Genomic DNA, 115,343 nt, shown 5'->3' with positions numbered 1-115,343 from the left:
TTGAACTGGTATCAGGGTTTCCATGAACTGGTGCTTTACCCCGACGATTTCCGCAGCCCGCAACGCCATCGCGATGCAAGCGGCGTCGAGCACGAATGGGACGGCGAACACAGCGGCGAAGCCTGGCAACAAGGCCCGGTGATCCTGGCGTTGCCCGGCGTGTTATCCAGTGGCGACTGGGATGCCTACAATCTGGTTATCCATGAGCTGGCGCACAAACTCGACATGCTCAATGGCGACGCCAACGGTCTGCCGCCCTTGCACAGCGACATGCGGGTCAGCGAGTGGGCGAGCATCATGCAAAGCGCCTACGACGATCTCAATCGACAACTGGATCGCCACCCGCACCTCGAAACCGCCATCGACCCTTACGCAGCGGAAAACCCTGCCGAATTCTTCGCCGTGACCAGCGAATACTTCTTCAGCGCCCCGGATTTGCTGGCCGAGGCTTACCCGGCAGTGTACGAGCAACTCAAGGCGTTCTACCGCCAGGATCCGCTTGCTCGCCTGATTTCGCTGCAACGTGATGAACCTTCGTACAAGACTCAGCACTAAAGGGCTACACGCCTAAAGGCGCAAGGCCACGCATGGCAACACCAACAGAATATGCCTATAATCCGGCCCACTTTTTGGCGTAATCAGCCAAAGCCGTCTGGTCAATCAAAGGGGGCACTGCCCAATGAGCTACAGCAAGATTCCGGCTGGTAAAGACCTGCCGAACGACATCTACGTCGCGATCGAAATTCCGGCCAACCACGCGCCGATCAAATACGAAATCGACAAAGAAACCGATTGCCTGTTCGTTGACCGCTTCATGGCCACGCCGATGTTCTACCCGGCCAACTACGGCTTCATTCCGAACACTCTGGCTGACGACGGCGATCCCCTCGACGTGCTGGTCGTGACGCCTTACCCGGTTTCCCCAGGTTCGGTAATCCGCGCACGTCCAGTGGGCATCCTGCACATGACCGACGACGGCGGCGGCGATGCCAAAGTTATCGCAGTACCACACGACAAGCTGTCCCAGCTGTATGTCGACGTGAAGGAATACACCGATCTGCCAGCACTGCTGCTTGAGCAAATCAAACACTTCTTCGAGAACTACAAAGACCTCGAAAAAGGTAAGTGGGTAAAAATCGAAGGTTGGGGCGACGCAGAAGCCGCCCGTGCCGAGATCATGAAATCGGTAGCCGCCTACAAAGGCTGATAACCCGTTTCAGTGTTTGCGGGATGTCTGGCGACAGACATTCCGCAAGCAACGTTTAAAACCTCGCAATGCCCTCCTCTCCTGACGCTCAACGCCCTTTCTTCACGCCAAAAGCCCACCTGCTCAATGATGCCGCACGCTTTCCGATGCCTGACATTGGACTTGCTGTGGAAACAATCATTTTCAGATAAACATCCACGAGCGCCGCGCGAAGTTTCGACTAAACAATAAACATGGCGCCAAATCCTTTAGCGTCGCGCTAAATATCCAAGGCACTGTTCACCTGCAACGTGATAATTACAGAATATGCCTACATTCCACTGCCAAATCTGTAGTCAGCCCAATACAACCCGGACTGCAAACATCGCGCATTTGAACACCTCGTTTATTTAAACAAGCTCACGAGATACGTAAAATCCATCGCCATGAATACATCTGGTGATCGACTACGCGCCCTCCTGCGGGAGTGCCATCTCTCTGCCACGGACTTCGCCGCCAACCGGAAGGTCACGCCTCAACATGTGAACAACTGGTTCAAACGCGGCATCCCCATGGCGCGTCTGGAAGAGGTGGCTGAACTACTGACCGTCAACGCTCGCTGGCTACGCACGGGCGACGGCCCCAAACACCCGAGTGAACCCGCCAATGAACACAACGGCGGCGATACACCGCTGACCCTTCACCCAGGACGGAGCCTGCCGCGTGGAGACATAGAACTGCCAATATTAAAAGAACAGGAATCGGAAACGGTCATTGCCCAAGCACCAGGGAAAACGATCCGGTTGCCGCTGCACGTGCTGCAAAGCATGAACATTCACCCCGAAAACGCCATCTGCATCGCCATGATCGGCAACAGCATGGCCGAGAAAATCCAGGACGGCTCCCTGATCGGCGTCGACCGCGCCCAGACCCGCGTCATCGACGGAGAAATGTACGCCCTCGAACACAGCGGCATGCTCCGCGTGAAATACCTCTACCGCCTACCCGGCGGCGGCCTGCGCCTGCGCAGCCACAACCACCGCGAATACCCCGACGAACTCTTCACTGCAGAACAGATCGAGCAACAACAGATACGCATCCTGGGCTGGATATTCTGGTGGTCAACCCTGAACGTACGACGCCACGCGCCACCCTTCCGCTGAACGGCGAGGGTCGAAGTGGGTTACAAGGCATTTCAACGCTGGGCAACCGGGATGAACATCAGTATCCTCTGCGCCATCAAAAAGCCCCGCCGGCCCACCCCGCCCCGAGGCCAGGTAACGCGAAACCGCGAAACCACTCCCCATTAGCGCCCACCCGCTGAGCGCAACTGTTAAAGGCGAGTGCGGTTTGCCAAAAACAAACCAAGCTCGTCCTTGAGAAGCCGGCCACAAGCCGGCTTTTTAATGTCTTTTTGAAAGCCACCCTCTTCTACTTAAAATCGCGAGAACCTTACTAGATCAAGGGTTTCAGCCTACTTTTGTTCCTGTGACGTCCGTTTTCATCCATCGTCTTCCACAGCCAAGTGGGGGATCAAGTGGGGGACCAGAGGGCCGAAAAGATGGGCAAGCTGACCGCAAAGTATGTCGAAAATGTGATCGAGCCAGGCACCTACGAAGACGGTGAAGGGCTGCGCCTTATTGTCAAAGCTACGGGGCGAAAAACTGGGTGCTGCGGTTTCAGCTACACGGCAAACGACGAGAGATGGGATTGGGTGGCTACCCCAGCTCGATCTAAAAAAGGCCCGCACGGCCGCCTACGAAAATAAAGTCCAGATCTTCAAAGGCACTGACCCACTCGCAAAACGACAGGCTGAACAAGCCGCTCAGCGTGAAGCTGAACGCCGAGAACTGGCGCAGCTGATTACCTTTGAGAAACTGGCCACCGACTATCGAGATGCCCATGGTTCGAGCTGGTCGGAGAAATGGCGCAAGGGCTGGCTGAGGAAACTCGAACTCTATGCTTTCCCTACGATAGGGAAGTTGTCAGCCGACCAGGTCGAGACCAAACACCTGATCAAGGCACTGCAACCACTTTGGACGACCAAAACGCGGACGGCTGACGAAGTACGTGGGCAAATCGAACAAATCCTGGATGCCGCCAGAGCCCGAGGTCTCAGGACTGGAGAGAATCCGGTACGCTGGCGCGGCCATCTGGAAAACCTGCTGAGCCGGCATGAGAAGAAGAAAGCTCGTAAACGCCAGCATCATCCTGCGCTGAAATGGCAGGATCTGCCGAAGCTCATGGAAGCCTTACGCAAGGATCCCTGCCACGCTTCTGTCGCGGCTCAGTTACTGATTCTAACCGGCGCTCGCATATGGTCCGATTCGCACGCTGGGATGAGTTTGACTTGGAATCGGGTCGATGGTCTCTGCCTGATGAGCGCATGAAAACTCGGCAAGCGTTCGCGATCCCCCTGGCCCCAGAGGTGGGCTCACTTCTGAAGGGCCTTCCAAAAATCAACACCAAAAGTCCCTACGTTTTCCCCGGCCACGGCCGAAGCGGCGTGATACACGCTAATGGCATTCGCAGTTTGCTTCATGCATTGGGTTATGAGCACATCACTCGTCATGGGTTTCGCTCAACCTTCCGGGATTGGGCAGGTGAAAAGACTCCTTTCCCAAGAGATATCTGCGAGCTTGCGCTGGCCCACGACGAGCGCGGGGAAACGGAAAGCGCATACTCTCGATCAAACTTTTTTGATAAGCGACGGGAGTTCATGCACGCATGGGCCATCTACGCCACATCCACACCTGAACACGCGGATGAGACCCAACGCGAAACATCAGGAGAATGATGAGACGGCGACCGCTGAATGCCTCGGACCTTGGAGCGGATTAATCAACGCGACAATCCCGCAACCGCGGCGCAACCAACATCGATGTAGGACTACGAGGCCTCTGGTTACCGATTTTAAAGCCGGGTCCCTTTAAGCAGGGATGCGTAGCATCCCTGCTTAAAGGGACCTCACTTAAAAAATCTAAACCCCACGCATCTGTCTGTGAAAAACCACTGATTGCCACCTGTGGATAATTTCATCCACCGCCGCAGGATTTCCGTAAATTCGAGCCTTGACCCAAATTATCCACAGGCGTAGAAAAGATCGGGCAAAGCGCTGTCGTTGACAGCAACCCAGGTAGCCATAACCTTTAAGGCTACGCCACTTGCGTGGTGGTTCTCCCGAAGTGCGATTAGCGTCCGGCGGCTCGCACGGTCACTCCCCAAGAGTGATGGATGCCTACTCGACTTATCTGTCCACTGCGGCAGACGATGGACCTACCTCGCTGCGTTGCAGCAACCTCACCTTTCGGCACACCTCGTTGCGCCAGACCACGCCCGTCTCTTTCTTCTGGAAAGAGACGGGCGCTCGTACCATTGCTGCAAGCCACGTCGTACAAGGCATCGCCGCAACTCACCTCGTGACAATCGACCTGACAAACCCGATTCGTCGCCATCCGCAACGACTCAGGCACCGGTGCCGCAGCCTATGGAAAGGCTGTACCTGACTGACAGTCAGGCATGCCCCAGGTGTCCATGTCACTGCCTTCTCCCACTCAGGATCTCCAGGTGCCGAACTCGTCAGTCGGCACAGCCTCCGCCCGCATTTTCGGATGCGCCAAGGAGGCCAGACTCATGGGTTCATGCCCTCGCTCCCGGTCGTAAGGAGCCGTACGTTCCGCGTCAGTGAGCACCTCACAGGCCGCAGGGACCTTGATCCCTGATAACATCAACAGCCGCGGCGGGACTACGTGAGGACAGCCAGCAATCACTGAGGAGAGGGCCCATGCAGCAGTTAGATTCGAAGCTTGAACTATCACGATCCCCTCGACCGTTAATCGAGTCGAATCCTACACATCATTTGAACTGGTAGCACAAGATATTCTATCTATTAGATATTTTTGGCGGGGTTTTTGTTTGGCATACAGGTGGGCATACAGATTCTGACATTCGGACCTTAGGTTTTCATTATGACAGATGTGTTGCTCGGATTTGTGAGGGAGTTATAGGATGCTATTGGTCTGGTTTAGACTGAGTTCTGCACATACGCCACCGCTTGCTAGATTATGGATGTGTAAGGTACCGCCAATTTTACAAGTTACCATCTGTACTATGGCTAATCCTAAGCCCGCGCCATTGGCATTGCCTCGGCTATAAAATCGCTCAAACAGTCTTGCCAGTTCCCCTTCCTCTATTCCCGGCCCGGCGTCTTCAACCCTCAAGCAGGCCATGCCCCGCTCGTCCTTACGCACCACTACAGTTACCTCTCTCCCTGAGGAAGAAAAGTTGAGGGCATTGGTCACCAAGTTCTGCAGTGCAATAGCTAACGCTACCGGCTCGGTTTCTACCCAGCACTCTTCGTCCCCTTCCAGCACCAGTTCCACGCCTTTTTCCATGGCCAGTGGCGTCAATTCGGCCAATTCTTCCCGTACCAATTCGGTAAGTTGCACGCGGCTGCGCACAGGGTTATTCAATTGCGGCTCGATACGCGCCATGGTCAGCAACTGGCTGCCGATGCGGGTGGCGCGGTCGACACCGCTTACCAGAAATTCCAACGCCTCGCGTCGTTGCTCCACTGTCTCCGCGCTTTGGGCGTTTTGCGCATGGATACGCAGGATCGCCAGGGGTGTGCGCAGTTCGTGGGCGGCGTCGGCGATGAACCGGCGTTCGCGTTCCAACAGCTCGTCCACCTGCACCAACAGCCGGTTGAGCGCGGTTTGCATGGGTTCCAGGTCGGTGGGCAGCGGTTTGAGGTGCAGCGGTTGCAAGGTGTCGGAGTTGCGTCCGCGAATCGACAGCGCCATGGCGCGCAGGGGTTTGAGGCCCCAACCGATGCACAGCCAGATCAACACCGTCAGCAGCGGCACGCCGATCAGGGTCGGCCAGAGGGTGTGGCGCATGATGCGTTGGATCACGTCCTGGCGGATGTCGTCGCGCTCGCCCACCCAAATCAGCAGGCCCTGTTGCGGGTCGGCGAGGAGGAAGGCGCACCAGTCGTTGCCGTTGTCCATGATGTCGTGGGAGCCAAGGGTCGCGGGCGGTGCGGCCAGCACCGGCGCTTCGGCTGAGCGTACGAGTAGCTGGCCGTCGCTGCGCCACACCTGGAAAGTCAGGCGGGTTTCATAGGGATGAGCCACGCCCTCTTCGCCCACGCGGCTCATGGCCTGGTCAAACGCCTGGTACAAACGGTCCCAATCCGCCTCGCCGGGGTCGCGCTGGCGCAGTACGCCTTGCAGCAGGCGCGCGCTTTGGGCGAGTTGGGCGTCGTAGACTTCTTCGATTTCGTGGTGACTGTCGCGCAGCACCAGCCAACTGATCAGGGCGTCGCCGAGCAGGATCAACACCAGCACCGGCACGAGGATGCGCGCGCGTACGGAGGTCATGGCTTGAGCACCAGCACATAGCCAACGCCGCGCACTGTGCGGATCAGCTCGGTAGATAACTTTTTACGCAGGTTGTGGATCAACACTTCCAAGGTGTTGCTCTCTACGCGGTCCTGCCAGCCATACAGCGCGCGGGACAGGCGCTCGCGGGTTACCACTTTGCCAGGGCGCACCATCAGTTGGTGCAGCAGCTGGTACTCCATGGGGGTGACGATGATGTCCTCATTCAGGTAACGCACCTGCTGGGTGGCGGGGTCGAGGCTGGCGCCGGCGTGTTCGAGCATCGGTTGCGCGCGGCCCTGGCTGCGGCGCAACAGGGCGCGCACGCGGGCCTTGAGCTCTTCGACGTCGAAGGGTTTGACCAGGTAGTCGTCGGCGCCGGCGTCTAGTCCGGCGATGCGCTCGGCGGTGCCGTCGCGGGCGGTGAGGATCAGCACCGGAAGATCGTGTTGCTCGGCGCGCAGTTGCTGCAACAGGTCGAGGCCGTCGAGGCGGGGCAGGCCGAGGTCGAGCAGCAGTAAATCGAAGCTCTCCGTGCGCACCGCATGCAGCGCCGCAACGCCATCCTGCAGCCAATCCAGGGTGTAGCCCTCGGCGCCCAAGGCCACGCGAATTCCCTGGCCGAGGGCACGGTCATCTTCGACAAGGAGTAGGCGCATAGCAAAATCTCTGTAGGGATCGGCGGCATCATGCCGGGTTCTGGCCGGGGTTATTTCAACAAAGATGTTACGGCTCGTTGCCAACTAAGGTTGCCCTAAGGTTGGTTTTGCACTGTGAAATCTCCCAAATTTGCTGAGAGCTTTTTCATGCGCAAAATTCTCCTGCTGTCCCTGATCCTCGCCAGCCCCCTGGCCGTCGCCGGCCCGCAATGCACCACCGCCGAGCGCTCGCAATGGCAAGACGAAAAAGCCTTCCAGGACAAGCTCAAGGCCGAGGGCTACACCATCAGCAAGTTCAAGGTCACCGACGGCAACTGCTACGAGATCTACGGGTTCGACAAGGACAAGCGCAAGGTCGAGATCTACCACGACCCGGTCACCGGCAAGGCCGTGAAGACTGAGATCAAAGGCTGATGCCAGGCGAATCCCTGCGCCTGTGGGACCCGTTGGTGAGGCTGTTCCATGCTTCCGTCGCCGGGGTCTTCGTCGCCAATTACTTCTTCAACGAAGCAGGCGACGACTGGCATGTCTGGTTGGGTTATTACGCCATGGCCTGGCTGCTGGTGCGAACGGTGTGGGGATTTGTCGGACCGTGCAGTGCACGGTGGGCAGACTTTTGGCCTACGCCAAAAAGGCTGAATGCCCACGTGCGCTCGCTGCTCAAGGGTAAGCCGCAACACCGCTTGGGGCATTCGCCGATTGGCGCGCTGGTGATGCTGTTGATGTTGCTGGCGTTACTCACCATCGGCGTGAGCGGCTTTTTGATGCAGGAAGTCGATGCCCTCTGGGGCGTCGATTGGCCGCTGCAAGTCCACGACACCGCCGCCAATGCGCTGCTTGGCCTGGTGTGCCTGCATGTGCTGGCTGCCGTGTTTGAAAGTATCCAGGTGCGGGACAACCTGCCGTTATCCATGCTCACCGGTCGCAGGAAGCGCCTGCCGGATGAACGTGCGCAGTAATCCTTTTACCAATAGGTTCCCTATGCGCTCCGCCTTATTGATTTGCAGCCTGCTGGCAGTGTTTTTCGCCGCCTGGCAAAGCCATCCGCCCCATGTGCTGGCGCCGTTTGCCCAGGTCAGCCCGAACACCGTAAAAGTGGCGGCGCCGGCGCAGTACAGCAGCCGGTTCGTGTCCACCCAGCTCACCGACTTTGTGCACTCCTCGTCCGTTACCGCCCTGCCCGGCGGCGACTTGATGGCGGTGTGGTTTGCCGGATCGCGCGAAGGCGCCGCTGATGTGCAGGTGCGCACGGCGCGATTTGATGCACGCAGCGGCGAATGGGGCGCGGAACAGGTGCTGGCCACGCGGGAAAGCACCCGCGACGGTACCCAGCGTTATATCCGCAAGCTCGGCAACCCGGTGATTGCCCTGGCGCCGGATAAACGCCTGTGGATGTTTTATGTGTCGGTGTCAGTGGGCGGCTGGGCCACCAGTGCGATCAATGTGATGGTGTCGGATGACTTTGGAGCCGGTTGGACGGCCCCTCGGCAACTGGTGACCTCGCCGTTCTTTAATATCAGCACCCTGGTGCGCGCCGCGCCGGTGTTCCATGCCGATGGCTCCATCGGCCTGCCGGTGTACCACGAGTTCATGGGCAAGTTTGCCGAGTACCTGTACTTGAGCGCCGACGGGGCGGTGATCGACAAATTCCGTATCAGCCGCGGCAAAAATTCCCTGCAACCGACCATCGTGCCCCTCGACGGCCAACGCGCCGTGGCGATGTTGCGCTATGCCGGCGACACCCTTCACCGCGTGCTGGCCAGCCGCACTGAAGACGCCGGGCAAACCTGGAGCCAGCCGTACCCGTTGGAACCGTCCAACCCTAACTCGTCGCTGGCGGCGGTGGGCACGGTGGACGATGGGTTGCTGGTGGCGCTCAATGACCTGCAGGACGGCCGCTTCAAGCTCAGCCTCTATGGCACTGACGCCCAGCTCAGCCAGTGGCGCACTGTGGTGCAACTGGACGAATCGCCGGACCCGCTCGGCCAACCGTTTGCCCCCGAGGTTTATAAAGAGATCATCGGCGAAGGCTTTCGCGCCTCCAGCGGTGCGCAGCGTTTACCGCTGGAGCAACGTTTTCTCAGCAGCCTCGACTACCGCGTGTGCAAACCCCGTGGCTGCGATTTCGAATACGAGTACCCGTACTTCAGCCGCAGCCCGGACGGCATGTACCACCTGGTGTACTCGTGGAATAACACTTTTATCAAACATGTCAGCTTCAACGAAGCCTGGCTGGCGGAGCGTCTGTGATGGTTTCGCTGTGGCAGGCGCATTTGAGTTTTGTGCTGTTGGGGTTTGTGCTGTTAAGCACATTTCGATTTACCGCCCGGTGGCGACCGTGGTTGCTGCCAGTCCTGGTGGCGGTGAGCGTTATCCCGGTAAATGAGCTGCCATTGGCGGCCTATGTACGCAGTTTTACCGATGATTTGGCGATCAGCACGTTGGTGTTGTTGGGGTGGGTCGCGCTGAGCCGTCTGGGCTTGGTGCAGCCGCTGGCTCGACCGCATCAGGTGCAGATGTTGCTGCTGTTTGGTCTGCTGAGCCTGGTGCTCTACCCAGCCACGTTAGGCCTGACCTATTTCGACCCCTACCGCTGGGGCTTCAACCCTCGACCGATGATTGTGCTGGTCGCGGTGGCGGCGCTGTTGATGCTGTGGCTGCGCAATGCACTGGCGGTGTGGATGTTGGTGATCGGCACGCTGGCGTTCGCATTGCGGCTCAAGGCGTCGGAGAACTATTGGGACTATCTGGTTGATCCGCTCTTGGCAGGCTACTGCGTAGTCGCTGGATTAATGCAAGTCAAACTGTGCTGCTTTAGAGAATGGAAAAATTGATGAGTGCGTTGCAATCACGTCGCCTGCGCTACGGCATGGGCGCGATCGGGTTGGTGTTTGTGGTGCTGGCCGTGTTGCGACTGGTGTTTGTGCTGGGTTTTTCCGGCCTTGATTTTACCACCCCGGCGCTGCTGGAAACCCTCGGCATCGGCCTGCGTTTCGACCTGCGCCTGGCGGTGTTGCTGCTGCTGCCGCTGGCCGTGCTGGCATGGCTGCCGCGCTGGAACCTCACCACGCTGCCAGCCCTGCGCTGGCTGGCGCGTGCCTATCTGGTGGTAGCACTGGCGATGATCGGCCTGGTGTACATCATCGACTTCGGCCATTACGCCTACCTCGGCGTGCGCATCAATGCGACGGTGCTGCGCTACCTGCAAGACGCACAGATTTCACAACAGATGGTGTGGGAAACCTACCCGGTGCTGTGGATAACCGCCTGCTGGCTGGCAGCGGTGGCGTTGTGGGTATGGGCGTTGATCTGCCTGGAGCGCCTGACCCTGGACCGCGCGCCAGCCCCCATCAATCGATGGGCGGTGACGTCAGTCTCAGTGGTTGGCGTTGTCGCCGTGCTGTTGGCTTTGCTCGGCCGCGTTGCCCATCTCAACCTGGAAAACCCGGTGCCCCTGCGCTGGAGTGATGCGTTCTTTTCCGGCAACAGCCAGGTGGCCGCCGTGGGCCTGAACCCAGTGCTGTTTTTGTATGACACGCTCAAGGTCGGCCAATCGCAATTCGATGAGGCCAGGGTGCGCGAGCACTACCCACAAGTCGCCACGTACCTGGGGGTTGAGCAACCCGACGCCCTGGCACTGGATTTCATCCGTAAACAAGGCGTGCAGCCTTATCGCCTGGTCGGCGAGCGCCCGCCGAATGTGATCTTCGTGATGCTCGAATCCCTCGGCACCAGCGCCGTCGGGGCCTACGGCAACCCGCTCAACCCCACGCCGAACCTGGACAAACTGGCCACACAAAGCTGGTTCTTCAAGCACTTCTACGTGCCCGTCACCGGCACCGCCAAAACCGTGTGGGCCAGCATCACCGGCGTGCCGGACGTGACCCGCCAGGATACCGCCACGCGCAACCCGCTGATCACACGGCAGCACACGTTGATCAACGCGTTCGAGGGCTACCAGAAGTTCTACATGATCGGCGGCAACGCTGGCTGGGCGAATATCAACGCGCTGATCCGACAGAGTATCGACGGCGTGCAGCTTTATGATGAAAGCCACTGGCGCTCGCCCCGGGTGGATGTGTGGGGCGTCTCCGACCTGGACCTGTTCAAGGAAGGCGATCAACTGCTGCGCGGTGTGCCCAAGGAGCAGCCGTTTTTTGCCTACCTGCAAACCTCGGGCAACCATCGGCCGTTCACCATTCCCAAGCAAAACGACGGCTTCCGGGTAAAGGAAGTGACGCTGGAGCAAGTCCAGGCCGCCGGCTCGCGCAGTGTCGAGCAATACAACGCCGTACGCCTGCTTGATTACAACATCGGGCGCCTGATGGAAATCGCCAAGGCGGGCGGCTATTACGACAACAGCATTTTTGTGTTCTTCGGAGACCACAACACGCGTATCAGCCAGATCCCGTACATGGCCCCGGCTTTCGAACAACTGGGTCTGGAAAGCAACAACGTGCCGCTGCTGATCCATGCGCCCGGTCTGCAACCACGGGTGATCGAAGAGGCCGTCGGTCTCGTGGACCTGCTGCCTACCGTGGCTGGCATAGCGGGCATACCGTTCAGAAATGGCGCAATGGGTCGGGATATCCAGCAGCCGGCACCAGAAGGCGAGCGCGTGGTGCCGCTGATACTGCGCGAGGGCATGTTCCCAATTATCGGAGGTGTTACCAAGGACTTCCTACTGCAGATGCAGCACGACGGTAGTTCGCCGACCCTACATGATTTGGCATCACCCACGCCGCGTGACAATGTGGCCGCGCAATATCCTGAGGAGTTTCGCCGCTTGAATGGGTTGACCCGGGGACTGCATGAAACTGCTCGGCTGATGCTCTATCGCAATATTCCATAACGATCCGGTTCTCACGCTAAATGACTGTTTTATACCTGTAGGCGACATTTGCTATTGAATGTTGACGATGTGCGCTGATCAACTTTCGTTTAGCCGCCGCATTCCGGCCAGCAAGTTTTGATGCTTGAGGCTCTAATTGACGTTTGAGATTTTGCTTTTTCCGCCAAACCCTCCGATCCAGCGATCTTTGATCGCGCCGATCGGAGGGTTCACTCGTTTTTTCTCGAAGCCAACTCGTTCCACCCTTCCATTTCAAATCTGATTAGCTCCACGTCTTCTTTTACCCGAGTAATTGACCACGATCTCTATCGAGCGCAACGCAGTCTCAGCGTCAGAGCGGAGTTTGTCGTGGGGCTATGGTTAGAGAGAGGGCGACAGCGGCGACAACCCAGGCAGAACGGGGCCTGGAGCATGGCGACAAATGTGGCGACAGTCGCCACTTTTTGCACGCTTTGTCCTTGATGTTTGACCACCTTTTCGAGTGGGTATAAAAATTGGTGCACGGATCGCTGTCGTTGACACCACCTGCCCAAGTAGCCAGAACCTTCAAGGCTACGCCACTTGCGTGGTGGTTCTCCCGAAGTGCGATTAGCGTCCGGCGGCTCGCACGATCACTCCCCAGGAGTGATGGATGCCTACTCGACTGATCTGCCCACTGCGGCAGACGATGGACCTACCTCGCTGCGCTGCAGCAACCTCACCTCTTGGCACACTTCGCTGCGCCAATCCGCGCCCACGTCTTCGGAAGTGCTCAGGAGGCCAGATCATGAGATGCCCAAGCTCCCGGTCGTAAAGAGCCGTCAGTCCCGCGTTAGTGGACACCCCCACAGGTCGCAGGGGCCTTGATCCCTGATAACACTCAACATTCGTGGCGGGATGACGTGGGGATGGCTTTAAAAATTTGGCTTCGAGAGGAGTTTGATCATGGCACTGGTGGCTAGGCGAGAAGGGCGAAATTTTGGCTATAGTCGGCAACTGAGCTATGCCGGACCGCAGGCGTTGCGCGATCTATTTGGCGGCGGGCATTACGGCACGGTCAAGGCGCACAGTGATCGGTGGCAGGCGTTTGTACGCTGGTGTCGTTCGGAGGATGGACCAGGATTTAACGATTCGCGGCGAATTGATCTGCAGACTTTGCTGGACTATGCCGGGCACTTGCGTCAAAAAGTTGAGCAGGGTGAGCTAACCATCGCCACCGCGCTAAACCGGTTGTCCAGCGTGAACCGGACCATGGCTGCGCTTCGCGGTGATCAATATGTGAAAGTGCCGAGTCCGAGTAAGGCGCGAGGAATGCGGCGCACCAGCGTTCGTCGTTCGGTGCCGCAAGGCCAAAACCGTGACCAGGTGAAGCGGATCGTGGAGGTGCTTTGCGCACACCAGCAGCCGCGCGCCGCGGCCATCGCTCAGTTAGCGCGAGCCACTGGCATGCGTCTGCGCGAAGCGATTCTGGCCGACCTACCGCGACTCAAGCGTGAAGCCAAATACCACGACAAGATCAACATCCAGGATGGCACCAAAGGTGGCCGTTCAGGTGCGTCAGCACCTCGCTGGATTACGGTAGATGATCATATTCGTGAAGCTCTGAGGTTTGCCGAACAGGTTTCGCCCAATGGTGGCCGCAACCTGCTGGCACCGAACGAAAGCTACCTCGATTTCTTGCAGGGGATCGTCCGCCCCGCCCGAGATATCCTCCATACGCACAATCTCAAAGGCTTCCACGAATTGCGGGCGGCGTATGCGTGCGAACGCTATGAGCAAATCACCCATCATCCCGCGCCGATCAACAACGGCAAGTGCTACCAGATAGACCGAGCGCTCGATCAAAAAGCCCGAAGGCAGGTTAGCTATGAGCTGGGGCATGGCCGTATCGACCTAGTAGCGCGTACATCGGGGGTCGACCATGACCATGCCTTCTATATTGATCTGTTCCTGGCGGGCATGCTGACCGGTTCGCATGCCACACGCCAACGCCACCTCCGCCAGGCGAAGGCTATCCAACAGCAATCGCTGAGCGCTGGCAACGGGACACACCGTAGGCGTGGCAAAGAAAACACCTTACTTGGTTTCTCAATCACCACCTGAACCGGCGCCGTGCAGCGACGCTACTATTACTATTCGCTGACCGTGCAATTGCTCACTCATCGATTAGGGTGTTCGACCGCTAAGCGAGGTGAGAGAACGGCCAGATCCGTTCAAACACGCCAACAACTTCCGACCGTTTCGCACTCAGCTTCCACACTGCGTGCGTAGCGCCTCAAACCGCCTGTGGGCTATCACCACTTATACGTAATCGAACCAATCAAGCTACGCTCATCGCCATACCGGCACGTGGTATTGCAGTACAGATACTTCCTATCAAACAGGTTCTGCGCTTTAGCCTGTAGTTGCCAATTGCTGTCCACATCATAACTAACCAGCGCATCTACCAGAGTGTAAGCCGGAATCTTCCCCTCATAAACACTCGGTGTAGTCCGCGTAGTCCCTGTGTACCGGGCGCCAGCCCCCACGCGCAAGCGCTCCAGGCCGAGGCTCGCCAGGCGGTAGCTGGCCCACAGGCTGGCGGTGTTGTAGGGCACGCCCTCGATGCGTTTGCCTACGTTGCTCGCGGTTTGGTCTTCCAGTACGTGGGTATCGGTGTAGGCGTAGCCGGCACTGAGTTGAAGGTTCTCAGTGAGGTTGCTCTTGGCTTCGAGCTCCAGGCCTTTGGAGCGGGTCTTGCCGTATTGCACGTAGGTGTTGGTGAGGCTGTCGAGGCTCAGGGAGTTGTCCTGGTCGAGCTGGTAGACGGCGGCGCTGAGCAGGGTGTCGGTGCCGGGCGGCTGGTAGCGCAGGCCAATTTCGTATTGTTCGCCTTCCAAAGGGGCAAAGGCGTTGCCGAAGGCCGGGTTGCTGACGCTGGCAGGCTGGAATGATTGGCTGTAGCTGATGTAGGGCGCCAGGCCGTTGTCGGCGAGGTAGACCAGGCCTACACGGCCGGTGGCTTTTTTGTCGTTGCGGGTGGCGCGGGCGTCGGTGGCGAAGGTGGTGGTGACGCTCTCGGCCCAGTCCTGACGGCCGCCGAGCAGCAGTACCCATTTGTCGTCGAAGGTAATCTGGTCTTGCAGGTAGATGCCGGCCTGGCTGCTGTGCAGGTCACTGCCGCTGTCGGCGGCGGTGTTGGCGCCGACGCCGGTGTATTTTGGGTTGGCGAGGTTCAGCGACGGCGCCAGTTGGGCCTGGGTCGAGCTGATGAAGCGGTGTGAATCGTAGGTCTTGTGGTAGTAGTCCACGCCCAGCACCAGGTCGTGCTGCCAGCGCCCGCTGTCGAAAGTGAAGTTGAGGTTGTTGTCGCTGGTCCAGCCGGTGGAGCGCTCTTCGCGGGCGCTGTAGCGGCGCAGCAGTCGGCTGCCGCTGACCGACACGGGAATCAGGTAGTCCCAATTAGTATTGGCCTGGAAGTAACGCAGACTGTGGTTGACGGTGAGGTTGTCGTTGAAGCGGTGCTCGAAGAGGTAGCCGAGTGTGTCCATGCGGTTGGTGAAGTGGTCGTAGCCGGGTTCGCCCACGAACTGGTTGCGGCCGATCTTGTAGCCGGCGGTGTTGCTGTACCTGCTGAGTGCATAGCTCATCGGCGGCGAGAAACCGGTATAGGTGTCCTGGTGGCTGGCGAGGACGGTCAGCGAGGTATCGTCGTCGGGTTTCCAGGTCACGGCCGGGGCGACGTAGCGACGATCATCGTCGACGTGGTCAACCTGGGTGCCGCTGTCGCGCCACAGGCCGGTCAGGCGGTAGCTGAACTGGCCCTGGTCATCCAGCGGGCCGCCGAGGTCGATGGTGTACTGGCGGCGGTCGTAGTTGCCCAGTTCCAGGCCGATTTCGTGCAGCGGCGTATCGGTAGGACGCTTGCTCACGGTATTAATCATGCCGCCTGGCGAGAGCTGGCCATACAGCACGGACGAGGCGCCCTTGAGCACCTCGACGCGCTCCAGGCCATAGGCTTCGACACTGCCGTCGTAGGGGTTCGATTGCAGTTTCATGCCATCGCGCAGGATACCCCCGGTACCGGCACCGACGTTGAAGCCGCGCAGGGTGTAGTCATCGGCGGTGCGACTGAAACTGGCGGGCTGGCTGCTGAACCCGGGGGTGTACTTGAGCGCGTCGGAGAGGTTGTCGCTTTTGCGCGCGTTGAGTTCTTCGCGGGTCACTACCGACACGGATTGTGGGATTTTTACCAGTTCCGTGCGGGTTTTTGTGCCGACCGAGGAACGTTGAGCCACATAGCCGACGTCGGCGGTTTCTCCGCCCTGGCGGATTGCATCAATGTTGATGGCGTCCAGGGTCAGGCCGTCGCCGGTTCGTTGCACGCTCAAGGCACCGCTTGTGGTGACCATCACACTCAGGCCGGTGCCCGCCAGGCTCAGGCGTACCGCTTCACTCGCACTCAGGTGCCCTCGCACCGCCGGCGCCTGGCGACCTGCCACATCCGCCGGGATAAACAGCACTTGCTGGCCACTCACCTGGCCAATGCCGATCAGTGTATTACCCACAGCGCCGGCGGGCAGGTTGAAGTCATAGGCGGTTTCGGCCGCCTGCAGGGTAAAGCTGGCCAAGCAGCCGGCAAACAGCGGCGAAAGGAGGTTGGGATGCATGAGCGGGCTCGCAGAAGTACGGAAACGAGTGCGCGGAATACGCGCGTCTATCAGGTATGTGACGCGAGTCCCGGAAATTTTCAGGGGTGTCAGGAAAAAAATTCAGACACGCTCGATTCGCGTCCACACGCCCAGCCAGGTATCGATGCGCAACGGCAGTACATCCTTGAGCGCAGCCAGCGCGCCGCGCGTGTCATCCAGGGTGAACACCCCGGATATCCGCAACGCCGCCGCCGCTGCCGAAACGTGCAGCAGCCCCTGGTGGTAAGGCGCAAGGTGCTCGATCACTTGGCCCAGTGACTGGTCATGCACTTCGAGCAGCCCTCTGGTCCAACTGCGCTCGTCAACATACTGCGAAGGGAGTTCCTGCCAGCGGTTGCCATTGAATGCCAGGCCCTGGCCGGCGGCGATGTGCTGACTGTGATGGGGCGTGCGCAACTGCAAGGAACCTTCCAGCGCCCACACTTGGGGCTGACTGGCGTGCATCGCCAGCAGGCACCGTCCACTGTCGAGCCAGGCCTCGCCCCACGGGCACGCCATCACGAACGGCCGCGCCGGATCGCTGCGCACCTGGGCCTGCACCGCGCCGCGCAATAGTTGGACGTGACGCTGCCGAGGGTCGAAATACAGATCGACGGAACTCTGCGCATTGAGTTGCAAGGTCGAGCCGTCATCAAGGGTGAACGTACGGCGTTGGGCGGTCGACGTGCGCAGGTCGGCGCGCAAACGTGCGTGCAGCGGTCCACCCGGCATGGTCAACAACTGCCCGCCGACAGCCAGGGCACCCAGGCCGAGAGCGCCACGCAGCATGCGTCGACGACTGTACCCGGCGTCGCACAGCGCATGGACGGCGGCATGCTGCTGCAACAACGGCGTCACGCTACGGTTCAACTGCTGCTGCAAGGTCTGCCAGGCACGCAGATGACTGGGGTCGGCGGCCAGCCACAGCATCAATTGCTGTTGGTCCTGCTCAGTGAACATGCCCGAAGCACGCCGCGCATACCACTCAATCGCCTGTGCCGCCGCCGCGGACACCGTCGTCACGGCACGCCCCGATAACACGCCGTCAGTCCCTGCACAACATACTGATGTACCCGCGTCACCGACACCCCCAGCTCCTCGGCGATGCCCGCGTAAGTCAGGCCATCGATCTGGCTATATAGAAAAGCCGCGCGGGCCTTGGACGACAAGCCATCCAGCAACTGATCGACCGCCATCAATGCCTCCATCACCACCCAGTGTTCCTCGGGCGAAGGCGCGGTCGGCTCGGACAAGGAGGCGAGGGCGTCGAGATAGGCACGTTCGACATCATTGCGCCGCCAGCGAGCGAACATCAGCCGCTTGCCAATGAGGCTCAACAACGCCCGGGGCTCTCGAATGGCATGGGGATCCGGCAGCGCCACAATCTGAGCGAAGGTTTCGGCGGCCATATCGGCGGCATCCTCGCGGCAGTGCAGGCGCAGGCGCAGACGTTCGAGCAGCCAGCTGTGGTGCTCGCCGAACAAGCGATGGAGCGCCTGCTGGCGGGGATCTTGGTTTGCCGGGTGAGTAGGAAACACAGCGGATGGTGTCCGTGCTAATGAAAACTATTCGCAATGGTGGTGTGATTGGAGCCTGATTGCAAGAGTGGGCCGGGATTGTCGGTGGAGGAGCGACTAATAATCGATGTTCGGCCTAGGGTCGAGAGTATGTAAAAACTCGCGGGTGCACTGTCGGCGCATGGCGCCAACCGTTACTGGCGGTGTCGCCGGGAGCGTGTTCTGAAGCAACGTAGCTCCGGAAGGGGCGATGGAATACCTCTGGGGCTTAAGTGTTCTCGGTTACTGCATGGAGAACCGAAAGAAACCAGCTGATCAGGAACTGTCAGATCTTTTGTGTGCGGGCCGGGTACAGAGCTGATGAAATCAGGAGAAACGTCTGCTCCGTACTGCTCGGAAAGAAACGCGCGGATTTCTCCTGACAGTCATGCCACGGGCATACATGGCGATGTATCTTGTCATCGAAACCTGTGTAACGTCGCTCGTGCCTGGTAATCAGAATGGGTGAAAAACTGCCATCCCGGTCGCGGGGGATATCCAGTCGCAGCGTGCCATCGCCGGTTAAAACCGTCTTGCCAGTTTTGCCATTGCGCTGATTGGTTTCATCCTCTGGGCGCTGCGCGCCCGGTGGATAGCCCAGGTGATGGCCGAGTTCGGCAGCGAACCGTTCAAGCAGCTCTTTCGGGATTTTCGGCAGTTCTCGGAGCGCTTGGCGCGCGGATTTCTTTTTGGTTGGCATACATGCACCTGTTGCTCATGTTTTGCCCGAACACAAAATCTCTGCCCCCCACTATTCGGGTTCAGCCTCACGAAAAAGCCGTAGGCTGAACCACAAAAAAAGCCGGTCAAATGCCGTGCAAAAACCACAAAAAAGTGGGGGGACAAATGAGGGATCAGAGCGCCTCTAAAAATATCTAACTTGTTGTTTTTTCAAACTTATAGATCAATAAAAAGCTAACCACAAGCCGGCTTTTTAATGTCTGTAGGAAAGCCCCCTGCCGATACTTCACTGGTATGCGCCCGCTCAAAAGGGAGCGACCATTTCCGGTCGATCTATAACCAAGCCTCACACAACTTTTCTGCCTGGTTGAGAATCAACTGAGCGGCATCTTCAGCTTGATCCGGTGGGTATTTGTACTTGCGCAAAATCCGCCGCACCAGGATACGCAGTCTGGCTCGCACGCTTTCACGGCTGCTCCAGTCAACACTGACATTAGCCCGTAAGCTGGCAGTCAGTTCATGAGCAATCTTGGCCAGTATCTCGTCGCCAAGCTCGCGTACTGATGCTTGGTTGTTGGCCAAAGCATCGTAGAACGCCAATTCATCATCATTGAGCCCCAGCTCATCACCGCGTTTGCTTGCCGCAGCGAATTTCTTGGCCATTTCGATAAGCTCTTCGATCACCTGCGCAGTTTCGATGGAGCGGTTTTGATAGCGTTTGATTACATTTGCCAGTAGCTCAGAGAATTTCTTCTCCTGAGCAAGGTTGGTGCTGTAGCGGCTTTTGATCTCGCCTTCCAGCAAACGCTCCAGCAGCTCCACCGCCAGATTTCTCTCCGGAAGATTACGCACTTCGGCCAGGAACGAATCGTCGAGCAGGCCGATGTTCGGTTTTTCCAAACCCACCGCCTCGAAAATATCCACTACATCACCCGAGACCACGGCATTACCGATGATCTGGCGAATGGCCAATTCGCGCTCTTCATCAGTCTTTTTCTGCTGACTGACCTCACGTTTGATCAAAATCACCTTGATTGCCTGGAAGAACGCTACTTCCTCGCGAACCGCCTTGGCTTCATCCAAGGTACAGCACAAGGTGAAGGCCTTGCTCATGGCGAGCGCGGAGTCAGCAAAGCGCTTTTTGCCATCTTCCAGGCCCAAAACATGGTTCGCCGCCCCGGCAAGCAACTTGTGCCCGCCTTTGAGAAAGTCGCTGTAATCGAAGCCAAATAGCAGACTGCGGAGGACGTCGAGCTTCTCTTCCAGCACTGAATAAGCTTCATGGGCGTCCACGGTCGGCCGACCTTTGCCCTTGCTGCCGGTATACTCTTTCAGCGCGGCTTTTAGCTCATTTGCGATACCGATGTAGTCCACCACCAGTCCGCCTTGCTTGTCCTTGAAGACACGGTTCACTCGGGCGATGGCCTGCATCAAGTTATGGCCTTTCATGGGTTTGTCGACGTACAGGGTATGGACGCAAGGCGCATCGAATCCTGTTAACCACATGTCACGCACGATCACGAGTTTGAGCGGGTCAAGCGGATCTTTAAATCGCTTTTCCAGGCGCTTTTTGACCTGTCCGGAATAAATATGGTGTCGCAGCAAAGCCTTGTCCGACGCGCTGCCAGTCATCACGATCTTGATCGCGCCTTTCTCCGGATCTTCGTCATGCCACTCAGGACGCCGAGCGACGATCTCGTTGTACAGGTGCACACAAATTTCGCGACTCATGGCCACCACCATGGCCTTGCCAGGCATCTGGCCCATGCTGACCATGCCCTGATTCCGCTCTTCAAAGTGCCTGATGAGATCAATCGCTACACTACAGATGCGGGGCTCGGCCCCGACCACTTTTTCCAATGCGGCCCAGCGGCTCTTCAAACGGGATTGTTGGTCATCCTCTTCGTCTTCAGCCAATTCATCGACCTGATCGTCGATCGTTGGGAGCTCGCTATCCTTCAACGACAACTTGGCAAGGCGCGACTCGTAATAGATGGCAACGGTCGCCCCATCTTCGGTGGCCTGCTGCATGTCATAGACATGAATGTATTCGCCGAAGACCGAACGAGTATCTCGATCCTCGCTCGACACCGGCGTCCCCGTGAAAGCCACGAATGTAGCGTTTGGCAATGCATCACGTAAGTGTTGAGCGTAGCCGACCTCGTAACGCGTCTGACTTTCAGCCGCCGGAAGCACTGCGCTCGCCTTTAGCGATGCATTGAAACCATATTGGGTGCGATGTGCCTCGTCGGCGATAACTACGATATTTGGGCGTAAGGACAGCACTGGGAAACGATCTTCATCAACCCCGGGCATGAACTTTTGAATAGTCGCAAACACTATGCCGCCACTTGGACGATTCGCCAGCTTGGCGCGCAAGTCACCGCGAGACTCTACCTGGACAGGTTCCTCGCGAAGTAAATCCTGAGATAGCGAAAAAACTCCGAATAACTGACCATCAAGGTCGTTGCGATCCGTGATCACCACAATTGTGGGATTCTCCATCGCGGCTTCCTGCATCACCCTTGCGGCGAAACACGTCATGGTGATGCTTTTGCCCGAACCCTGGGTGTGCCAGACGACCCCGCCCTTATGAGTGCCGCCAGGGCGCGAGGCGATTACCACCTGCTGAATAGCGGCACGCACTGCATGAAATTGGTGATAGCCAGCGATCTTCTTTACCAATCGACCGTCATCCTCGTACAACACGAAGTAGCGCAGATAATCGAGCAGCATTTCTGGTGCCAAAGCACCGCGCACCAAAGTCTCAAGTTCGTTGAATTGCCCCAGCGGGTCGAGATCCTGCCCGTCGATGGTGCGCCAATTCATAAAGCGTTCGACATCGGCAGACAATGAGCCCATCCGGGCTTCGCTGCCGTCAGAAATAACCAGAATTTCGTTGTACTGGAACAGATCCGGAATCTGCTCCTTATAGGTCTGGATTTGATCAAACGCTTTGCCCAGGTCAGCCTTCACATCTGCCGGGTTTTTCAGCTCAAGCAATACCAAAGGCAGACCGTTGATGAACAGAATGATGTCCGGACGTCGGGTATGCTTCGGGCCCTGAATGCTGAACTGATTAATGGCCAGCCAGTCGTTGACTTTTACCTCGACCCAGTCGATCAGGCGCACAAAGTCGCCCCGCGTTTCGCCATCTTTTTGGTACTGCACCGGTACGCCGCTGACTAACAGACGATGGAACAGGCGATTGGCTGACAGCTGTACGGGCAAGCCCAACTCCAGCACTTGCTTGAGCGCATCCTCCCGCGCGGCCAACGGCACTTTGGGATTGAGCCTGGCCATAGCGCTGCGCAAACGCTCAACCAGAACTACCTGACGGTAATTATCACGCTCCGGGCTCTCGCCGTCATAAGCGATATCAGGCCCGTAAACATACGTATAGCCCAGCTCGCCCAGCCAGCCGAGGGTTTCCTGTTCCAACTGGTCTTCAGTCATTCCGCTTCACTTCCTGTGTCCAGTTCGCCGGCCAACTCCGCCTCAATCTCGGTGATGCTCGGTAGGTTTCGGCCCAAGGTTTCGGGTAGATCACGCAGCAATTGGTATTCGGCAACGCCAATGGGTTTGTCGATGCCCGAAAGCGCGTACTAGGCCACAAGCCGATTTTGCTCTTTGCACAACAGCAGTCCAATAGTGGGTTTGTCGTCTTCCGCCTTGATCTGTGCATCTACCGCAGCCAGATAAAAATTCAGCTGACCAGCGTGTTCGGGCTTGAAGGCTGTGGCCTTGAGTTCCACGACAACGTAGCACTTAAGCCGCGTGTGATAAAACAGAAGATCTATGAAGAACTCGTCGCCAACAACGTCAAGGCGAAACTGTCGGCCAACGAAGGCAAAACCCGCACCAAGCTCCAACAGGAAACGGGTGACATGACGAATCAACCCATCTTCGATATCCCGTTCATGGGCGTCATCACCCAGACCGAGAAAATCGAACAAGTAAGGATCTTTCAGGGTTTCCTGGGCTAAAGCTGACTCTGCGGCCGGCAGGCGGGCGCCGAAGTTGGTGACCGCCGAGCCTTGGCGCTGCCGCAAGCGGTTCTTGATGTTCTGCTCCAGCGTACTGCGTGACCAGCCATGCAGGACGGTTTGTTGCGCATACCACTCACGCTCGGCAGCGCTGTCCACTTTGGTTAGCAGGGTAACTACATGGAACCACGGCAACTGGGCAGCAGGCTGCTGCCCAATTAGACCTTCAGGATAATGCTGCGCAAAAAAAGCCATGTACTTGAGGTTGCGGCTGGAAAAACCACGGATATCGGGAAAAGCGTCGGAAAGGTCCCGCGCCAGGCGCTCAATCACTTTCGCGCCCCAAGCGTTGACCTGCTGACGTTGCCTGACTTCCACCCCGATCCGGTGATACAACTGCACCAACTCGGCATTGACGGCTAAAGCAGCACGTTGCCGGGTTTGAGCAATATCGCCTTTCAGTTGGGTCAGCCAGTCGGCGTAACCCTCGGGCAATGCGGAAATCGTCTCCTTGTTCACTCGCTAGCCTCCCACTCCTTGGTCGACACTTCACCTGTCTGGTGAAAACGACGTATACGGCCGATAAACTCGGCGAAGTCGCTATTCTCTTCAGTCAGTCGGTTGCACATATCCCAGTCGATTTCGCTGCGTTCGCGAGCTGGGATCAGAATTTGGCTTTCCGTTGGATTCTGTACGTCGAGCTGAATGACGCCAATGCCATGGGCCGAGGCGAGCATACGTAGCTCTTTGAGCGTGCCGTCACCCTCTACGGTACCCGCCACCAGATAGCCGAAATGCGCCCAAGATGAGTTGGATACTGCCTGAAAAAAACTCTTGCGAGCATTAGAACGATTGAGCAGCAGTTTGACCTCGAAGGACCATAGCCGGGCACGACGTTCGCCTAGTACACGAACGCAGTCACGCAGCCCTAGCGTCCAATCGGCAGTCATATCTTCCAGGCCTACCAAATCGGGGTGCAGCCATTCGTTGCCACCGCTGCCAGCACGGTTAGACGAACGCTTTTCGTTGATCCGCATGGCATATACACGTTGATCATCCGTCAGCAAGTATTCGGCCAACAATGGATAAAGCGCGTGCTCACGTAATGGCGTGGGCTCAGGTGGTTCTGACGGAATTAGGGCTACCCCTTCAGCCGCCGCAACCTCAGCGTTGGCGTCCATGTCTGACCAGTGATAGTGACGTGGTCGGCCTTCGGTTGTTTTCAGTTGGGGATGCATCTGCTGCCAACGTGGACGGGAACCAGATATCTCCGCTACCAGCTGCTGCACTAGGTCATTGTCAGTCTGGATGTAGCTGGCACTGCCTGCTTTCTTGGCTGCGCATTCTGTAGGGAACTGCCCGAAAATCCATTGAGCCAGTTCGCGGGCGGTTTGCTGGGTTTCGGGCTGGCTTTGCAGACGCTCGATGACGCGTTGTCGGAGGTTCAGAGCCATATCAGATGGCCTCCGACAGGGCATTTTCGATATTAATTTCCGCATCTGCTAGCCGTAACTGGCCAGAAATTAGGCGCGGTAATAGGGTGTCGCGTAGTTTGGTAAGGGTTTGTGCTTGGCATTCGTTTCCGATTAAGCGTTCGAAGAGAGGATCTGCAACGTTCGCAAAAGCGGCCAATATACTCGCTGATGGCACCAACGCCGGAATTGGCCGAAAGGCCTTTTTGCTAATCTCCATAAAGGTCGAGCCATTGGCGCGAGCTTTGATCCCTTCCATGTTTTGTCGGCACCAGATCAACATGTACAGCGGTGACAACTCGCCGCCGGGTGGAATAGCAATATAGCCTTGGTTCACAGCAATAGACATCTGTGCTATTGCCAAATAGCCAATCGGTGCACGAGAAGATAATAACAAAGTACCCGCTGGCAATAATCCAGAGCTGACCTTTGCCAGTCCTAGAGTAGAGAGCTTGCGTTCAGTATTGAGCAAGACTGGCGATTGTTGCCCAGACAAATCTTTTGGTGTTGTCCAGGGATGCTCGGCAGGTTCCCAATAGCTTGGATCTTTGGTATTAGGTGTCCCACCGCCAATGCACTCGACAGCATCGCCAATCGGCTTAACAAGCCACCCCCTCGGCACAACCCCCAGTTCAGACTCTTCGAAACTGTCAGGGAACAATGCCGCAGTGGAGGCATCAATACCCTCGGGCTCAAAACCCTCGGCTTTAGTACGCACCGGGTCGAAATCGACAAACCAAGATTTGAAAAGCGCTTGGACGATAGATTCCAAAGTGTCGTTGGTTTCGCGTAGCAAGGTGATGCGATCGTCTATTGCCCCCAAGATGCTTGCGATCTCAGCCTGTTGATCCAACGGCGGAATGGTGAACTCAAAATTAGGAATATCCCGACAGCGCAAACTGTCGAATACAGCCCCCACGTTGATGTACTTAGATACTTGCCCCCACCATTCCGGCCCCTTGAGTAACCAGCGCAGGAAAATAGGGGCAACCCGGTCCCCACTGGCTCGGAGCACTACAAGATTTTGCCCAATCGCACAATCCAGCCCAGCAGGAACATGAGCACTATCACCCGAATTGCATCGACGAACGACAATAACGTCATTAACTTGGGGCTTTAGTTTCCTTGTCCAATCGTTGTAATCCGATTGAGAAATCCTACGCACGCCATCAAGCGCGATATGACCATCCTTGAGTTGTGGTATCGCGATATATGGATAGCCCTCATTGGCCGCTGCCGGAGTTCGATGATCGCAGTCGATCAAAGTGACACCTGCATTTTTAAGCGTAAGACGGCTCCACTCAGAACTCATACCCTAGCCCTCCCAACCGCTGCCGGATAACCTTATCGAGTTCTACACCCTTGGCCATCTGCTCGCCCAACAAAGCAGTGAGGTCCTGCATCTTGTCGGTGAAGGCTATATCATTAACCGCGAACGCCTCGACCCCGACATATCTTCCTGGGGTGAGAACGTGGCCATGCTCGGCGATTTCCGACAGGGTCACGCTGCGGCAGAAGCCGGGGATGTCGGTGTATTCGGCGATCTCACCGCCAACATCCAGCGGCACCCCACGCCAATTGGCGACAGTCTGCGCAATGCGCTCAATGTCACTATCAAGCAACTCAATCTGGACCCGGCTGATATTAGTTCCGAGCTTGCGCGCATCGATAAACAACACTTCACCGGGGCGAGCGACCTTCTGTTTGGTTAAAAACCACAGGCAGGCCGGTATCTGGGTGTTGAAGAACAACTGGCCGGGCAACGCGACCATCACTTCCACCACATCGGCCTCAACCATCGCCTTGCGAATATCGCCTTCAGTGTTCTGACTGGAACTCATCGAACCGTTGGCCAAGACAATACCGGCACGGCCACTTGCCTTGAGGTGAAACAACATATGCTGCAACCACGCATAGTTGGCGTTGCCTTGCGGTGGCGTGCCGTAGACCCAGCGCGGATCGCCTTCCAAGCTGCCGTGCCACCAATCGCTAATGTTGAACGGCGGGTTGGCCAGAACAAAATCGGCCCGTAGATCGCTGTGTTGATTGCGGATAAAGGTGTCGGCTGGCTCCTTGCCAAGGTTGAAGTCGATACCGCGAATGGCCAGGTTCATCGCGGCCAGACGCCAGGTGGTCGGGTTGGACTCCTGGCCGTAGATAGACACGTCGCCAAGCTTGCCACCGTGGGCTTCAATGAATCGCTCCGACTGGACAAACATGCCACCGGAACCGCAGCAAGGATCGTAGACCTTGCCATGGTGGGGATTGAGGACTGCGACCAGCGTTTTGACGATACTTGCCGGGGTATAGAACTGTCCGCCCTTCTTGCCTTCGGCGCTGGCGAACTGACCCAGGAAGTATTCGTAGACTTGACCGAGCAGGTCGCGGGCCTGATTAGCGTCACCACCAAAACCAATGACTGAAATCAGATCGACCAGCTCGCCCAACTTGCCGTCCGGCAATTGAGCGCGAGCATAGCGCTTGTCGAGGATGTTCTTCAGGGAAGAGTTTTCTGCCTCGATTGCGGACAAGGCCTCGTCGATACGCTTGCCGATGTCCACCTGTTTGGCGTTGGCCCTGATCGATTCCCAGCGCGCCACTTCAGGCACCCAGAATACGTTCACTTCTTTGTAGTAATCGCGCTCTTCCAGCTCGGCGGCTAGCAGATCGGCGTCATCGCTTCCCAGATAGTAATCGTCGGCGGTATTGGTGAACTTAAGCTCCAGCTCCGCGCGGCGGCCAGCGAAGCTGTCGGAAATATACTTGAGGAAGATAAGGCCAAGGACGATGTGCTTGTATTCAGCAGCATCCATGTTGGCGCGCATCTTGTCGGCCGTGGCCCAAAGCGTTTTCTGCAGATCCTGCAAAGTATTGCTGGTAGTGGCGGTTGCAGTTTTACGGCCTGTTTTTTTCTTTACCGGTTCAGGTTCTGTGCTAACGGCGGTCTCGTTAGGCGCAAATCGGGCGCGGGCCATGTTCAGCGCATGCTCCGCCAGACTGGCGGCGTTCTGCTCGACTCCTTTTTGATCCGTCATTATTTCTTTCCTAGTCAGCGCAGATGAATTGCGCGGTGAACATGAAAACCCGGCGCAGCGAACCGGGCAAATATGGGCCGCATGATAACTGGTGGATGATTTTTCGTCTGGCTTCGTCGAAGAAGGTGCAGTTGGCCACACCCGTCTCTCCCCCTATGCCATCATTTTCCGGTCTGCTAATGTTCCTGGCCTAATGGATCCAACTTTTCAAGGAGTAGAAAGTGTTCATGTCCCTTATGGATGAAGCCCCTCACCTCTCCAGCGCCAGATCGCTGGGTGCTCAGGCAGTGTCTATCGAAGGCGGTTTTATCGAATGCTCTGACTCCACCTCGGCAGCCCTGCCCCTAAAAGCTGAGCCCGTGAATTGACGTAATTCCCCTCCATAGTCGGCCTTGCAAACTGTCGCATCGGCCCATTCCCGCTATTGTCTGGATGCTACACGGTGCCAGACGCACGACATCAGTGAGCACGGAAGATGAACGATAACGCTCTTGCATTCGCCAAATACTGGCGCAATTCCCTCGTCGATGCCGAACACGGCAATGGTGGCCTCAAGACCGACGGGCTTGTCGGCCATGTCCATCTTCCACAGGAAATCCTGAACACTGGTTATCTGGGAATCGAGACGGTCACGGCGCTGTTCAAGAATGAACCAGAGCATAGCCACGTCGTTGAGATCACGATTCGGCCCTGGGTTTTCAATGCGCGCCTGGAACATGGTCGGCTACGTCACGGCATGCATGCCGTGATTACCCCCTTGCTCGCACAGGTGCGGGTGAACCGTCATGGGCAGCTGTTCCCAACCGCAAATACGCTGATACCTCGCGACATTCTCGAGCCTTTGGAGTCGGGCAGTTTTGCCTTGGCTGATGTGGCGGATGTCGATCGTTTTCTGGCGGTCAACACGGTACCGGCAGCCTCACCGTCAGCAGACGGTGAGGCTGTAGATGGCGAAAGCTACGCCGGGCAATGGGCGGCCTACCTTGGGTTTTGTGAGCGTTTCGTTGATGACGTCAGCTCAGGCTGGCTTCAGGGGGATAACGGTTACGAACGATCCAATGAATGGTGCTTGTTCAAGGAGGAGAAGGTATCCGGTGCCAGCCAGCACATTGTGCGTTTGTACGATCACATGCGTGATACCAGTCCCAAGAGCCCGCTTTTTGAGCGTTACGCCAGCCAGACTACGGTGCCGCCGGAGCCCTGCCTGCCGGCAAGTGCAGGATTCTCAGCCCGACTGGGGCACGCCAGTGATGAATACGCGCTGGCAGGTGAGCAACGTGACGCTCTGGCCCATTTCCTGGCAAGTGATGACGGCGACATTCTGGCTGTCAATGGACCGCCCGGAACCGGCAAGACGACGCTGCTGCTGTCAGTGGTCGCCTCGTTGTGGGCCAGAGCGGCGTTGGCGGGCACCGAACCCCCGGTGATTGTTGCCAGTTCCACCAATAATCAGGCAGTAACCAACATTCTCGACGCCTTTGGATCGGACTTCGCCGCGGGCAACGGAACGCTTGCAGGGCGCTGGCTACCGAAAATCGATAGCTTCGGGGCATATTTCCCGAGCAAGTCCGCTGACCCGGAGACGGTTCGCAAGTATCAGACCCAGAGTTTCTTTGCCAACACAGAGTCGGCTGACTACTTGGCTCAAGCGCAATCGGAATGGCTGGGTAAAGCAGCGCAAGCCTTTGCAGCCAAACCGCCCCTCACGGTACAAGCTGCGGTCGACCAGCTTCGCCAAGCCTTGGCCGTCCGCTCGGATGAGCTGGTGAACATTGAGCATGCATGGCTGGCGCTGAGCGCCGCTCGCCAGGCACTTCGATCCGAATGGGGCGACGATCCAGATGCCAGCATTCAGGAGGCGCAAGTAACCTTGCAGCGACTCAAGGATAAAAATTCGCATTACAAGGCACTGGAAACTTCCTTCCGGCGATACCTCGCCGACGAATCGCTGTGGTACGCCCTGCTCTCCTGGCTCAAACCTGTCCAGGAAAAACGTTTGCTGCGTGCCCGCCTGCATCTTGAACAGAGTCACACCGCCTCGAATACTGAAAAGCTGCTACTGAACGAATCGCAATTGACTGAGCTGTCATTGCTCAAAAGTGTGCGCCAGATCGGCGAGACACTCTCGGTCTGGAGTAACGCTGCAGCCAGCGAAGTCAGTGCGCAGGAGCGGAAAGTCAGTAATGCACTGGCCTTGCAGGGCGCTCGGCAGCAATGTCAGGTGAACTGGCAGACAGCGTTGCGCCCACTGGAGTTATCTGCGGACGTGATCACCGAGAATATGACCCTGAGCGATTGCGATGGGTTGGCCGATACCCGAATACGTTTCCCTATCTTCTTGTTGAGCACTCATTATTGGGAAGGGCGCTGGTTGCTGGAACTGGAGCAAACATTGCCGCAAATCCTGAAAGATCAAAACAGGAATGGTCGCAAGACGTTGGAGAAACGCTGGCGGCGCTGGATGAAACTGACGCCATGTGTGGTGTCGACATTTTTCATGCTGCCCAGTCACCTCAAAGGCAGCAAACATAACGGCAGCGGCTATGACGACGACTACATGTATGAGCTTATTGATCTGCTGATTGTCGATGAAGCCGGTCAGGTATTGCCGGAGGTTGCCGGTGCTTCCTTTGCATTGAGCAAAAAAGCGTTGGTTATCGGCGACACCCTGCAAATCGAGCCGATCTGGTCTGTCCCTGCCTCAGTGGACATCGGTAACCTGTTGAGCAGCCAACTGCTGCCACGTGTCGGGATCGATGAAGCTTACGAAAAACTGTGCGCCACTGGCGTTAGCGCTGCATCCGGCAGCGTCATGCGCATTGCCCAGAATGCCAGCCGTTACCACTACGACACCGATCTGGAACGCGGCATGTTCTTGTACGAACACCGACGCTGCTACAACTCGATCGTCGATTACTGCAACGCGCTCTGCTACCAAGGCAAGCTGACGCCCAAACGTGGTGAAAAACCTGATGGAGGACTCCCGGCGCTCGGTTATCTTCATGTCGATGGCATCTGTCAGCAGCACAACGGCCGCAGCAGGATGAATCGCCTGGAAGCGGAAACCATCGCGCAATGGATCGCTGCCAACCGCGAGACACTGCAGGCCCGGTACGGTCAGGAGCTGTGGAAGATCGTCGGGGTCATCACACCCTTCGGCGCACAGTCCCAGGCTATTGCCGATGCCTGTGCCGCAAAAGGCATCAAAACCGGGAAAGGTGATGGCGAACTGACGGTCGGTACCGTGCACTCTTTCCAGGGAGCGGCTCGGCCGGTGGTGATTTTTTCCGCTGTGTATTCCAAGCACGCCGATGGAGGATTCATCGACCGCCGCCAAAGCATGCTGAACGTTGCCGTGTCCCGAGCGAAAGACAGCTTCCTGCTATTCGGCGACATGGATCTATTGGGTGCGGTGCCCGCTGCCAAACCCCGAGACCTGCTGGCCGAGTATCTGCTCCGGGATCCATCCAGCGAGCTAGCTTTTGAATATCAACCACGCACGGATCTGGAGACGCCAAGATCGGTCTTCAGCCAACTGATCGATGCTGATGCGCATGATCAATTTCTACTTAGAACCTTGTCTTGCGCGACACGAGAAGTGCACATCGTCTCGCCATGGATCAAGTTGCAGCGCATCCATGATATCGGCGCGTGGGATGCCATGAGTGCAGCGGTAGAGCGTGGCGTCACCGTGCGCGTTTATACCGATCTCGATTTCAATAGCGCCGAATCGCCGTCATCGGAAAGTCAACCCAGCCGCTACGATCTGCTTATCCATGCCCTCCGGGAGCTGAGGGGGCAAAAGATCGAATCCCATGTCGTGCGTAAGGTGCACAGCAAAGTGGTCATGGCTGATGACGAACTGCTGTGTATGGGCTCGTTCAACTGGTTCAGTGCGAACCGCGGAAAATGGGCCAACTACGAGACGTCCATGGTTTATCAGGGACCGGATGTGATGGGAGAAATCGATATTCATCGGAGGAATCTGGCGGCTCGGATCGACCCATTGCATTGACCGATGGCTTCAGGCCTGCAGTAGTCCGCTCCAGACAGCAGGCTACTGCAGATCTGACTGACCGAACGCGAATGCTATAGCGTGAACAGAGAGCTGTTGATCCGAAGCCAGCCAACCAGCCAAACTCTGAATTGGGCATGTGTACGCCACATCTAGTGCTCCCATGATGCTCGCCAACCCATTCAGCAATTTCCCTTTTCTAAAGGGGCAGTTTGCGAACCGCTACCCCATCCCCATTTGCCCCAAAGCCCTCGCTCTGCTAGTGTCGCGGCGGTTTAACCTCTACCGGAATAGCGCTCATGGCCCGCAAGAAAGCTGCACTGGATTTCGAACAATCCCTCGCTGATCTGCAAACGCTGGTAGAGCGTCTGGAGAATGGCGAGTTGTCGTTGGAAGATTCGTTGACCGCGTTCGAACAGGGGATTCGCCTGACTCGCGACTGCCAGGGCGCTTTGGCGCAGGCGGAGCAGAAGGTTCAGGTGTTGCTGGAGCGCGACGGTGAGTTGGCCGAAGAGCCTTTCGATGCGGAACAACCCGAATGATTGCGAGCTATCAGGCCCAGTGCCAGCTGCGCGTCAACGCGGCGCTCGACAGTCTGTTTGTTGCGCCAGGCCCGGAGTTGGCTCGACTTTACGATGCGATGCGCTACAGCGTGATGAACGGCGGCAAGCGTGTACGGCCGTTGCTGGCGTATGCGGCCTGCGAAGCACTCGGCGGTAAGGCTGAAGACGCCAACGGCGCGGCCTGCGCAGTGGAGTTGATCCACGCGTATTCGCTGGTGCATGACGATTTGCCGGCCATGGACGATGACGATCTGCGGCGCGGCCAGCCGACCACTCATAAAGCATTTGATGAAGCCTGTGCGATTCTGGCTGGCGACGGTTTGCAGAGTCTGGCGTTTACCGCGCTGTTCGATCAGCGCCTGACACCTCAGGATGCCGAAACGCGTCTGCAAATGGTCGGTGCCCTGGCATTCGCAGCCGGTCCGGCGGGCATGGTCGGCGGTCAGGCGATTGACCTGGGCTCGGTGGGCGTCAAGCTCGATCAAACCGCGCTGGCTTTCATGCACCGGCACAAGACCGGCGCGCTGATCGAAGCCAGCGTCAAGCTGGGCGCACTGGCCAGCGGCCATGCGGATCAGCCCCGGCTCGATGCGTTACAGGCCTACGCCCGCGCCATCGGCCTGGCTTTTCAAGTGCAGGACGACATCCTCGATGTCGAAAGTGATACCGCGACCCTCGGTAAACGCCAAGGCGCGGACATTGCCCGGGACAAACCCACCTATCCCGCATTGCTCGGCCTCGATGCCGCCAAGGCTTACGCGCTGGAGCTGCGCGATCAGGCGCTGGATGCCCTGCGACCTTTCGACGCGGCCGCCCAACCCCTGCGTGAGCTGGCCCGGTACATCGTCGAGCGGCGTAACTAAAAGGCTATCAGCCTTCATAACGTGACGAACTGGCGCGCATTAGTCAGGTCACAGTCTTGAGTTTGATCTTTGTGTCTGAGCATCCGCTGTCGCACTTCATGGGCAGCATGCGATGCATCAGGTAAACTGCCGCCTCTTTTACTTATAACGATTCGCCTGATGCCCACGACGTTCAAAGAGATTCCCCGCGAGCGCCCTGCCACGCCGCTGCTCGACCGTGCTGAAACGCCGGACGGCTTGCGTCGGCTGGGTGAAGCCGAGCTGGAAGCCCTGGCCGATGAACTGCGCCTGGAGCTTCTCTATTCCGTTGGCCAGACCGGCGGGCATTTCGGTGCCGGTCTCGGTGTCATCGAGCTGACCATCGCCCTGCATTATGTTTTCGATACGCCCGATGACCGTCTGGTCTGGGATGTCGGTCATCAGGCGTATCCGCACAAGATCCTGACCGGTCGCCGCCAACGCATGGCTACGTTGCGCCAGAAAGACGGTGTTGCCGCCTTTCCGCGTCGCAGCGAGAGCGAGTACGACACGTTTGGCGTCGGCCACTCCAGCACGTCCATCAGCGCCGCATTGGGCATGGCGATTGCCGCCCGTCTCCAGGGTCGTTCCCGCAAGGCCATCGCCGTTATCGGTGATGGTGCGCTGACCGCCGGCATGGCGTTCGAAGCGTTGAACCACGCGCCTGAAGTCGCCGCCGATATGCTGGTGATCCTCAACGACAACGACATGTCGATCTCGCGCAACGTCGGCGGGCTGTCGAATTATCTGGCGAAGATTCTTTCCAGCCGCACTTACGCCAGCATGCGCGAAGGCAGCAAAAAGGTTCTGTCGCGTCTGCCCGGTGCCTGGGAAATTGCCCGGCGCACGGAAGAATACGCCAAGGGTATGTTGGTCCCCGGCACGCTGTTCGAAGAGCTGGGCTGGAACTACATCGGCCCTATCGACGGCCATGACCTGCCAACCCTGATCGCCACGCTGCGCAACATGCGTGACCTCAAAGGCCCGCAATTCCTGCACGTGGTGACCAAGAAAGGCAAAGGTTTTGCGCCTGCCGAAGCCGATCCGATTGGCTATCACGCGATCACCAAGCTTGAACCCCTGAATGCCCCGGTTGCTGCGCCGAAAAAGGTCAGCGGCCCGAAGTATTCGGGCGTGTTCGGGCAGTGGATCTGCGACATGGCGCAGGCCGATTCGCGTTTGGTCGGCATCACTCCGGCGATGAAAGAAGGCTCGGATCTGGTCGCGTTCAGCGAGCGCTTTCCTGAGCGTTACTTTGACGTCGCCATTGCCGAGCAGCATGCAGTGACGCTGGCGGCGGGTATGGCCTGCGAAGGCGCCAAGCCCGTGGTGGCGATTTATTCGACGTTTCTGCAACGCGGCTACGATCAGCTGATTCATGACGTGGCAGTGCAAAACCTCGACGTGCTGTTCGCCATCGACCGCGCTGGCCTGGTGGGCGAAGACGGTCCGACACACGCGGGCAGCTTCGACTTGTCTTATCTGCGCTGCATCCCCGGCATCCTGGTGATGACGCCGAGCGATGAGAACGAATTGCGCATGATGCTCAGCACCGGTTACCTGCATAACGGCCCCGCCGCCGTGCGCTACCCGCGCGGCTCAGGCCCGAACGCGGTGATCGATAGCGGCCTTGAGCCCATCGAGATCGGCAAAGGTGTGGTGCGTCGCAATGGCCAGGGCGTTGCGATCCTGGTGTTCGGCGTGCAACTGGCCGACGCCTTGAAAGTCGCCGAGAAAATCGACGCCACCGTGATCGACATGCGCTTCGTCAAACCCATCGACGAGGCTCTGATCCGCGACGCCGCTGCTAATCACGAGTTGCTGGTGACCATCGAGGAAAACGCCGTGATGGGTGGCGCTGGCGCTGCGGTCAGCGAATTCCTGGCGCGGGAGAACATCCTCAAATCCGTGCTGCATCTGGGCTTGCCGGACGCTTACGTCGAACACGCGAAGCCTGCGCAAATGCTGGCCGAGTGCGGGTTGGATGAAGCGGGGATTGAAGCGGCGATCAACGAGCGGCTGGTGTTGATTGGCTGAGATCCGTCACGCGGCGGCCGCTATGGGTTACGCCGCAGATGGATTTTGTAGGAGGGGACTTGTCCCCGAAGGCGTATCTCGGGCGATTAATTGATTCGGGGACAAGTCCCCTCCTACCCTTTCAACCCAACTGCCTTGGTATCCGATACAGATACAGCAACACCACACTGGAAATCGCCAGCAGCACTAACGGCACCGCTTCCAGCCCGACGAATACTGCTGCGGCAGCAATCCACGCGGGCAGTCCGGCAGCGAGAAATGCTTTGCCCCGGACAGCGGCAAGGTGACGCCAGGCGGCGGCTTCTTCGGGGGTATCCAGTGCGGCCTCGGTGGCGATCAATGCTCGTTTGTATGCACCGAACGGCTTGAGGCTGACGAACATCGACAGCAGCCCGGCGATAAACAACGGCATCGCCAACACCAGCGACATAGTGTCGTTGGAGCCGAACAGCGCGCTGGCGACCAGCAAGGGCGCCAGCGTCACTACCAGTTGCCACCACCACGCTAGCGCCAGGCGGCGCCTCAGGTTGTTGCGGATCACGCGCGATCTGCCTCGCCTTGATGTTCATTGCCCATCATGTGGCCGAGTTTGCCGGCCTTGGTGGCCAGGTACAGTTTGTTGTGCGGGTTATGCCCGGTATGCAGCGGCACGCGCTCGGCTACGGTGATGCCCATCTCGGTCAAGGCTTTGACCTTGCGCGGATTGTTGGTCATCAATCGCAGGGACTCGACACCCAGATGCTGCAGCATCGGCAGGCAAATCGCGTAATCGCGCTGGTCTGCCGCGAAACCGAGACGTTCATTGGCCTCCACGGTATCGGCACCGCCGTCCTGCAATTCGTACGCACGGATCTTGTTCAGCAGGCCAATGCCCCGGCCTTCCTGGCGCAGATACAGCAAAACACCGCGACCTTCGGAAGCGATGGCGCGCAATGCGGCCTCAAGCTGGGAGCCGCAGTCGCAACGCTGACTGAACAAGGCATCGCCGGTCAGGCATTCGGAATGCACTCGACCGAGGACTGGAGCGCCATCGGACACATCGCCGAGGCTCAAAACGAGATGTTCACGTCCCGTTGCAGACTCAAGAAAGCCATGCATGGTGAATTGCGCAAACGGAGTTGGCAGCTTGGAAGCGGCGACAAATACGACGGGCACCGGGTGCTCCTGATCAGTATGAGGACTGGAAATTCGCAAGGCGGCATTGTAACAGCAGGTTCCTGCAGACGCTTAGGCTGAATTATCAGTCATACAGATCAGGAAGTTAGATCAATGCTTTAGGAAGATTCAGGAATATGCGCCGCGCCCGACAATCGCCAGCACGCGGCGCAACTCCGGCCATCAGATGAAGTGCCAGCCCCAGACCAGGACCTGCATCGCCAACCAGGCGAATACCCCGGCCAGCACATCGTCGAGCATGATGCCCACGCCACCGTGCACATGCCGGTCTATCCAGTGAATCGGCCAAGGCTTGAGGATGTCGAAGAAGCGGAACACCAGAAAGCCCACCAACAGCCAGACCCAACCTTCGGGCACCAGCCATAACGTGATCCACATGCCGACCATTTCGTCCCAGACGATGCCTTCGTGGTCGTGGACCCCAAGGTCATCGGCGACTTTGCCGCACAGCCAGAAGCCAAACAGCATGGTGATGCCGAGCATCAGCCAGTAACCCCAGTCCGGCAGCATTTGCCAGAGCGGAATGAACGGCACGGCGACGATAGAGCCCCAGGTTCCGGGTGCTTTCGGCAACGTGCCGGAGCCGAAGCCGAACGCCAGGAAGTGCCAGGGATTGGTCCAGACCGACGGTGGAACGTGTTCTGCCGGGACCTGCTTAGGATGATCTGTCACCGTGTCTCCCGAAAATGTTGATAGCCGCGAGTCAGGACGGGAATGTCCTGCCCATTGGCGTCGATCAGCACAACGCCCTCGCCCGCTTCGACACGGCCGATGACATGTACCGGCCAGCCGGCTTCTTGCAATCCTGCCAGATGCTGCGCCGGTAACGTGAAGGCGAGCATGTAATCATCACCGCCACTGAGCGCCGCTTGTTGCGCGGCCTGTACGCCAGACAACGCCAGCAGTTGTTCGGACAGCGGCAGAAGATCCCGCTCGACCAACAAACGCACTTTGGAGGCCAGCGCGATATGTCCGCAATCGGCAAGAAGGCCGTCTGAAATATCCAACGCGGCTGTGGCTTTGCCGCGCAATGCCTGCCCGAGCGCGATTTGCGGCTGGGGCGACCAATAGCGCGCCAATAAATACTCTGCGGTAGACGCCTCAGCGTCGCGCTCGTTCAACACCAGGGCCAAAGCACCCGCTCCATCGCCGAGCGGACCACCGACACACAGCAGATCGCCCGGCTGCGCGCCGCTGCGGATCAAGGCCTGACCTGCAGGTACCCGACCGAAAACCGTCAGCGTCAGGCTTAACGGCCCCCGCGTGGTATCGCCGCCCACCAAACACAACCCACAGCCCTGCGCCATGACGTTCAAACCGCGCGCAAATGCTTGCAGCCAGTCGGCTTCGACTTCAGGCAAAGTCAGGGCAAGGGTGAACGCAACGGGTGTGGCGCCCATGGCCGCAAGGTCACTGGCGGAAACCGCAAGCGCGCGTTGGCCGAGCAGGAAAGGATCGCAAACTGCGGGGAAGTGCACCCCGGCAACCAGAGTATCAGTGGAAATCGCCAACTGCTCGCCGGGCGGCACCGTCAGCAAGGCGCAGTCGTCACCGATCCCCAAAGCGACACCTTCGCCCGTCTGCGCACAGGGCGCAGCAGCGAAAAAATTGCGGATCAGCTCGAACTCGCCCATTTCAATCTCGTCCTGCACAGCACGTTGGAGCGGCATCCATCTGTGCAGACTGTGTGAAAACTACTGCGCTCGACAATACTGCGTTAAAAACAGGCAAAAAATGCTCATTTAGAACACCTAGACTCCGCTTTTTCGCCTGTTTTTGCCTTGTCTTGTCTTCGCTCGTGACGTTTTCACACAGTCTGCGGGGGAGCGAGCTTGCTCGCGAATACGTTGGTAGATCCAGCATATTTCTGTGCCTGAAATACCGCATTCGCGAGCAAGCTCGCTCCACAGTCAGTTCCAACGGATCGATGCCAGTTCTAGCGCTTGTGCGCCTTGACTTCGACTTCACGCAAGCGCGGAGCCAGCTTGTCCAGCACGCCATTGACGAACTTGTGGCCGTCAGTGGAGCCGTAGACCTTGGCCAGTTCGATGCCTTCGTTGATCACAACGCGATACGGCACGTCGATGCGCTTGAGCAGCTCGTAGGTGGACAGGCGCAGGATCGCCAGCTCAACCGGGTCGAGCTCTTCGATGGTGATGTCCAGGCATGGCGCCAGAACCGCATCGATTTCGTCCTTGTTGGTCGGCACGCCGCGCAACAGTTCGCTGAAGTAGGCGCCATCGACGCTCTTGAAATCGTTGTCGACGCGGAACTGCGCCTCGATTTCATTCAGCGAATGACCTGCCATGTGCCACTGATACAGAGCCTGGGTAGCCATCTGGCGCGCTTCGCGACGTTTGGCACTCTTGCTCTTGGCAACTTCCGGCGACTTTTCTTCGCGAGGGTTGAACTGATCGCTCTCGTCAGAAATCACTTGGCCTCCAACTGCGCCAGCAGGCTAACCATTTCAAGGGCGGACAACGCAGCTTCTGCGCCTTTGTTGCCAGCCTTGGTGCCGGAACGCTCGATGGCTTGCTCGATGGAATCAACGGTCAGCACGCCGAAGGCGACCGGAATACCGAATTCCATGGAAACCTGAGACAGGCCTTTGACGCATTCGCCAGCCACGTATTCAAAGTGTGGAGTACCACCACGAATGACGGCGCCCAACGCAACGATGGCGGCGTATTCGCTCAGTTGAGCAACTTTCTGCACAACCAGCGGAATTTCGAAGGCACCCGGCGCGCGGATGATGGTGATGTCGCTTTCGCTCACGCCATGGCGAACCAGGGCATCAACGGCACCGCTCACCAGGCTTTCCACGACAAAGCTGTTGAAACGGCCTACCACAAGGGCATAGCGACCTTGGGGGGCGATGAAGGTACCTTCGATGGTCTTCAGGGTCATTCGGGTGAGTCTCGTCTTAAAGAGCAAGCACGCCTTGGCGGCGGACTTTGAGGGATTTTAGGCCACGAATCGTAACTGTCAGGACGAAAGCTGGACAAACCTTGCGGTCTGGCGGCAAACGCCCTGCCGGTATTTATTCGGAGGGCACGTATTCTACAACTTCCAGATCGAAACCGGATATCGCATTGAACTTCATCGGTGAACTCATCAGGCGCATTTTACGCACGCCCAGGTCCCGAAGGATCTGCGAACCGGCGCCGACCGTGCTGTAAGTGGTCGGCGATTTGATCGGCAACTGCTCGGCGGATTCGCGGATATGCGCGAGCAGAACGTCGCCATCCAGCGGGTGACCGAGCAACAGCACGACACCGCTGCCTGCCTCGGAGACCGCGGACATAGCGGCGCGCAGGCTCCAGCGGCCGGGTTGCTTGACCATCAACAGGTCGCGCAACGGGTCCATGTTGTGCACCCGCACCAACGTCGGTTCTTCCGCGCAAATCTTGCCCAGGGTCAGCGCCAGGTGCACGTCGCCTTCGACCGAATCGCGGTAGGTCACCAGATTGAACTGACCCAGTTCGCTGTCCATCGGCTGCTCGGCAATCCGCTGAACGGTACGTTCGTGGATCATCCGGTAGTGAATCAGGTCGGCAATGGTGCCGATCTTGATGCCGTGTACGGCGGCAAAGGTTTCCAGCTCGGCGCGACGGGACATGGTGCCGTCATCGTTCATCACTTCGCAGATCACGCCGCTCGCTTCGAAACCGGCCATGCGCGCCAGGTCGCAGGCGGCTTCGGTGTGACCGGCGCGGGACAGCGTGCCGCCCGCCTGGGCCATCAACGGGAAGATGTGGCCGGGGCTGACGATGTCTTCGGCCTTGGCGTCCTTGGCAGCGGCCGCTTGCACGGTGCGCGCGCGGTCGGCGGCGGAGATGCCGGTGGTTACGCCTTCGGCGGCTTCGATGGACACCGTGAACTTGGTGCCGAAACCTGAACCGTTGCGTGGTGCCATCAATGGCAGCTTGAGGGTCTCGCAGCGCTCGCGGGTCATGGGCATGCAGATCAGCCCACGGGCGTGCTTGGCCATGAAGTTGATGTGCTCGGCTTTCACACACTCGGCGGCCATGATCAGATCGCCTTCGTTCTCGCGATCTTCGTCATCCATGAGGATGACCATCTTGCCCAGACGAATGTCTTCAACCAGTTCTTCGATGCTGTTGAGCGCCACGTGGCACCCCCTTGATTCAGGATTTGAGGTAGCCATTGGCGGCCAGAAAACTTTCAGTGATGGTGCCAGCCTGCCCTTTGGAGGACTCGGCGGCCTTGTCGCCCATCAACAGACGCTCCAGATAACGCGCCAGCAGGTCCACTTCCAGATTCACCTTACGGCCCGCGCGGTAGTCGGACATGATGGTTTCGGCCAGAGTGTGCGGCACGATGGTCAGTTCGAATTCAGCGCCATCGACGGCGTTGACGGTCAGGCTGGTGCCATCGACCGTGATCGAGCCTTTATGGGAAATGTACTTGGCCAGCTCGCGTGGGGCGCGGACGCGGAATTGAATCGCCCGGGCGTTTTCTTCGCGAGACAGAATTTCGCCGACGCCATCCACGTGACCGCTGACCAGATGACCGCCCAGACGCGTCGTCGGTGTCAGGGCTTTTTCCAGATTGACGCGGCTGCCAGGCTTGAGATCGACCATGGCCGTGACGTCGAGGGTTTCGCGGCTGACGTCAGCCCAGAAACCGTCGCCCGGCAGCTCGACCGCAGTCAGGCAAACGCCATTGACCGCGATGCTGTCGCCCAGTTTGACGTCGCCCAGATCGAGCTTGCCGGTCTCCACATAAACGCGGACGTCGCCGCCTTTAGGGGTCATGGCGCGGATGCTGCCGATGGATTCGATGATGCCGGTAAACATGGGGTCCTCCAGGAGACCAAAGCCTGCGCGCTGAGCGAAAGGCCGAAATTATACGCCCGCTAACGGCGTAGGTATTGCGATGACTCGCCAGTCCCTACCAACTGCGCGCATTTCAAGGATATTCAGCTCCAGCGCTTCACTCATCTGCGCCAGCGGCAGGTCGAGCAGCGGCCGGGCCGAAGAGCCGAGAAACTTGCCCGCGATAAATATCTGAAACTCATCCACCAGCCCGAGACGCGTGAACGCCCCGGCCAGACGCGGACCGGCTTCGATCAACACATCATTGGCGCCACGGGCGGCCAGTTCGACCAGTAATCTGCGCAAATCAACGTGCCCATCGGCACCCGCCAGCGCCAGCATGTCATGGCCTTCGTCGTGATAACGCTCCCGGGCCGACGCTGCGGCGCAGGTCGCGACCAACGCATGATCGGCCTGAAAGAACGGCGCGCTCAACGGCACGCGCAAGCGGCCATCGATCAATACGCGCAGCGGCGGACGGGTCATCGCCAAGGCGGTCAATTCGGCATTCAGGCCCAGCTCATCGGGGCGCACGGTCAAGCGTGCGTTGTCAGCCAAAACCGTGTCCGCGCCGGTCAGCACCACACTCGATTGCGCGCGCAAACGCTGCACAGCCGAACGTGCTTGCGGGCCTGTAATCCACTGGCTCTCGCCGCTGGCCATGGCCGTGCGACCATCGAGACTCATGGCCATTTTGACCCGCACGTAAGGCAGGCCTTTTTCCATGCGCTTCAAAAAGCCTTTGTTCAGTGCCCGGGCTTCGCTTTCCAGCACACCGCTCTGCACCGCAATCCCGGCGCCCATCAAGCGCAGCAGGCCGCGACCGGCGACATCGGGATTGGGGTCTTGCATGGCCGCAACGACCCGCGCGACACCGGCATTGACCAGCGCGTCGGCACACGGCGGCGTGCGCCCATGATGACTGCACGGTTCGAGGGTGACGTAAGCGGTCGCGCCTCGGGCCTTGTCGCCCGCATGCAGCAACGCGTGGACCTCAGCATGAGGTTCGCCCGCCCGGGCGTGCCAGCCTTCGCCGACAACCTGTCCGTCGCGCACGACCACGCAGCCGACCCGTGGGTTGGGATGCGTGGAATAGATGCCTTTGCGCGCCAGTTCCAGCGCGCGGGCCATGTAATGGGTGTCCAGAGCGTTTTGCTCAGTCAACGGGGCGCTCACTCTTTAACCGGCTCGCGAGCCAGGCGGTCGATTTCTTCGCGAAACTCGTTGAGATCCTGAAAACGTTTATAAACCGACGCGAAGCGGATATACGCCACTTCGTCCAGCTTCTGCAATTCCGCCATGACCAGCTCGCCGACCACCAGGGATTTGACTTCGCGCTCGCCCGTCGCACGCAGCTTGTGCTTGATGTGGACCAGCGCGGCTTCCAGGCGCTCGACGCTGACCGGGCGCTTTTCAAGGGCCCGCTGCATTCCGGCGCGCAGTTTTTCATCGTCGAACGGCTGACGGCTGCCGTCTTGCTTGATCAGGCGCGGCAACACCAGTTCGGCGGTCTCGAAAGTCGTGAAGCGCTCACCGCAAGCCAGGCATTCGCGACGGCGACGTACCTGTTCGCCTTCAGCAACAAGGCGTGAGTCGATGACTTTGGTGTCGTTGGCACCGCAGAAGGGACAGTGCATGGTCGCAGGCAACAAAAATAGGAAGGGCCGCCATGGTAGCGCATCCCGCAGGCAAGACAAGTCTTGGCCATTGCGGTATATAGACGCGCAGCGCACGCAACGTTCGGTAATACTGCCTGCAGTGCGACACTTTTAACCTCCCGTCAGCGATGAATGAACGGTTCCCATGGCCGTCCTTCATATAAGTATTTGTTGGAGCTGTTCATGACGCTACGACCGTTTGTCTTGCTCGGCCTCGTCGGGCTGCTTGCTGCGTGCAGCAGTAATGATGCCGCCAAACCGGCCCCGGCCAAGGCTGTGACCGCACCTGTCAGCAAAGCCCCGGCTGGCCCGGAACCGCTGCTGCCGTATCAGCGCGAACTCAGCGGCCAATTGCTGGGCGTGCCCGCTGGCGCCGAAGTCGAACTGGCGTTGCTGGTCATCGACAATCAGGGTCGCCCGCAAAAGCTGCTAACCAGCACCAAGCTGGCGGGCAACAACCAGTCGCTGCCGTTTCAGCTGCGTTTCAATCCCGAGGCTTTTCCAGCCGGGGCGCGGGTCGAACTGCGCGGGCGGGCGAGCAAATCCGGGCAGTTGATCCTGCACCTGCCGTCGGTGCAGATTCAGCAACCGACGACTCAAGCGCTGGGTCAGCTGAAATTCGAGCCGGCGCCGTGATACCACAGCCTCTGGGGCCTTTTCACATAACCATTTGAATTTGAACACATCCCGTAGGACCGGCTTTAGCCGGGAGGAGGCCGGTACATTCGCAGCATTTGCGTCGTCAGGCCTTCCGCCCTCCCGGCTGAAGCCGGTCCTACGGATCGCAATAAGCGACACAGTCGCTACCGCGAATTTTCACACCGCTTTGCGCAATCCCACGCGCCCTTTATAGTTGGCGGCATTCAGATTCCCCCGAGACTCGCAATGAACCAGGAAACCTCCTACATCTTCGACGCCACTGATGCGACCTTCCAACAGTTGGTCATAGACAAGTCGTTCGACCAACCCGTGTTGGTGGACTTCTGGGCTGAGTGGTGTGCACCGTGCAAGGTGCTGATGCCGCTGCTGGCAAAAATCACCGAGGAATACCAAGGCGAGTTGCTGCTGGCCAAGGTCGACTGCGACGCCGAGCAGGACATCGTCGCGCGCTTCGGTATCCGCAGCCTGCCCACCGTGGTGTTGTTCAAGGACGGTCAGCCCATCGACGGTTTTACCGGCGCGCAGCCTGAATCGGAGATTCGCAAGATTCTCGATCAGCACGTGGTCATGCCCGCACCCGTTGTGGCGGATCCACTGAAACTGGCTCAGGAAATGTTCGCCGAAAGTCATTTCGCCGAAGCCGAGGCCGCGCTGCAACAGTTGCTGACCGAAGACAACACCAACGCCGCTGCGCTGATTCTGTACGCGCGCTGCCTGGCTGAGCGCGGTGAACTGGGCGAAGCCCGTGCGGTACTGGATGCCGTCAGCGGTGACGAACATAAAGCAGAGCTGGCCGGTGCCCGTGCGCAGCTGACGTTCCTGGCCGAAGCCAAAGCCTTACCGGACGCCGCCGACCTCAAGGCCCGGATCGCGCAAAACCCGCAGGACGACGAAGCCGTGTATCAACTGGCGATTCAGCAACTGGCCCGCCAGCAATACGAAGCCGCGCTGGACGGTCTGCTGAAGCTGTTCATCCGCAACCGCAACTATGCCGAAGGCCTGCCACACAAGACGTTGCTGCAAGTGTTCGACCTGCTGGGCAACGATCACCCGCTGGTCACCGCTTACCGCCGCAAGCTGTTCGCTGCGTTGTACTAATCCTTCCTGCTAGCCCTTCCAGCTTATCCCTTCCAAATATAGAGCGGCGCATCCTGGCCGCTCTCGACCTTGACCTGCGCATTGTGACGCAAGCGCACCAGCAAGCGTTTGCCCGCCGCCGTGCTGCCGGTCAGTCCTTCCAGTTGATCGAGTAACTCCGGCCCGTTCATCTGCCCTGCCTTGCGCAGCAGATCCTGAGCGATCTGCCACAGCGCATCGTCCTGAGTCACCGGCTTGCTGTCAGCCACCGTCGCTTCGGGCTTGACGGCCTTGAGCTGCGCGCCCAACTGCGCCCAATCGCCTTCGTCCAGCTCCAGGGTCAAATCCACCGGCCAATCGCCGACGGTTCCGCGTATACGCAACATGGAGGTTTCCTCGTTTTTTTTGCCGGGGGACATGCTCGCATAGATTCTTTGCTTGCTTGATGGATCTTCATTGCCTGAACCACCGCCTTCGCGAGCAAGCTCGCTCCCACAAGTAGAATGCATTTCATGGTGGGAGCGAGCTTGCTCGCGAAGAGGCCGTTCCATCCGCTGACATTTCCTACGCGATGAATCGCTGTTGTTACCTCGTGGATCACTTCTCACATCGGTAATGTTCGCCGGTCGTTGCAGCAGCAGCGGACGGGTATCGCAGCCTGATTTGACACACCACGTAGCAGCGCCATTCAAAGCTATATGACGGCTGTACGTATGGACACCTGAAGGTGTGCCGGGATTGGTGTGCTCGGTCTGCGAACCTGCGTACAGCTGTCACCCATTCGTTTCGCGGCGTTGGGGAGCAGTTTCTGGATGAAACGAATATGGAGCTTCACATGAAATCCAAAAAACACCTGCAGCAAAACCAGTCCTCCCTCGACTGCCTCCACGAAGCCAAACGCCAAGGCTTCGCCTACCTCACTCCCGATGAACATCGCCTCATCGAAACCCTGCGCTGGACCAGCCATTGCGGCCGCGACCTCATCTATACGCTGGCCAAAGACCTGCGCCAGACTCGACCGTGGGATCACCGCATTTAACCGTTGGAGCGAGGCTTGCCCGCGAAGAGGCCGGCACATCCACTGCACATCCTACGCCTGACCTGACGCCTTCGCGGGCAAGCCTCGCTCCTACGGGGTTACTCGGCGACATAATTGTTATAAGATCACATAACGATTTTATCCAAATGTGTCCCGGAGACTGTTTTATGCGCCGTCTGCTGCTTGCTCTGCCGTTCGCCCTGCTGCCGCTCGCCATCGCTCAGGCGGCTGATGAGCATGATCACGATCATGAACATGGCAGCCTCGGCGCGCATGAACACGGCGTGGGTCGACTGGACGTGGCGCTGGAAGGTCAGAAGCTGGAGTTCGAACTGGACAGCCCGGCGATGAACATCGTCGGTTTCGAGCATGAAGCCACCAGCGCCGAAGACAAGGCCAAGGTCGCCGCCGCCCGCGAAGTGTTGCTCAAGCCCAACGCGCTGTTCAGCATGCCGGAAGCGGCGCAGTGTTCGGTGACCTCCTTGAAGCTGGAAAGCCCGCTGTTCGGCGACAAGCCCGATGCCGACGATCATGACGACGCCAAGGCCGGGGAACATCACGAGCACAGCGAGATTCATGGCAACTACACCTTCGTCTGCAAGGTGCCAGCCGTGCTGAAAACACTCGATCTGTCGCAGATCTTCAAGTCATTCCCGGCCACACAAAAACTTCAGGTGCAGCTGATTTCGCCAAAAGGCCAATCCGGCGCCGAAGTGCGTCCAAGCAACCCGAAACTGAAATTCTGATTCGGCTATTGTGGCCAACCGACCGGGCTTGCCCGGTCGCTTGTTTTTACCAAGCCAGTCCAAGAAGCAGGCTATGACCCAAGCACTTATTGAATTGTCCGACCTCGGTTTCAGCTGGCCGGGACATGCGCCGTTACTGGACATCCCGGCGTTCCGCCTGGAGCCGGGCGAAACGCTGTTCCTCAAAGGCCCCAGCGGCAGCGGTAAGACCACCCTGCTCGGCCTGCTCGGCGGCGTGCAGACACCCAATCGCGGCAGCATTCGCTTGCTGGGTCAGGAACTGACGCAGTTGTCGGCCAGCGCCCGCGACCGGTTTCGGGTCGATCACACCGGCTATATCTTCCAGCAGTTCAACCTGTTGCCGTTTCTGTCGGTGCGCGAGAACGTCGAGCTGCCATGCCACTTCTCCAATGTCCGCGCACAGCGGGCGATTCAGCGCCACGGCAGCGTGACCAAAGCCACCGTTACACTGCTGGCGCATCTGGGTTTGAAAGATCCGCAAATGCTCGGCCGTCGCGCCGACTCGCTGTCCATCGGCCAGCAACAACGGGTCGCAGCTGCGCGGGCCTTGATCGGTCAGCCGGAACTGGTGATCGCTGACGAGCCCACTTCCGCACTGGATGCCGACGCCCGGGAAGCCTTCATTAAATTGCTGTTCGCCGAATGCCGTGATGCGGGCGCCAGCCTGTTGTTCGTCAGCCATGACCAAAGCCTTGCACCGCTGTTCGACCGCGCGCTGTCGTTGTCCGAACTCAATCGCGCCGCCGTCGCCGCAGAGGTTTGAGATGTATCTGTTTCGTCTAGCCATGGCCAGTCTGGCTAACCGTCGCTTTACCGCTTTTCTCACCGCGTTCGCGATTGCCTTGTCGGTATGTCTGTTGCTGGCCGTCGAGCGAGTGCGCACCGAAGCCCGCGCCAGTTTCGCCAGTACCATCAGCGGCACCGACCTGATCGTCGGCGCCCGCTCCGGCTCGGTCAATTTGCTGTTGTATTCAGTGTTCCGCATCGGCAACGCCACCAATAACATCCGCTGGGACAGCTTTGAGCACTTCGCCCAGAGCAAACAGGTGAAGTGGGCGATTCCGATTTCCCTGGGTGATTCCCATCGCGGTTATCGGGTGATGGGCACCAACGAAAGCTATTTCGAGCACTACCAGTTCGGCCGCCAGCAACATCTGGAACTGGCCGAAGGCCGCGCCTTCGCCACCGATCCATTCGAAGTGGTGCTCGGCGCCGAAGTGGCCGACGCACTGAAGTACAAGCTCGGCGACAAGCTGGTGCTGGCCCACGGCGTTGCGGCGATCAGCCTGGTCAAGCACGACGACAAGCCGTTCACTGTGGTCGGCATTCTCAAGCGCACCGGCACGCCAGTGGATCGCACCTTGCACATCAGCCTGGGCGGCATGGAAGCGATTCATATCGATTGGCAAAACGGCGTACCTGCCCACGGCGCCGGGCGTATTTCCGCCGATCAAGCGCGCAACATGGACCTCACGCCGCAGGCAATTACCGCGTTCATGCTTGGCCTGAACAGTAAGATCGCGACGTTCAGCGTGCAGCGCGAGATCAATGAGTTTCGCGGCGAGCCGATGCTGGCGATCCTGCCCGGCGTGGCGTTGCAGGAACTGTGGAGCCTGATGGGTACCGCCGAAAAAGCCTTGTTCGTGATTTCGCTGTTCGTGGTGCTGACCGGCTTGATTGGCATGCTCACGGCGATTCTCACCAGCCTCAATGAACGGCGCCGGGAGATGGCGATCTTGCGTTCGGTGGGCGCACGCCCCTGGCATATCGCCAGTCTGCTGGTGCTGGAAGCGTTCGTCCTGGCGCTGGCTGGCGTGGTCAGCGGCGTGGTGCTGTTGTATATCGGCATTGCTGCTGCGCAAGGTTATGTGCAAGCCAACTACGGGTTGTTTTTGCCGCTGTCGTTGCCCAGCGAATATGAATGGACGCTGCTCGGCGGTATTCTGGCCGCCGCGTTGCTGATGGGTGCTGTACCCGCGTGGCGCGCCTATCGGCAGTCTTTGGCCGATGGCCTGTCGATCCGTTTATGAGGACGTTGACCATGCGCCGTCTGCTGCTCGCGCTTTTTTTACTGGTTGCGACGCCGTTATGGGCGACCGAAACCCGAGTGCTGACCTGGGAAGAAATGATCCCGCCTGACGCGCCGAAAATCACCCCGATTACGGCACCGATCCATGACTTGTCGAAGCTGTCCGATGCGCTGTCGGTGGAGTCAGCGCCAGCCGCGCATCAAGTGGCGCCACACGCGCCGGTGGTCAAGGCGCTCAACGGGCAACGGGTGCGATTGCCGGGTTATATCGTGCCGCTGGAAGTCAGCGAAGAAGGTCGCGTGATCGAGTTCCTGTTGGTCCCGTACTTCGGCGCGTGCATTCATGTGCCGCCACCGCCCTCGAACCAGATCGTGCACGTCACCAGCGAACTGGGCGTGAAGGTTGACGAGCTGTACCAGCCGTACTGGATCGAAGGGCCGATGCAGGTCAAGGCGTCCACCAGCGAGCTGGCCGATGCCGGTTATCAAATGGAGGCCGACCAGATTCTGGTCTATGAGTTGCCGGACTCCTGAGGGGTGAGCGCTGAGAGTGAAGGCTTCATCGCGTTTTATTGAGCTGTGTCAAAGCCGCGTTCCAGACGCGACGTAACATTGCACACAGACAACTCGAACCGCCTTTGGAGCCCCCATGAACAAGTCTTTGCTCAACGCGTCCCTCATAGCGCTCGCACTCAGTGCCCCGCTCGTAGCCCAGGCTCACGAAGCAGGCGATATCATTGTCCGTGCCGGCGTTGCGCACGTTGAGCCAAACGAAGACAGCGGCGAGGTGAAACTCGATGGCACGAAAGTGTCCGGCACCAAAGCGACCCTGGATGGCGATAATCAGCTGGGTCTGACGTTCGCTTACATGCTGACCCCGCACATTGGCCTTGAGCTGTTGGCGGCATCGCCGTTCAACCACACCGTTTCGGTCAAGGGCCTTGGCCCGGGCCTGGATGGCAAACTGGCAGACGTCAAACAGCTGCCACCGACGTTGTCGCTGCAGTACTACCCAATGGAACCGTCGTCGAAGTTCCAGCCGTACGCCGGTGTCGGTATCAACTACACCACGTTCTTCGATACTGACCTGACTGGCACCCGTAAAAGCGAAGGCTTCAGCAACCTCAAGCTGAAGGATTCGGTCGGTCTGGCGGCTCAAGTCGGCATGGACTACATGCTGACCGACAGAGTCATGCTCAACGCCTCGGTCTGGTACGTGGACATCGACACCGACGCCAGCGTAGACGGCCCGTCTGCCCTGAGCGTCGGCAAGACCAAAGTCAGTGTCGACATCGATCCATGGGTTTACATGGTCGGCGTTGGTTACAAATTCTGATACCCGACGGGGAAAATCAGAGACAAAAAAAAGCACCTTCACGGTGCTTTTTTTATGCCTCGAATCTGTCCCTACAACGAATCAACGCCCCAGCAGTTTTGCCAGGCCGACGGTCAACGGGGTTGGCTCATCCAGGATAAAACGCGTCAACAACCGCTGATTGTTTGCCCGAGAATGCTTGATGTCTCCGGAACGTGGGTCTTTGTAGGTGATTTCAGGCAGCTGGCCAACGACATCGGACAAGGCACCCAGCAACTGATTGAGCGAGGTTGTCTTGTTCAGGCCGACGTTGAATGCGCCTTCTTCGGGCTGCGGCATTTCCAGCGCCTGGGTCAGCAGCTTGACCAGATCGCCTACGTAGAAAAAGTCGCGGGTCTGTTCGCCATCGCCAAACACGGCAATGGGCAGGCCTTTTTCGGCACGCTCGGCAAAAATACTGATCACGCCCGAGTAAGGCGACGATGGGTCCTGGCGCGGGCCGAAGATATTGAAGAAGCGGAAAATCAGCGGTTCCAGGCCGTGTTGGCGGCGATAGAAATCCAGGTAGTGCTCGCTGGAAAGCTTGTCCGACGCGTAAGGCGTCAACGGAGACTTCGGCGTGTCTTCGCTGATCGCCTGACCTTCGCCATTGTTACCGTAAATCGCCGCGCTGGATGCGAACACCACACGTTTGATGCCTGCCTGACGCATGGCTTCGCAAACATTCAGGGTGCCTATGAAATTGCTCTGGTGAGTGCGAACCGGGTCATCCACGGAGGCCTGAACCGACGCGACCGCCGCCAGATGCGCCACGGCCTGACACCCTTCAGCGGCGCGAGCCACCAATGCCGCATCGGCGACATCGCCTTCGATCAGTTCGACACGCGGATTATCCAGGGGCAGATTGCTGCGCTTGCCGGTGGAAAGGTCATCGAGAATGCGTACGCGGTAGCCTTTGGCAAGCAGCGCATCGGTGAGGTGAGAGCCAATAAAACCGGCACCGCCGGTGATCAGAATAGGGGCTTCAGACATGTCGGTAGTAGCGGTCCAGTAAGCTTGGCAACCCGGCACGCCACGCGCGCGGCTTGATGCCAAAGGTATGAAGGATTTTTTTGCAGGCCAGCACGCCGTGTTGCGGTTCTTCTGCGGCGTCCGGCCGCGCGGCGTGAGCCTGGGCGGTGGGCGCCTCGATGGCCAGCGGATGCAACGGGCTGGCTTCGGTGATGATTGCCTGCCCGAGCGCCAGTGGCGTGGTCGCCTCGTGGCCGGCGTAATGGTAAGTGCCCCACAACGGCGCTTCGCAATCGAGCTGCTTGAGCACGGCAATAATCACCCGCGCGGCGTCATCGACAGGCGTTGGATTGCCGCGTCGATCGTCGGCCAGGAGCAGTTCCTCGGGGGATTGGGCCCGGGTCAGGAAGCGACCCAGCACACCGTCGGCGCTGTCATCGAGCAACCAGCCAAAACGCAGCAGCACATGTTGCGGGCAGGTGGCGCGCACGCTTTGTTCGATACGCCACAGCGCCTGACCGCGCAGGCCCAGCGGCACCGGCTCGTCTTTTTCGCTGTAGGCAGTCGCGCGCGAGCCATCGAAAACCCGATAGCTCGAAGGCTGAAACAGGACGATGTTGTGGTGCTGGCACAGCTCGGCGAGACGCTCCACGGAGCGTTCCTGGCTGGACAGTCGCAGCTCGCTAACCGTTTCGGCCTGAAACCAGTCGAAGTAGTAAGCAAGGTTGATCAAGGCATCGGGACGGGTGTCATCGAGCAGTTGCGTCAGGCTTGCCGCATCCCAGCCGTCTTGCGGCGGACGCGGCGCGAGGAAACCAATGTCTTCCTCGGCACCCAGACGAATCAGCGCCTGCCCGAGGGCATTCCCGCCGCCCAACAGCATAAGGCGCATTCGCATAGAGTCAGCAGGCTCGGTATCAAATTCAATGAAATATTATGTGTTAAAACGCCTGCAAACATATCACGTTGCCGCTTAACCCCCAACCGTTTGGGGGTGTGGGATTTTTCCGGGTTTTTAAGGCAATTGCCCGTGCCCCATTGGTCCCGTTGGAGCGAAGCTTGCCCGCGAAGAACGATTACGCGGTGGATCCGTTCTACCGAGGTGCCTGGTTCGCGGGCAAGCCTCGCTCCAACGGGGTTCGCGCCCGATCAGAGGCGCTTGCAAGTTGCTACCCACACCCTCATTAATTGCCTCATGAATCTTCCGCATATCCCCGATCCCGCACTTGATGGTTTTCATCCGGCGGTCAGCGCCTGGTTTCGCAGCACGTTCCCGGCGGTTACTCCCGCTCAGGCCCAGGCGTGGCCATTGATCAAGGCGCGGCGTTCGACGCTGATCGCCGCGCCCACCGGCTCGGGTAAAACCCTGACCGCCTTTCTGGCGGTGCTCGACGATCTGGTGCATCACGGCCTGAAAAACGGCGGCGAACTGCCGCAGCAGACCTTTGTGGTGTATGTGTCGCCGCTCAAGGCGCTGTCCAACGACATCCAGATCAACCTGCAAAATCCGCTGGCGGGCATCACCGCACAACTGGCGCGGATGGGCTTGCCGCCGCTGCGCATCAGAACTGCGGTGCGCACCGGGGATACGCCGCAGAAAGACCGCGCCAGCATGCGCAAAAATGCCCCGCACATTCTGGTGACCACGCCGGAATCGCTGTACGTGCTGCTCGGCTCGGATTCCGGGAGAAGCATGCTCGCCGGCACTCGAACCGTGATCGTCGATGAGATCCACGCCATCGCCGCCAGCAAACGCGGCAGCCATCTGGCGTTGAGCCTTGAGCGGCTGCAAGCCTTATGCAGCGTGCCGTTGTTGCGTATCGGCTTGTCGGCGACGCAAAAACCCATCGAGTTGGTGTCGCGGTTTCTGGTGGGTGCCGATCCGCTCAAACGCCCGTGCGCCATCGTCGACATCGGCCATGCGCGGCCACGGGATCTGGGCATTGAAGTGCCGCCCGTGGCGCTGGGTCCGGTGATGGCCAACGACGTCTGGGAATTGGTTTACGACCGCCTGGCGATGCTGGCCAGGGAACACCGCACCACGCTGATTTTTGTGAATACCCGGCGCATGGCCGAACGCATGGCCCGGCACTTGAGTGAGCGCCTCGGCAAAGAAGCGGTGGCCGCCCATCACGGCAGCCTCGCCAAGGAACAGCGTCTGGATGCCGAGCAACGCCTCAAGCGCGGCGACCTGCAAGTCTTGATCGCTACCGCGTCACTGGAATTGGGGATCGACATTGGCGACGTGGATCTGGTCTGCCAGATTGCCTCGCCGCGCTCCATCTCGGCATTTTTGCAGCGCGTCGGCCGCTCCGGGCATCACGTCGGCGGCACGCCCAAAGGCCGTTTGTTTGCCACCTCCAGAGATGACCTGATCGAATGCGCCGCGCTGCTGGACTGCGTGCGCCGGGGCGAGCTGGACATTTTGCAGATCCCTAAAGCGCCACTGGACGTGCTGGCGCAGCAAATCGTCGCCGAAGTGAGCTGTCAGGAATGGCAGGAGCAAGCGCTGCTGGACATGTTTCGCCAGGCCTCGCCCTATGCGGAACTGGACGCCGAGCACTATCAGGCGCTGTTGAGCATGCTGGCCGAGGGTTACAGCGGTCGGCAGGGCGTGCGCAGCGCTTATATTCATCGCGACGCGTTGACCCGCACCTTGCGCGGCCGGCGTGGCAGCAAGCTGACGGCAGTCACCAGCGGCGGAACGATCCCGGACAACGCCGACTACAGCGTGATCCTCGAACCCCAGGCGCTGAACATCGGCACGGTCAACGAAGACTTCGCCGTGGAAAGCATCGCCGGGGATATTTTCCAGCTGGGCAACACTTCGTATCGCATTCTGCGCGTGGAAAGCGGCCGGGTGCGCGTCGAGGATGCTCATGGGCAGCCGCCGACCATCCCCTTCTGGCTCGGTGAAGCGCCAGGGCGTAGCGATGAATTGTCACTGGCCGTTGCGCGTCTGCAAGGGCAGATCGACGCACTGCTCGGCGCCCACCCCGGCGACCTGCAGCCGTGCATCGACTGGCTGATCGACATTCTCGGCCTGAATCTGGCCAGCGCCGAACAACTGGTGGATTACCTGGCGCGGACCCGTTCGGTGTTGAGCGCACTGCCGTCTCAGGACACGCTGATCATGGAGCGCTTCTTCGACGAGTCCGGCGGCACGCAGCTGATCATTCATACGCCGTTCGGCAGCCGCATCAATCGCGCCTGGGGCCTGGCGCTGCGCAAGCGCTTTTGCCGCACGTTCAATTTCGAGCTGCAAGCGGCGGCCAGCGAAGATGCCATCGTGCTGTCGCTGTCCACCAGCCACAGTTTTGAACTGGATGAAGTCTGGAAGTATCTGCACGCCAACAGCGCCGAACATTTGCTGATACAAGCGGTGCTGGATGCGCCGCTGTTTGGCGTGCGCTGGCGCTGGAATGCGGGCACCGCGCTGGCTTTGCCGCGCTACACCGGCGGGCGCAAAGTCGCGCCGCAACTGCAACGGATGAAAAGCGAAGACCTGATCGCCACGGTTTTCCCGGATCAGATCGCCTGCCTGGAAAATCTGGTGGGCGAACGCGACGTCCCGGATCATCCGCTGATCGAGCAAACCCTCGACGATTGCCTGCACGAGGCCATGGACGCCGAAGGCTGGCTGGCGCTGTTGCGGCGCATGGAAGGCGGGCAGATTCGCCTGATTGCCCGGGACTTGCCGGCGCCCTCGCCGCTTGCCGCAGAAATCCTCAATGCGCGACCTTATACGTTTCTCGACGATGCGCCGCTGGAGGAACGCCGCACGCAAGCAGTGCTCAACCGACGCTGGAGCGATCCGCAATCCTCGGACGACCTCGGCGCGCTGGATGCCGAAGCCATCACGGCGGTCGGCGAAGAAGCCTGGCCACAGCCGCAAAATAGCGACGAGATGCACGAAGCGTTGATGAGCCTCGCTTGCGTGAGCGGCGCCGAAGCGCGGGCGCAGCCGTTGTGGCTGCAATGGCTGGAAAAACTCGCGCGCTCAGGCCGCGTTACACGTTTGCAAGTCAGCGCAGATCAAGCGCTTTGGTTGCCGGTGGAACGCTTGACCTGCTTGCGAGCTATTTATCCACAGGCTGAAATGCACCCGCAGCTGAGCGCCCTGCCCGGTTTCGATCAGGACTGGGAACGCGACGAGGCGATTGTTGAGGTGGTGCGTGCCCGTTTGAGCGGCTTCGGCCCATTGCCGGTGGCCGAAATTTCCAAGCCCTTGGCCTTGAGCGCCAGCAGCGTGGCTCAGGCATTGGCGCGTCTGGAAAACGAAGGTTATGTGTTGCGTGGTCGCTTCAGCCCTGGCGCGGGCACCGATCAATGGTGCGAGCGCCATCTGCTGGCGCGCATTCATCGTTACACCGTCAAACGCCTGCGCCGGGAAATCGAGCCGGTGTCGTTGCAGGACTTCATGCGTTTTCTGTTCGACTGGCAGCACTTGTCCACCGCGACCCGCAGCCAGGGCCAGGCCGCGTTGCCGGAGGTCATCGCTCAGCTCGAAGGTTTCAGTAGCGCAGCGGGTGCGTGGGACAGCGACTTGCTGCCCGCGCGGCTCAAGGACTTTTCCCCCGGCTGGCTGGATGAGATTTGTCGCTCCGGCAAAGTGGTCTGGACGCGGATCGCCAACAACAGCAAAACCGGAGGCTCGGCGTTGCGCAGCACGCCGATTGTGTTGCTGCCGCGCAGTCAGGTGAGTCTTTGGAGCGGATTGACCGAGCAATCGGCCGTGGCGGACTTGTCCCTGAAAGCGCAAAAAGTGCACGCCGCATTGGCCAGCCATGGCGCGATGTTCTTCGATGAGCTGGTGACCGAAGCGCATCTGCTGCGCGCCGAACTGGAAATCGCCTTGCAGGAATTGGTCGCGGCTGGGTTGGTCAATGCCGATAGTTTCGCCGGGCTGCGTGCGTTGATTACGCCCGCCAGCAAACGCTCGGCGCATACCAGTCGGCGCAACCGTGGCGCGTTTATCGGCGGCATGGACGACGCCGGGCGGTGGGCGCTGCTCAGGCGCGCTGCGGCCGAACCCGCAATCGTCGACAACAAACGGCCGCAGGCGACCGATCCGGAAATACTCGAGCACATTGCGCTGACCTTGCTGCGCCGTTATGGCGTGGTGTTCTGGCGTTTGCTGGAGCGTGAAGCCGATTGGCTGCCGAGCTGGCGTGAACTGCTGCGCACCTTCCATCGCCTGGAAGCGCGCGGCGAGATACGCGGCGGGCGCTTTGTCAGCGGCCTGGCGGGCGAGCAATTTGCCTTGCCGGAAGCGATCCCCGTGCTGCGTGAAATCCGCAAACGGCCGCTGGATGGCAGCCTGATCAGCTTGAGCGGGGTTGATCCGTTGAACCTGTTGGGCACCTTATTGCCCGGCCAGAAAGTGCCCGCACTGGTGGGCAATCGCCTGGTCTACCGCGACGGCATTCCTGCCGCTGCGATCATTGCGGGCAAACCGGTTTACTGGCTGGAACTAGAGGGTGAAAGCATGGGGAAGATTCGCGAGCGGTTGTTGCGTTAATGGCCTGGCCAACAAATCAGGGGCTCTGTTGGAGCGAGGCTTGCCCGCCAAGGCTATGTTTACGGTCATTGGAGGTCGCGAATCTACCGACCTCTTCGCGGGCAAGCCTCGCTCCAACGGATCCGACTATGGCTACACCGCCGGACTCTCCGACCCATCCCGATTCACCACATTAGGCTTGGCTGGCGCTGGCTGCGTTTCGCCGTCAACCGCCAACGCCGGTGGAGCGCCGGGAATCGGGCTGATCACAGTCTGTGGATAAGTCTGCGCAAAGCGGACGTCGGTGGCTTTATCCACAAGCTTTTTCAAGCGCTCGTTGAAAGCCCGGCCCACGCCGTATTGCCCACCGGAAACCGTGCGGAATTGCGCGGTCAACACCACACCGTTGAGGTCCATGCGGTCCACGCCGAACACTTCCAGCGGGCCTTGCAGATTGCCTTTGAGCAAAATGTCATCACTGATCGACTGCCCGGTTTCGCGGATCAATGACAGCGCGCTGTCGATGTCGCTGTCGTAAGTGAACTGCACCGAGAAGAACGCATAGGCGAACTGCCGCGACTGGTTGGTGACGGCTTTGATCTGGCCGAACGGCACCGAATGCACGAACCCTTTGCCATCACGCAGACGCACGGTGCGAATGGTCAGGCTTTCGACAGTGCCGGAATGCCCGGTGGACAGCACCACCCAATCGCCGACGGAGAAGGTGTCTTCGATGATGATGAACAGGCCGGTAATTACGTCCTGCACCAACTGCTGGGAACCAAAACCAATGGCCAGACCGACGACCCCTGCACCCGCCAGCAATGGCGCGACGTTGATGCCCAGATTGGCCATGGTGGTGATCGCGCAAATCACCACCAGGACGATTTTTATCGCGTTGCGCAGCAGCGGCAGAATGGTTTTGATGCGCGTGCTGGGCTGCCGCGACGAACGATGATTGATCGGGGTTTTCAGCGCTTCCTGAATCGCCGTGTCGAGCACCACCCACAGCAGCCAGGTGACCAACAGAATCAAACCAATGCTGCTCAGCGAATCACTGATAACCCGGCCCAGGGTATTGCGCTGCGCAAACTCGAACAGCGAAAAACCCCAGATGCGCCCCAGTATTTCGATAAAGCTGATGGCGAGCACGATACGCGCCACCGCATGCAGAAGGCTGAGCAAGCGCTCTTTATAGACATGCCCGCTGCGCTCCGGCGCTATTGCCGGTTTGAACAGATGTTGGAAAACGGTACTGAGGAACACCGTGGCAATCAGCAACACGGTGGTGAACAACGCACAGCGCAGGGCTTTCTGGCTGTCTTCACCAGCGCCGATCAGATTCACCGCCGACACCAGAATCATCAGCAGAATTGGCAGATACCACAGGTTGGAAAACACCTTGAGCGACTCTTGCAACGCTGGCTGCTTCAAGCGGCTGTGCAGGGAACGGTTGCGGATCAGATGCGCAATCGGGCGCCGGACCTTGATCACCAGAACGCAGAACACCACCGACGCCACCAGCCCGGTAAACACCGCGACGCTGGTGGTGACGTTGTTGCCGAACTGGCGGGCGATCTGCGGACTGGTCAGTGCGTCGCTCAAGGCGGCCATGAAACCGACGACGAACAAGGGGCGCGGGCTGTAGCGCCGGATCATGCGTACCGCCGCACGCTTGTGGTCGAAATCGAACATGACGATCACGCACAGCAGCACCGAGGTCGAAACAATGCCGCTGCTAGTCGAATACGCGAAGCAAAGCGCAAGGGCGCGGCCGACAGAAGCGTCCAGGAAATGGCTGACATACAGCGTCAGCGGCAAGCAGATGATCGCGGGCAACGTGTAGGGCAAGACGTAACCCAACAAGGCCTGGCTGCGCTGACGAACCGCGAGGAATGGCCGCCGGTTGAGACGAATCGCAAGGAAACTGCCCAGCGTGGTGAGGATTGCAAAGGCGCCAATCCACACCACCGAAAGCATCAGGAAATCGCCAGCAACACCCCACTGTGAACGCGAGCTCGGTTTGCTGACCAGCTTGTCCAGTTCGTTGGCCGCGCGATCGGCACGCAGTCGCCAGGAGTCGAGCAGATGGCCATCAAGATCGAGTTTGTCCTGCACCTCGTCGATGCTTGAACTGATGGCGCCCAGCAAACCGCCCTGGACCAGGATTTCCGGCGCGGCGGGCGCTTCTTCGGCGGGTGCCTCAGAGTCTGCGGCGGGTGCGGGAGCGGCGGCGGGAGCGGCGGCGGGAGCGGCGGCGGCAAGCGCGTCGGCGGCTTGAAGATTGAAGTTGCCGGCGCATAAAAGAACGCAGAGCACGATGAAGGACTTGAGATTCGGCAAAACGCTGTTCACTCCTCTGTTTATCAACTGCCGCTAGAACTGATTCGTTTTTGCCCGGCAAGTTCGGTTTTGCGCCCGCTGCCGGACCGATGAACCGCTGGTGAACCTGCACCGAACCTTTACCCGAAGCCCTGCGTCACAGCTGGATATGGCGGCGCCAGCCGTCATGTTCCCGTAGTCCGGAGGAAATGTTTCGATGCTCATCCACCCCAAGGCACATTACCGACCTTACACCTCTGCTGCAGGTGGTTGGGATTCGGCCAAGTCCGTGATGCAGATTCTCTGGCGCGAGCAAGCGCTGGCCAAAGGCTCTCTTGCACTGTTCAAACAGAACAAGCCGGGCGGCTTTGCCTGCGTCAGCTGTGCCTGGGCCAAGCCTGGCAAGCCGCATCACCTGGAATTCTGCGAGAACGGCGCGAAGGCCACGGCGTGGGAACTGACCTCCCTCAAGACCAGCCCGGACTTTTTCGCCCGGCATTCGGTCACCGAGCTGCTGCAATGGCCCGACTATGATCTTGAACAACACGGCCGGCTGACCCATCCGTTGCGCTATGACCCGCAAACCGATCATTACCGGGAAACCAGCTGGGAAGAAGCCTACCGCGAGATCGGTGCCCAGTTGCGCGCAATCGAACCGGACAGCGTGGCGTTTTATGCATCAGGTCGCGCCTCGCTGGAGGCGTCGTTCATGTACCAGCTATTCGCCCGGGCTTACGGCACCAACAACCTGCCGGACAGCTCGAACATGTGCCACGAAAGCACGTCGGTGGGTTTGCAGGAAAGCATCGGTGTGCCGGTCGGCACAGTGACCCTTGATGATTTCGAGCTGACCGACTGCATCTTTTTCTTCGGCCAGAACGTCGGCAGCAACAGCCCGCGCATGCTGCATCCGTTGCAGGAGGCACGCAAACGCAATGTACCGATCATCACCTTTAACCCAATCCGTGAGCGCGGGCTGGAGCGCTTCGTCAATCCGCAATCACCCAAGGAAATGCTCGGCCCGGACTCGACCGTGGTCAGCACTCAGTACCATCAGGTGGCAATCGGTGGCGACCTGGCTGCGGTAACCGGCATTGCCAAGGCGCTGTTGGAAATGGACATGGCGGCGCTGGTCAAAGGTGAACCGGCGATCATCGATCTGCCGTTCATTGCCGAACATACCCAGGGCTTCGCCAGCTTTGTCGCCATGTCTCGCTCATGTGCCTGGGAAACCCTCGAGCAACGTTCCGGCCTGAGCCGTGGCGCCATGGAAGCCGCCGCGACGGTTTACGCCCGCAGCGAACGGGTGATGATCATCTACGGCATGGGCATGACCCAACATCGCCACGGCGTCGAAAACGTGCAGATGCTGGTCAATCTATTGCTGCTGCGCGGCAATATCGGCAAACCCGGCGCGGGAATTTGCCCGGTGCGCGGCCATTCCAACGTGCAAGGGCAACGCACCGTGGGCATCACTGAAGATCCGGCGAAAGTCCCGGTGGATAAAATCGAGGCGTTGTTCGGTTTTCATGTCCCCGCCAAGAAAGGCCGCGCAACGGTGGAGACCTGCGAAGGCATTCTTGACGGCAGCATGCAGGGTTTTATCGGCCTGGGCGGTAACTTCCTGCGGGCGATCCCGGATACGTCGCGCATGGAACCCGCCTGGAAAAACCTGCAAGTGAGCGTGCAGATTGCGACCAAGCTCAATCGCACGCATCTGGTTACGGCGAAAAATACCTGGCTGCTGCCGTGTCTGGGCCGCATTGAAATCGACCGGCAAAACGGTCACGAACAAAGCTACAGCACTGAAGACAGCACCGGTTACATCCATGGCTGGAAAGGCCAGAGCGAACCGGTCAGCGAACATTTGCGCGCGGAAGTGGCGATTATTGCCGGGCTGGCGGAGACAACCCTGTCGGGCATCGAGCACATCGACTGGGATGCATGGCGCAGCGATTACTCGAAAATCCGCGAAGCCATCGGCCAGGTGTATCCGGAAATCTTCCATGACATGAACACGCGCATGTGGGAGCCCGGCGGCTTTCATCGACCATTGCCTGCGGCGCATCGGCAATGGAAAACCGAGAGTGAGCGTGCGCAGTTCATCACGCCGACGATGCTTGGCGAAGACGACGATGTGGAGCTTGCGCCGGAGCGACGCGAGGTTTTGCAATTGATGACGATCCGCAGCAACGACCAATTCAACACCACGATCTACGGCTACGACGATCGCTTTCGCGGGGTCAGTGGGACGCGCGCGGTGATTTTCATGAACCGTAACGACATCGTCCGCCTGGGTTTCGCCCCCGGTGGCTGGGTGCTGTTGACCACGGCGGTCGAGCCGGAAACGAAACGGCAAGTCGGGCCGATGCAGATCATTGCCTATGACATACCAGAAGGATGCAGCGCGGCGTACTACCCGGAATGCAACCCGCTGGTGCCGCTCTGGCATTACGCGCAGCGCAGCAAAGTGCCAGCCGCCAAGTCGATCCCGATCACCCTGAGCCACGCCGCGCCCGGCCCGCGTGAACAACAACAGGCAGTGCCGGAGGCGGATCAGGTGGTTTGAAACGGCACGCCAAAATTCCTATGGGAGCGAACTTGTTCGCGAAGAGGCCGGAACTGGCTTCAACTCTCTCGCTGATTAAACCGACGCCTTCGCGGGCAAGCCTCGCTCCAATGGGCTTTGTAATTGCGCCTTTTACAAATCCCGCTGTTTGCGAAACTGTCCAGGTGGCATGCCGTGGGCGTTGCGGAAGCGGCGGGAAAAGTAGGCTTCGTCGGCGAAACCACAAAGTCTGGCGACTTCGCCTACAGGTTTGGTGCCGGTAAGCAACAGCGTGCGGGCCAGGTGCATGCGGCGTTCCAGAACCAGTTCGCTGAAGGTCTTGCCCACTTCCTTGCGCAGCCAGTGCGTCAGGTAATTGGGTGAAAGAAACGCGGCCGAGGCAGCTTTTTTCAGGCTCAGGTCCGGATCGCTGAGGTTCTTGCGCACGTACTCCGACATTCGCGCCAGAGCGTCGCGACGGCTGCGCTCGGCGGCGTTGTCGTCGGCAAGGATTTTGATCTGCTCGGCGAACCGCTCGCAGACCGTGCCGATCAGCTGCAACAGACAACCTTTGAGGATTTCGCGCGTACCGAACTGGCGCTGCTGATCCAGCCTGCGCATGCGGATCAGCAACGCCTCGATTTCGCCGAAGTCGGCTTCATCGAGAATGAAATCCAGGCTTTCCTGAAAGCGAAACGGCGACAACTCAGGCGCCAGCGCGATAGGCACGTCTTCCAGGTCCAGCGGATCGCACTGTAATTGCGGCAGCAGGAAGGTCTGGGCAAAGTTGATCAGCAGAAAATTGCCCGCATCCGGATGCGGAATCAGGTGCAGTTTGTGCGGCAGGATAAATGCCAGAGCATGGCGCGGGAACGGCCGGATCACGCCGCCAATGTGCTGCACGGTGTCACCGCCGAGATTGATCTGAATCTGAAAATACTCATGCCGATGCGGCCCGGTTTCGGCACTGCGGGCATGCTTGTCACGGATGTAGAAATCGGCCCGCTCGCTGCGTTGCTGCATGCCATAGGTCGGCGCTGGCGTTGCTGAATCCATATCGGTACCTCGTGTGCAAAATCCGGCTGCGGCTCTAAACCACGCCCTTATTGTCAGTTGTCCTACGACTTAAATCCGTAAAAATATTCTCAAGCGATTGTCTAGCCATGTCCAAAAGAAAATTCCTCACGTCAAATCAAGCGATGGCTCTAAGTCGCATGTTTTGCCCAAAGTTGCCGATTTATCGGGGCTTCGCGCGCCGTGTAATTTTCTTGGACAAATACTGAGCAGACTGTCTGCAAATTAATAAACGGTCTAAGCCTTTGGTTGTTTTTACATCGTCGTACGATCACTTTGGGACTGCAACTTAACTCGATACCAATAAAAACAATGAGGAATTCTCATGTCGAGCTCCCCTGATATCCAGGTGATCGACGCCCGTGTCGCCGCCCCCGCAGCCGCACCGGTTCGTCTGCCTTCTCGCCGTCGCTGGTTCATGCTTTCGCTGTTGTTGATTGCCACGATCATCAACTATGTGGACCGGGTCAACATCTCTATCGCCGCTCCGTTCATGGCCAAGGATCTTGGGCTGGATAAAGTCGAAATGGGCCTTATCTTCTCCGCCTTTGCCTGGACTTACGCGTTTGCCCTGGTGCCCGCAGGCTTCATCGCTGACAGATTCGGTTCACGGATCACTTACGGTGTTTCGCTGATCTCGTGGTCCGCCGTTACGGTGTGCCAAGGCATGGCTGGCGGGTTCGCCTCGCTGTTCGGCCTGCGCCTGGCAATCGGTGCCATGGAAGCGCCAGCTTTCCCCGCCAACAGTCGCGCTGTTACCGTCTGGTTTCCCGCCAGAGAGCGTGGCCTGGCCAGCAGTATTTATGTCTGTGGCCAGTATCTGGGCACTGCACTCTTCACTGGCCTTCTGCTCTGGCTGGCGACCACTTATGACTGGCGCCACGTGTTTTACAGCACCGGCATCGCGGGCATCATCTTCGGTATCGCCTGGCTGTTTCTGTATCGCGACCCGTTGTTCTGCAAGAAGGTCAGCAAGGAGGAACTGCAATACATCGAGGACGGCGGCGGTCTGGTGAAAGCCAGTAAGGACAAGAACACATTCAAGTGGGCGCAAATTGCCGAGCTGTTGAAGTACCGCCAGATCTGGGCGATCTGCATCGGCAAGTTTGCCAGCACTTCGGCACTGTACTTTTTCCTGACCTGGTTCCCGACCTACTTGATCGAAGAGCGTCATTTGACCATGGTCAAAGTGGGAATCTTCGCCGTGCTGCCCTTCATCGGCGCCACCGTTGGCGTACTGCTGGCCGGAGCGATTGCGGACTGGATGATCCGGCGCGGTTATTCCCTGTCGTTCTCCCGCAAGTTGCCGCTGGTGGTGGGCTCGGCGCTGGGCATGTCGATCATGCTGGTCAACTTCACCGACTCCAACGAAGTGTGTATTGCCCTGCTGACCATTGCCTTCTTCGCCCAAGGCATCGCTTCATCATCGTGGGCGGCGGTGTCGGAAATCGCGCCCAAGGAACTGATTGGCCTGACCGGCGGCGTGACCAGTCTGGCGGCCAACATCGGCGGGATCGTCACACCGATTGTCATCGGCCAGATCCTGCACGTCACAGGATCGTTCGCCTACGCGTTCTGGTTCATCGGCGGTGTCGCGCTGATCGGCACGCTCTCGTACTCGTTGCTGCTGGGCAAGATCTACCGCATTGAATTGAAGACCCGATAACGCAAGACAGAATGTGTGTGACCTTATGCCTCCCCTTGGCAATGGCGTACGCGAGTACGCCTTTTTTATGGCTCGCATTCGCCGTGTTTACTCCAGTTTGAACACCGCTTTGTCCAACTTTGGCCGCCGCCGATCCCGTAGGCTGATCGTCAAGAAGGCTCTAGCTCAAGGAATAACAATGATTGATTACGTGTTCGAACCTGGCCTGATCCGCAGTTTGCCCGTGGCAGGCAGCACCGCACGCTTTCCGGTCGCGCGAGTGTTTTGCCTGGGTCGCAACTATCACTGGGGCGACTCGCTGAATGCCCCGCGAGAAATGCCTGCGTTCTTCATGAAGCCCGCCACCTCGGTGATCGATGCCGTGGGCGAGCTGGACTTTCCACCGCTGACCGAGCAGTTCTGCCACGAGATCGAGTTGGTGGTCGCCATCGGCACGGGCGGTTTCAACATCGATGAAGCGCATGCGTTGGATCACGTCTGGGGCTACGCCGCAGGTCTGGACCTTACCCGCCGCGACTTGCAGATGGCGGCCAAAGCGGTGGGCCAGCCCTGGGAAGCGGCCAAGGCGTTCGACGGTTCGGCACCTATCAGTCCCATCCAGCCCGCCAGCATTCTGGGACACCCCAGCCAAGGCGCGCTGTGGCTGAACGTCAACGGCGTTGAGCGCCAGCGCTCAGACCTTGAAAGCCAGATCTGGTCGGTTGGCGAAATCGTCAGCCGCCTGTCGCGGTCGATCCGGCTGATCCCCGGCGATCTGATCATGACCGGCACCCCGCCCGGCGTCGATGTCCTGCAATCCGGTGATGTGATCAGTGCGGGCATCGCGGGCATCGGCACATTCGAAGTACGTATTGGCGGCCGTCGCGCTGCCTGATCCAGAAAATGATGAAACGGAGATATAACAATGACTGACAATTCCCTCCCGAAAATCGCCTTGGTCACCGGCGCTGGCAGCGGCATCGGCCGTGCAGTTGCGCTCGGTTTGCTGGCTGATGGCTACAAAGTCGTGGTCACCGGACGGCGTCTGGAACCACTTGAGGAATTGGTGGCACTGGCCGCCGAGCAAGGCGGCGAAGCGCTGGCGGTGTCCTCTGATGTGCGCGACCCGGCCAGCGTCGATGCCCTGTTCGCCACCATCGAAGAGGTTTATGGCCGGCTCGACGTGGTCTTCAACAATGCCGGCGTCAACGCTCCAGCGGTGCCGATGGACGAACTTCCAGTCGAGAAGTGGCTAAACGTGATCGACACCAACGTCACCGGGGTTTTCCTGTGCAGCCGTGGTGCCTTCGGCCTGATGCGCAAACAGTCGCCCCAGGGCGGACGCATCATCAACAACGGTTCGATTTCCGCCCACACCCCGCGCCCATTCACCGGGCCCTACACCGCCAGCAAACACGCAGTTCTGGGGCTGACCAAGAGCCTTGCCCTGGACGGCCGCGAATTCAACATCGCCTGCAGCCAGATCGACATCGGCAACGCGCTGACCGAGCTGTCCGTGCGTATGACCAAAGGCGTGCGCCAGGCCAATGGCGAGACCGCCGTGGAGCCGATGATCGACGTCAAGCACATTGCCGATGCCGTGCGTTACATCGCCAACCTGCCGCTTTGCGCCAATGTGCTGAACATGACCGTCATGGCCACCAACATGCCCTTCGTCGGCCGTGGCTGATCAATCTGTCTGAATTTTTGCTTGAGCGAGAACGCCATGAAACCAGAAATCCTGCAACTGAGCCCGATCCTGATCCCCGAGATCAATGCGCGGCTCAACGAGCTGTACACCGTTCGCCCGTACTTCCAGCAAACCGACAAGGCCGCTTATCTGCGAGAACACGGCGCCAACATTCGCGGCGTGGTGACCGGCGGCCACACTGGCATTACCCGCGCTGTGATGGAGCAATTGCCGGCCGTGGAAGTCATCGCCGTCAACGGTGTCGGTACTGACGCAGTAGACTTGGCCTACGCCCGCGACCGCGGCATTCATGTCACCGCAACCATTGGCGCGCTGACCGAAGACGTGGCTGACCTGGCTATCGGCCTGTTGATCTCTGCCTGCCGTGGCCTGTGCACCGCCGACCGTTACGTACGCAGTGGCGCCTGGCCGCAAAGCCCGACGCCATTGGCGCCCATCCCGTTGGCCCGCCAGTTCAGCGGCATGAAGATCGGGATCGTCGGCCTGGGTCGCGTCGGTCGCGCCGTTGCCACCCGTGCGGCGGCCTTCGGTTGCCCGATCAGCTATACCGATCTGAAGGCGATGGACGACGTGCCTTATACCTTCGTCGCCGACCTGATCGAACTGGCTCGGCAAAGCGACGCATTGATCGTCGCGGCCGCAGCCGACAAGGCCAAGGGCATCATCAACGCGCAAGTGCTGGCAGCGCTGGGTGCCGAGGGGTATCTGATCAATGTGGCGCGCGGCAGTCTGGTCAATGAGCCGGATCTGCTCGCGGCGCTCAAGACTGGCTCGATTGCCGGTGCGGGCCTGGACGTATTCGTCGATGAGCCCAATGTGCCGAGCGAGCTGTTCGAACTTGAATCCGTCGTGCTTCAGCCCCACCGCGCCAGCGCAACCGTGCAGACCCGCACGCGGATGGGCGAAATGGTCCTGGCCAGCCTTGCACAAGGGCTGGCGGGGGAAAAGCCGAGCGCTGCCGTTCTTTGATCTGAAATTCAACGCTTGACGGGGTAGAACGATCGTTCTACCTTTCTCCCCATGAATAAGCCAACGACTACAACCGTGCAGGACAAAATCCTGCAAACCGCCGAGCAACTCATCTACCAGAACGGGATTCATGCCATGGGCATGGATTTGCTGGTGCGCACGTCGGGTGTCGCGCGCAAAAGCATTTATCGCTACTACGCCACCAAGGATGAAGTCGCGATGCATGCATTGAGCGCGCGGGATATCCGCTGGATGGCCTGGTTTCGCAGCGAGACCGACAAGGCGGCGACGCCCGAGGCGCGCATTCTGAAGATGTTCGCAGTGCTTAAGGGCTGGTTTAAGTCGGAAGGTTTTCGCGGCTGCGCGTTTATCAATACCGCAGGTGAAATCGGTGACCCTGCCGATCCGGTCCGCCAACTGGCCAAGACCCACAAGCAGAAGCTTTTCGATTACGCCCTTGAGTTGTGCCAGCAGTTGAAAGTCGAGCAGCCTGAAGTGCTGGCCAAACAGCTGCTGATCCTGATCGACGGCGCAATCACCCTGGCGCGGGTCATGGGTGATCACAGCGCGGCGGACAGCGCGCGGGATATGGCCGAGTTACTGCTCAAATCTGTCCAGATCAATGATTCCCCCACAGCAACGCCATCCACGCTCATCGTCTAGAGGTTTCGTCATGTCAGCAAACACCGAAATACGCCCTCCTCTGCCGCCCTTTTCCCTTGAATCGGCCATCCAGAAAGTCCGCCTCGCTGAAGATGGCTGGAACAGCCGCGACCCGGAAAAAGTCGCACGGGCTTATACCTTGGATACCCGCTGGCGCAATCGCACCGAATTCGCGACCAATCGTGACGAAGCCAAGGGTTTTCTCACACGCAAATGGGCCAAAGAGCTGGATTACCGGCTGATCAAAGAGCTATGGGCGTTCACTGATAACCGCATCGCCGTGCGTTACGCCTACGAATGGCACGATGATTCGGGCAACTGGTTTCGCTCGTACGGCAACGAAAACTGGGAATTCGCCGAGAACGGTTTGATGGCCAACCGCTTTGCCTGCATCAACGATATGCCGATCAAGGAATCGGAGCGCAAGTTTCATTGGCCGCTGGGCAGACGCCCGGATGATCATCCAGGGCTTTCAGAGTTGGGGTTGTAACGCAGGAAAAAACGGGGCCTGTTGGAGCGAGGCTTGCCCGCGAATCGGTATTCCTGTCGACATATCCATCACGTTAAATGACGTCTCGCGGGCAAGCCTCGCTCCTACAGGCACTGGCGGAATTTGAATCTATAGACTATATTTACTAACAAATGTATCTACAGACTCAAAGAGAGGTCATTGCCATGTCGGCAGTCCTTCGACTCCAGGCATTCACCAAGGCGCAATGCGCTGCGGGTTTGCGTGCCGCCGTCGCCATTCTTGAAAAGTGGCGAGCCTCAAGTGATCAAACATGTCGCATCCTGCGTATATCGCGCAGCACTTATGTACGCGCCAACCAGCAGGATCCCGCCTGGTCCGTGAGTCTGGATGCGGATCAGATGCAGCGCATCAGCTTCGTCCTCAACATCCACGCCGCCCTGCGCCTGGTGTTTGACAACCCGGATAACGTCTACGGTTTTCCGGCAATGGCTAACCACAACGAGTTTTTCAACGGCCGCTCGCCGCTGGAAATCATGGCGCAAGGCGACATGATTTCCCTGTACGAAACCTTCCGGCGTATCGACGTGCTGCGCGGTGGCTTGTGGTGATGCTCAGCCAGTTGCCGAGCCTGAGTGACGAGCAACAGCAGGCCTATCGACTGGTCAATTCCAAATTCCCGCCCATTGACCTGTTCGATGATGTCGCCAGCGCCGACGAGTTTGAAGCCCTGTACCAGATTCAGGCGCTGACCAACCCACGCCTATTGAATCAAACCGGCCGCCTGGAATTGATCCCGCTTGCAGAAATCCCGTTCGGCATCACCGGCTGCTCTTACGCGACGGCGCCCTTTACCCATATCAACCCGAGTGGCTCGCGGTTCAGTGATGGCAGTTACGGGGTTTTGTATCTGGCGGACAGCATGGATACGGCGCTGGCTGAAGTGCAGCATCACCAGAACAAATACTGGTCAAACGTGCAAAACCTGAGCTACGAGCGGTTTGTGTTTCGAGGCCTGTCCTGCACCTTCAATGAAGCCGGGATGCTGGACGCTTCGGCAGTGCCGATGACTGATCCCATTTACGATCCGGTCGATTACAGCGCATCACATCGACTAGGCCGGGAAATCAGGGCCACGGGCAGCAACGGTTTGCGTTACCGCTCGGTCAGAGCCCACGGCCAATGCTGCTGGGCGCTGATGAAACCGCGCCCCGTCTCGTCGATCATCCAGACCGCGCATTACGAAATGGTCTGGAACGGCCAGATCACCAGCGTCAGCAAAATCAGCGAAGTGTCCGCGACCAAACCAGATCCCACTCCATAAAAAAGGGCCCGTGACGGTGAAGTCACGGGCCCTTTTTACGTTTCCAGGCATGACCTAGAACGGAATATCATCATCAAAGCTGTCGAAATCTGCAGCCGGTTGCGGCGCTTGTTGCGGAGCCGGACGCGATTCGCGTTGTGGCTGGGCTTGAGGTGCGGACTGCTGCGGACGCGACTGTTGAGGACGCGGTGCCGAATTCTGCTGATAACCGCCGCCACCTTGACCCTGTGGAGCGCCTTCGCCTTGAGGACGACCGCCCAACAGTTGCATGGTGCCTTGCATGTCGACGACGATTTCAGTGGTGTAGCGCTTGATGCCGTCTTTTTCCCACTCGCGGGTTTGCAGCTTGCCTTCGATGTAGACCTGGGAGCCCTTACGCAGGTACTCGCCAGCGATTTCGGCGACTTTGCCGAACATCGAAACGCGGTGCCATTCAGTCTTTTCGACTTTCTGACCGGTTTGCTTGTCGGTCCACTGTTCGCTGGTCGCCAGACTCAGGTTGGTCACGGCGTTACCGTTAGGCAAGTAGCGAACTTCGGGATCCTGGCCGCAAGTGCCGACCAATATGACTTTGTTAACCCCACGGGCCATAACGTTCTCCTAGGCTTCGCACGTTTCGGTCGATGGATTGACCATTCGTTCCAGAGACGCGCGATCCAATAGTGCTGTGTCTAATTTGATATAGATGGCCGCCTCTTCAGCAACCACCACTGCATCCGTTACACCTGCTACAGCCATCAACCGCGCTGCCAGGCCTGCGTCACGCGGTGCTTGCGGCGACAACGGCAAGCGTAGGCTCGTCACGTAAGGCGGTTCGCGCATGGTCACTGCTACGGCAAGCCAGATCGCCGCCATGGCAGCACCACCGAGGAAAACCACATCGAGCCCGCCATGCTGGAACAACCAGCCGCCGAGTATCCCACCTGCAGCCGAACCAAGGAACTGGCTGGTGGAATATACGCCCATCGCCGTGCCTTTTCCGCCAGCCGGTGAAACCTTGCTGATCAGTGACGGAAGTGAAGCTTCCAGCAGATTGAACGCGATGAAGAATACCACTGTCCCGATGACCAGTGCTCGCAACGTATCGCCATACGCCCAGAAGAATAGCTCAGTGAGCATCAACACGCCCACGGCACCAATCAGCACGCGCTTCATCTGACGCTTTTTCTCACCATAAATGATGAAGGGAATCATTGCGAAAAATGAGATCAGCAGCGCCGTAAGGTAGACCCACCAGTGCTGTTCCTTGGGCAAACCGGCTTTGGTGACCAGCGCCAGAGGCAGCGCCACGAAGCTTGACATGAGCATCGCGTGCAACACGAAGATACCTAAATCCAGGCGTAGCAGGTCTGGGTGGCGCAACGTTGGCCCCAATGCCTGGCGTGCGACACCTGATTCGCGGTGCTGCAAGGTGCCAGTCTTTTTCGGCACCACGAACGCGACGATCAGAATCCCGATCAAGGCCATTGCGCCAGTGGCGAGAAACAGCCCGGACAAACCGAATGCGCGGGTCAGCAACGGGCCGACCACCATCGCCACCGCAAACGACAGGCCAATGGTCATGCCGATCATGGCCATGGCCTTGGTGCGATGCTGTTCCCGGGTCAGATCTGACAACAAGGCCATTACCGCAGCCGAAATTGCGCCTGCGCCTTGCAGGATGCGTCCGGCGATAATTCCCCAGATCGAGTCGGCGTTGGCTGCGAGCACGCTGCCCAAGGCAAAAATAATCAGCCCGAAATAAATCACCGGGCGCCGGCCGATCCGGTCGGAAAGAACTCCGAACGGAATCTGTAACACCGCTTGGGTCAGGCCGTACGCGCCGATGGCCAGGCCGATCAGCGCCGGGCTGGCACCCGCCATGTCCATGCCGTAGGTCGCCAGGACCGGCAAAACCATGAACATGCCAAGCATGCGAAACGCAAACACCAGGGCCAGACCACCTGCTGCGCGGGTCTCGCCGCCACTCATTCGCTCGCTGTGGGGATCGTGCATGGAAAAACCTCATGTGAACCGGCGGCGATTCTACCAGTCCCATCGATTGACGGGGTATATCGCGACGCTTTGCCGCGCATAGATGACATGGTCTTCATGTTACGCCGCGATAGTGTGCATCCATCCAGTATTTGACCGTATACTCCCATGTTTTCGACGCCCGCCGAGCGAGGCCACTTTGGACAAGATCCTGATTCGTGGGGCCCGAACCCACAACCTGAAAAACATCGACCTCACCCTGCCACGCGACAAGCTGATCGTTATCACCGGGCTTTCCGGCTCGGGCAAATCGTCGCTGGCCTTTGACACGCTGTATGCCGAAGGGCAGCGGCGCTATGTCGAATCCCTTTCCGCATACGCCCGGCAATTCCTCTCGATGATGGAAAAGCCGGACGTCGATACCATCGAAGGCCTGTCGCCAGCGATTTCCATCGAGCAGAAATCCACTTCGCACAACCCGCGCTCCACCGTCGGGACCATTACCGAGATCTACGATTACCTGCGTCTGCTGTATGCGCGGGTCGGTCAGCCTCGTTGCCCGGATCACGACATTCCGCTGGAAGCGCAGACCGTCAGTCAGATGGTTGACCTGGTCATGGCGCAACCCGAAGGCAGCAAGTTGATGCTGCTGGCGCCGGTGATTCGTGAGCGCAAAGGCGAGCATCTTTCGGTTTTCGAAGAACTGCGCGCCCAAGGTTTTGTGCGGGCCAGGGTCAATGGCCGGCTGTGCGAACTCGATGAGTTGCCCAAGCTGGACAAGCAGAAAAAGCATTCCATTGATGTGGTCGTCGACCGCTTCAAGGTGCGCCCTGACCTGCAACAGCGGCTGGCAGAGTCGTTCGAGACCGCGCTGAAGCTGGCGGACGGTATCGCCTGGGTGGCACCGATGGACGACGAGCCTGGCGAAGAGATGATTTTCTCCGCACGCTTCGCCTGCCCGATCTGCGGCCACGCTATCAGCGAACTGGAACCCAAGCTGTTCTCATTCAACAACCCGGCTGGCGCTTGCCCGACCTGTGACGGCCTGGGCGTGAAACAATTTTTCGACATCAAACGTCTGGTCAATGGCGAGTTGACCCTGGCTGAGGGTGCGATTCGCGGCTGGGACCGGCGTAACGTCTATTACTTCCAGATGCTCGGTTCGCTGGCCAAGCATTACGGCTTCAGTCTGGAAGTGCCGTTCAAAGAGTTGCCCGCCGAACAGCAGAAGATCCTGCTCAACGGCAGCGGCTCGCAGAGCGTGGATTTCCGCTACCTGAACGACCGTGGCGACATCGTTAAACGTGCGCACCCTTTCGAAGGCATCGTGCCCAATCTGGAACGTCGCTACCGCGAAACGGAATCGGCGACAGTTCGTGAAGAACTGGCCAAGTTCCTCGGTACGCAGCCTTGCCCGGATTGTCGCGGCACCCGCTTGCGTCGCGAAGCGCGGCACGTCTGGGTGGGCGAGAAAACCCTGCCGGCAGTGACCAACATGCCGATTGGCGACGCGACCGAGTATTTCGGTGTGCTGAAGCTGACCGGCCGACGCGGGGAAATCGCCGACAAGATCCTTAAGGAAATTCGCGAACGCCTGCAATTTCTGGTCAACGTCGGACTTGATTATCTGACCCTTGATCGCAGCGCCGACACCCTGTCCGGTGGCGAAGCGCAACGGATTCGTCTGGCCAGTCAGATTGGTGCGGGGCTGGTCGGGGTGATGTACATCCTCGATGAGCCATCTATTGGCCTGCATCAGCGCGACAACGATCGTTTGCTCGGCACGCTCAAGCATCTGCGTGACATTGGCAACACGGTGATCGTGGTCGAGCACGATGAAGATGCCATTCGCCTCGCAGACTACGTGGTCGATATCGGTCCGGGTGCGGGCGTGCATGGCGGTCACATCGTCGCCGAAGGTACGCCGGCCGAAGTAATGGCCCATCCCGACTCGCTGACCGGCAAGTACCTTTCCGGTCGCGTGAAGATCGCAATCCCGGCCAAGCGCACGCCGCGCAACAAGAAGCTGTCGCTGACCCTCAAGGGTGCGCGGGGCAACAACTTGCGCAATGTGGATCTGGAAATCCCCATCGGCCTGCTGACCTGCGTCACCGGGGTCTCCGGTTCGGGCAAATCCACGCTGATCAACAACACGCTGTTCCCGCTCAGCGCCACCGCGCTCAATGGCGCGACCACGCTGGAAGCGGCGACCCACGACAGCATCAACGGTTTGCAGCACCTCGATAAAGTCGTGGATATCGACCAAAGCCCGATTGGCCGTACGCCGCGTTCCAACCCGGCGACTTACACCGGGCTGTTTACGCCGATTCGCGAGTTGTTCGCCGGTGTTCCGGAATCCCGCTCCCGTGGTTACGGGCCTGGGCGGTTCTCGTTTAACGTCAAGGGCGGCCGTTGCGAGGCGTGTCAGGGCGATGGCTTGATCAAGGTCGAAATGCACTTCCTGCCGGACATTTATGTGCCGTGCGACGTGTGCAAGAGCAAGCGCTACAACCGCGAAACCCTTGAAATCAAATACAAGAGCAAGAACATCCACGAAGTGTTGGAAATGACCATCGAGGAAGCACGTGTGTTCTTCGATGCCGTACCGGCCCTGGCGCGCAAGCTGCAAACGCTGATGGATGTGGGCTTGTCCTACATCAAACTCGGCCAGTCGGCGACAACGTTGTCCGGCGGTGAAGCCCAGCGGGTCAAATTGTCCCGTGAGCTTTCCAAGCGCGATACCGGCAAGACGCTGTACATCCTCGACGAGCCGACCACCGGCCTGCACTTCGCGGATATTCAGCAACTGCTGGACGTGCTGCATCGTTTGCGCGACCACGGCAACACCGTGGTGGTGATCGAGCACAACCTGGACGTGATCAAAACCGCGGACTGGCTGGTCGACCTCGGGCCGGAAGGCGGCTCCAAGGGCGGGCAGATCATTGCCGTGGGCACGCCCGAGCAGGTCTCCGAGATGGAGCAATCCTACACAGGGCATTACCTCAAGCCTTTGCTGCTCCGGGATAAAGCCTGACGGCTTAACAGCAAGGCAATAAAAAGCCCCTGTCACGTTATGTGCAGGGGCTTTTTCATGCGTGGCGAACGGTGCGGATCAGAACTGCGATTGCAGATAATTTTCCAGACCGATGCGCTTGATCAGACCCAGTTGCTGTTCAAGCCAATAGGTATGGTCTTCTTCGGTGTCTGCCAACTGGATACGCAGGATATCGCGGCTGACGTAATCCTTGTGCAGCTCACAGAGCTCAATGCCCTTGCATAGCGCGGCACGCACCTTGTATTCCAGGCGAAGATCGCTGGCGAGCATCTCAGGGACTGTGGCGCCGATATCCAGGTCATCCGCACGCATACGCGGCGTACCTTCGAGCATCAGGATGCGGCGCATCAATGCGTCGGCGTGTTGGGTCTCTTCTTCCATCTCGTGATTGATACGTTCGTAGAGCTTGCTGAAGCCCCAGTCTTCGTACATCCGCGAATGGATGAAATATTGGTCACGCGCCGCCAGTTCGCCAACCAGCAACGTCTTGAGATAATCGATTACATCCGGGTGACCTTGCATCGCCCTAAATCTCCCTGCTTTAAAGTGTGGAGTTTGAACCAACTGCGCGCCGAGGTCACTTGTCAAACAGCAAATAAGTAGTCAAAAGCAGCGAAAGTCGGACAACCGGATGCGAAAAACCGCCCAAATGAGGGCGGTTCTGTTTATCACTTCGAGTTAGCCCAGCTGAACACCCAATGTGTCAGCAACACCTTGGCCATAAGCTGCATCGGCTTTGAAGAAATGCTGCAGTTGACGCTGCACCACATCATTCGAAACTCCCGCCATGGCGCCAGCGATATTGCTGATCAGCAACGCTTTCTGGTCAGCGTTCATCAGGTTGAACAACTTGCCCGCCTGGCTGTAGTAATCGCCGTCTTCGCGATGATCGTAACGATCAGCCGCGCCACTCAATGCCAGCGCAGGTTCAGCGTAACGAGAATCCTGCTTCGGCGCGTCGGCGTAGCTGTTCGGCTCGTAGTTCGGTGCCGAACCGCCATTGCTACCGAATGCCATGGAACCGTCACGCTGGTAGCTGTGCACTGGGTTACGTGGCGCGTTGATCGGCAGTTGCTGGTGATTGGTCCCGACGCGATAGCGATGGGCGTCGGCATAAGCGAACACACGACCTTGCAGCATGCGATCCGGCGAAAGACCCACGCCCGGCACCATGTTGCTCGGGCCAAATGCGGCCTGCTCGACTTCAGCGAAGTAATTCAGCGGATTACGATTGAGCTCAAGCTCGCCCACTTCGATCAGCGGATATTCTTTCTGCGACCAGGTTTTGGTCACATCAAACGGATTCTCGTGATGCGCCGCAGCTTGGGCTTCGGTCATCAGCTGGATGCAAACGGTCCACTTCGGGAAGTCGCCTTTCTCGATGGCGCCAAACAGGTCGCGTTGGGCGTAATCAGGATCGGTACCGGCAATGCGCGCGGCATCGGCCGGCGCCAGGTTCTTGATGCCTTGCTGGGTCTTGTAGTGCCATTTTACCCAGTGACGCTCGCCTGACGTGCTGATCAAGCTGTAGGTGTGACTGCCGAAGCCGTGCATGTGGCGATAACCGTCCGGAATACCGCGATCGGAAAACAGGATCGTGACCTGGTGCAGCGCCTCAGGTGAATGCGACCAGAAGTCCCACATCATCTGCCCGCTTTTCAGATTGCTCTGCGGCAGACGTTTCTGGGTGTGGATGAAATCAGGAAACTTCAGCGGATCCCGAATGAAGAACACAGGCGTGTTGTTGCCAACAATGTCCCAGTTGCCTTCTTCGGTATAGAACTTCAGGGCGAAACCACGTGGGTCACGCTCGGTATCGGCCGAACCACGCTCGCCACCCACGGTGGAGAAGCGCAGGAAGATCGGGGTTTGCTTACCAACAGCGTCGAACAGTTTCGCACTGGTGTACGACGAAATATCGCCGGTGACCGTGAAGGTACCGTGAGCGCCCGAACCTTTGGCGTGAACGCGTCGTTCTGGAATGTTTTCGCGGTTGAAGTGAGCAAGCTTCTCAAGCAGATGGAAGTCGTCGAGGAGCAGCGGGCCACGCGGGCCGGCAGAGCGGGAATTCTGGTTATCGGCGACAGGTGCGCCGCTGGCGGTTGTAAGCGTTTTATTCTGGCTCATGCAATCTACTTCCTCTGTCAGTCTTTGAACTGCCGGCTAATTGGCTGGAAGGGAGTATTGATCATCGACGTTACACCTACAAATTCATTAATTTGTAGCTACCGATAGAAAATTACTAACTCACTCCCGTGCGCATGATGCAGAGAGCCAGACAGGGAAACTTGTACGAACCGTGCTTTTCTTACAAGCACAAAAAACCGGGCACAAGGCCCGGTTCTTTGTTTCAGACTGACGTCTTACTCAGCGGATACAGCTTCACCGCCGGCAGGACGATCAACCAGTTCGACGTACGCCATAGGCGCGTTGTCGCCAGTGCGGAAACCGCACTTGAGGATGCGCAGGTAGCCACCCTCACGGGTTGCATAACGCTTGCCCAGATCGTTGAACAGCTTACCAACGATTGCTTTCGAACGAGTACGGTCGAAAGCCAGACGGCGGTTAGCCAGACTGTCTGTCTTGGCCAAAGTGATCAGCGGCTCAGCAACGCGGCGCAGTTCTTTGGCTTTCGGCAATGTAGTTTTGATCAGCTCGTGCTCGAACAGCGACACCGCCATGTTTTGAAACATGGCCTTACGGTGGGAGCTAGTCCGGCTCAGGTGACGACCACTTTTACGATGACGCATGGTTCATTCCTTACCAAACACAACGTTCGGTGATTACGACGATCAGGCAGTCGCCTTGTCGTCCTTCTTAAGACTTGCCGGCGGCCAGTTGTCGAGGCGCATGCCGAGGGACAGACCACGGGAGGCCAGGACGTCCTTGATCTCAGTCAAGGATTTCTTGCCAAGGTTCGGAGTCTTCAACAGTTCTACTTCGGTGCGCTGAATCAGGTCGCCGATGTAGTAAATGTTCTCCGCCTTGAGGCAGTTGGCCGAACGTACAGTCAGTTCCAAATCGTCAACCGGACGAAGCAGGATCGGATCGATCTCGTCTTCCTGTTCGATTACCACTGGTTCGCTGTCACCTTTGAGGTCGACGAACGCAGCCAACTGCTGTTGCAGAATGGTTGCAGCGCGGCGAATAGCCTCTTCAGGATCCAGAGTACCGTTGGTTTCCAGATCAATAACCAGCTTGTCCAGGTTAGTACGCTGCTCGACACGGGCGTTTTCCACCACGTATGCGATACGGCGAACCGGGCTGAACGAAGAATCGAGCTGCAAGCGACCGATGCTGCGGCTTTCGTCTTCATCGCTCTGACGCGAGTCTGCCGGTTCATAACCACGACCACGAGCTACGGTGAGCTTCATGTTCAGGGCGCCGTTAGACGCCAGGTTAGCGATTACGTGATCGGGATTAACGATCTCGACATCATGATCCAGCTGAATATCGGCAGCGGTAACCACCCCCGAACCCTTCTTCGACAAGGTCAGCGTAACTTCGTCTCGACCGTGCAGCTTGATAGCCAGACCTTTAAGGTTCAACAGGATTTCAATGACATCTTCCTGTACACCTTCGATGGCGCTGTACTCATGGAGTACACCGTCAATCTCGGCCTCGACTACTGCACAGCCGGGCATGGAGGACAACAGGATGCGGCGCAGCGCGTTGCCCAGGGTATGGCCAAAACCACGCTCGAGAGGCTCGAGTGTGATTTTAGCGCGGGTTGGACTGACAACCTGCACATCAATATGGCGGGGTGTCAGGAACTCATTTACCGAAATCTGCATGGATGCACCTATTTTCTAGCCCTTACTTGGAGTAGAGCTCGACAATCAGGCTTTCGTTGATGTCGGCGGACAGATCACTGCGAGCAGGAACGTTTTTGAAGACGCCCGACTTCTTCTCAATGTCTACTTCTACCCATTCTACGCGGCCACGTTGGGCACACAGATCGAGAGCTTGGACAATGCGCAGTTGGTTCTTGGCCTTCTCGCGGATAGCAACCACGTCACCAGCACGAACCTGGTACGAAGGAACGTTAACGGTTTTGCCGTTGACGCTGACCGACTTGTGCGAAACCAATTGACGGGATTCAGCACGTGTCGAGCCGAAGCCCATGCGGTATACGACGTTGTCCAGGCGGCATTCGAGCAGTTGCAGCAGGTTCTCACCAGTAGCGCCTTTCTTGCCGGCAGCTTCTTTGTAGTAACCGCTGAACTGACGTTCGAGAACGCCATAGATGCGACGTACTTTTTGTTTCTCACGCAGCTGAGTGCCGTAATCGGACTGGCGACCGCGGCGTTGGCCGTGGATGCCTGGAGCTGCTTCGATGTTGCACTTGGATTCGATAGCGCGAACGCCGCTCTTCAAAAAGAGATCGGTGCCTTCACGACGAGCAAGTTTGCATTTTGGACCAATGTAACGAGCCATTTCTTACAGTCTCCTGGATTACACGCGGCGCTTCTTCGGCGGACGGCACCCGTTGTGCGGGATTGGCGTCACGTCGGTGATGCTGGCGATCTTATAGCCACAGCCGTTCAAAGCACGGACAGCAGACTCACGACCTGGACCTGGACCCTTGACGTTAACGTCGAGGTTCTTCAGACCATACTCCAGCGCAGCTTGACCAGCACGTTCAGCAGCTACTTGAGCAGCGAACGGGGTGGACTTACGTGAACCGCGGAAACCCGAACCGCCGGAGGTAGCCCAAGAAAGCGCGTTACCTTGACGATCGGTGATGGTGACGATTGTGTTGTTAAACGACGCGTGGATGTGGGCGATGCCATCAACCACCGTCTTTTTAACTTTTTTACGAGGACGAGCAGCAGGTTTTGCCATGACTAAATTCCTGTCGTTGCGCTGGTGCGATTACTTGCGGATCGGCTTACGCGGACCTTTGCGAGTACGCGCGTTGGTCTTGGTACGCTGACCGCGCACTGGAAGACCACGACGATGGCGCAGACCGCGGTAGCAGCCCAAATCCATCAAGCGCTTGATTTTCATGTTGATTTCGCGACGCAGATCACCTTCAGTGGTGAACTTCGCCACTTCGCCACGCAGCTGTTCAATCTGCTCGTCGCTCAGATCTTTGATCTTTACCGCTGGGTTAACCCCAGTGGTTGCACAAATTTTCTGTGCAGTGGTGCGACCAACACCATAGATGTAGGTCAACGAGATAACAGTATGCTTGTTATCTGGAATGTTAACGCCTGCAATACGGGCCATTCAGTGGGACTCCAATTGACAGCTACCTACGCCCCGGAAGCCAAGAAATAGGGCGCGAGATAATATCGCTGTAATAACAAATAATCAACCCAGCAGCGCACTAGCTGCTGGGCTTAAGCAGATCACACTCAGCCTTGGCGCTGTTTGTGACGTGGTTCCGCGCTGCAAATTACTCGAACAACACCTTCGCGGCGAATAATCTTGCAGTTACGGCACAGCTTTTTCACCGATGCACGAACTTTCATCACCAACTCCTCGAACCTTATGGGTGCTTCAGCGCAGCATGCCGCTGCCGTAGCCCTTCAGGTTGGCTTTCTTCATCAGGGATTCATACTGGTGCGAAACGAGGTGCGATTGTACTTGCGACATGAAGTCCATCACAACCACTACCACGATCAGCAACGAGGTCCCGCCAAGGTAGAACGGTACGTTTGCTGCGACCACCAAAAACTGTGGAAGCAGACACACGGCCGTCATATATAGAGCACCGAACATGGTCAAGCGGGTCAGAACGCCATCAATATAGCGCGCCGACTGCTCGCCTGGACGAATACCCGGAATAAAGGCACCGGACTTCTTCAGGTTTTCCGCTACGTCTTTCGGATTGAACATCAACGCCGTATAGAAGAAGCAGAAGAAAATAATCCCTGCACTAAACAGCAGAATATTCAACGGCTGACCAGGAGCGATCGACTGCGAGATGTCCTGCAACCAGCCCATACCTTCAGACTGACCAAACCAGGAACCCAACGAAGCCGGAAACAGCAAAATGCTGCTCGCGAAGATGGCCGGAATAACGCCAGCCATGTTCACTTTCAGCGGCAAGTGGCTTGTCTGCGCAGCAAAGACCTTGCGGCCCTGCTGACGCTTGGCGTAGTGAACAGCAATACGACGCTGACCACGCTCAATGAACACCACGAAACCGATGATCGCTACTGCCAGCAACCCGATCGCAACCAGAGCGAAAATGTTGATATCGCCCTGACGAGCAGACTCGAAAGACTGCCCGATAGCTCTCGGAAGACCGGCGACGATACCTGCGAAAATCAACATCGAGATACCGTTACCAACACCGCGCTCGGTAATCTGCTCGCCCAGCCACATCATGAACATCGCCCCCGCCACAAAGGTGGTGACGGCCACGAAGTGGAAGCCGATATCTGCAGAGAACGCAACGCCCTGACTGGCCAGGCCAACGGACATGCCGATAGCTTGAACCAGAGCCAGGACGACGGTGCCATAGCGGGTGTATTGACTGATCTTACGACGACCAGCCTCACCTTCCTTCTTCAACTGCTCCAACTGCGGACTGACGGCGGTCATCAGCTGCATGATGATCGATGCCGAAATATACGGCATGATCCCCAGTGCAAAGATGCTCATCCGTTCCAGTGCGCCACCGGAAAACATGTTGAACAAGCTAAGAATGGTCCCCTCATTCTGTCGAAACAGGTCTGCGAGTCGGTCAGGATTGATACCTGGTACCGGGATGTGTGCGCCTATTCGGTAGACGATAATCGCCAGGAACAGAAAACGCAGACGAGCCCAGAGTTCAGACATACCGCCTTTGCCGAGCGCTGAGAGAGCACCTTGCTTAGCCATTTATTCCTCGAACTTGCCGCCAGCTGCTTCGATAGCCGCACGCGCACCTTTGGTGGCTGCGATACCTTTGATGGTGACAGCGCGAGTAACCTCACCGGACAACATGATTTTCACACGCTGTACGTTTTGGTTGATCACGTTGGCATCCTTCAGGGACTGCACAGTTACGACGTCGCCTTCCACTTTAGCCAGCTCGGACAAACGCACTTCTGCGCGGTCCATGGCCTTCAGGGAAACGAAGCCGAATTTTGGCAGACGACGATGCAACGGCTGTTGGCCGCCTTCAAAGCCCGGAGCGATTGTGCCACCAGAGCGGGAGGATTGACCTTTGTGGCCACGGCCACCGGTCTTACCCAAACCACTACCGATACCACGGCCCGGACGATGCTTTTCGCGACGGGAACCCGGCGCTGGACTCAGATCATTGAGTTTCATCGATTAACCCTCGACTCGCAGCATGTAGTAAGCCTTGTTGATCATCCCGCGATTCTCGGGAGTATCCAGCACTTCTACAGTGTGACCGATGCGACGCAGACCCAGACCTTTCACACACAATTTGTGGTTAGGAATGCGACCGGTCATGCTTTTGATCAACGTTACTTTAACGGTAGCCATGATCAGAAGATCTCCTTGACACTTTTGCCGCGCTTGGCAGCAATAGACTCAGGAGATTGCATAGCCTTCAAACCCTTGAATGTGGCGTGAACCACGTTTACAGGGTTAGTCGAGCCATAGCACTTAGCCAATACGTTCTGAACACCAGCAACTTCCAGCACTGCGCGCATAGCGCCGCCAGCGATGATACCGGTACCGTCAGAAGCAGGCTGCATGTACACCTTCGAAGCGCCATGGGCGGACTTCATTGCGTACTGCAGGGTAGTGCCGTTCAGATCAACCTGGATCATGTTGCGGCGAGCAGCTTCCATCGCCTTCTGGATCGCAGCAGGCACTTCACGTGACTTGCCACGACCAAAGCCAACACGCCCTTTACCATCACCAACCACGGTCAACGCGGTGAAAGTGAAGATACGGCCGCCTTTTACAGTCTTGGCAACGCGGTTAACTTGAACCAGCTTCTCGATGTAGCCTTCGTCGCGTTTTTGGTCGTTATTTGACATAACTTAGAACTCCAGCCCGCCTTCACGAGCAGCATCAGCCAGCGCCTTGACGCGGCCGTGGTACTTGAAGCCAGAACGGTCAAAAGCCACTTGCGATACACCGGCGGCTTTCGCACGCTCAGCGACCAGCTGGCCAACCTTAGTGGCCGCGTCGATGTTGCCAGTGGCACCATCACGCAGTTCTTTGTCCAAAGTCGAGGCGCTTGCCAAGACTTTGCTGCCGTCGGCCGAAATGACCTGGGCATAAATGTGCTGCGAAGAGCGGTACACGCAGAGACGCACGACTTCTAGCTCGTGCATTTTCAGGCGTGCTTTCCGAGCGCGACGCAGTCGGGTAACTTTCTTGTCGGTCATTTGCTATGCCCTACTTCTTCTTGGCTTCTTTACGGCGGACGACTTCGTCTGCGTAACGCACACCTTTGCCTTTGTACGGCTCAGGACGGCGGAAGTCGCGGATCTCAGCGGCCACTTGACCAACCAACTGCTTATCGATACCTCGAATGAAGATATCGGTCTGGTTGGGAGTCTCAGCGGTGATGCCTTCCGGCAGTTCGTAATCCACTGGGTGCGAGAAGCCAAGAGCCAGGTTCAGCACTGTGCCTTTTGCTTGCGCTTTATAACCAACACCGACCAGCTGGAGCTTACGCTCGAAGCCTTGGCTTACGCCCTGGACCATGTTGTTAACCAGTGCACGAGTGGTGCCGGCCATTGCGCGAGTTTGTTGATCGCCATTGCGAGCAGCGAAACGCAGCTCACCAGCTTCTTCAACAATTTCAACAGACGAATGGATGTTCAGATCTAGAGTGCCCTTGGCACCCTTCACCGAAAGCTGCTGGCCGACGAGCTTAACTTCGACGCCTGCTGGCAACTTAACGGGGTTCTTAGCTACGCGTGACATGCTTATCCCCCCTTAGAACACTGTGCAAAGCACTTCGCCGCCGACACCGGCAGCGCGCGCAGCACGATCCGTCATCACACCTTTGTTGGTGGAGACGATAGACACACCGAGACCGCCACGAACTTTTGGCAGATCATCGACGGACTTGTACTGACGCAAGCCTGGACGGCTGACGCGCTTCACTTCTTCGATGACTGGACGGCCTTCGAAGTACTTCAGCTCGATGGACAACAGCGGTTTGATTTCGCTGCTGATCTGATAACCCGCAATGTAACCTTCGTCCTTCAGGACTTTGGCTACAGCTACCTTCAACGTGGAAGATGGCATGCTTACGACGGGCTTTTCAGCCATCTGGGCATTACGGATACGAGTTAGCATGTCCGCTAACGGGTCCTGCATACTCATGGGCTAGACGCTCCTAATACAAAATAATTAGCCTTACGGCTACAGCTTATCGCCGAGAAACTCCGGGCAAATGAAAAACACGGGCTCAGGCGAGCCGGCAATTCTAGACGTACCCCAGAAATGAATCAAGCCCCAATAGGGGCTTGATTCAAATTCAGGCTTCATTCCGACCAAACGCGTAGGCGTCCGGCCGGAGTTCAGCGAGAAAGACGACTTACCAGCTGGCTTTAACCAGACCCGGAACGTCACCACGCATTGCAGCTTCACGCAGTTTGTTACGGCCAAGGCCGAACTTGCGGTAAACGCCGTGCGGACGACCAGTGATGCGGCAGCGGTTACGCATGCGCGAGGCGCTTGCGTCACGTGGCTGCTTCTGCAGAGCTACTGTAGCTTCCCAACGCGCTTCTGGACTTGCGTTCAGATCAACGATGACAGCTTTCAGCTCGGCACGCTTCTTGGCGTACTTGGCAACGGTGAGCTGACGCTTCAGCTCACGATTCTTCATGCTCTTCTTGGCCATTTTCCTACTCCAATCAGTTGCGGAACGGGAATTTGAAAGCACGCAGCAATGCGCGACCTTCTTCATCCGTCCGAGCAGTGGTGGTCAGAGTAATGTCCAGACCGCGCAGAGCATCGATCTTGTCGTAATCGATTTCCGGGAAAATGATCTGCTCTTTAACGCCCATGCTGTAGTTACCACGACCATCGAAGGACTTGGCATTCAGGCCGCGGAAGTCGCGAACCCGAGGCAGGGAGATCGACAGCAGACGATCCAGGAATTCATACATACGATCGCGACGCAGAGTAACTTTAACGCCAATCGGCCATCCTTCGCGGACTTTGAAGCCAGCGATAGATTTACGGGCGTAAGTCACAACGACTTTCTGACCGGTGATTTTTTCCAAGTCAGCTACAGCGTGCTCGATGACTTTTTTGTCGCCGATCGCTTCGCCCAGCCCCATGTTCAGGGTGATCTTGGTAACGCGCGGAACTTCCATCACGTTCGAAAGCTTAAGTTCTTCCTTAAGTTTCGGAGCGATTTCCTTCCGGTAAATCTCTTTTAGTCGTGCCATGGTCTTCTACCTAGCAGTGTTCAAGCATCAACCGCTTTTTGGGTCGACTTGAAGACACGAATTTTCTTGCCGTCTTCAACTTTGAAACCAACGCGGTCAGCCTTGTTGGTTGCGCCGTTGAAAATGGCGACGTTAGAAGCGTGCATTGGCGCTTCTTTCTCGACGATACCGCCTTGTACGCCCGACATCGGGTTTGGCTTGGTATGACGCTTCACCAGGTTGATCCCACCAATGACCAGACGGTCATCAGCAAGAACCTTGAGCACCTTACCGCGCTTACCTTTGTCTTTGCCGGCGATCACGATGATCTCGTCGTCACGACGAATCTTTTGCATGTCGGATCTCCTTACAGCACTTCTGGGGCGAGCGAGACGATCTTCATGAACTTCTCAGTACGAAGTTCACGGGTCACTGGCCCAAAGATACGGGTGCCAATCGGCTCTTGCTTGTTGTTCAGAAGAACAGCAGCGTTGCCGTCAAAGCGGATGATGGAGCCGTCAGCACGACGAACACCGTGGCGAGTGCGGACTACAACAGCAGTCATCACTTGGCCTTTTTTCACCTTACCGCGCGGAATTGCTTCCTTTACGGTTACTTTGATGATGTCACCGATACCAGCGTAACGACGATGGGAGCCACCCAGCACCTTGATGCACATAACGCGGCGTGCGCCGCTGTTATCGGCCACATCGAGCATGGATTGAGTCTGAATCATATAATTTCTCCGACCCCTAGTCCTTAGACTTCCACAGCGCGTTCGAGAATATCAACCAATGCCCAAGACTTGGTCTTGGCCACCGGACGAGTTTCACGAATAGTGACTTTGTCGCCGATGTGGCACTGATTGGTTTCGTCGTGCGCGTGCAGCTTAGTCGAACGCTTAACATATTTACCGTAGATCGGGTGCTTTACGCGACGCTCGATCAGTACGGTGATGGTTTTGTCCATCTTGTCGCTGACAACACGGCCAGTCAGCGTACGGACATTTTTCTCAGCTTCAGCCATGATCACTTACCTGCCTGCTGGTTGAGCACAGTCTTCACGCGAGCGATGTCGCGCTTAACTTGCGAGAGCAGGTGAGACTGCCCCAACTGGCCAGTTGCTTTCTGCATACGCAGATTGAACTGGTCACGCAGCAGGCCGAGCAGTTGCTCGTTCAGCTGCTGTGCTGATTTTTCACGAAGTTCATTCGCTTTCATCACATCACCGTCCGCTTAACAAAGGAGGTGGCGAGTGGCAGCTTTGCAGCAGCCAGGGCGAAAGCCTCACGCGCCAGCTCTTCAGTAACACCCTCGATTTCATACAGGACTTTGCCTGGCTGAATCTGGGCAACCCAGTACTCCACGTTACCCTTACCTTTACCCATACGAACTTCGAGGGGCTTTTTGGTTACAGGCTTGTCCGGGAATACACGGATCCAGATTTTGCCGCCACGTTTAACGTGACGGGTCAGTGCACGACGCGCTGACTCAATCTGACGAGCAGTGAGACGACCACGAGCAACAGACTTCAGCGCATATTCGCCGAAGCTGACTTTGCTACCGCGCAGTGCCAAGCCACGGTTGTGGCCAGTCATCTGCTTGCGGAACTTCGTACGCTTTGGTTGCAACATTTGGCGTACCCCTTACTTAGCAGCTTTTTTACGAGGCGCAGGTGCTTGTGGTTTCAGTTCTTCTTGGCGACCACCAATTACTTCGCCTTTGAAGATCCAAACCTTTACACCGATCACACCATAAGTGGTGTGAGCTTCGTAGTTGGCATAGTCGATGTCGGCACGCAGGGTGTGCAGTGGCACACGACCTTCGCGATACCATTCAGTACGTGCGATTTCAGCACCGCCGAGACGACCGCTCACTTGGATTTTGATGCCTTTGGCACCAATGCGCATGGCGTTCTGAACAGCGCGCTTCATAGCACGACGGAACATTACGCGGCGCTCCAGCTGCTGAGCTACGCTCTGCGCAACCAGCATACCGTCGAGCTCCGGCTTGCGGATCTCTTCGATATTGATGTGCACAGGCACACCCATTTGCTTGGTCAGGTCCTGACGCAGTTTCTCAACATCCTCACCTTTCTTCCCGATAACGATACCTGGACGAGCGGTGTGGATGGTGATACGTGCTGTCTGAGCCGGACGATGGATATCGATACGGCTGACGGACGCGCTTTTTAATTTGTCTTGGAGGTACTCACGCACTTTCAGATCAGCGAACAAATAGTCCGCATAAGTCCGACCGTCTGCGTACCAGACGGAGGTGTGCTCCTTGACGATTCCCAGGCGAATGCCAATGGGATGTACTTTCTGACCCATCTCTTCGACTCCGTTACTTGTCAGCAACCTTGACAGTGATATGGCAAGACCGCTTGACGATGCGATCAGCACGGCCTTTGGCACGCGGCATGATACGCTTCAGCGAACGCCCTTCGTTGACGAAAACGGTGGCAACCTTAAGGTCATCAACGTCTGCGCCTTCGTTGTGCTCGGCGTTGGCTACGGCCGACTCCAGCACTTTCTTCAGGATCTCGGCAGCTTTCTTGTTACTGAAAGCCAACAGGTTGAGCGCTTCGCCCACCTTCTTCCCGCGGATCTGGTCGGCGACCAAGCGGGCTTTCTGGGCGGAGATTCGAGCGCCCGACAACTTAGCGGCTACTTCCATCGTTCCTTACCCCTTAACGCTTGGCTTTCTTGTCTGCCACGTGCCCACGATATGTGCGGGTACCGGCAAACTCGCCTAGTTTATGGCCGACCATGTCTTCGTTCACGAGAACTGGGACATGAAGGCGACCGTTATGCACTGCAATGGTCAGACCGACCATTTGTGGCAGGATCATCGAACGACGCGACCAGGTTTTCACCGGTTTGCGATCGTTCTTTTCCGCCGCCACTTCGATCTTCTTCAGTAGGTGAAGATCAATAAAAGGACCTTTTTTCAGAGAACGTGGCACTGTCGTATCCCTCTATTTACTTGCGACGACGGACGATCATTTTGTCGGTACGCTTATTACCACGAGTCTTCGCGCCCTTAGTCGGGAAGCCCCACGGCGATACCGGATGACGACCACCAGAGGTACGACCTTCACCACCACCATGTGGGTGATCAACCGGGTTCATGGCAACACCACGAACGGTTGGGCGAACGCCACGCCAGCGTTTGGCACCAGCTTTACCCAGGGAACGCAGGCTATGCTCGGAGTTCGAGACTTCGCCCAGCGTTGCACGGCATTCCGACAGCACTTTGCGCATTTCACCGGAGCGAAGACGCAGGGTAACGTACACACCTTCACGAGCGATCAGCTGAGCCGAAGCACCAGCGGAACGAGCGATCTGAGCGCCTTTACCTGGCTTCAATTCGATGCCATGAACGGTGCTACCAACTGGAATGTTGCGCAGTTGAAGAGCGTTACCTGGTTTGATCGGCGCCAAGGCACCTGCGATCAGTTGGTCACCAGCACTAACGCCTTTAGGGGCGATGATGTAGCGACGCTCGCCATCTGCGTACAGCAGAAGGGCGATGTGAGCGGTACGGTTTGGATCGTATTCAATGCGCTCAACAGTGGCAGAGATGCCATCTTTGTCGTTGCGACGGAAGTCGACCAAACGATAATGCTGCTTATGACCACCACCGATGTGACGGGTAGTAATACGGCCATTGTTGTTACGACCACCAGTCTTCGATTTCTTCTCGAGCAGCGGTGCGTGAGGAGCGCCTTTATGCAGCTCCTGGTTGACCACCTTGACCACAAAACGGCGGCCAGGGGAAGTCGGTTTGCATTTAACGATTGCCATGATGCACCCCTTCCTTACTCAGCACTGCTGCTGAAATCGAGATCTTGGCCTGGCTGAAGGGAGATAACTGCCTTCTTCCAGTCATTACGCTTGCCCAGACCGCGAGCAGTGCGCTTGCTCTTACCCAGAACATTCAGGGTAGTAACACGCTCAACTTTCACGCTGAACAGGCTTTCGACGGCCTTCTTGATTTCCAGCTTGGTTGCGTCAGTAGCAACCTTGAAAACGAACTGACCTTTTTTGTCTGCCAGAACCGTAGCCTTCTCGGAAACGTGCGGGCCAAGCAGAACTTTAAATACGCGTTCCTGGTTCATCCCAGCAGCTCCTCGAATTTCTTCACGGCCGACACAGTGATCAACACTTTGTCGTATGCGATCAGACTAACTGGATCGGAACCTTGAACGTCACGTACATCAACGTGCGGCAGGTTGCGAGCAGCCAGGTACAGATTCTGGTCAACAGCGTCAGACACGATCAAGACGTCAGTCAGGCCCATGCCAGTCAGCTTGTTAAGCAAATCTTTGGTTTTCGGTGCTTCAACAGCGAAGTCCTGAACCACGACCAGACGATCAGTACGAACCAGTTCAGCAAGGATGGAGCGCAGTGCTGCGCGATACATCTTCTTGTTGAGCTTCTGAGAGTGATCCTGTGGACGTGCTGCGAAAGTGGTACCACCGCCACGCCAGATTGGGCTACGGATTGTACCGGCACGAGCACGGCCAGTACCCTTTTGACGCCACGGGCGCTTACCGCCACCACGAACGTCTGAACGGGTCTTTTGCTGCTTGGTGCCCTGACGACCGCCAGCCATGTAGGCCACGACTGCCTGGTGTACCAGCGTCTCGTTGAATTCGCCGCCAAATGTCAGTTCGGAAACTTCGATTGCTTGAGCGTCATTTACATTTAATTGCATGTCAGCTTCCCCTTAACCGCGAGCCTTGGCTGCTGGACGTACAACCAGATTGCCGCCAGTAGCGCCAGGAACAGCACCCTTGACCAACAACAGATTGCGTTCAGCGTCCACGCGCACTACTTCCAGGGACTGCACGGTCACGCGCTCAGCGCCCATATGACCGGACATTTTTTTGCCCTTGAATACACGACCAGGAGTCTGGCACTGGCCGATAGAGCCTGGGACGCGGTGGGACACGGAGTTACCGTGGGTATTATCTTGCCCGCGGAAGTTCCAGCGCTTGATCGTACCCTGGAAGCCTTTACCTTTGGACTGACCGGTTACATCAACCAGTTGACCAGCAGCGAAGATTTCAGCGTTGATCAGATCGCCGGCCTGGTAGTCGCCTTCTTCAAGACGGAATTCCATTACGGTACGACCAGCGGCAACGTTCGCTTTAGCGAAGTGGCCAGCTTGAGCAGCTGTAACGCGCGAAGCACGACGCTCACCGACAGTGACTTGCACTGCACGATAGCCATCGGTTTCTTCGGTTTTAAACTGGGTGACGCGATTCGGCTCGATCTCAATGACCGTAACCGGAATGGAGACACCTTCTTCGGTGAAAATACGGGTCATACCGCATTTACGACCGACTACACCAATAGTCATGTTGTAAACCTCATGAGTGTACGGGGCTTTCACCCGCTATGGCCGCCCATTTCAGAGCGTTACACGACTAAGACCCGAGTCTTAGCCGAGGCTGATCTGAACTTCCACACCGGCCGCAAGATCAAGCTTCATAAGAGCGTCAACGGTTTTATCCGTCGGCTGGACGATGTCCAGAACGCGCTTATGAGTACGGATCTCATACTGGTCGCGCGCGTCTTTGTTGACGTGCGGTGAAACCAGAACAGTGAACCGTTCTTTACGGGTAGGAAGTGGAATCGGACCACGCACTTGTGCACCAGTACGTTTCGCGGTTTCCACGATTTCCTGGGTAGATTGGTCGATCAAGCGATGGTCAAAAGCCTTCAACCTGATACGGATTTGCTGATTTTGCATTGGATTTCAGACTCCAGATTGCTGTTCCCACCGAGCGCAATACGCCCGTTAAAAGGAGGCGCAATTCTATAGACGAGCTAACAGGGTGTCAACCCAATAAAAAAGCCCCCGCAAGCGGGGGCTTTTTTTGACTCATCGCTTACGCGATGATTTTGGCTACGACGCCAGCGCCGACGGTACGACCGCCTTCACGAATAGCGAAACGCAGACCATCTTCCATTGCGATTGGCTTGATCAGGGTAACGCTAACTTTAACGTTATCACCTGGCATTACCATCTCAACGCCTTCCGGCAGTTCGCAGCTACCGGTTACGTCGGTAGTACGGAAGTAGAACTGTGGACGATAGCCTTTGAAGAACGGAGTGTGGCGACCGCCTTCTTCTTTGCTCAGTACGTAGATTTCAGCTTCGAACTGAGTGTGCGGCTTAACGGTGCCTGGCTTAACCAGAACCTGGCCACGCTCAACGTCGTCACGCTTGGTACCACGCAGCAGAACACCGCAGTTCTCGCCAGCACGACCTTCGTCGAGCAGCTTGCGGAACATTTCAACACCAGTACAGGTGGTGACGGTGGTGTCACGCAGACCAACGATTTCCAGCGGGTCCTGAATCTTGACGATACCGCGCTCAACACGACCAGTCACAACGGTGCCGCGACCAGAGATGGAGAATACGTCTTCGATCGGCATCAGGAATGGCTTGTCGACAGCACGCTCAGGCTGAGGAATGTAGCTATCCAGAGTCTCAACCAACTTCTTGACGGCAGTGGTGCCCATCTCGTTGTCGTCCAGACCTTCCAGCGCCATACGGGCAGAGCCGATGATGATTGGAGTGTCGTCGCCTGGGAAGTCGTAAGTGCTCAGCAGATCGCGCACTTCCATCTCAACCAGTTCCAGCAGCTCAGCGTCGTCTACCAGGTCAGCCTTGTTCAGGAAGACCACGATGTACGGAACGCCTACCTGACGGGACAGCAGGATGTGCTCACGGGTTTGTGGCATCGGACCATCAGCAGCCGAACAAACCAGGATAGCGCCGTCCATCTGGGCAGCACCGGTGATCATGTTTTTTACGTAGTCGGCGTGACCTGGGCAGTCAACGTGCGCGTAGTGACGCACAGCCGAGTTGTATTCAACGTGAGCAGTGTTGATGGTAATACCGCGAGCTTTCTCTTCTGGTGCGCTGTCGATCTTGTCGAAGTCAACACGAGCCGAACCGAAAACTTCGGAGCAGACGCGAGTCAGAGCAGCAGTCAGAGTGGTTTTACCGTGGTCAACGTGACCGATAGTGCCAACGTTGACGTGCGGTAGGGAACGATCAAATTTTTCTTTAGCCACGACAATTAACTCCTAGCCTAAAGGGGCTGAATCAGCCTTGTTTTTTAACGATAGCTTCGACGACATTCGACGGAGCCTCGGAGTATTTGGAGAATTCCATAGAGTAGCTCGCGCGACCCTGGGACATGGAGCGAACGTCGGTCGCATAACCGAACATCTCACCCAACGGAACCTCGGCACGGATAACCTTGCCAGACACCGTATCTTCCATACCCTGGATCAGACCACGACGACGATTCAGGTCACCCATCACGTCACCCATGTAGTCCTCAGGTGTAACAACTTCAACCTTCATGATCGGCTCAAGAACAACACCACCACCTTTGGAGGCAAGTTGCTTGGTCGCCATGGAGGCTGCCACCTTAAACGCCATCTCGTTGGAGTCGACGTCGTGGTAAGAACCATCGAAAACGGTAGCCTTCAGGCCGATCAGCGGATAGCCGGCAACAACACCGTTCTTCATCTGCTCTTCGATACCCTTCTGGATGGCCGGGATGTATTCCTTAGGAACCACACCACCTACCACTTCGTTCACGAATTGCAGACCTTCCTGACCTTCGTCAGCCGGTGCAAAACGAATCCAGCAATGGCCGAACTGGCCACGACCGCCGGATTGGCGTACGAACTTGCCTTCGATCTCACAAGCCTTCGTGATTTTCTCACGATAGGAAACCTGTGGCTTACCGATGTTGGCTTCGACGTTGAACTCACGGCGCATCCGGTCAACCAGGATGTCCAGGTGCAACTCGCCCATGCCAGAGATGATCGTTTGACCAGTCTCTTCATCAGTTTTGACGCGGAAAGACGGGTCTTCCTGAGCAAGTTTGCCCAGAGCGATACCCATTTTTTCCTGGTCATCCTTCGTTTTAGGCTCAACGGCAACCGAGATAACCGGCTCCGGGAAGTCCATGCGAACGAGGATGATTGGCTTGTCAAGAGAGCACAAGGTGTCGCCAGTGGTGACGTCCTTCATGCCGATCAAAGCCGCGATGTCGCCAGCGCGTACTTCTTTGATCTCTTCACGAGTGTTCGCATGCATTTGCACCATACGACCAACGCGCTCTTTCTTGCCTTTTACGGAGTTCAAAACGCCGTCACCGGAGCTCAACACACCCGAGTAAACGCGTGCGAAAGTCAGGGTACCCACGAATGGGTCGGTAGCAATTTTGAAAGCCAGAGCCGAGAACGGTTCGCTGTCATCTGCATGACGCTCCATTGCGACTTCTTCGTCATCCGGGTCAGAACCCTTGATGGCTGGAATGTCGACAGGAGCTGGCAGGTAGTCGATAACTGCGTCAAGAACCAGGGGAACGCCCTTGTTCTTGAACGAAGAACCGCATACAGCCAGAACGATTTCGCCGGCGATGGTACGTTGACGCAGAGCAGACTTGATTTCTTCGATGGTGAGCTCTTCACCTTCGAGGTACTTGTTCATCAGCTCTTCGTTGGCTTCAGCGGCAGCTTCAACCATGTTGCTGCGCCACTCTTCAGCCAATTCCTGCAGTTCTGCAGGGATCGCTTCGCGACGGGCAACCATACCTTTGTCAGCGTCGTCCCAGTAAACAGCTTCCATGGAGATCAGATCGATCTGACCCTGGAAATTGTCTTCTGCGCCGATAGCCAACTGGATAGGCACCGGAGTGTGACCCAGACGCTGCTTGATCTGACCGATCACGCGCAGGAAGTTTGCGCCAGCACGGTCCATCTTGTTTACGTAAACAAGACGCGGAACGCCGTATTTGTTGGCTTGACGCCATACGGTTTCCGACTGAGGCTCAACACCCGAAGTACCGCAGAACACAACGACCGCGCCATCGAGTACGCGCAGGGAGCGCTCTACTTCAATAGTGAAGTCAACGTGGCCCGGGGTATCGATGATGTTGAAGCGATGACGGTCGAACTGCTTGTCAGAGCCAGCCCAGAATGCAGTCGTAGCAGCGGAGGTAATGGTAATACCCCGCTCCTGCTCTTGCACCATCCAGTCCATGGTCGCGGCGCCATCATGCACCTCGCCCATTTTGTGGTTTACGCCAGTGTAAAAAAGGACGCGCTCGGTGGTGGTGGTTTTACCAGCATCCACGTGAGCAACGATACCAATGTTACGGTAGCGGTTAATCGGAGTAGTACGAGCCATAAAGCCCTCGCAAAATTAGTGACGCTGAAATTAGAAGCGGTAGTGCGAGAAAGCTTTGTTGGCTTCAGCCATACGGTGCACGTCTTCACGCTTCTTAACTGCAGCACCTTTACCTTCGGCGGCGTCCAACAGTTCGCCAGCCAAACGCAGGGCCATAGACTTCTCACCGCGCTTGCGCGCGAAGTCTACCAGCCAGCGCATTGCCAACGCATTACGACGGGACGGACGAACTTCGACCGGGACCTGGTAAGTAGCACCGCCTACACGGCGCGACTTCACTTCGACCAGCGGAGCGATGGCGTCGAGAGCTTTCTCGAAGATTTCCAGGGGATCGGAGTTCTTGCGTTCTTTAACCTTTTCCAGCGCGCCATAAACGATACGTTCGGCAACGGCTTTCTTGCCGCTTTCCATAACGTGGTTCATGAACTTGGCCAGGATTTGGCTTCCGTATTTTGGATCGTCAAGCACTTCGCGCTTGGCTGCTACGCGTCTTCTTGGCATGGATAAGCCCTCAAACGGTCTTCAGGTTAGCTCGGGACCACCACCCATGGAGGGTGCGCCCGACCTTACTCTTATCGACTCAGAAAAATAGAAATCTACATTTTTGTCACAGGAACCCTAAAACCTACTTAGGCTTCTTGGTACCGTACTTCGAACGACCCTGGTTACGACCTTTGACGCCGGAAGTATCCAAAGAACCGCGAACGGTGTGGTAACGAACACCTGGCAAGTCTTTTACACGACCGCCACGAATCAGGACCACGCTGTGCTCTTGCAGGTTGTGACCTTCACCACCGATGTACGAGGAAACCTCGAAACCGTTGGTCAGGCGCACACGGCATACTTTACGCAGTGCCGAGTTAGGTTTTTTCGGCGTGGTGGTATACACACGAGTGCATACGCCACGACGTTGCGGGCAGTTCTGCAGCGCAGGTACGTCGGATTTCTCGACGATACGCTTACGCGGCTGACGTACCAGCTGGTTGATAGTTGCCATCTACTAGCTCCACTGTTGTCTTGCGACGCTATTGTCTTACAAGAAAAGCAAGATGGCAGGACATAAGTCCCGCCAAATTTAGGGGTACAAGAGTCTAAAGAGGATCTTGCCCCCAGTCAAGGCAAAGCCCCGACCCTCCTCCCGACACCGCGGCAGAATTTACCTGCCGCCGCGCCGAAAAGAAAGACCGAGGCTCTATCTTAATTACCGCTGGAGTTCAACGCTTCAGTCAATGCTGCTTCGACTTCGCTAGCGCTGACACGCAACGGCTTGTCTACTTCACGACGACGCTTGCGCTCGCTGTGATAAGCCAGACCGGTACCGGCCGGGATCAAACGACCCACAACAACGTTTTCCTTCAGGCCGCGCAGGTAATCGCGCTTGCCTGTAACGGCCGCTTCGGTCAGTACACGGGTTGTCTCTTGGAAAGAGGCCGCGGAGATGAACGATTCGGTCGACAACGATGCCTTGGTAATACCCAGCAACACACGGGTGAACTTGGAAACGAATTTCTCGTCACCGGCCAGACGCTCGTTCTCTACCAGAACGTGAGTCAGCTCCATCTGGTCACCTTTGATGAAGGTGGAGTCACCAGATTCGGCAATTTCAACTTTACGCAGCATCTGACGCAGAATCGTCTCGATGTGCTTATCGTTGATCTTCACGCCTTGCAGACGGTAAACGTCCTGGATCTCGTTGACGATGTACTTGGCCAGCGCACTCACACCCAGCAGACGCAAGATGTCGTGTGGATCGCTAGGACCGTCGGAGATAACTTCGCCGCGGTTCACTTGTTCGCCTTCGAAGACGTTCAGGTGACGCCACTTTGGAATCAACTCTTCGTACGGATCGCTACCGTCGTTCGGGGTAATAACCAGACGGCGCTTGCCTTTGGTTTCTTTACCGAACGCGATGGTGCCGCTGACTTCAGCCAGAATCGAGGCTTCTTTCGGACGACGGGCTTCGAACAAGTCGGCAACACGCGGCAGACCACCGGTGATGTCACGGGTTTTCGAAGTTTCTTGCGGGATACGGGCGATAACATCACCGATCGCAACCTGCACACCATCGGCAACACCGACTAATGCGTTAGCCGGCAGGAAGTATTGAGCCGGTACGTCGGTACCTGGCAGCAACAGATCCTTGCCATCAACACCGACCATTTTCACAGCTGGGCGAATATCTTTGCCCGCTGCTGGACGGTCTTTGGCGTCGAGTACTTCAATGTTGGTCATACCGGTCAATTCGTCTGTCTGACGCTTGATCGTGATGCCTTCTTCCATGCCCACGTAGGTCACGGTACCTTTCATTTCGGTAACAATTGGGTGAGTGTGCGGATCCCACTTGGCCACGATCGAACCAGCGTCGACCTTGTCGCCTTCCTTCACCGAAATCACTGCACCGTAAGGCAGTTTGTAGCGCTCACGCTCACGACCGTAGTCATCAGCGATCGCCAGCTCACCGGAACGCGAAACCGCAACCAGGTGACCGTCGACACGCTCAACGTGTTTCAGGTTATGCAGACGGACAGTACCGCCATTCTTCACCTGAACGCTGTCCGCAGCGGAGGTCCGGCTTGCCGCACCACCGATGTGGAACGTACGCATGGTCAGCTGGGTACCCGGCTCACCGATGGACTGGGCGGCGATAACGCCGACAGCTTCACCGATGTTCACCTGATGCCCGCGAGCCAGGTCACGACCGTAGCACTTGGCGCAGATACCGTAGCGAGTTTCGCAGCTGATCGGCGACCGAACGATAACTTCGTCGATGCTGTTCAGTTCGATGAACTCAACCCACTTCTCGTCTACCAGCGTACCGCCAGGAACGATCACTTCGTCGGTGCCAGGCTTGAACACGTCACGGGCGATGACTCGACCCAGTACACGTTCGCCCAATGGCTCAACAACGTCGCCGCCTTCAATGTGCGGAGTCATCAGCAGACCGTGTTCGGTACCGCAGTCGACTTCTGTCACAACAAGGTCTTGCGCAACGTCTACCAGACGACGCGTCAGATAACCGGAGTTAGCTGTTTTCAACGCGGTATCCGCGAGACCCTTACGAGCACCGTGAGTGGAGATGAAGTACTGAAGTACGCTCAAACCTTCACGGAAGTTCGCAGTGATCGGCGTTTCAATGATGGAGCCGTCCGGCTTGGCCATCAGACCACGCATACCCGCCAGCTGACGGATCTGTGCAGCGGAACCCCGAGCACCGGAGTCAGCCATCATGTACATCGAGTTGAAGGATTCCTGATCAACTTCGACGCCGTGACGGTCGATAACGCGTTCTTTGGACAGGTTCGACATCATCGCTTTCGAGACTTCGTCGTTCGCCTTGGACCAAAGGTCGATTACCTTGTTGTACTTCTCGCCCTGAGTTACCAGGCCTGAGGCGTACTGACTTTCGATCTCTTTAACTTCTTCGGTTGCAGCCTCGATGATGCGAGCTTTCTCATCCGGGATAACGAAGTCGTTAACGCCGATGGAAACACCCGAAATCGTCGAGTAGGCAAAACCGGTGTACATCAACTGGTCAGCGAAGATAACGGTCTCTTTCAAACCAACCACGCGGTAGCACTGGTTGATCAGCTTGGAGATCGCTTTTTTCTTCATCGGCTGGTTGACCACGTCGTACGACAGGCCGGCCGGAACCACCTGGAACAACAGCGCACGGCCGACAGTGGTGTCGACGATACGAGTGTTCTTGACGCTGCCACCATCACGATCGTTGACCGTTTCGTGGATGCGGACCTTGACCTTGGCATGCAGTGCGGCTTCGCCGGCACGGAATACACGGTCAACTTCCTGCAGATCCGCGAATACACGACCTTCGCCTTTGGCGTTGATCGCTTCACGAGTCATGTAGTACAGACCCAATACAACGTCCTGCGAAGGAACGATGATTGGCTCACCGTTGGCTGGCGACAGGATGTTGTTGGTCGACATCATTAGCGCACGCGCTTCGAGCTGGGCTTCCAGCGTCAACGGTACGTGAACGGCCATCTGGTCGCCGTCGAAGTCGGCGTTGTACGCGGCGCAGACCAACGGGTGCAGCTGGATAGCTTTACCTTCGATCAGAACCGGTTCAAATGCCTGGATACCCAGACGGTGAAGCGTTGGTGCACGGTTGAGAAGAACCGGGTGTTCGCGAATCACTTCAGCGAGAACGTCCCAGACTTCCGGCAGCTCGCGCTCAACCATTTTCTTGGCAGCTTTGATGGTGGTCGCGAGACCACGCATTTCCAGCTTGCCGAAAATGAACGGCTTGAACAGCTCGAGAGCCATTTTCTTCGGCAGACCGCACTGGTGCAGACGCAGCGTCGGACCCACGGTAATTACCGAACGACCCGAGTAGTCAACACGCTTACCGAGCAAGTTCTGACGGAAACGACCCTGCTTACCCTTGATCATGTCAGCCAGGGATTTCAGAGGACGCTTGTTCGAACCGGTGATAGCGCGGCCACGACGACCGTTGTCGAGCAATGCATCGACAGCTTCCTGCAACATACGCTTTTCGTTGCGCACGATGATGTCCGGAGCGGACAGATCAAGCAGGCGCTTCAAACGGTTGTTACGGTTGATCACTCGACGATACAGATCGTTGAGGTCGGAAGTCGCGAAACGACCGCCATCAAGCGGAACCAACGGACGCAGATCTGGCGGCAGAACCGGCAGAACGGTCAGGACCATCCACTCAGGCAAGTTGCCCGAACCCTGGAAGGCTTCCATCAGCTTCAGACGCTTGGACAGCTTCTTGATCTTGGTTTCGGAGTTGGTTTGCGGAATTTCTTCGCGCAGACGACCAATCTCGTGTTCCAGGTCGATAGCGTGCAGCAGTTCACGGACAGCTTCGGCACCCATGCGGGCATCGAAATCGTCGCCGAACTCTTCCAGCGCTTCGAAGTACTGCTCATCGTTCAGCAGCTGACCTTTTTCAAGGGTGGTCATGCCTGGATCGATTACGACATAGCTCTCGAAGTAGAGAACGCGTTCGATATCACGCAGGGTCATGTCCATCAGCAAGCCGATACGGGACGGCAGGGACTTCAGGAACCAGATGTGGGCAACCGGCGAAGCCAGTTCGATGTGAGCCATGCGCTCACGACGAACTTTAGCCAGCGCAACTTCAACGCCGCACTTCTCGCAGATCACACCACGGTGTTTCAGGCGCTTGTACTTACCGCACAGGCACTCGTAATCCTTGACCGGGCCAAAGATCTTGGCGCAGAACAAGCCGTCACGCTCAGGCTTGAACGTACGGTAGTTGATGGTTTCCGGCTTTTTAACTTCACCGAACGACCATGAACGGATCATCTCAGGCGATGCCAATCCAATACGGATGGCGTCGAACTCTTCGACTTGACCCTGGTTTTTCAGCAAATTCAGTAGGTCTTTCAAGGCCTTTCCTCCTGGCGGAGCAGAGGGCGGTCATACCGACCCACCCTCGATTCGCGTCACGTGTTATTCGGTTTCCAGATCGATATCGATACCGAGCGAACGGATTTCTTTGATCAACACGTTGAAGGACTCGGGCATGCCCGGCTCCATACGGTGATCGCCGTCCACGATGTTTTTGTACATCTTGGTACGACCGTTCACATCGTCCGACTTCACTGTGAGCATTTCTTGCAGAGTGTAAGCCGCGCCGTATGCTTCCAGCGCCCACACTTCCATCTCCCCGAAACGCTGACCACCGAACTGAGCCTTACCACCCAGCGGCTGCTGGGTAACCAGGCTGTAAGAACCAGTGGAACGCGCATGCATCTTGTCGTCCACCAAGTGGTTCAGCTTCAGCATGTACATGTAGCCAACGGTTACCGGGCGCTCGAATTTGTTGCCGGTACGACCGTCGAATAGCTGCATCTGGCCGCTTTCTGGCATATCTGCCAGCTTCAGCATGGCCTTGATTTCGCTTTCCTTGGCACCGTCGAACACTGGAGTGGCCATTGGCACACCGCCACGCAGGTTCTTCGCGAGATCCAGGATTTCCTTGTCGGACAGGTCTTCCAGATTTTCCTGGCGACCACCGATTTCGTTGTAGATCTCGGTCAGGAACTTGCGCAGGTCAGCAACTTTACGCTGCTCTTCCAGCATGCGGTTGATCTTCTCGCCCAAACCCTTGGCCGCGAGGCCCAGGTGAGTTTCGAGGATCTGACCAACGTTCATACGCGAAGGTACGCCCAACGGGTTGAGAACGATGTCTACCGGCGTGCCATTGGCATCGTGCGGCATGTCTTCAACCGGCATGATCACGGAGACCACACCTTTGTTACCGTGACGACCGGCCATCTTGTCGCCAGGCTGGATACGACGACGGATTGCCAAGTAAACCTTGACGATCTTCAGAACGCCCGGAGCCAGGTCATCGCCCTGCTGCAGCTTGCGTTTCTTGTCTTCGAACTTGTCATCTAGCAGACGACGACGATCAACGATGTAAGCCTGAGCCTTCTCGAGCTGCTCGTTCAGAGCATCTTCAGCCATGCGCAGTTTGAACCACTGACCATGCTCAAGACCGTCGAGAATCTCATCGGTGATGTCCTGACCTTTCTTCAGGCCAGCGCCGCCTTCGACCTTGCGGCCAACCAGAGCGGAACGCAGACGCTCGAAGGTCGCGCCTTCAACGATGCGGAACTCTTCGTTCAGATCCTTGCGGATCTCGTCGAGCTGAGTCTTCTCGATGGACAGTGCACGAGCATCACGCTCAACACCGTCACGGGTGAAGACCTGTACGTCAATAACAGTACCTTTGGTGCCGGTTGGCACACGCAGGGACGTGTCTTTAACGTCGCTGGCCTTCTCACCGAAGATCGCACGCAACAGTTTTTCTTCCGGAGTCAGCTGGGTCTCGCCTTTCGGAGTGACCTTACCCACCAGGATGTCGCCTGCGCCGACTTCGGCACCTACATAAACGATACCGGCTTCGTCGAGCTTGTTCAGTGCAGCTTCACCCACGTTCGGGATGTCTGCAGTGATTTCTTCAGGCCCAAGCTTGGTATCACGCGCCACACAGGTCAGTTCCTGAATGTGGATCGTGGTAAAGCGGTCTTCCTGAACAACACGCTCGGACAGGCAGATGGAGTCTTCGAAGTTGAAGCCGTTCCATGCCATGAACGCGATGCGCATGTTCTGGCCCAGAGCCAGCTCACCCATATCGGTGGAAGGACCATCAGCCATGATGTCGCTGCGCTCAACCCGATCACCCTTGCTCACCAGCGGACGCTGGTTGATGCAGGTGTTCTGGTTGGAGCGGGTGTATTTGGTCAGGTTGTAGATGTCGACACCAGCTTCACCGGTCTCAACTTCATCATCAGCAACACGAACCACGATACGGCTTGCATCAACCGAGTCGATAACGCCGCCACGACGAGCCACGACACAAACGCCGGAGTCACGCGCTACGTTACGCTCCATGCCGGTACCCACCAGCGGCTTGTCAGCACGCAAGGTCGGAACAGCTTGACGCTGCATGTTCGAACCCATCAACGCACGGTTGGCGTCATCGTGCTCGAGGAACGGGATCAGCGATGCGGCAACCGATACAACCTGCTTCGGCGAAACGTCCATCAAGGTGACGTCTTCCGGCGCCTTGACGGTGAACTCGTTCAAGTGACGAACAGCTACCAGTTCGTCGATCAGAACTTTCTTGTCGTTCATTGCCGCAGAAGCCTGGGCGATGACGTGATCCGCTTCTTCAATAGCCGACAGGAACACGATCTCGTCGGTAACCAGCGCGTCTTTCACCACACGGTATGGGCTTTCGAGGAAGCCATACTGGTTGGTGCGCGCATAGGCCGCCAGGGAGTTAATCAGGCCGATGTTCGGACCTTCCGGCGTTTCGATCGGGCAAACACGACCGTAGTGCGTCGGGTGAACGTCTCGAACTTCAAAGCCGGCGCGCTCACGAGTCAAACCGCCAGGGCCGAGTGCAGAAACACGACGCTTGTGAGTGATCTCGGACAGCGGGTTGTTCTGGTCCATGAACTGGGACAGCTGGCTGGAACCGAAGAACTCTTTCACCGCAGCAGCAACTGGCTTGGCGTTGATCAGGTCCTGAGGCATCAGGCCTTCACTTTCCGCCATGGACAGACGTTCTTTGACCGCACGCTCAACACGTACCAGGCCAACGCGGAACTGGTTCTCGGCCATTTCGCCAACACAACGAACACGTCGGTTACCCAAGTGGTCGATGTCGTCGACGATGCCTTTACCGTTACGGATATCGACCAGAGTCTTCAGAACGGCAACGATATCTTCTTTGCACAGAACGCCCGAACCTTCGATCTCGGTACGACCGATACGACGGTTGAACTTCATCCGGCCAACAGCGGAGAGGTCGTAGCGCTCCGGGCTGAAGAACAGGTTGTTGAACAGCGTTTCTGCTGCGTCTTTGGTAGGCGGCTCGCCCGGACGCATCATGCGATAGATCTCTACCAGAGCTTCCAATTGGTTGCTGGTGGAGTCGATCTTCAACGTGTCGGAAACGAACGGACCACAGTCGATATCGTTGGTGTACAACGTTTCGATACGAACGACCTGAGCCTTGGCAATCTTGCCCAGGATCTCGGTGTTCAGCTCGGTGTTGCACTCGGCAATGATTTCGCCAGTTGCTGGATGCACGATGACCTTGGCGGTAGTGCGACCCAGGACGTAGTCCAGAGGCACTTCCAGCTCTTTGATCCCGGCTTTTTCCAGCTGGTTGATGTGGCGCGCGGTAATACGACGGCCTTGCTCAACGATGACCTTGCCTTTGTCGTCCAGGATATCCAGAACGGCAATTTCACCACGCAGACGCTGAGGAACCAGCTCCAGGTTGAGGTTTTCACCCTGCACATGGAATACGTTGGTGGTGTAGAAAGCATCGAGCACTTGTTCAGTCGTATAACCGAGCGCGCGCAGCAACACGGACGCAGGCAGCTTGCGACGACGGTCGATACGAACAAATACGCAGTCTTTCGGATCGAACTCGAAGTCCAACCACGAACCGCGATACGGAATGATACGCGCGGAATAAAGCAGCTTGCCGGAGCTGTGCGTCTTGCCACGGTCGTGGTCGAAGAACACGCCAGGCGAACGGTGCAGCTGGGAAACGATAACGCGCTCGGTACCGTTGATAACGAAGGTACCGTTCTCAGTCATCAGGGGGATTTCACCCATGTAGACTTCTTGCTCTTTGATGTCCTTGATCGCTTTGTTCGACGATTCTTTGTCGAAAATGATCAAGCGAACCTTGACTCGCAGAGGTACAGCGTAAGTCACACCGCGCAGCACGCACTCTTTGACATCAAATGCCGGTTCGCCCAAGCGATAACCTACATACTCCAGCGCAGCATTGCCGGAGTAGCTGATGATCGGGAAAACGGATTTGAAGGCTGCATGCAGACCGACGTCGCGGAACTGATCTTTGGTAGCTCCCGCTTGCAGGAATTCGCGATACGAATCCAGCTGGATGGCCAGGAGATACGGCACATCCATTACGTCCGGCAACTTGCTAAAGTCCTTGCGGATACGTTTTTTCTCAGTATATGAGTAAGCCATCAGCGTTCCCCAGCTTGGTCACCTGCTTGTTTGGCTCCCCCCGACGGGAGCAGCCAGAAAATCGTGCAAACCCCGTGGTTTGCTCCACCATTCCGGTGGCTTTTTTGCACGTCAGAGACGTTGTACAAGCCAATCGTCTATAACGGAAAAAGGCCGGTGGCAAGAGCCACCAGCCATCAGCCTTTCGCTTAACGCTTGGGCTGGACACTCAAAGTCGGTACTTATTTCAGCTCGACTTTAGCGCCTGCTTCTTCCAAGGTAGCCTTGGCTTTGTCAGCAGCGTCTTTCGAAACTGCTTCCAGAACGATGCCTGGAGCGCCGTCAACTACAGCCTTGGCTTCTTTCAAGCCCAGACCGGTCAGCTCACGTACAGCCTTGATCACGTTAACTTTCTTCTCGCCAGCTTCCAGCAGCATGACGTTGAATTCAGTTTGCTCTTCAACAACAGCGGCAGCAGCAGCTGGACCAGCAGAAGCAGCAGCGGCAGTAACACCGAACTTTTCTTCGAAGGCTTTGATCAGCTCAACAACCTGCAGAACGGACATTTCGCCAACTGCGTTGAGGATATCTTCTTGAGAGATAGACATGAATCTAATTCCTGAATTGGGGGACAGCCTAGGCGGCCATCAAAATAAACAAAAAAACGCGAGAGGAAACGCTCAGCCTTAGGCTGCTGCAGATTCTTTCTGATCGCGAATAGCCGCCAGAGTACGAGCCAACTTGCTGGTAGCGCCTTGAATCACGCTCATCAGCTGGGAGATTGCTTCGTCACGGGTCGGCAAGGTTGCCAGTACGTCGATCTGGTTAGCCGCGAGGAACTTGCCCTCGAACGCAGCTGCCTTGATCTCGAACTTATCCTGACCTTTGGAGAATTCCTTGAACAAACGGGCAGCAGCGCCAGGATGTTCGTTAGAGAATGCAACCAGGGTCGGGCCAGTGAACACGTCGTTGAGCACGTCATATTGAGTGCCAGCAACGGCGCGCTTGAGCAGGGTGTTACGTACAACACGTACGTAAACGCCAGCTTCACGAGCCTCTTTACGGAGTCCGGTCATAGCGCTTACTGTTACGCCACGGGCATCAGCCACGACAGCGGACAGAGCAACTTGGGCAGCCTTGTTGACTTCAGCGACGATGGCCTTCTTGTCTTCAAGCTTAATTGCCACGGGTTTAACTCCTGCTTGTTACCGTTTCATCCAACCGAGGCCGGATGTCGTTTTGGTGTCTGATTCGGTAAGGAACCGGGAGCACCATCTGCGTAGGCTTGAGGTTTAAGACTTGCGCCGCCTACGGTCTTGGATAGCCCCCGCCAGGCAGGGACCCCAATCTTTCATTGGCGCTTTGACACGCCAATTTTGTCTTACGCGTCCAACGAACCCTGGTCGATAACCAGACCTGGGCCCATGGTGGTGCTCAAAGTAACGCGCTTGACGTAAATGCCTTTCGAAGACGCTGGCTTGATACGCTTCAGATCAGAGATCAGCGCTTCAACGTTTTCTTTCAGTTTGACTGCGTCGAAACCGACCTTGCCAACTGAAGTGTGGATGATGCCGTTTTTGTCGGTGCGATAACGAACCTGACCAGCCTTGGCATTCTTGACGGCGTTAGCAACGTCAGGAGTAACAGTGCCGACTTTAGGGTTAGGCATCAGACCACGTGGACCGAGAATCTGACCCAACTGACCAACAACACGCATCGCGTCCGGGGAAGCGATAACGACGTCGTAGTTCAGATCGCCAGCTTTCATTTCGGCAGCCAGATCGTCCATACCAACGCGATCAGCACCAGCAGCCAGGGCAGCTTCAGCAGCCGGGCCTTGGGTGAATACTGCAACGCGAACGGTCTTGCCAGTGCCGTGTGGCAGCACAGTAGCGCTACGAACGACCTGGTCGGATTTACGTGGGTCAACACCCAGGTTTACCGCGATATCAACCGACTCACTGAACTTGACAGTCGACAGTTCAGCCAACAGGGCTGCTGCGTCTGTGAAGTTGTACGATTTGCCCGGCTCGATTTTTTCGGCGATAGCCTTTTGGCGCTTAGTCAGCTTAGCCATTACACACCCTCCACGTTAAGGCCCATGCTACGAGCGGAACCGGCGATGGTACGCACGGCCGCATCCATGTCAGCAGCAGTCAGATCCGCATTTTTTGCTTTAGCGATATCTTCCAGCTGTGCACGAGTCACGGTGCCAACTTTAACGGTGTTCGGACGTGCCGAACCGCTAGTCAGACCAGCAGCTTTCTTCAGCAGAACCGAAGCAGGGGTGCTTTTTGTTTCGAAAGTGAAGCTGCGGTCACTGTAAACAGTGATGATCACAGGAGTCGGCAGACCTGGCTCAATACCCTGAGTACGGGCGTTGAAGGCCTTGCAGAATTCCATGATGTTCACGCCATGCTGACCCAGAGCCGGGCCAACAGGTGGGCTTGGGTTAGCCTGAGCAGCTTTCACTTGCAGCTTGATGTAAGCGGTAATTTTCTTGGCCATGAGGCACTCCAATTACGGGTTCGAACGCCAATTAAGGCTCCCCGGTTACTTGCACGTATATCCCAGTGACGAAAAAACCCCACAGCCTGGGGCTACGGGGTGTGGGATTCTCGTTCAGCTAGACCTTTTCGACCTGACTGAACTCAAGCTCTACCGGAGTAGAGCGACCAAAAATGAGCACTGCAACCTGAATCCGGCTCTTTTCGTAGTTAACTTCTTCAACCGTGCCGTTAAAATCAGCGAACGGACCATCAGTGACACGGACAACTTCACCTGGCTCGAACAGCGTTTTCGGCTTCGGCTTGTCGCTACCATCAGCAACGCGACGCAGGATCGCATCAGCTTCTTTATCAGTAATCGGTGCTGGCTTATCAGCAGTGCCGCCGATGAAACCCATGACGCGAGGGGTATCCTTGACCAAGTGCCAAGTTCCTTCGTTCATGTCCATCTGGACCAACACATAGCCAGGGAAGAATTTACGCTCACTTTTGCGCTTCTGGCCGTTACGCATTTCAACCACTTCTTCAGTGGGAACCAGAATTTCGCCGAAGCCATCTTCCATGCCAGCCAGCTTCACACGCTCGATCAACGAGCGCATTACATGCTTTTCGTAACCCGAATAAGCATGCACTACGTACCAACGCTTAGCCACGGGACACCCTTAGCCAACAATCAAGGAAACAAGCCAGCCGAGCAGGGAATCAAGCCCCCACAACAGCAACGCCATAACCAGTACAACAGCCACTACAATCAACGTGGTCTGCGTGGTTTCTTGGCGAGTAGGCCACACGACTTTACGAATCTCGGCGCGAGCTTCCTTTGCCAAAACAAAGAACGCCTTGCCCTTGACCGTCTGCAACCCTACAAAGGCAGCTGCAGCAGCGATCACCAGCAGTACAAGAACACGGTACAGGATCGGTTGAGCCGAGTAATACTGATTACCGACGACACCTACGACCACCAACACGACCACGAGCAGCCATTTAAGCATATCGAAGCGTGAGTCTTGGACTTCAGTCTTGGGAGTCATCTACGGAGATCCTGTGAAAAGAAAGCCAGACACAATTGAATGAATCTGGCAGGTCAGGAGGGAATCGAACCCCCAACCTACGGTTTTGGAGACCGTCGCTCTGCCAATTGAGCTACTGACCTAAAAGCAAAATCAGGCCGACCACTATGCCAGCCCAACAAGAATTTTTCAACAACCTCACAACTCTTTTTCTGATTGAGGCATGATCGGCAGCTACACAGGACGAACAACCGCCCATCTTCACAACCACCACACACCCAATCAACTCATCACCCGACAAGCCGTCAAACACACAGCACGTCATAAACAGGCAACAACATCACAAACTTCTACAACTTTGAAGCACTTACTTCAGCCTTCGCCAGATAACAACAAACGAAACACTGATTAAAACAAAGGCAGATATTTTCATATCTGCCTTAATATGGAGCTCTTGAGCGGATTCGAACCGCTGACCTCACCCTTACCAAGGGTGTGCTCTACCAACTGAGCTACAAGAGCAAAATACCTTGCACAAACAGCAAATTTGGAGCGGGTGGCGGGAATCGAACCCGCATCATCAGCTTGGAAGGCTGAGGTTCTACCACTAAACTACACCCGCCTAACTTGCTGCTTAGGCTTAAATTTGGTGGAGGGGGAAGGATTCGAACCTTCGAAGTCGTAGACGTCAGATTTACAGTCTGATCCCTTTGGCCGCTCGGGAACCCCTCCTGAACGAGGCAGCATTTTCAACTCATGCTACCCTTCTGTCAACCTTTTTCTCATTAAAAACCTGAGGTTACAAACGCTGACTGTTGCTTCACAGTTATTGGGAACTAACCCTACGCTGCTGAGCGGGCGCCATTCTATGCAAACTAATCAGCCGTTGCAATGCCTGAACACAACATAATTTTGTTTTTCAGCTGAGGGAAGTCATGAGCAAGACCCGCCAGCAGCTCCTGATCAACCAGGCGCCGGCTACCTGGAGCTATTTTCAGCCAATAGGTATTTTGACCACCCGATTGCAAGGCCTGAAATTGAGACTGGATGTCCAAACTGATGAGACGCTGCTCAACGGTGCGAACCTCTTCCTGGCCAGGCAACCCGCCCAAGTAAAGACATTTTTCCTCAGCGTTACTTTGTGACGCCCCCATCTCGCGAGAGGCGTCCGACTCACTCAAAAGATGGATATCCTGTCGCTCCGCCCTATATAGCGATAAAGGCAATACTTCCTTGGCCCGCAACGGCGCTTCTTGTTGGTGCCAGATATAGTAAAAAGCATTTAACATCAGCAATAGCAAAAACAACCAACGCATAGAAACCTCAAGGCAAAGGGCAGGCCAGCGCAAGTCCGACGAAAATGAGATCCGGCATAAGCCGCGCCCCTGGCAATGATCCGCTAACCAGACTTGCGTCCCCCCCGGTCACAAAAATCACGAAATCCTCACCCCAATACTGGCGGGCTATCTCCAACTGCGTGACAGCAAAGCCCTTCAACATAAGATGGCAACCACGCTCTACAGCCTCAACCGTGGAGCGCCCAGGGGAGTAGCTATGCAATGACCGTTTGGCATCCGCATCAGCGTAGCGAATCCGGCGCGTATGATTCTTAAGCTGACTTCGCATTAACGTCATGCCAGGGCAAATGAACCCGCCGAGATGCTGTCCATCAGCCGTGACGAAATCGCTTGTCACGGCAGTGCCCAGATCGAGAACAAGGCAGGCTTTTCCTGCGAGCTGGTACGCCCCTACCAACGCCAGCCATCTATCCAGACCTAAAAGCTGATAGTCGTCGTATCCGTTCTGGACACCCGCAAGCGCTAAAGCCGGCGCGGCGCACACAGCATCAATGGCAAACCTTGAAGCAAGCGCCAAAATTAATTTATTCGTTTCTTCGTGGGTGCGAACACTCACCAGCCGACATTGAGTTAATGTCACTGCAGATAACTCAGAAAGTGTCGCAATGAGCGCGTCATCAGAGTCGGCAACTCCACCTACAGCAGACCCAGAGTCACCATTGGCAATAACTCGCCATTTTATGAAGCTATTTCCACAATCCAGCTCAAGTATCATCACGCAACCTCAGGCTGAGCTCGCCACCACTGTAGCTTTTTTTATCGTCGCCAACCTGCAGCTGCAGGGCTCCCTGAGCATCAACCCCCAACACAATACCCTCTATCGACTCAGAACCAGCGAGAAGAGTAACCGTGCGGCCTTGCCAGAGGTGGTTCTCTTCCCATTCCGACATATACGCGCCAAATCCCTGCACCTGATGCACAGCCAAATATGCAGCGATGTTGGTGCTTAGCCTGGCCACCAGATCGTTTCGGTCGGAGGGAACGCCAGTCTCGATATGAACAGACGTCCACTCCTGATCGACTTCATCTGAGGCCCGCATGTTCACGTTGACTCCTACACCGATGACTACGTGACATACGTCCGCAGGATCGCCCAATAGCTCCAGCAGAACGCCAGCGATTTTGCGCCGCCCCACCAGTACGTCATTAGGCCACTTGAGGCCGGCAGCTTTCACGCCGCTCTCCCGAAGAGTTTTCAGGACGGCCAATCCAACCAGCAGACTAAGACCTTCGAGCTGGCGCATCCCGCCCTCGATCCGGAGTGCGAGGCTGTAGTAAATGTTCTCACCGAACGGACTTACCCATTTGCGACCTCGCCTCCCCCTTCCTGCGGTCTGGCGCTCAGCCAATACAACCAAGGGCAATGGAGACTTTGAAGCGATAGACCTCATGGCGGCTGCGTTCGTCGAGTCTACCGAGTCAAATAGCTGGACCGGCCATCCCAGTGAAGGCGTTGCAGCCTGGATCTCGGCCTCATCAAGCAGGGAGATAGGGTATGCCAACTTGTAACCTCGGCCCCGCACTTTATGCACCTCAACACCTAGAGCGACCTCCAGCTGCTGCAACTGCTTCCAAACGGCGCTTCGACTTACTCCGAGAGCCGCACCCAAGTCCTGCCCGGAATGAAATTTTCCATCCTTAAGAAGCTTCAACAGCGTCAGCATTTAGAAATCGCCTGTTAATGAGGCACGCATCATAGCCATGCTCGGCAGCAATGCATAGAAACTCGAGATGAGTTTTAGCTAGTGCTCACCCGAGATGACTCAGCGATGACAATGACTATTTCCGAGCAGACAAACAAAACCCCTGAACGCGTAAGCGATCAGGGGTTCTGGAATTCAATCTTGACGATGACCTACTCTCACATGGGGAAACCCCACACTACCATCGGCGATGCATCGTTTCACTGCTGAGTTCGGGATGGGATCAGGTGGTTCCAATGCTCTATGGTCGTCAAGAAATTCGGGTACCGACGCGTCTTGCGACGTTTCGGCAAATCGGGTATGTGATAGTCAGGTGTCTTTTGTGCGTGTGCGTCGCGAACTTTCGGTTCGTGTCGTCTTCACAGTCACCGCAATCTGATGCTCATTCGAGTCACAGATTGCTTGGGTGTTATATGGTCAAGCCTCACGGGCAATTAGTATGGGTTAGCTCAACGCCTCACAGCGCTTACACACCCCACCTATCAACGTCGTAGTCTTCGACGGCCCTTCAGGGAACTCAAGGTTCCAGTGAGATCTCATCTTGAGGCTAGTTTCCCGCTTAGATGCTTTCAGCGGTTATCTATTCCGAACATAGCTACCCGGCAATGCCACTGGCGTGACAACCGGAACACCAGAGGTTCGTCCACTCCGGTCCTCTCGTACTAGGAGCAGCCCCTCTCAAATCTCAAACGTCCACGGCAGATAGGGACCGAACTGTCTCACGACGTTCTAAACCCAGCTCGCGTACCACTTTAAATGGCGAACAGCCATACCCTTGGGACCGGCTTCAGCCCCAGGATGTGATGAGCCGACATCGAGGTGCCAAACACCGCCGTCGATATGAACTCTTGGGCGGTATCAGCCTGTTATCCCCGGAGTACCTTTTATCCGTTGAGCGATGGCCCTTCCATACAGAACCACCGGATCACTAAGACCTACTTTCGTACCTGCTCGACGTGTCTGTCTCGCAGTCAAGCGCGCTTTTGCCTTTATACTCTACGACCGATTTCCGACCGGTCTGAGCGCACCTTCGTACTCCTCCGTTACTCTTTAGGAGGAGACCGCCCCAGTCAAACTACCCACCATACACTGTCCTCGATCCGGATAACGGACCTGAGTTAGAACCTCAAAGTTGCCAGGGTGGTATTTCAAGGTTGGCTCCACGCAGACTGGCGTCCACGCTTCAAAGCCTCCCACCTATCCTACACAAGCAAATTCAAAGTCCAGTGCAAAGCTATAGTAAAGGTTCACGGGGTCTTTCCGTCTAGCCGCGGATACACTGCATCTTCACAGCGATTTCAATTTCACTGAGTCTCGGGTGGAGACAGCGCCGCCATCGTTACGCCATTCGTGCAGGTCGGAACTTACCCGACAAGGAATTTCGCTACCTTAGGACCGTTATAGTTACGGCCGCCGTTTACCGGGGCTTCGATCAAGAGCTTCGCGTTAGCTAACCCCATCAATTAACCTTCCGGCACCGGGCAGGCGTCACACCCTATACGTCCACTTTCGTGTTTGCAGAGTGCTGTGTTTTTAATAAACAGTCGCAGCGGCCTGGTATCTTCGACCAGCAGGGGCTTACGCAGTAAATGCTTCACCTCCACCGGCGCACCTTCTCCCGAAGTTACGGTGCCATTTTGCCTAGTTCCTTCACCCGAGTTCTCTCAAGCGCCTTGGTATTCTCTACCCAACCACCTGTGTCGGTTTGGGGTACGGTTCCTGGTTACCTGAAGCTTAGAAGCTTTTCTTGGAAGCATGGCATCAACCACTTCGCGCACTAAAAGTGCACTCGTCATCAGCTCTCGGCCTTAGAATCCCGGATTTACCTAAGATTCCAGCCTACCACCTTAAACTTGGACAACCAACGCCAAGCTGGCCTAGCCTTCTCCGTCCCTCCATCGCAGTAACCAGAAGTACAGGAATATTAACCTGTTTTCCATCGACTACGCTTTTCAGCCTCGCCTTAGGGACCGACTAACCCTGCGTCGATTAACGTTGCGCAGGAAACCTTGGTCTTTCGGCGTGGGTGTTTTTCACACCCATTATCGTTACTCATGTCAGCATTCGCACTTCTGATACCTCCAGCAAGCTTCTCAACTCACCTTCACAGGCTTACAGAACGCTCCTCTACCGCATCACCCGAAGGTGATACCCGTAGCTTCGGTGTATGGTTTGAGCCCCGTTACATCTTCCGCGCAGGCCGACTCGACTAGTGAGCTATTACGCTTTCTTTAAAGGGTGGCTGCTTCTAAGCCAACCTCCTAGCTGTCTAAGCCTTCCCACATCGTTTCCCACTTAACCATAACTTTGGGACCTTAGCTGACGGTCTGGGTTGTTTCCCTTTTCACGACGGACGTTAGCACCCGCCGTGTGTCTCCCATGCTCGGCACTTGTAGGTATTCGGAGTTTGCATCGGTTTGGTAAGTCGGGATGACCCCCTAGCCGAAACAGTGCTCTACCCCCTACAGTGATACATGAGGCGCTACCTAAATAGCTTTCGAGGAGAACCAGCTATCTCCGAGCTTGATTAGCCTTTCACTCCGATCCACAGGTCATCCGCTAACTTTTCAACGGTAGTCGGTTCGGTCCTCCAGTTAGTGTTACCCAACCTTCAACCTGCCCATGGATAGATCGCCCGGTTTCGGGTCTATTCCCAGCGACTAGACGCCCTATTAAGACTCGCTTTCGCTACGCCTCCCCTATTCGGTTAAGCTCGCCACTGAAAATAAGTCGCTGACCCATTATACAAAAGGTACGCAGTCACCCAACAAAGTGGGCTCCCACTGCTTGTACGCATACGGTTTCAGGATCTATTTCACTCCCCTCTCCGGGGTTCTTTTCGCCTTTCCCTCACGGTACTAGTTCACTATCGGTCAGTCAGTAGTATTTAGCCTTGGAGGATGGTCCCCCCATGTTCAGACAAGGTTTCTCGTGCCCCGTCCTACTCGATTTCATGACAATAAGATTTTCGCGTACAGGGCTATCACCCACTATGGCCGCACTTTCCAGAGCGTTCCGCTAATCTTAAAGCCACTTAAGGGCTGGTCCCCGTTCGCTCGCCACTACTAAGGGAATCTCGGTTGATTTCTTTTCCTCAGGGTACTTAGATGTTTCAGTTCCCCTGGTTCGCTCCATACACCTATGTATTCAGTGTAAGGTAACCATCTTATGATGGCTGGGTTCCCCCATTCAGACATCTCCGGATCACAGTCTGTTTGCCGACTCCCCGAAGCTTTTCGCAGGCTACCACGTCTTTCATCGCCTCTGACTGCCAAGGCATCCACCGTATGCGCTTCTTCACTTGACCATATAACCCCAAGCAATCTGGTTATACTGTGAAGACGACATTCGCCGAAAATTCGTACGCTTGCTCACTTAAGAGCAACTCACACATTTTACCTTAGCCTGATACCCACCAGTGAAAGTGGCTACCAGTCTATATTTCTATCACATACCCAAATTTTTAAAGAACGATCTAATCAAAGACTAGAAATCAACATTCACCATCATCCGATGGAATGCTCATTTCTAAGCTTTACAATCAACAGAAGCAGTAAGTGGTGGAGCCAAACGGGATCGAACCGTTGACCTCCTGCGTGCAAGGCAGGCGCTCTCCCAGCTGAGCTATGGCCCCGTATTTCTACAGGCGTTTCCCACACAAAATTGGTGGGTCTGGGCAGATTCGAACTGCCGACCTCACCCTTATCAGGGGTGCGCTCTAACCAACTGAGCTACAGACCCAATTTCGAGCTACTAAGGTCGACCTCACCCTGCTCTTTATCCAAAAGCATGGGGTGGCTCTAACCAGCTTAGCTACAACCCAACATGGGCTGCTTCTAAATCGTCTTCTTCAATGAATCAAGCAATTCGTGTGGGAACTTACGCTACAGCTAAGGTCTTCGATTAAGGAGGTGATCCAGCCGCAGGTTCCCCTACGGCTACCTTGTTACGACTTCACCCCAGTCATGAATCACACCGTGGTAACCGTCCCCCCGAAGGTTAGACTAGCTACTTCTGGTGCAACCCACTCCCATGGTGTGACGGGCGGTGTGTACAAGGCCCGGGAACGTATTCACCGCGACATTCTGATTCGCGATTACTAGCGATTCCGACTTCACGCAGTCGAGTTGCAGACTGCGATCCGGACTACGATCGGTTTTCTGGGATTAGCTCCACCTCGCGGCTTGGCAACCCTCTGTACCGACCATTGTAGCACGTGTGTAGCCCAGGCCGTAAGGGCCATGATGACTTGACGTCATCCCCACCTTCCTCCGGTTTGTCACCGGCAGTCTCCTTAGAGTGCCCACCATGACGTGCTGGTAACTAAGGACAAGGGTTGCGCTCGTTACGGGACTTAACCCAACATCTCACGACACGAGCTGACGACAGCCATGCAGCACCTGTCTCAATGCTCCCGAAGGCACTCCGCCATCTCTGGCAGATTCATTGGATGTCAAGGCCTGGTAAGGTTCTTCGCGTTGCTTCGAATTAAACCACATGCTCCACCGCTTGTGCGGGCCCCCGTCAATTCATTTGAGTTTTAACCTTGCGGCCGTACTCCCCAGGCGGTCAACTTAATGCGTTAGCTGCGCCACTAAGAGCTCAAGGCTCCCAACGGCTAGTTGACATCGTTTACGGCGTGGACTACCAGGGTATCTAATCCTGTTTGCTCCCCACGCTTTCGCACCTCAGTGTCAGTATCAGTCCAGGTGGTCGCCTTCGCCACTGGTGTTCCTTCCTATATCTACGCATTTCACCGCTACACAGGAAATTCCACCACCCTCTACCATACTCTAGCTTGCCAGTTTTGCATGCAGTTCCCAGGTTGAGCCCGGGGATTTCACATTCAACTTAACAAACCACCTACGCGCGCTTTACGCCCAGTAATTCCGATTAACGCTTGCACCCTCTGTATTACCGCGGCTGCTGGCACAGAGTTAGCCGGTGCTTATTCTGTCGGTAACGTCAAAACAGATACGTATTAGGTAACTGCCCTTCCTCCCAACTTAAAGTGCTTTACAATCCGAAGACCTTCTTCACACACGCGGCATGGCTGGATCAGGCTTTCGCCCATTGTCCAATATTCCCCACTGCTGCCTCCCGTAGGAGTCTGGACCGTGTCTCAGTTCCAGTGTGACTGATCATCCTCTCAGACCAGTTACGGATCGTCGCCTTGGTGAGCCATTACCCCACCAACTAGCTAATCCGACCTAGGCTCATCTGATAGCGCAAGGCCCGAAGGTCCCCTGCTTTCTCCCGTAGGACGTATGCGGTATTAGCGTCCGTTTCCGAGCGTTATCCCCCACTACCAGGCAGATTCCTAGGCATTACTCACCCGTCCGCCGCTCGCCACCAGGTACAAGTACCCGTGCTGCCGCTCGACTTGCATGTGTTAGGCCTGCCGCCAGCGTTCAATCTGAGCCATGATCAAACTCTTCAGTTCAAACATCTTTGGGTTTTGAGAAAACCCTAAACTTGGCTCAGCAATCGTTGGTTATTTCTTTGATTTCTCGCGGAGTAACTTACGATGCTGATAATCAGTTGACTTCAGTCTGACAGCGCAAGCACCCACACGAATTGCTTGATTCAATTGTTAAAGAGCGGGTGGTTAAGATCTTTCGTCTCAACCGAGGCGCGCATTCTACAGCAGCACCCGTTACTGTCAAGCGGTTATTTTCCGAAGCTTTCAAAGTTTCCTTTGCAACTTCAACCACTTGCGCTTCGATCAACTTCACGTTGCTCGTTAGCGGGAGGCGAATTCTACAGCGTTACAACCTGCTGTCAACCACCTTTTTTCACCGCTTTCGATCAACTCATCGAAACCTCTTCCTCGCCAATCAAACCGGCTAACTACTTGATTACCAAGGAGTTTTCCGTTTCATCTGCTCCGGAAGAGGTGCGAATTATAGACAGATTCGAGAGGCCGTCAACCGTTAATT

The 115,343-nt window shown here is 57.1% G+C and carries 102 protein-coding genes, 6 tRNA genes, 3 rRNA genes and 5 pseudogenes (1 of these 116 running past the window's edge); 34 read left to right on the top strand and 82 right to left on the bottom strand.

Annotated elements, in window-relative coordinates; genetic code table 11:
* From AFK24_RS13570 to AFK24_RS29945, 4 genes and pseudogenes are all read left to right on the top strand, one after another.
* Positions 1 to 555 carry the 3' portion of a zinc-dependent peptidase gene (locus AFK24_RS13570; protein WP_065833688.1) on the top strand. 258 nt of this gene lie to the left of the window's left edge, so 555 of the gene's 813 nt are visible here — the last part of the coding sequence; its start codon lies beyond the left edge, outside the window; the stop codon is at positions 553 to 555.
* 124 nt (positions 556 to 679) lie between these two features.
* Positions 680 to 1,207, top strand: coding sequence for an inorganic diphosphatase (gene ppa / locus AFK24_RS13565; protein ID WP_065833687.1), 528 nt, complete (start codon positions 680 to 682; stop codon positions 1,205 to 1,207).
* Positions 1,208 to 1,632: 425 nt separating this feature from the next.
* A complete protein-coding gene (locus AFK24_RS13560) occupies positions 1,633 to 2,349 on the top strand; it encodes a LexA family transcriptional regulator (RefSeq protein ID WP_065833686.1) in 717 nt (238 codons plus the stop codon).
* Between the two features lie 398 nt (positions 2,350 to 2,747).
* Positions 2,748 to 3,983 (top strand): annotated as a pseudogene (locus tag AFK24_RS29945) (tyrosine-type recombinase/integrase).
* A gap of 1,204 nt (positions 3,984 to 5,187) precedes the next feature.
* Here the strand turns inward: AFK24_RS29945 and AFK24_RS13550 are convergent.
* Positions 5,188 to 6,567, bottom strand: coding sequence for a sensor histidine kinase (locus tag AFK24_RS13550; RefSeq protein WP_065833684.1), 1,380 nt, complete (start codon positions 6,565 to 6,567; stop codon positions 5,188 to 5,190).
* Positions 6,564 to 7,226: a response regulator gene (locus AFK24_RS13545; RefSeq protein WP_065833683.1), complete on the bottom strand. Its 663-nt coding sequence runs from the start codon at positions 7,224 to 7,226 to the stop codon at positions 6,564 to 6,566. The genes AFK24_RS13550 and AFK24_RS13545 overlap by 4 nt, the downstream gene beginning before the upstream one ends.
* A gap of 147 nt (positions 7,227 to 7,373) precedes the next feature.
* Between AFK24_RS13545 and AFK24_RS13540 the strand changes: the two genes are divergently transcribed.
* The 7 genes and pseudogenes from AFK24_RS13540 (at position 7,374) to AFK24_RS31880 (ending at position 14,328) form a co-directional block, all read left to right on the top strand.
* On the top strand, positions 7,374 to 7,640 hold the full coding sequence (locus AFK24_RS13540; RefSeq protein ID WP_015885790.1) for a PepSY domain-containing protein: 267 nt from the start codon (positions 7,374 to 7,376) through the stop codon (positions 7,638 to 7,640).
* Positions 7,640 to 8,185, top strand: a complete 546-nt coding sequence (locus AFK24_RS13535) for a cytochrome b/b6 domain-containing protein (RefSeq protein ID WP_065833682.1) — start codon at positions 7,640 to 7,642, stop codon at positions 8,183 to 8,185. Before AFK24_RS13540 ends, AFK24_RS13535 begins: the two co-directional genes overlap by 1 nt.
* 22 nt (positions 8,186 to 8,207) lie before the next feature.
* Positions 8,208 to 9,476, top strand: a complete 1,269-nt coding sequence (locus tag AFK24_RS13530; protein WP_065833681.1) for a sialidase family protein — start codon at positions 8,208 to 8,210, stop codon at positions 9,474 to 9,476.
* The gene (locus AFK24_RS13525) at positions 9,476 to 10,060 is read left to right on the top strand and encodes a hypothetical protein (RefSeq protein WP_065833680.1); all 585 of its coding nucleotides are present in this window, start codon (positions 9,476 to 9,478) and stop codon (positions 10,058 to 10,060) included. The genes AFK24_RS13530 and AFK24_RS13525 overlap by 1 nt, the downstream gene beginning before the upstream one ends.
* The gene (locus AFK24_RS13520; protein ID WP_065833679.1) at positions 10,060 to 12,078 is read left to right on the top strand and encodes an LTA synthase family protein; all 2,019 of its coding nucleotides are present in this window, start codon (positions 10,060 to 10,062) and stop codon (positions 12,076 to 12,078) included. The genes AFK24_RS13525 and AFK24_RS13520 overlap by 1 nt, the downstream gene beginning before the upstream one ends.
* A 924-nt stretch (positions 12,079 to 13,002) precedes the next feature.
* Positions 13,003 to 13,982: pseudogene (locus tag AFK24_RS13515) on the top strand (integrase domain-containing protein).
* Between the two features lie 34 nt (positions 13,983 to 14,016).
* Positions 14,017 to 14,328, top strand: a pseudogene (locus AFK24_RS31880) (hypothetical protein).
* 23 nt (positions 14,329 to 14,351) lie between these two features.
* Here AFK24_RS31880 and AFK24_RS13510 read toward each other — a convergent pair.
* The 9 genes and pseudogenes from AFK24_RS13510 to AFK24_RS13470 form a co-directional block, all read right to left on the bottom strand.
* Complete coding sequence (locus AFK24_RS13510; protein WP_065833678.1) at positions 14,352 to 16,706, bottom strand: TonB-dependent siderophore receptor; 2,355 nt, start codon at positions 16,704 to 16,706, stop codon at positions 14,352 to 14,354.
* Between the two features lie 102 nt (positions 16,707 to 16,808).
* Positions 16,809 to 17,750: a FecR domain-containing protein gene (locus AFK24_RS13505; RefSeq protein ID WP_065833677.1), complete on the bottom strand. Its 942-nt coding sequence runs from the start codon at positions 17,748 to 17,750 to the stop codon at positions 16,809 to 16,811.
* Entirely contained in the window at positions 17,747 to 18,211 is a 465-nt protein-coding gene (locus AFK24_RS13500) for a sigma factor-like helix-turn-helix DNA-binding protein (protein WP_240500383.1), read from the bottom strand. Before AFK24_RS13500 ends, AFK24_RS13505 begins: the two co-directional genes overlap by 4 nt.
* A gap of 383 nt (positions 18,212 to 18,594) precedes the next feature.
* A pseudogene (locus AFK24_RS13495) lies at positions 18,595 to 18,983 on the bottom strand (transposase); the annotation flags it as partial.
* A 314-nt stretch (positions 18,984 to 19,297) separates the two neighbouring features.
* Entirely contained in the window at positions 19,298 to 22,420 is a 3,123-nt protein-coding gene (locus AFK24_RS13490) for a type I restriction endonuclease subunit R (RefSeq protein WP_065833675.1), read from the bottom strand.
* Positions 22,417 to 23,469, bottom strand: a pseudogene (locus tag AFK24_RS13485) (PDDEXK nuclease domain-containing protein). The gene AFK24_RS13490 and the pseudogene AFK24_RS13485 overlap by 4 nt, the downstream one beginning before the upstream one ends.
* Positions 23,466 to 24,404 (bottom strand): COG2958 family protein, encoded by a 939-nt coding sequence (locus AFK24_RS13480; protein ID WP_065833674.1) that lies wholly within the window; start codon positions 24,402 to 24,404, stop codon positions 23,466 to 23,468. The pseudogene AFK24_RS13485 and the gene AFK24_RS13480 overlap by 4 nt, the downstream one beginning before the upstream one ends.
* A 1-nt stretch (position 24,405) precedes the next feature.
* The gene (locus AFK24_RS29935; protein WP_080482147.1) at positions 24,406 to 25,734 is read right to left on the bottom strand and encodes a restriction endonuclease subunit S; all 1,329 of its coding nucleotides are present in this window, start codon (positions 25,732 to 25,734) and stop codon (positions 24,406 to 24,408) included.
* Entirely contained in the window at positions 25,724 to 27,457 is a 1,734-nt protein-coding gene (locus tag AFK24_RS13470; RefSeq protein WP_065833673.1) for a type I restriction-modification system subunit M, read from the bottom strand. Before AFK24_RS13470 ends, AFK24_RS29935 begins: the two co-directional genes overlap by 11 nt.
* Positions 27,458 to 27,932: 475 nt before the next feature.
* On the opposite strand from AFK24_RS13470, the gene AFK24_RS13465 reads away from it, so the two are divergent.
* The 4 genes from AFK24_RS13465 (at position 27,933) to dxs (ending at position 34,953) form a co-directional block, all read left to right on the top strand.
* Entirely contained in the window at positions 27,933 to 31,472 is a 3,540-nt protein-coding gene (locus AFK24_RS13465; RefSeq protein WP_065833672.1) for an AAA domain-containing protein, read from the top strand.
* Between the two features lie 299 nt (positions 31,473 to 31,771).
* Entirely contained in the window at positions 31,772 to 32,014 is a 243-nt protein-coding gene (locus AFK24_RS13460; RefSeq protein WP_020289635.1) for an exodeoxyribonuclease VII small subunit, read from the top strand.
* On the top strand, positions 32,011 to 32,898 hold the full coding sequence (locus AFK24_RS13455) for a polyprenyl synthetase family protein (protein ID WP_065833671.1): 888 nt from the start codon (positions 32,011 to 32,013) through the stop codon (positions 32,896 to 32,898). The genes AFK24_RS13460 and AFK24_RS13455 overlap by 4 nt, the downstream gene beginning before the upstream one ends.
* Before the next feature lie 159 nt (positions 32,899 to 33,057).
* The gene (gene dxs / locus AFK24_RS13450) at positions 33,058 to 34,953 is read left to right on the top strand and encodes a 1-deoxy-D-xylulose-5-phosphate synthase (RefSeq protein WP_065833670.1); all 1,896 of its coding nucleotides are present in this window, start codon (positions 33,058 to 33,060) and stop codon (positions 34,951 to 34,953) included.
* A 121-nt stretch (positions 34,954 to 35,074) separates the two neighbouring features.
* On the opposite strand, the gene AFK24_RS13445 is transcribed toward dxs, so the two are convergent.
* The 10 genes from AFK24_RS13445 to nrdR all read right to left on the bottom strand — a co-directional run bounded on the left by AFK24_RS13445 (position 35,075) and on the right by nrdR (position 42,604).
* Complete coding sequence (locus AFK24_RS13445; RefSeq protein ID WP_065833669.1) at positions 35,075 to 35,494, bottom strand: MFS transporter; 420 nt, start codon at positions 35,492 to 35,494, stop codon at positions 35,075 to 35,077.
* The gene (gene ribA, locus AFK24_RS13440) at positions 35,491 to 36,108 is read right to left on the bottom strand and encodes a GTP cyclohydrolase II (RefSeq protein WP_020289639.1); all 618 of its coding nucleotides are present in this window, start codon (positions 36,106 to 36,108) and stop codon (positions 35,491 to 35,493) included. Before ribA ends, AFK24_RS13445 begins: the two co-directional genes overlap by 4 nt.
* A gap of 183 nt (positions 36,109 to 36,291) precedes the next feature.
* Positions 36,292 to 36,801: a phosphatidylglycerophosphatase A family protein gene (locus AFK24_RS13435; RefSeq protein WP_020289640.1), complete on the bottom strand. Its 510-nt coding sequence runs from the start codon at positions 36,799 to 36,801 to the stop codon at positions 36,292 to 36,294.
* Positions 36,798 to 37,763, bottom strand: a complete 966-nt coding sequence (gene thiL / locus AFK24_RS13430) for a thiamine-phosphate kinase (protein WP_065833749.1) — start codon at positions 37,761 to 37,763, stop codon at positions 36,798 to 36,800. Before thiL ends, AFK24_RS13435 begins: the two co-directional genes overlap by 4 nt.
* 302 nt (positions 37,764 to 38,065) lie before the next feature.
* A complete protein-coding gene (nusB, locus tag AFK24_RS13425; RefSeq protein WP_065833668.1) occupies positions 38,066 to 38,563 on the bottom strand; it encodes a transcription antitermination factor NusB in 498 nt (165 codons plus the stop codon).
* On the bottom strand, positions 38,560 to 39,036 hold the full coding sequence (ribH, locus tag AFK24_RS13420) for a 6,7-dimethyl-8-ribityllumazine synthase (RefSeq protein WP_020289643.1): 477 nt from the start codon (positions 39,034 to 39,036) through the stop codon (positions 38,560 to 38,562). Before ribH ends, nusB begins: the two co-directional genes overlap by 4 nt.
* 133 nt (positions 39,037 to 39,169) lie before the next feature.
* Positions 39,170 to 40,261, bottom strand: coding sequence for a bifunctional 3,4-dihydroxy-2-butanone-4-phosphate synthase/GTP cyclohydrolase II (ribBA, locus tag AFK24_RS13415; RefSeq protein ID WP_065833667.1), 1,092 nt, complete (start codon positions 40,259 to 40,261; stop codon positions 39,170 to 39,172).
* A gap of 16 nt (positions 40,262 to 40,277) precedes the next feature.
* Complete coding sequence (locus AFK24_RS13410; protein ID WP_065833666.1) at positions 40,278 to 40,949, bottom strand: riboflavin synthase; 672 nt, start codon at positions 40,947 to 40,949, stop codon at positions 40,278 to 40,280.
* Between the two features lie 48 nt (positions 40,950 to 40,997).
* The gene (gene ribD / locus AFK24_RS13405; protein WP_065833748.1) at positions 40,998 to 42,098 is read right to left on the bottom strand and encodes a bifunctional diaminohydroxyphosphoribosylaminopyrimidine deaminase/5-amino-6-(5-phosphoribosylamino)uracil reductase RibD; all 1,101 of its coding nucleotides are present in this window, start codon (positions 42,096 to 42,098) and stop codon (positions 40,998 to 41,000) included.
* Positions 42,099 to 42,139: 41 nt separating this feature from the next.
* Positions 42,140 to 42,604 carry a transcriptional regulator NrdR gene (gene nrdR / locus AFK24_RS13400; protein WP_065833665.1) on the bottom strand — a complete coding sequence of 155 codons (465 nt, stop codon included), beginning with the start codon at positions 42,602 to 42,604 and terminating at the stop codon, positions 42,140 to 42,142.
* Positions 42,605 to 42,808: 204 nt separating this feature from the next.
* Between nrdR and AFK24_RS13395 the strand changes: the two genes are divergently transcribed.
* Both AFK24_RS13395 and trxA read left to right on the top strand, forming a co-directional pair.
* Positions 42,809 to 43,261, top strand: a complete 453-nt coding sequence (locus AFK24_RS13395; protein ID WP_065833664.1) for a YbaY family lipoprotein — start codon at positions 42,809 to 42,811, stop codon at positions 43,259 to 43,261.
* Between the two features lie 249 nt (positions 43,262 to 43,510).
* Positions 43,511 to 44,383 carry a thioredoxin gene (gene trxA, locus AFK24_RS13390; protein WP_065833663.1) on the top strand — a complete coding sequence of 291 codons (873 nt, stop codon included), beginning with the start codon at positions 43,511 to 43,513 and terminating at the stop codon, positions 44,381 to 44,383.
* Between the two features lie 23 nt (positions 44,384 to 44,406).
* On the opposite strand, the gene AFK24_RS13385 is transcribed toward trxA, so the two are convergent.
* Complete coding sequence (locus AFK24_RS13385) at positions 44,407 to 44,748, bottom strand: hypothetical protein (protein WP_065833747.1); 342 nt, start codon at positions 44,746 to 44,748, stop codon at positions 44,407 to 44,409.
* 449 nt (positions 44,749 to 45,197) lie between these two features.
* On the opposite strand from AFK24_RS13385, the gene AFK24_RS13380 reads away from it, so the two are divergent.
* The 6 genes from AFK24_RS13380 to AFK24_RS13355 all read left to right on the top strand — a co-directional run bounded on the left by AFK24_RS13380 (position 45,198) and on the right by AFK24_RS13355 (position 49,533).
* Positions 45,198 to 45,401, top strand: coding sequence for a hypothetical protein (locus AFK24_RS13380; protein ID WP_065833662.1), 204 nt, complete (start codon positions 45,198 to 45,200; stop codon positions 45,399 to 45,401).
* Positions 45,402 to 45,568: 167 nt separating this feature from the next.
* Entirely contained in the window at positions 45,569 to 46,147 is a 579-nt protein-coding gene (locus AFK24_RS13375) for a DUF2796 domain-containing protein (protein ID WP_065833661.1), read from the top strand.
* A gap of 73 nt (positions 46,148 to 46,220) precedes the next feature.
* On the top strand, positions 46,221 to 46,931 hold the full coding sequence (locus tag AFK24_RS13370) for an ABC transporter ATP-binding protein (RefSeq protein ID WP_065833660.1): 711 nt from the start codon (positions 46,221 to 46,223) through the stop codon (positions 46,929 to 46,931).
* A 1-nt stretch (position 46,932) separates the two neighbouring features.
* On the top strand, positions 46,933 to 48,198 hold the full coding sequence (locus AFK24_RS13365; protein WP_065833659.1) for an ABC transporter permease: 1,266 nt from the start codon (positions 46,933 to 46,935) through the stop codon (positions 48,196 to 48,198).
* 11 nt (positions 48,199 to 48,209) lie between these two features.
* Positions 48,210 to 48,731: a DUF3299 domain-containing protein gene (locus AFK24_RS13360; RefSeq protein ID WP_065833658.1), complete on the top strand. Its 522-nt coding sequence runs from the start codon at positions 48,210 to 48,212 to the stop codon at positions 48,729 to 48,731.
* 115 nt (positions 48,732 to 48,846) lie between these two features.
* Positions 48,847 to 49,533, top strand: coding sequence for an OmpW/AlkL family protein (locus AFK24_RS13355; protein ID WP_065833657.1), 687 nt, complete (start codon positions 48,847 to 48,849; stop codon positions 49,531 to 49,533).
* An 81-nt stretch (positions 49,534 to 49,614) separates the two neighbouring features.
* Here AFK24_RS13355 and AFK24_RS13350 read toward each other — a convergent pair whose 3' ends face one another.
* Both AFK24_RS13350 and AFK24_RS13345 read right to left on the bottom strand, forming a co-directional pair.
* Positions 49,615 to 50,544 carry an NAD-dependent epimerase/dehydratase family protein gene (locus tag AFK24_RS13350; protein ID WP_065833656.1) on the bottom strand — a complete coding sequence of 310 codons (930 nt, stop codon included), beginning with the start codon at positions 50,542 to 50,544 and terminating at the stop codon, positions 49,615 to 49,617.
* Positions 50,537 to 51,421, bottom strand: a complete 885-nt coding sequence (locus AFK24_RS13345) for a sugar nucleotide-binding protein (RefSeq protein ID WP_065833655.1) — start codon at positions 51,419 to 51,421, stop codon at positions 50,537 to 50,539. Before AFK24_RS13345 ends, AFK24_RS13350 begins: the two co-directional genes overlap by 8 nt.
* Before the next feature lie 297 nt (positions 51,422 to 51,718).
* On the opposite strand from AFK24_RS13345, the gene AFK24_RS13340 reads away from it, so the two are divergent.
* On the top strand, positions 51,719 to 56,044 hold the full coding sequence (locus AFK24_RS13340; RefSeq protein WP_065833654.1) for an Lhr family helicase: 4,326 nt from the start codon (positions 51,719 to 51,721) through the stop codon (positions 56,042 to 56,044).
* A 132-nt stretch (positions 56,045 to 56,176) separates the two neighbouring features.
* On the opposite strand, the gene AFK24_RS13335 is transcribed toward AFK24_RS13340, so the two are convergent.
* Positions 56,177 to 58,366 (bottom strand): mechanosensitive ion channel family protein, encoded by a 2,190-nt coding sequence (locus tag AFK24_RS13335; RefSeq protein ID WP_065833746.1) that lies wholly within the window; start codon positions 58,364 to 58,366, stop codon positions 56,177 to 56,179.
* Between the two features lie 196 nt (positions 58,367 to 58,562).
* On the opposite strand from AFK24_RS13335, the gene AFK24_RS13330 reads away from it, so the two are divergent.
* Positions 58,563 to 60,914 (top strand): FdhF/YdeP family oxidoreductase, encoded by a 2,352-nt coding sequence (locus AFK24_RS13330; RefSeq protein ID WP_065833653.1) that lies wholly within the window; start codon positions 58,563 to 58,565, stop codon positions 60,912 to 60,914.
* 132 nt (positions 60,915 to 61,046) lie between these two features.
* Here AFK24_RS13330 and AFK24_RS13325 read toward each other — a convergent pair whose 3' ends face one another.
* Entirely contained in the window at positions 61,047 to 61,949 is a 903-nt protein-coding gene (locus tag AFK24_RS13325; RefSeq protein ID WP_065833652.1) for a helix-turn-helix transcriptional regulator, read from the bottom strand.
* Between the two features lie 343 nt (positions 61,950 to 62,292).
* Between AFK24_RS13325 and AFK24_RS13320 the strand changes: the two genes are divergently transcribed.
* The 8 genes from AFK24_RS13320 to AFK24_RS13285 all read left to right on the top strand — a co-directional run bounded on the left by AFK24_RS13320 (position 62,293) and on the right by AFK24_RS13285 (position 68,748).
* Complete coding sequence (locus AFK24_RS13320; RefSeq protein WP_065833651.1) at positions 62,293 to 63,633, top strand: MFS transporter; 1,341 nt, start codon at positions 62,293 to 62,295, stop codon at positions 63,631 to 63,633.
* A gap of 172 nt (positions 63,634 to 63,805) precedes the next feature.
* Complete coding sequence (locus AFK24_RS13315) at positions 63,806 to 64,507, top strand: fumarylacetoacetate hydrolase family protein (RefSeq protein WP_065833745.1); 702 nt, start codon at positions 63,806 to 63,808, stop codon at positions 64,505 to 64,507.
* Between the two features lie 30 nt (positions 64,508 to 64,537).
* Complete coding sequence (locus tag AFK24_RS13310; protein WP_065833650.1) at positions 64,538 to 65,302, top strand: SDR family oxidoreductase; 765 nt, start codon at positions 64,538 to 64,540, stop codon at positions 65,300 to 65,302.
* Between the two features lie 36 nt (positions 65,303 to 65,338).
* Positions 65,339 to 66,292 carry a 2-hydroxyacid dehydrogenase gene (locus AFK24_RS13305; RefSeq protein WP_065833649.1) on the top strand — a complete coding sequence of 318 codons (954 nt, stop codon included), beginning with the start codon at positions 65,339 to 65,341 and terminating at the stop codon, positions 66,290 to 66,292.
* A 51-nt stretch (positions 66,293 to 66,343) separates the two neighbouring features.
* Positions 66,344 to 66,955, top strand: coding sequence for a TetR/AcrR family transcriptional regulator (locus AFK24_RS13300; protein ID WP_065833648.1), 612 nt, complete (start codon positions 66,344 to 66,346; stop codon positions 66,953 to 66,955).
* A gap of 10 nt (positions 66,956 to 66,965) precedes the next feature.
* Entirely contained in the window at positions 66,966 to 67,445 is a 480-nt protein-coding gene (locus tag AFK24_RS13295; protein WP_065833647.1) for a DUF1348 family protein, read from the top strand.
* A gap of 185 nt (positions 67,446 to 67,630) precedes the next feature.
* On the top strand, positions 67,631 to 68,035 hold the full coding sequence (locus AFK24_RS13290) for a hypothetical protein (protein ID WP_065833646.1): 405 nt from the start codon (positions 67,631 to 67,633) through the stop codon (positions 68,033 to 68,035).
* Positions 68,035 to 68,748, top strand: a complete 714-nt coding sequence (locus tag AFK24_RS13285) for an RES family NAD+ phosphorylase (protein WP_065833645.1) — start codon at positions 68,035 to 68,037, stop codon at positions 68,746 to 68,748. Before AFK24_RS13290 ends, AFK24_RS13285 begins: the two co-directional genes overlap by 1 nt.
* A gap of 54 nt (positions 68,749 to 68,802) precedes the next feature.
* Here AFK24_RS13285 and AFK24_RS13280 read toward each other — a convergent pair whose 3' ends face one another.
* On the bottom strand, positions 68,803 to 69,339 hold the full coding sequence (locus AFK24_RS13280) for a single-stranded DNA-binding protein (protein ID WP_020290687.1): 537 nt from the start codon (positions 69,337 to 69,339) through the stop codon (positions 68,803 to 68,805).
* A 9-nt stretch (positions 69,340 to 69,348) separates the two neighbouring features.
* The gene (locus AFK24_RS13275; RefSeq protein ID WP_065833644.1) at positions 69,349 to 70,743 is read right to left on the bottom strand and encodes an MFS transporter; all 1,395 of its coding nucleotides are present in this window, start codon (positions 70,741 to 70,743) and stop codon (positions 69,349 to 69,351) included.
* A gap of 178 nt (positions 70,744 to 70,921) precedes the next feature.
* Between AFK24_RS13275 and uvrA the strand changes: the two genes are divergently transcribed.
* Positions 70,922 to 73,756 (top strand): excinuclease ABC subunit UvrA, encoded by a 2,835-nt coding sequence (gene uvrA, locus AFK24_RS13270; RefSeq protein WP_020290689.1) that lies wholly within the window; start codon positions 70,922 to 70,924, stop codon positions 73,754 to 73,756.
* 78 nt (positions 73,757 to 73,834) lie between these two features.
* Here the strand turns inward: uvrA and bfr are convergent, their stop codons facing one another.
* The 54 genes from bfr to AFK24_RS13005 all read right to left on the bottom strand — a co-directional run bounded on the left by bfr (position 73,835) and on the right by AFK24_RS13005 (position 114,847).
* On the bottom strand, positions 73,835 to 74,299 hold the full coding sequence (bfr, locus tag AFK24_RS13265) for a bacterioferritin (RefSeq protein WP_065833643.1): 465 nt from the start codon (positions 74,297 to 74,299) through the stop codon (positions 73,835 to 73,837).
* Positions 74,300 to 74,455: 156 nt separating this feature from the next.
* On the bottom strand, positions 74,456 to 75,904 hold the full coding sequence (locus AFK24_RS13260; protein WP_065833642.1) for a catalase: 1,449 nt from the start codon (positions 75,902 to 75,904) through the stop codon (positions 74,456 to 74,458).
* Positions 75,905 to 76,140: 236 nt separating this feature from the next.
* The gene (gene rplQ / locus AFK24_RS13255) at positions 76,141 to 76,527 is read right to left on the bottom strand and encodes a 50S ribosomal protein L17 (RefSeq protein ID WP_008145500.1); all 387 of its coding nucleotides are present in this window, start codon (positions 76,525 to 76,527) and stop codon (positions 76,141 to 76,143) included.
* A 42-nt stretch (positions 76,528 to 76,569) separates the two neighbouring features.
* Positions 76,570 to 77,571, bottom strand: coding sequence for a DNA-directed RNA polymerase subunit alpha (locus AFK24_RS13250; RefSeq protein ID WP_003176403.1), 1,002 nt, complete (start codon positions 77,569 to 77,571; stop codon positions 76,570 to 76,572).
* 22 nt (positions 77,572 to 77,593) lie between these two features.
* The gene (gene rpsD / locus AFK24_RS13245; RefSeq protein ID WP_020290692.1) at positions 77,594 to 78,214 is read right to left on the bottom strand and encodes a 30S ribosomal protein S4; all 621 of its coding nucleotides are present in this window, start codon (positions 78,212 to 78,214) and stop codon (positions 77,594 to 77,596) included.
* An 18-nt stretch (positions 78,215 to 78,232) separates the two neighbouring features.
* The gene (gene rpsK / locus AFK24_RS13240; RefSeq protein WP_002555466.1) at positions 78,233 to 78,622 is read right to left on the bottom strand and encodes a 30S ribosomal protein S11; all 390 of its coding nucleotides are present in this window, start codon (positions 78,620 to 78,622) and stop codon (positions 78,233 to 78,235) included.
* Between the two features lie 30 nt (positions 78,623 to 78,652).
* Entirely contained in the window at positions 78,653 to 79,009 is a 357-nt protein-coding gene (rpsM, locus tag AFK24_RS13235) for a 30S ribosomal protein S13 (protein WP_002555467.1), read from the bottom strand.
* 128 nt (positions 79,010 to 79,137) lie between these two features.
* Positions 79,138 to 79,254 carry a 50S ribosomal protein L36 gene (gene rpmJ, locus AFK24_RS29930; RefSeq protein ID WP_002555468.1) on the bottom strand — a complete coding sequence of 39 codons (117 nt, stop codon included), beginning with the start codon at positions 79,252 to 79,254 and terminating at the stop codon, positions 79,138 to 79,140.
* 28 nt (positions 79,255 to 79,282) lie between these two features.
* Positions 79,283 to 80,611: a preprotein translocase subunit SecY gene (secY, locus tag AFK24_RS13230; protein WP_020290694.1), complete on the bottom strand. Its 1,329-nt coding sequence runs from the start codon at positions 80,609 to 80,611 to the stop codon at positions 79,283 to 79,285.
* Positions 80,612 to 81,046, bottom strand: a complete 435-nt coding sequence (gene rplO / locus AFK24_RS13225) for a 50S ribosomal protein L15 (protein WP_020290695.1) — start codon at positions 81,044 to 81,046, stop codon at positions 80,612 to 80,614.
* Between the two features lie 3 nt (positions 81,047 to 81,049).
* A complete protein-coding gene (rpmD, locus tag AFK24_RS13220; RefSeq protein ID WP_003186033.1) occupies positions 81,050 to 81,226 on the bottom strand; it encodes a 50S ribosomal protein L30 in 177 nt (58 codons plus the stop codon).
* A gap of 2 nt (positions 81,227 to 81,228) precedes the next feature.
* Positions 81,229 to 81,729, bottom strand: coding sequence for a 30S ribosomal protein S5 (rpsE, locus tag AFK24_RS13215; protein ID WP_065833641.1), 501 nt, complete (start codon positions 81,727 to 81,729; stop codon positions 81,229 to 81,231).
* A 3-nt stretch (positions 81,730 to 81,732) separates the two neighbouring features.
* Positions 81,733 to 82,083 (bottom strand): 50S ribosomal protein L18, encoded by a 351-nt coding sequence (rplR, locus tag AFK24_RS13210; protein ID WP_020290696.1) that lies wholly within the window; start codon positions 82,081 to 82,083, stop codon positions 81,733 to 81,735.
* 10 nt (positions 82,084 to 82,093) lie between these two features.
* Positions 82,094 to 82,627 carry a 50S ribosomal protein L6 gene (gene rplF / locus AFK24_RS13205; RefSeq protein WP_020290697.1) on the bottom strand — a complete coding sequence of 178 codons (534 nt, stop codon included), beginning with the start codon at positions 82,625 to 82,627 and terminating at the stop codon, positions 82,094 to 82,096.
* A gap of 12 nt (positions 82,628 to 82,639) precedes the next feature.
* Positions 82,640 to 83,032: a 30S ribosomal protein S8 gene (gene rpsH, locus AFK24_RS13200; protein ID WP_065833640.1), complete on the bottom strand. Its 393-nt coding sequence runs from the start codon at positions 83,030 to 83,032 to the stop codon at positions 82,640 to 82,642.
* Between the two features lie 214 nt (positions 83,033 to 83,246).
* Positions 83,247 to 83,552 carry a 30S ribosomal protein S14 gene (gene rpsN / locus AFK24_RS13195; RefSeq protein WP_020290699.1) on the bottom strand — a complete coding sequence of 102 codons (306 nt, stop codon included), beginning with the start codon at positions 83,550 to 83,552 and terminating at the stop codon, positions 83,247 to 83,249.
* A gap of 13 nt (positions 83,553 to 83,565) precedes the next feature.
* On the bottom strand, positions 83,566 to 84,105 hold the full coding sequence (rplE, locus tag AFK24_RS13190; protein ID WP_065833639.1) for a 50S ribosomal protein L5: 540 nt from the start codon (positions 84,103 to 84,105) through the stop codon (positions 83,566 to 83,568).
* A gap of 20 nt (positions 84,106 to 84,125) precedes the next feature.
* Positions 84,126 to 84,440 carry a 50S ribosomal protein L24 gene (gene rplX / locus AFK24_RS13185; protein ID WP_020290701.1) on the bottom strand — a complete coding sequence of 105 codons (315 nt, stop codon included), beginning with the start codon at positions 84,438 to 84,440 and terminating at the stop codon, positions 84,126 to 84,128.
* A gap of 11 nt (positions 84,441 to 84,451) precedes the next feature.
* Positions 84,452 to 84,820, bottom strand: coding sequence for a 50S ribosomal protein L14 (gene rplN / locus AFK24_RS13180; RefSeq protein WP_002555479.1), 369 nt, complete (start codon positions 84,818 to 84,820; stop codon positions 84,452 to 84,454).
* A gap of 23 nt (positions 84,821 to 84,843) precedes the next feature.
* Positions 84,844 to 85,110: a 30S ribosomal protein S17 gene (gene rpsQ / locus AFK24_RS13175; protein WP_020290702.1), complete on the bottom strand. Its 267-nt coding sequence runs from the start codon at positions 85,108 to 85,110 to the stop codon at positions 84,844 to 84,846.
* Between the two features lie 2 nt (positions 85,111 to 85,112).
* Positions 85,113 to 85,304 carry a 50S ribosomal protein L29 gene (gene rpmC / locus AFK24_RS13170; RefSeq protein WP_002555481.1) on the bottom strand — a complete coding sequence of 64 codons (192 nt, stop codon included), beginning with the start codon at positions 85,302 to 85,304 and terminating at the stop codon, positions 85,113 to 85,115.
* On the bottom strand, positions 85,304 to 85,717 hold the full coding sequence (gene rplP, locus AFK24_RS13165) for a 50S ribosomal protein L16 (RefSeq protein WP_003444372.1): 414 nt from the start codon (positions 85,715 to 85,717) through the stop codon (positions 85,304 to 85,306). Before rplP ends, rpmC begins: the two co-directional genes overlap by 1 nt.
* 12 nt (positions 85,718 to 85,729) lie before the next feature.
* Positions 85,730 to 86,416 carry a 30S ribosomal protein S3 gene (rpsC, locus tag AFK24_RS13160; protein WP_003176422.1) on the bottom strand — a complete coding sequence of 229 codons (687 nt, stop codon included), beginning with the start codon at positions 86,414 to 86,416 and terminating at the stop codon, positions 85,730 to 85,732.
* A gap of 13 nt (positions 86,417 to 86,429) precedes the next feature.
* Positions 86,430 to 86,762, bottom strand: coding sequence for a 50S ribosomal protein L22 (rplV, locus tag AFK24_RS13155; RefSeq protein WP_020290703.1), 333 nt, complete (start codon positions 86,760 to 86,762; stop codon positions 86,430 to 86,432).
* Positions 86,763 to 86,775: 13 nt separating this feature from the next.
* On the bottom strand, positions 86,776 to 87,051 hold the full coding sequence (gene rpsS, locus AFK24_RS13150; protein ID WP_003232420.1) for a 30S ribosomal protein S19: 276 nt from the start codon (positions 87,049 to 87,051) through the stop codon (positions 86,776 to 86,778).
* Positions 87,052 to 87,067: 16 nt separating this feature from the next.
* Complete coding sequence (rplB, locus tag AFK24_RS13145; protein ID WP_020290704.1) at positions 87,068 to 87,892, bottom strand: 50S ribosomal protein L2; 825 nt, start codon at positions 87,890 to 87,892, stop codon at positions 87,068 to 87,070.
* Positions 87,893 to 87,906: 14 nt separating this feature from the next.
* The gene (rplW, locus tag AFK24_RS13140; protein ID WP_002555488.1) at positions 87,907 to 88,206 is read right to left on the bottom strand and encodes a 50S ribosomal protein L23; all 300 of its coding nucleotides are present in this window, start codon (positions 88,204 to 88,206) and stop codon (positions 87,907 to 87,909) included.
* Positions 88,203 to 88,805, bottom strand: coding sequence for a 50S ribosomal protein L4 (rplD, locus tag AFK24_RS13135; RefSeq protein WP_020290705.1), 603 nt, complete (start codon positions 88,803 to 88,805; stop codon positions 88,203 to 88,205). The genes rplW and rplD overlap by 4 nt, the downstream gene beginning before the upstream one ends.
* A gap of 12 nt (positions 88,806 to 88,817) precedes the next feature.
* Positions 88,818 to 89,453: a 50S ribosomal protein L3 gene (gene rplC / locus AFK24_RS13130; RefSeq protein ID WP_007253310.1), complete on the bottom strand. Its 636-nt coding sequence runs from the start codon at positions 89,451 to 89,453 to the stop codon at positions 88,818 to 88,820.
* An 81-nt stretch (positions 89,454 to 89,534) separates the two neighbouring features.
* A complete protein-coding gene (gene rpsJ / locus AFK24_RS13125) occupies positions 89,535 to 89,846 on the bottom strand; it encodes a 30S ribosomal protein S10 (RefSeq protein WP_003186070.1) in 312 nt (103 codons plus the stop codon).
* 139 nt (positions 89,847 to 89,985) lie between these two features.
* Positions 89,986 to 91,179: an elongation factor Tu gene (gene tuf, locus AFK24_RS13120; RefSeq protein ID WP_065833638.1), complete on the bottom strand. Its 1,194-nt coding sequence runs from the start codon at positions 91,177 to 91,179 to the stop codon at positions 89,986 to 89,988.
* Between the two features lie 31 nt (positions 91,180 to 91,210).
* Entirely contained in the window at positions 91,211 to 93,313 is a 2,103-nt protein-coding gene (fusA, locus tag AFK24_RS13115) for an elongation factor G (RefSeq protein ID WP_065833637.1), read from the bottom strand.
* Between the two features lie 30 nt (positions 93,314 to 93,343).
* Positions 93,344 to 93,814: a 30S ribosomal protein S7 gene (gene rpsG / locus AFK24_RS13110; protein ID WP_002555493.1), complete on the bottom strand. Its 471-nt coding sequence runs from the start codon at positions 93,812 to 93,814 to the stop codon at positions 93,344 to 93,346.
* Positions 93,815 to 93,938: 124 nt separating this feature from the next.
* A complete protein-coding gene (rpsL, locus tag AFK24_RS13105) occupies positions 93,939 to 94,310 on the bottom strand; it encodes a 30S ribosomal protein S12 (protein ID WP_002555494.1) in 372 nt (123 codons plus the stop codon).
* Positions 94,311 to 94,510: 200 nt separating this feature from the next.
* Positions 94,511 to 98,710, bottom strand: a complete 4,200-nt coding sequence (gene rpoC / locus AFK24_RS13100) for a DNA-directed RNA polymerase subunit beta' (RefSeq protein WP_065833636.1) — start codon at positions 98,708 to 98,710, stop codon at positions 94,511 to 94,513.
* 63 nt (positions 98,711 to 98,773) lie between these two features.
* Positions 98,774 to 102,847 (bottom strand): DNA-directed RNA polymerase subunit beta, encoded by a 4,074-nt coding sequence (gene rpoB / locus AFK24_RS13095; RefSeq protein ID WP_065833635.1) that lies wholly within the window; start codon positions 102,845 to 102,847, stop codon positions 98,774 to 98,776.
* Between the two features lie 221 nt (positions 102,848 to 103,068).
* The gene (gene rplL, locus AFK24_RS13090) at positions 103,069 to 103,434 is read right to left on the bottom strand and encodes a 50S ribosomal protein L7/L12 (RefSeq protein ID WP_020290710.1); all 366 of its coding nucleotides are present in this window, start codon (positions 103,432 to 103,434) and stop codon (positions 103,069 to 103,071) included.
* 78 nt (positions 103,435 to 103,512) lie between these two features.
* The gene (rplJ, locus tag AFK24_RS13085) at positions 103,513 to 104,013 is read right to left on the bottom strand and encodes a 50S ribosomal protein L10 (RefSeq protein ID WP_020290711.1); all 501 of its coding nucleotides are present in this window, start codon (positions 104,011 to 104,013) and stop codon (positions 103,513 to 103,515) included.
* A 194-nt stretch (positions 104,014 to 104,207) separates the two neighbouring features.
* Complete coding sequence (gene rplA, locus AFK24_RS13080; RefSeq protein ID WP_020290712.1) at positions 104,208 to 104,903, bottom strand: 50S ribosomal protein L1; 696 nt, start codon at positions 104,901 to 104,903, stop codon at positions 104,208 to 104,210.
* On the bottom strand, positions 104,903 to 105,334 hold the full coding sequence (gene rplK, locus AFK24_RS13075; protein WP_065833634.1) for a 50S ribosomal protein L11: 432 nt from the start codon (positions 105,332 to 105,334) through the stop codon (positions 104,903 to 104,905). Before rplK ends, rplA begins: the two co-directional genes overlap by 1 nt.
* Before the next feature lie 118 nt (positions 105,335 to 105,452).
* Positions 105,453 to 105,986, bottom strand: a complete 534-nt coding sequence (gene nusG, locus AFK24_RS13070; RefSeq protein WP_020290714.1) for a transcription termination/antitermination protein NusG — start codon at positions 105,984 to 105,986, stop codon at positions 105,453 to 105,455.
* Positions 105,987 to 105,995: 9 nt separating this feature from the next.
* Positions 105,996 to 106,364, bottom strand: coding sequence for a preprotein translocase subunit SecE (gene secE / locus AFK24_RS13065; protein WP_065833633.1), 369 nt, complete (start codon positions 106,362 to 106,364; stop codon positions 105,996 to 105,998).
* A 46-nt stretch (positions 106,365 to 106,410) separates the two neighbouring features.
* A tRNA-Trp gene (locus AFK24_RS13060) sits at positions 106,411 to 106,486 on the bottom strand.
* 303 nt (positions 106,487 to 106,789) lie between these two features.
* A tRNA-Thr gene (locus AFK24_RS13055) sits at positions 106,790 to 106,865 on the bottom strand.
* A 26-nt stretch (positions 106,866 to 106,891) separates the two neighbouring features.
* Positions 106,892 to 106,965: transfer RNA gene (locus tag AFK24_RS13050), tRNA-Gly, on the bottom strand.
* Positions 106,966 to 106,990: 25 nt separating this feature from the next.
* Positions 106,991 to 107,075 (bottom strand) — tRNA-Tyr (locus AFK24_RS13045).
* Between the two features lie 143 nt (positions 107,076 to 107,218).
* The gene (locus AFK24_RS13040) at positions 107,219 to 107,659 is read right to left on the bottom strand and encodes a hypothetical protein (RefSeq protein ID WP_065833632.1); all 441 of its coding nucleotides are present in this window, start codon (positions 107,657 to 107,659) and stop codon (positions 107,219 to 107,221) included.
* 7 nt (positions 107,660 to 107,666) lie between these two features.
* Positions 107,667 to 108,416 carry a pantothenate kinase gene (locus AFK24_RS13035; protein WP_065833631.1) on the bottom strand — a complete coding sequence of 250 codons (750 nt, stop codon included), beginning with the start codon at positions 108,414 to 108,416 and terminating at the stop codon, positions 107,667 to 107,669.
* Positions 108,406 to 109,365, bottom strand: a complete 960-nt coding sequence (gene birA / locus AFK24_RS13030; RefSeq protein WP_065833630.1) for a bifunctional biotin--[acetyl-CoA-carboxylase] ligase/biotin operon repressor BirA — start codon at positions 109,363 to 109,365, stop codon at positions 108,406 to 108,408. Before birA ends, AFK24_RS13035 begins: the two co-directional genes overlap by 11 nt.
* A 178-nt stretch (positions 109,366 to 109,543) precedes the next feature.
* Positions 109,544 to 109,659 (bottom strand): 5S ribosomal RNA (gene rrf, locus AFK24_RS13025).
* A gap of 158 nt (positions 109,660 to 109,817) precedes the next feature.
* Positions 109,818 to 112,711: ribosomal RNA gene (locus AFK24_RS13020) — 23S ribosomal RNA — on the bottom strand.
* Between the two features lie 251 nt (positions 112,712 to 112,962).
* Positions 112,963 to 113,038 (bottom strand) — tRNA-Ala (locus AFK24_RS13015).
* 30 nt (positions 113,039 to 113,068) lie between these two features.
* A tRNA-Ile gene (locus AFK24_RS13010) sits at positions 113,069 to 113,145 on the bottom strand.
* A gap of 163 nt (positions 113,146 to 113,308) precedes the next feature.
* Positions 113,309 to 114,847, bottom strand: a 16S ribosomal RNA gene (locus AFK24_RS13005).
* The 16S, 23S and 5S rRNA genes sit together here with 2 tRNA genes alongside, the layout of an rRNA operon.
* Positions 114,848 to 115,343 lie beyond the last annotated feature (496 nt).

It is taken from the genome of Pseudomonas syringae, assembly GCF_001698815.1.
Lineage (GTDB): Bacteria > Pseudomonadota > Gammaproteobacteria > Pseudomonadales > Pseudomonadaceae > Aquipseudomonas > Aquipseudomonas syringae_A.
Note: the sequence above shows the minus strand (reverse complement) of the source record. Positions and strands in the feature narration are given on the sequence as shown.

Excerpts from the sequence above, each read along its gene's own strand:
- ppa (WP_065833687.1), top strand. The coding sequence starts at position 680 with ATGAGCTACAGCAAGATTCCGGCTGGTAAAGACCTGCCGAACGACATC.
- AFK24_RS13560 (WP_065833686.1), top strand. The coding sequence starts at position 1,633 with ATGAATACATCTGGTGATCGACTACGCGCCCTCCTGCGGGAGTGCCAT.
- AFK24_RS13550 (WP_065833684.1), bottom strand. The coding sequence starts at position 6,567 with ATGACCTCCGTACGCGCGCGCATCCTCGTGCCGGTGCTGGTGTTGATC.
- AFK24_RS13545 (WP_065833683.1), bottom strand. The coding sequence starts at position 7,226 with ATGCGCCTACTCCTTGTCGAAGATGACCGTGCCCTCGGCCAGGGAATT.
- AFK24_RS13540 (WP_015885790.1), top strand. The coding sequence starts at position 7,374 with ATGCGCAAAATTCTCCTGCTGTCCCTGATCCTCGCCAGCCCCCTGGCC.
- AFK24_RS13535 (WP_065833682.1), top strand. The coding sequence starts at position 7,640 with ATGCCAGGCGAATCCCTGCGCCTGTGGGACCCGTTGGTGAGGCTGTTC.
- AFK24_RS13530 (WP_065833681.1), top strand. The coding sequence starts at position 8,208 with ATGCGCTCCGCCTTATTGATTTGCAGCCTGCTGGCAGTGTTTTTCGCC.
- AFK24_RS13525 (WP_065833680.1), top strand. The coding sequence starts at position 9,476 with ATGGTTTCGCTGTGGCAGGCGCATTTGAGTTTTGTGCTGTTGGGGTTT.
- AFK24_RS13520 (WP_065833679.1), top strand. The coding sequence starts at position 10,060 with ATGAGTGCGTTGCAATCACGTCGCCTGCGCTACGGCATGGGCGCGATC.
- AFK24_RS13510 (WP_065833678.1), bottom strand. The coding sequence starts at position 16,706 with ATGCATCCCAACCTCCTTTCGCCGCTGTTTGCCGGCTGCTTGGCCAGC.
- AFK24_RS13490 (WP_065833675.1), bottom strand. The coding sequence starts at position 22,420 with ATGACTGAAGACCAGTTGGAACAGGAAACCCTCGGCTGGCTGGGCGAG.
- AFK24_RS13480 (WP_065833674.1), bottom strand. The coding sequence starts at position 24,404 with ATGGCTCTGAACCTCCGACAACGCGTCATCGAGCGTCTGCAAAGCCAG.
- AFK24_RS29935 (WP_080482147.1), bottom strand. The coding sequence starts at position 25,734 with ATGAGTTCTGAGTGGAGCCGTCTTACGCTTAAAAATGCAGGTGTCACT.
- AFK24_RS13470 (WP_065833673.1), bottom strand. The coding sequence starts at position 27,457 with ATGACGGATCAAAAAGGAGTCGAGCAGAACGCCGCCAGTCTGGCGGAG.
- AFK24_RS13465 (WP_065833672.1), top strand. The coding sequence starts at position 27,933 with ATGAACGATAACGCTCTTGCATTCGCCAAATACTGGCGCAATTCCCTC.
- AFK24_RS13460 (WP_020289635.1), top strand. The coding sequence starts at position 31,772 with ATGGCCCGCAAGAAAGCTGCACTGGATTTCGAACAATCCCTCGCTGAT.
- AFK24_RS13455 (WP_065833671.1), top strand. The coding sequence starts at position 32,011 with ATGATTGCGAGCTATCAGGCCCAGTGCCAGCTGCGCGTCAACGCGGCG.
- dxs (WP_065833670.1), top strand. The coding sequence starts at position 33,058 with ATGCCCACGACGTTCAAAGAGATTCCCCGCGAGCGCCCTGCCACGCCG.
- thiL (WP_065833749.1), bottom strand. The coding sequence starts at position 37,763 with ATGGGCGAGTTCGAGCTGATCCGCAATTTTTTCGCTGCTGCGCCCTGT.
- ribH (WP_020289643.1), bottom strand. The coding sequence starts at position 39,036 with ATGACCCTGAAGACCATCGAAGGTACCTTCATCGCCCCCCAAGGTCGC.
- AFK24_RS13410 (WP_065833666.1), bottom strand. The coding sequence starts at position 40,949 with ATGTTTACCGGCATCATCGAATCCATCGGCAGCATCCGCGCCATGACC.
- ribD (WP_065833748.1), bottom strand. The coding sequence starts at position 42,098 with ATGGCCCGCGCGCTGGAACTGGCGCGCAAAGGCATCTATTCCACGCAT.
- nrdR (WP_065833665.1), bottom strand. The coding sequence starts at position 42,604 with ATGCACTGTCCCTTCTGCGGTGCCAACGACACCAAAGTCATCGACTCA.
- AFK24_RS13395 (WP_065833664.1), top strand. The coding sequence starts at position 42,809 with ATGACGCTACGACCGTTTGTCTTGCTCGGCCTCGTCGGGCTGCTTGCT.
- trxA (WP_065833663.1), top strand. The coding sequence starts at position 43,511 with ATGAACCAGGAAACCTCCTACATCTTCGACGCCACTGATGCGACCTTC.
- AFK24_RS13385 (WP_065833747.1), bottom strand. The coding sequence starts at position 44,748 with ATGTTGCGTATACGCGGAACCGTCGGCGATTGGCCGGTGGATTTGACC.
- AFK24_RS13380 (WP_065833662.1), top strand. The coding sequence starts at position 45,198 with ATGAAATCCAAAAAACACCTGCAGCAAAACCAGTCCTCCCTCGACTGC.
- AFK24_RS13375 (WP_065833661.1), top strand. The coding sequence starts at position 45,569 with ATGCGCCGTCTGCTGCTTGCTCTGCCGTTCGCCCTGCTGCCGCTCGCC.
- AFK24_RS13370 (WP_065833660.1), top strand. The coding sequence starts at position 46,221 with ATGACCCAAGCACTTATTGAATTGTCCGACCTCGGTTTCAGCTGGCCG.
- AFK24_RS13365 (WP_065833659.1), top strand. The coding sequence starts at position 46,933 with ATGTATCTGTTTCGTCTAGCCATGGCCAGTCTGGCTAACCGTCGCTTT.
- AFK24_RS13360 (WP_065833658.1), top strand. The coding sequence starts at position 48,210 with ATGCGCCGTCTGCTGCTCGCGCTTTTTTTACTGGTTGCGACGCCGTTA.
- AFK24_RS13355 (WP_065833657.1), top strand. The coding sequence starts at position 48,847 with ATGAACAAGTCTTTGCTCAACGCGTCCCTCATAGCGCTCGCACTCAGT.
- AFK24_RS13350 (WP_065833656.1), bottom strand. The coding sequence starts at position 50,544 with ATGTCTGAAGCCCCTATTCTGATCACCGGCGGTGCCGGTTTTATTGGC.
- AFK24_RS13345 (WP_065833655.1), bottom strand. The coding sequence starts at position 51,421 with ATGCGAATGCGCCTTATGCTGTTGGGCGGCGGGAATGCCCTCGGGCAG.
- AFK24_RS13340 (WP_065833654.1), top strand. The coding sequence starts at position 51,719 with ATGAATCTTCCGCATATCCCCGATCCCGCACTTGATGGTTTTCATCCG.
- AFK24_RS13330 (WP_065833653.1), top strand. The coding sequence starts at position 58,563 with ATGCTCATCCACCCCAAGGCACATTACCGACCTTACACCTCTGCTGCA.
- AFK24_RS13325 (WP_065833652.1), bottom strand. The coding sequence starts at position 61,949 with ATGGATTCAGCAACGCCAGCGCCGACCTATGGCATGCAGCAACGCAGC.
- AFK24_RS13320 (WP_065833651.1), top strand. The coding sequence starts at position 62,293 with ATGTCGAGCTCCCCTGATATCCAGGTGATCGACGCCCGTGTCGCCGCC.
- AFK24_RS13310 (WP_065833650.1), top strand. The coding sequence starts at position 64,538 with ATGACTGACAATTCCCTCCCGAAAATCGCCTTGGTCACCGGCGCTGGC.
- AFK24_RS13305 (WP_065833649.1), top strand. The coding sequence starts at position 65,339 with ATGAAACCAGAAATCCTGCAACTGAGCCCGATCCTGATCCCCGAGATC.
- AFK24_RS13300 (WP_065833648.1), top strand. The coding sequence starts at position 66,344 with ATGAATAAGCCAACGACTACAACCGTGCAGGACAAAATCCTGCAAACC.
- AFK24_RS13295 (WP_065833647.1), top strand. The coding sequence starts at position 66,966 with ATGTCAGCAAACACCGAAATACGCCCTCCTCTGCCGCCCTTTTCCCTT.
- AFK24_RS13290 (WP_065833646.1), top strand. The coding sequence starts at position 67,631 with ATGTCGGCAGTCCTTCGACTCCAGGCATTCACCAAGGCGCAATGCGCT.
- AFK24_RS13285 (WP_065833645.1), top strand. The coding sequence starts at position 68,035 with ATGCTCAGCCAGTTGCCGAGCCTGAGTGACGAGCAACAGCAGGCCTAT.
- AFK24_RS13280 (WP_020290687.1), bottom strand. The coding sequence starts at position 69,339 with ATGGCCCGTGGGGTTAACAAAGTCATATTGGTCGGCACTTGCGGCCAG.
- AFK24_RS13275 (WP_065833644.1), bottom strand. The coding sequence starts at position 70,743 with ATGCACGATCCCCACAGCGAGCGAATGAGTGGCGGCGAGACCCGCGCA.
- bfr (WP_065833643.1), bottom strand. The coding sequence starts at position 74,299 with ATGCAAGGTCACCCGGATGTAATCGATTATCTCAAGACGTTGCTGGTT.
- AFK24_RS13260 (WP_065833642.1), bottom strand. The coding sequence starts at position 75,904 with ATGAGCCAGAATAAAACGCTTACAACCGCCAGCGGCGCACCTGTCGCC.
- rplQ (WP_008145500.1), bottom strand. The coding sequence starts at position 76,527 with ATGCGTCATCGTAAAAGTGGTCGTCACCTGAGCCGGACTAGCTCCCAC.
- AFK24_RS13250 (WP_003176403.1), bottom strand. The coding sequence starts at position 77,571 with ATGCAGATTTCGGTAAATGAGTTCCTGACACCCCGCCATATTGATGTG.
- rpsD (WP_020290692.1), bottom strand. The coding sequence starts at position 78,214 with ATGGCTCGTTACATTGGTCCAAAATGCAAACTTGCTCGTCGTGAAGGC.
- rpsK (WP_002555466.1), bottom strand. The coding sequence starts at position 78,622 with ATGGCAAAACCTGCTGCTCGTCCTCGTAAAAAAGTTAAAAAGACGGTG.
- rpsM (WP_002555467.1), bottom strand. The coding sequence starts at position 79,009 with ATGGCCCGTATTGCAGGCGTTAACATTCCAGATAACAAGCATACTGTT.
- rpmJ (WP_002555468.1), bottom strand. The coding sequence starts at position 79,254 with ATGAAAGTTCGTGCATCGGTGAAAAAGCTGTGCCGTAACTGCAAGATT.
- secY (WP_020290694.1), bottom strand. The coding sequence starts at position 80,611 with ATGGCTAAGCAAGGTGCTCTCTCAGCGCTCGGCAAAGGCGGTATGTCT.
- rplO (WP_020290695.1), bottom strand. The coding sequence starts at position 81,046 with ATGAAACTCAATGATCTGAGTCCAGCGCCGGGTTCCCGTCGCGAAAAG.
- rpmD (WP_003186033.1), bottom strand. The coding sequence starts at position 81,226 with ATGGCTACCGTTAAAGTAACGTTGATCAAAAGCATGACCGGTCGCATT.
- rpsE (WP_065833641.1), bottom strand. The coding sequence starts at position 81,729 with ATGTCAAATAACGACCAAAAACGCGACGAAGGCTACATCGAGAAGCTG.
- rplR (WP_020290696.1), bottom strand. The coding sequence starts at position 82,083 with ATGACCGACAAGAAAGTTACCCGACTGCGTCGCGCTCGGAAAGCACGC.
- rplF (WP_020290697.1), bottom strand. The coding sequence starts at position 82,627 with ATGTCACGCGTAGCTAAGAACCCCGTTAAGTTGCCAGCAGGCGTCGAA.
- rpsH (WP_065833640.1), bottom strand. The coding sequence starts at position 83,032 with ATGAGTATGCAGGACCCGTTAGCGGACATGCTAACTCGTATCCGTAAT.
- rpsN (WP_020290699.1), bottom strand. The coding sequence starts at position 83,552 with ATGGCCAAGAAGAGCATGAAGAATCGTGAGCTGAAGCGTCAGCTCACC.
- rplE (WP_065833639.1), bottom strand. The coding sequence starts at position 84,105 with ATGGCACGACTAAAAGAGATTTACCGGAAGGAAATCGCTCCGAAACTT.
- rplX (WP_020290701.1), bottom strand. The coding sequence starts at position 84,440 with ATGCAAAAGATTCGTCGTGACGACGAGATCATCGTGATCGCCGGCAAA.
- rplN (WP_002555479.1), bottom strand. The coding sequence starts at position 84,820 with ATGATTCAGACTCAATCCATGCTCGATGTGGCCGATAACAGCGGCGCA.
- rpsQ (WP_020290702.1), bottom strand. The coding sequence starts at position 85,110 with ATGGCTGAAGCTGAGAAAAATGTCCGTACGCTGACTGGCCGTGTTGTC.
- rpmC (WP_002555481.1), bottom strand. The coding sequence starts at position 85,304 with ATGAAAGCGAATGAACTTCGTGAAAAATCAGCACAGCAGCTGAACGAG.
- rplP (WP_003444372.1), bottom strand. The coding sequence starts at position 85,717 with ATGTTGCAACCAAAGCGTACGAAGTTCCGCAAGCAGATGACTGGCCAC.
- rpsC (WP_003176422.1), bottom strand. The coding sequence starts at position 86,416 with ATGGGTCAGAAAGTACATCCCATTGGCATTCGCCTGGGAATCGTCAAG.
- rplV (WP_020290703.1), bottom strand. The coding sequence starts at position 86,762 with ATGGAAGTAGCCGCTAAGTTGTCGGGCGCTCGAATCTCCGCCCAGAAA.
- rplB (WP_020290704.1), bottom strand. The coding sequence starts at position 87,892 with ATGGCAATCGTTAAATGCAAACCGACTTCCCCTGGCCGCCGTTTTGTG.
- rplW (WP_002555488.1), bottom strand. The coding sequence starts at position 88,206 with ATGAACCAGGAACGCGTATTTAAAGTTCTGCTTGGCCCGCACGTTTCC.
- rplD (WP_020290705.1), bottom strand. The coding sequence starts at position 88,805 with ATGCAATTAAATGTAAATGACGCTCAAGCAATCGAAGTTTCCGAACTG.
- rplC (WP_007253310.1), bottom strand. The coding sequence starts at position 89,453 with ATGACTATTGGTGTAGTCGGTCGTAAATGCGGTATGACCCGTATTTTC.
- rpsJ (WP_003186070.1), bottom strand. The coding sequence starts at position 89,846 with ATGCAAAATCAGCAAATCCGTATCAGGTTGAAGGCTTTTGACCATCGC.
- fusA (WP_065833637.1), bottom strand. The coding sequence starts at position 93,313 with ATGGCTCGTACTACTCCGATTAACCGCTACCGTAACATTGGTATCGTT.
- rpsG (WP_002555493.1), bottom strand. The coding sequence starts at position 93,814 with ATGCCAAGAAGACGCGTAGCAGCCAAGCGCGAAGTGCTTGACGATCCA.
- rpsL (WP_002555494.1), bottom strand. The coding sequence starts at position 94,310 with ATGGCAACTATCAACCAGCTGGTACGTCAGCCGCGTAAGCGTATCGTC.
- rpoB (WP_065833635.1), bottom strand. The coding sequence starts at position 102,847 with ATGGCTTACTCATATACTGAGAAAAAACGTATCCGCAAGGACTTTAGC.
- rplL (WP_020290710.1), bottom strand. The coding sequence starts at position 103,434 with ATGTCTATCTCTCAAGAAGATATCCTCAACGCAGTTGGCGAAATGTCC.
- rplA (WP_020290712.1), bottom strand. The coding sequence starts at position 104,903 with ATGGCTAAGCTGACTAAGCGCCAAAAGGCTATCGCCGAAAAAATCGAG.
- rplK (WP_065833634.1), bottom strand. The coding sequence starts at position 105,334 with ATGGCCAAGAAAATTACCGCTTACATCAAGCTGCAAGTGAAAGCTGCT.
- secE (WP_065833633.1), bottom strand. The coding sequence starts at position 106,364 with ATGACTCCCAAGACTGAAGTCCAAGACTCACGCTTCGATATGCTTAAA.
- AFK24_RS13040 (WP_065833632.1), bottom strand. The coding sequence starts at position 107,659 with ATGCGTTGGTTGTTTTTGCTATTGCTGATGTTAAATGCTTTTTACTAT.
- AFK24_RS13035 (WP_065833631.1), bottom strand. The coding sequence starts at position 108,416 with ATGATACTTGAGCTGGATTGTGGAAATAGCTTCATAAAATGGCGAGTT.
- birA (WP_065833630.1), bottom strand. The coding sequence starts at position 109,365 with ATGCTGACGCTGTTGAAGCTTCTTAAGGATGGAAAATTTCATTCCGGG.